75 protein-coding genes, 1 pseudogene and 1 riboswitch are annotated in these 97,399 nt (G+C 50.9%); of the genes and pseudogenes, 42 read left to right on the top strand and 34 right to left on the bottom strand.

Going from position 1 to position 97,399, the window contains the following annotated elements; genetic code table 11:
* Positions 1 to 381: pseudogene (locus QZN53_RS05595) on the top strand (rRNA pseudouridine synthase); the annotation flags it as partial.
* Positions 382 to 453: 72 nt separating this feature from the next.
* On the opposite strand, the gene QZN53_RS05590 reads toward QZN53_RS05595, so the two are convergent.
* Complete coding sequence (locus tag QZN53_RS05590; RefSeq protein ID WP_163437895.1) at positions 454 to 840, bottom strand: HU family DNA-binding protein; 387 nt, start codon at positions 838 to 840, stop codon at positions 454 to 456.
* A 105-nt stretch (positions 841 to 945) separates the two neighbouring features.
* On the opposite strand from QZN53_RS05590, the gene QZN53_RS05585 reads away from it, so the two are divergent.
* From QZN53_RS05585 to QZN53_RS05575, 3 genes are all read left to right on the top strand, one after another.
* Entirely contained in the window at positions 946 to 2,043 is a 1,098-nt protein-coding gene (locus tag QZN53_RS05585) for a tRNA-dihydrouridine synthase (RefSeq protein WP_163437894.1), read from the top strand.
* Between the two features lie 232 nt (positions 2,044 to 2,275).
* A complete protein-coding gene (locus tag QZN53_RS05580) occupies positions 2,276 to 2,476 on the top strand; it encodes a type II toxin-antitoxin system RelB/DinJ family antitoxin (protein ID WP_163437893.1) in 201 nt (66 codons plus the stop codon).
* A 192-nt stretch (positions 2,477 to 2,668) separates the two neighbouring features.
* Positions 2,669 to 5,068 carry an HD domain-containing phosphohydrolase gene (locus QZN53_RS05575; protein ID WP_163437892.1) on the top strand — a complete coding sequence of 800 codons (2,400 nt, stop codon included), beginning with the start codon at positions 2,669 to 2,671 and terminating at the stop codon, positions 5,066 to 5,068.
* A gap of 77 nt (positions 5,069 to 5,145) precedes the next feature.
* On the opposite strand, the gene QZN53_RS05570 is transcribed toward QZN53_RS05575, so the two are convergent.
* The 3 genes from QZN53_RS05570 to QZN53_RS05560 all read right to left on the bottom strand — a co-directional run bounded on the left by QZN53_RS05570 (position 5,146) and on the right by QZN53_RS05560 (position 9,477).
* Positions 5,146 to 6,435, bottom strand: coding sequence for a citrate synthase (locus QZN53_RS05570; protein WP_163437891.1), 1,290 nt, complete (start codon positions 6,433 to 6,435; stop codon positions 5,146 to 5,148).
* 31 nt (positions 6,436 to 6,466) lie between these two features.
* Positions 6,467 to 7,759 carry an aminotransferase class I/II-fold pyridoxal phosphate-dependent enzyme gene (locus QZN53_RS05565; RefSeq protein WP_072801336.1) on the bottom strand — a complete coding sequence of 431 codons (1,293 nt, stop codon included), beginning with the start codon at positions 7,757 to 7,759 and terminating at the stop codon, positions 6,467 to 6,469.
* A gap of 89 nt (positions 7,760 to 7,848) precedes the next feature.
* Positions 7,849 to 9,477, bottom strand: a complete 1,629-nt coding sequence (locus tag QZN53_RS05560; protein ID WP_163437890.1) for an FISUMP domain-containing protein — start codon at positions 9,475 to 9,477, stop codon at positions 7,849 to 7,851.
* Positions 9,478 to 9,657: 180 nt separating this feature from the next.
* Between QZN53_RS05560 and QZN53_RS05555 the strand changes: the two genes are divergently transcribed.
* Positions 9,658 to 10,605: a hypothetical protein gene (locus QZN53_RS05555; RefSeq protein ID WP_163437889.1), complete on the top strand. Its 948-nt coding sequence runs from the start codon at positions 9,658 to 9,660 to the stop codon at positions 10,603 to 10,605.
* Between the two features lie 57 nt (positions 10,606 to 10,662).
* Here the strand turns inward: QZN53_RS05555 and QZN53_RS05550 are convergent, their stop codons facing one another.
* Positions 10,663 to 13,263: an RNA helicase gene (locus QZN53_RS05550; RefSeq protein WP_163437888.1), complete on the bottom strand. Its 2,601-nt coding sequence runs from the start codon at positions 13,261 to 13,263 to the stop codon at positions 10,663 to 10,665.
* A 77-nt stretch (positions 13,264 to 13,340) separates the two neighbouring features.
* Between QZN53_RS05550 and QZN53_RS05545 the strand changes: the two genes are divergently transcribed.
* A complete protein-coding gene (locus tag QZN53_RS05545) occupies positions 13,341 to 15,440 on the top strand; it encodes a polysaccharide biosynthesis tyrosine autokinase (RefSeq protein WP_163437887.1) in 2,100 nt (699 codons plus the stop codon).
* Complete coding sequence (gene rfbA / locus QZN53_RS05540; protein ID WP_073323293.1) at positions 15,440 to 16,327, top strand: glucose-1-phosphate thymidylyltransferase RfbA; 888 nt, start codon at positions 15,440 to 15,442, stop codon at positions 16,325 to 16,327. Before QZN53_RS05545 ends, rfbA begins: the two co-directional genes overlap by 1 nt.
* 213 nt (positions 16,328 to 16,540) lie before the next feature.
* Here the strand turns inward: rfbA and rph are convergent, their stop codons facing one another.
* The 3 genes from rph to QZN53_RS05525 are packed head-to-tail and all read right to left on the bottom strand — an operon-like array spanning position 16,541 to position 18,806.
* The gene (rph, locus tag QZN53_RS05535) at positions 16,541 to 17,266 is read right to left on the bottom strand and encodes a ribonuclease PH (RefSeq protein ID WP_163437886.1); all 726 of its coding nucleotides are present in this window, start codon (positions 17,264 to 17,266) and stop codon (positions 16,541 to 16,543) included.
* A gap of 11 nt (positions 17,267 to 17,277) precedes the next feature.
* The gene (locus QZN53_RS05530; RefSeq protein ID WP_163437885.1) at positions 17,278 to 18,129 is read right to left on the bottom strand and encodes a prephenate dehydratase; all 852 of its coding nucleotides are present in this window, start codon (positions 18,127 to 18,129) and stop codon (positions 17,278 to 17,280) included.
* A gap of 14 nt (positions 18,130 to 18,143) precedes the next feature.
* Positions 18,144 to 18,806, bottom strand: a complete 663-nt coding sequence (locus QZN53_RS05525; protein WP_163437884.1) for a C40 family peptidase — start codon at positions 18,804 to 18,806, stop codon at positions 18,144 to 18,146.
* Between the two features lie 30 nt (positions 18,807 to 18,836).
* On the opposite strand from QZN53_RS05525, the gene QZN53_RS05520 reads away from it, so the two are divergent.
* A complete protein-coding gene (locus QZN53_RS05520) occupies positions 18,837 to 19,598 on the top strand; it encodes a phosphatase PAP2 family protein (RefSeq protein ID WP_163437883.1) in 762 nt (253 codons plus the stop codon).
* Positions 19,599 to 19,937: 339 nt separating this feature from the next.
* Here QZN53_RS05520 and thrS read toward each other — a convergent pair whose 3' ends face one another.
* A complete protein-coding gene (gene thrS, locus QZN53_RS05515; RefSeq protein WP_163437882.1) occupies positions 19,938 to 21,875 on the bottom strand; it encodes a threonine--tRNA ligase in 1,938 nt (645 codons plus the stop codon).
* Positions 21,876 to 22,017: 142 nt separating this feature from the next.
* Between thrS and QZN53_RS05510 the strand changes: the two genes are divergently transcribed.
* Both QZN53_RS05510 and QZN53_RS05505 read left to right on the top strand, forming a co-directional pair.
* Positions 22,018 to 22,722 carry a hypothetical protein gene (locus tag QZN53_RS05510; RefSeq protein ID WP_163437881.1) on the top strand — a complete coding sequence of 235 codons (705 nt, stop codon included), beginning with the start codon at positions 22,018 to 22,020 and terminating at the stop codon, positions 22,720 to 22,722.
* Positions 22,723 to 22,741: 19 nt separating this feature from the next.
* A complete protein-coding gene (locus tag QZN53_RS05505; RefSeq protein WP_163437880.1) occupies positions 22,742 to 23,473 on the top strand; it encodes a ribonuclease domain-containing protein in 732 nt (243 codons plus the stop codon).
* A 3-nt stretch (positions 23,474 to 23,476) separates the two neighbouring features.
* On the opposite strand, the gene QZN53_RS05500 is transcribed toward QZN53_RS05505, so the two are convergent.
* The 7 genes from QZN53_RS05500 to QZN53_RS05470 all read right to left on the bottom strand — a co-directional run bounded on the left by QZN53_RS05500 (position 23,477) and on the right by QZN53_RS05470 (position 29,760).
* Complete coding sequence (locus tag QZN53_RS05500; RefSeq protein ID WP_163437879.1) at positions 23,477 to 23,881, bottom strand: GNAT family N-acetyltransferase; 405 nt, start codon at positions 23,879 to 23,881, stop codon at positions 23,477 to 23,479.
* 3 nt (positions 23,882 to 23,884) lie between these two features.
* Positions 23,885 to 24,820 carry a bile acid:sodium symporter family protein gene (locus tag QZN53_RS05495; RefSeq protein ID WP_163437878.1) on the bottom strand — a complete coding sequence of 312 codons (936 nt, stop codon included), beginning with the start codon at positions 24,818 to 24,820 and terminating at the stop codon, positions 23,885 to 23,887.
* A gap of 15 nt (positions 24,821 to 24,835) precedes the next feature.
* The gene (locus tag QZN53_RS05490) at positions 24,836 to 25,291 is read right to left on the bottom strand and encodes a hypothetical protein (RefSeq protein ID WP_163437877.1); all 456 of its coding nucleotides are present in this window, start codon (positions 25,289 to 25,291) and stop codon (positions 24,836 to 24,838) included.
* A 50-nt stretch (positions 25,292 to 25,341) separates the two neighbouring features.
* Positions 25,342 to 25,782 (bottom strand): very short patch repair endonuclease, encoded by a 441-nt coding sequence (locus tag QZN53_RS05485; protein ID WP_163437876.1) that lies wholly within the window; start codon positions 25,780 to 25,782, stop codon positions 25,342 to 25,344.
* A gap of 17 nt (positions 25,783 to 25,799) precedes the next feature.
* Complete coding sequence (locus tag QZN53_RS05480; RefSeq protein WP_163437875.1) at positions 25,800 to 26,567, bottom strand: tetratricopeptide repeat protein; 768 nt, start codon at positions 26,565 to 26,567, stop codon at positions 25,800 to 25,802.
* 1 nt (position 26,568) lies between these two features.
* A complete protein-coding gene (locus tag QZN53_RS05475) occupies positions 26,569 to 28,377 on the bottom strand; it encodes a BatD family protein (RefSeq protein ID WP_163437874.1) in 1,809 nt (602 codons plus the stop codon).
* 348 nt (positions 28,378 to 28,725) lie between these two features.
* Complete coding sequence (locus QZN53_RS05470) at positions 28,726 to 29,760, bottom strand: radical SAM protein (RefSeq protein ID WP_163437873.1); 1,035 nt, start codon at positions 29,758 to 29,760, stop codon at positions 28,726 to 28,728.
* 110 nt (positions 29,761 to 29,870) lie between these two features.
* Between QZN53_RS05470 and QZN53_RS05465 the strand changes: the two genes are divergently transcribed.
* The 4 genes from QZN53_RS05465 to QZN53_RS05450 all read left to right on the top strand — a co-directional run bounded on the left by QZN53_RS05465 (position 29,871) and on the right by QZN53_RS05450 (position 34,334).
* Positions 29,871 to 30,842: a fibrobacter succinogenes major paralogous domain-containing protein gene (locus QZN53_RS05465; protein WP_163437872.1), complete on the top strand. Its 972-nt coding sequence runs from the start codon at positions 29,871 to 29,873 to the stop codon at positions 30,840 to 30,842.
* Positions 30,843 to 30,887: 45 nt separating this feature from the next.
* Positions 30,888 to 31,793, top strand: coding sequence for a fibrobacter succinogenes major paralogous domain-containing protein (locus tag QZN53_RS05460; RefSeq protein WP_163437871.1), 906 nt, complete (start codon positions 30,888 to 30,890; stop codon positions 31,791 to 31,793).
* A 229-nt stretch (positions 31,794 to 32,022) separates the two neighbouring features.
* Complete coding sequence (locus QZN53_RS05455) at positions 32,023 to 33,120, top strand: branched-chain amino acid aminotransferase (protein WP_367269179.1); 1,098 nt, start codon at positions 32,023 to 32,025, stop codon at positions 33,118 to 33,120.
* Positions 33,121 to 33,212: 92 nt separating this feature from the next.
* Positions 33,213 to 34,334, top strand: a complete 1,122-nt coding sequence (locus QZN53_RS05450; protein WP_163437869.1) for an FISUMP domain-containing protein — start codon at positions 33,213 to 33,215, stop codon at positions 34,332 to 34,334.
* 143 nt (positions 34,335 to 34,477) lie between these two features.
* Here the strand turns inward: QZN53_RS05450 and QZN53_RS05445 are convergent, their stop codons facing one another.
* Genes QZN53_RS05445 through nadA form a run of 5 tightly spaced genes read right to left on the bottom strand, consistent with a single transcriptional unit; the run spans position 34,478 to position 41,113 of the window.
* A complete protein-coding gene (locus QZN53_RS05445) occupies positions 34,478 to 36,619 on the bottom strand; it encodes an ATP-dependent RecD-like DNA helicase (RefSeq protein ID WP_163437868.1) in 2,142 nt (713 codons plus the stop codon).
* A 5-nt stretch (positions 36,620 to 36,624) separates the two neighbouring features.
* Positions 36,625 to 38,160 (bottom strand): carbon starvation protein A, encoded by a 1,536-nt coding sequence (locus QZN53_RS05440; protein ID WP_163437867.1) that lies wholly within the window; start codon positions 38,158 to 38,160, stop codon positions 36,625 to 36,627.
* Between the two features lie 32 nt (positions 38,161 to 38,192).
* On the bottom strand, positions 38,193 to 39,350 hold the full coding sequence (locus QZN53_RS05435) for a DUF6588 family protein (protein ID WP_163437866.1): 1,158 nt from the start codon (positions 39,348 to 39,350) through the stop codon (positions 38,193 to 38,195).
* A 42-nt stretch (positions 39,351 to 39,392) separates the two neighbouring features.
* On the bottom strand, positions 39,393 to 40,064 hold the full coding sequence (locus QZN53_RS05430) for a hypothetical protein (RefSeq protein ID WP_163437865.1): 672 nt from the start codon (positions 40,062 to 40,064) through the stop codon (positions 39,393 to 39,395).
* 32 nt (positions 40,065 to 40,096) lie between these two features.
* Positions 40,097 to 41,113 carry a quinolinate synthase NadA gene (gene nadA, locus QZN53_RS05425; RefSeq protein WP_294651996.1) on the bottom strand — a complete coding sequence of 339 codons (1,017 nt, stop codon included), beginning with the start codon at positions 41,111 to 41,113 and terminating at the stop codon, positions 40,097 to 40,099.
* A gap of 39 nt (positions 41,114 to 41,152) precedes the next feature.
* Positions 41,153 to 41,362: riboswitch (cobalamin riboswitch) on the top strand.
* 85 nt (positions 41,363 to 41,447) lie between these two features.
* Between nadA and QZN53_RS05420 the strand changes: the two genes are divergently transcribed.
* Together QZN53_RS05420 and QZN53_RS05415 are read left to right on the top strand one after the other, a co-directional pair.
* A complete protein-coding gene (locus QZN53_RS05420; protein WP_163437864.1) occupies positions 41,448 to 43,421 on the top strand; it encodes a TonB-dependent receptor in 1,974 nt (657 codons plus the stop codon).
* Between the two features lie 40 nt (positions 43,422 to 43,461).
* Positions 43,462 to 44,958: a hypothetical protein gene (locus tag QZN53_RS05415; protein WP_163437863.1), complete on the top strand. Its 1,497-nt coding sequence runs from the start codon at positions 43,462 to 43,464 to the stop codon at positions 44,956 to 44,958.
* A gap of 21 nt (positions 44,959 to 44,979) precedes the next feature.
* On the opposite strand, the gene dusA is transcribed toward QZN53_RS05415, so the two are convergent.
* Together dusA and QZN53_RS05405 are read right to left on the bottom strand one after the other, a co-directional pair.
* The gene (gene dusA / locus QZN53_RS05410; RefSeq protein ID WP_163437862.1) at positions 44,980 to 45,963 is read right to left on the bottom strand and encodes a tRNA dihydrouridine(20/20a) synthase DusA; all 984 of its coding nucleotides are present in this window, start codon (positions 45,961 to 45,963) and stop codon (positions 44,980 to 44,982) included.
* A complete protein-coding gene (locus QZN53_RS05405) occupies positions 45,963 to 46,787 on the bottom strand; it encodes a tetratricopeptide repeat protein (RefSeq protein ID WP_163437861.1) in 825 nt (274 codons plus the stop codon). The genes dusA and QZN53_RS05405 overlap by 1 nt, the downstream gene beginning before the upstream one ends.
* Before the next feature lie 30 nt (positions 46,788 to 46,817).
* On the opposite strand from QZN53_RS05405, the gene QZN53_RS05400 reads away from it, so the two are divergent.
* The 11 genes from QZN53_RS05400 (at position 46,818) to QZN53_RS05350 (ending at position 56,749) form a co-directional block, all read left to right on the top strand.
* Positions 46,818 to 47,339, top strand: coding sequence for a hypothetical protein (locus tag QZN53_RS05400; protein WP_163437860.1), 522 nt, complete (start codon positions 46,818 to 46,820; stop codon positions 47,337 to 47,339).
* Positions 47,332 to 48,081: a hypothetical protein gene (locus QZN53_RS05395; protein ID WP_163437859.1), complete on the top strand. Its 750-nt coding sequence runs from the start codon at positions 47,332 to 47,334 to the stop codon at positions 48,079 to 48,081. The genes QZN53_RS05400 and QZN53_RS05395 overlap by 8 nt, the downstream gene beginning before the upstream one ends.
* A complete protein-coding gene (locus tag QZN53_RS05390) occupies positions 48,078 to 49,010 on the top strand; it encodes an AraC family transcriptional regulator (RefSeq protein WP_163437858.1) in 933 nt (310 codons plus the stop codon). Before QZN53_RS05395 ends, QZN53_RS05390 begins: the two co-directional genes overlap by 4 nt.
* Positions 49,007 to 50,134, top strand: coding sequence for an AI-2E family transporter (locus QZN53_RS05385; RefSeq protein ID WP_163437857.1), 1,128 nt, complete (start codon positions 49,007 to 49,009; stop codon positions 50,132 to 50,134). Before QZN53_RS05390 ends, QZN53_RS05385 begins: the two co-directional genes overlap by 4 nt.
* 106 nt (positions 50,135 to 50,240) lie before the next feature.
* Positions 50,241 to 50,543, top strand: coding sequence for an HU family DNA-binding protein (locus tag QZN53_RS05380; protein WP_073053306.1), 303 nt, complete (start codon positions 50,241 to 50,243; stop codon positions 50,541 to 50,543).
* A gap of 139 nt (positions 50,544 to 50,682) precedes the next feature.
* Positions 50,683 to 50,856: a hypothetical protein gene (locus QZN53_RS05375; RefSeq protein WP_163437856.1), complete on the top strand. Its 174-nt coding sequence runs from the start codon at positions 50,683 to 50,685 to the stop codon at positions 50,854 to 50,856.
* A 99-nt stretch (positions 50,857 to 50,955) separates the two neighbouring features.
* Positions 50,956 to 51,108: a hypothetical protein gene (locus QZN53_RS05370; protein WP_163437855.1), complete on the top strand. Its 153-nt coding sequence runs from the start codon at positions 50,956 to 50,958 to the stop codon at positions 51,106 to 51,108.
* A gap of 22 nt (positions 51,109 to 51,130) precedes the next feature.
* Positions 51,131 to 54,349 carry a carbamoyl-phosphate synthase large subunit gene (gene carB, locus QZN53_RS05365; RefSeq protein WP_163437854.1) on the top strand — a complete coding sequence of 1,073 codons (3,219 nt, stop codon included), beginning with the start codon at positions 51,131 to 51,133 and terminating at the stop codon, positions 54,347 to 54,349.
* A 214-nt stretch (positions 54,350 to 54,563) separates the two neighbouring features.
* A complete protein-coding gene (locus QZN53_RS05360; protein ID WP_163437853.1) occupies positions 54,564 to 55,367 on the top strand; it encodes a hypothetical protein in 804 nt (267 codons plus the stop codon).
* 54 nt (positions 55,368 to 55,421) lie between these two features.
* A complete protein-coding gene (locus tag QZN53_RS05355) occupies positions 55,422 to 56,213 on the top strand; it encodes a hypothetical protein (protein WP_163437852.1) in 792 nt (263 codons plus the stop codon).
* Positions 56,213 to 56,749 carry a hypothetical protein gene (locus tag QZN53_RS05350; RefSeq protein WP_163437851.1) on the top strand — a complete coding sequence of 179 codons (537 nt, stop codon included), beginning with the start codon at positions 56,213 to 56,215 and terminating at the stop codon, positions 56,747 to 56,749. The genes QZN53_RS05355 and QZN53_RS05350 overlap by 1 nt, the downstream gene beginning before the upstream one ends.
* 221 nt (positions 56,750 to 56,970) lie before the next feature.
* Here the strand turns inward: QZN53_RS05350 and bioB are convergent, their stop codons facing one another.
* The 4 genes from bioB to QZN53_RS05330 form a co-directional block, all read right to left on the bottom strand.
* Entirely contained in the window at positions 56,971 to 57,942 is a 972-nt protein-coding gene (gene bioB, locus QZN53_RS05345) for a biotin synthase BioB (protein WP_163437850.1), read from the bottom strand.
* Positions 57,943 to 58,003: 61 nt separating this feature from the next.
* A complete protein-coding gene (locus tag QZN53_RS05340) occupies positions 58,004 to 59,965 on the bottom strand; it encodes a hypothetical protein (RefSeq protein WP_163437849.1) in 1,962 nt (653 codons plus the stop codon).
* Between the two features lie 178 nt (positions 59,966 to 60,143).
* Positions 60,144 to 61,103: an ornithine carbamoyltransferase gene (gene argF, locus QZN53_RS05335; protein WP_072800117.1), complete on the bottom strand. Its 960-nt coding sequence runs from the start codon at positions 61,101 to 61,103 to the stop codon at positions 60,144 to 60,146.
* A 388-nt stretch (positions 61,104 to 61,491) separates the two neighbouring features.
* Positions 61,492 to 63,123 (bottom strand): hypothetical protein, encoded by a 1,632-nt coding sequence (locus QZN53_RS05330; protein ID WP_163437848.1) that lies wholly within the window; start codon positions 63,121 to 63,123, stop codon positions 61,492 to 61,494.
* Positions 63,124 to 63,350: 227 nt separating this feature from the next.
* On the opposite strand from QZN53_RS05330, the gene QZN53_RS05325 reads away from it, so the two are divergent.
* Positions 63,351 to 64,961, top strand: coding sequence for a Na+/H+ antiporter NhaC family protein (locus QZN53_RS05325; protein WP_163437847.1), 1,611 nt, complete (start codon positions 63,351 to 63,353; stop codon positions 64,959 to 64,961).
* Here QZN53_RS05325 and QZN53_RS05320 read toward each other — a convergent pair.
* Entirely contained in the window at positions 64,951 to 65,856 is a 906-nt protein-coding gene (locus QZN53_RS05320) for a DMT family transporter (RefSeq protein ID WP_163437846.1), read from the bottom strand. The genes QZN53_RS05325 and QZN53_RS05320 overlap by 11 nt on opposite strands.
* 70 nt (positions 65,857 to 65,926) lie before the next feature.
* On the opposite strand from QZN53_RS05320, the gene QZN53_RS05315 reads away from it, so the two are divergent.
* Genes QZN53_RS05315 through trpS form a run of 4 tightly spaced genes read left to right on the top strand, consistent with a single transcriptional unit; the run spans position 65,927 to position 69,802 of the window.
* On the top strand, positions 65,927 to 66,766 hold the full coding sequence (locus QZN53_RS05315) for a type III pantothenate kinase (RefSeq protein WP_283429977.1): 840 nt from the start codon (positions 65,927 to 65,929) through the stop codon (positions 66,764 to 66,766).
* A gap of 29 nt (positions 66,767 to 66,795) precedes the next feature.
* On the top strand, positions 66,796 to 67,818 hold the full coding sequence (locus QZN53_RS05310; protein WP_163437845.1) for a GGDEF domain-containing protein: 1,023 nt from the start codon (positions 66,796 to 66,798) through the stop codon (positions 67,816 to 67,818).
* 31 nt (positions 67,819 to 67,849) lie between these two features.
* Positions 67,850 to 68,791: a UDP-glucuronic acid decarboxylase family protein gene (locus QZN53_RS05305; protein ID WP_163437844.1), complete on the top strand. Its 942-nt coding sequence runs from the start codon at positions 67,850 to 67,852 to the stop codon at positions 68,789 to 68,791.
* A gap of 15 nt (positions 68,792 to 68,806) precedes the next feature.
* Positions 68,807 to 69,802, top strand: a complete 996-nt coding sequence (gene trpS / locus QZN53_RS05300; RefSeq protein ID WP_088628612.1) for a tryptophan--tRNA ligase — start codon at positions 68,807 to 68,809, stop codon at positions 69,800 to 69,802.
* On the opposite strand, the gene QZN53_RS05295 is transcribed toward trpS, so the two are convergent.
* On the bottom strand, positions 69,799 to 71,592 hold the full coding sequence (locus tag QZN53_RS05295) for an ATP-dependent endonuclease (protein ID WP_163437843.1): 1,794 nt from the start codon (positions 71,590 to 71,592) through the stop codon (positions 69,799 to 69,801). The genes trpS and QZN53_RS05295 overlap by 4 nt on opposite strands.
* 168 nt (positions 71,593 to 71,760) lie before the next feature.
* Between QZN53_RS05295 and QZN53_RS05290 the strand changes: the two genes are divergently transcribed.
* Together QZN53_RS05290 and QZN53_RS05285 are read left to right on the top strand one after the other, a co-directional pair.
* Positions 71,761 to 74,511: a POTRA domain-containing protein gene (locus QZN53_RS05290; protein WP_294651978.1), complete on the top strand. Its 2,751-nt coding sequence runs from the start codon at positions 71,761 to 71,763 to the stop codon at positions 74,509 to 74,511.
* Between the two features lie 9 nt (positions 74,512 to 74,520).
* Complete coding sequence (locus QZN53_RS05285; protein WP_088628615.1) at positions 74,521 to 75,036, top strand: OmpH family outer membrane protein; 516 nt, start codon at positions 74,521 to 74,523, stop codon at positions 75,034 to 75,036.
* Positions 75,037 to 75,116: 80 nt separating this feature from the next.
* On the opposite strand, the gene QZN53_RS05280 is transcribed toward QZN53_RS05285, so the two are convergent.
* The gene (locus QZN53_RS05280) at positions 75,117 to 76,289 is read right to left on the bottom strand and encodes a sugar transferase (RefSeq protein WP_163437841.1); all 1,173 of its coding nucleotides are present in this window, start codon (positions 76,287 to 76,289) and stop codon (positions 75,117 to 75,119) included.
* A 93-nt stretch (positions 76,290 to 76,382) separates the two neighbouring features.
* On the opposite strand from QZN53_RS05280, the gene QZN53_RS05275 reads away from it, so the two are divergent.
* The 7 genes from QZN53_RS05275 to QZN53_RS05245 all read left to right on the top strand — a co-directional run bounded on the left by QZN53_RS05275 (position 76,383) and on the right by QZN53_RS05245 (position 88,184).
* Positions 76,383 to 79,868, top strand: coding sequence for an InlB B-repeat-containing protein (locus QZN53_RS05275; RefSeq protein WP_163437840.1), 3,486 nt, complete (start codon positions 76,383 to 76,385; stop codon positions 79,866 to 79,868).
* 49 nt (positions 79,869 to 79,917) lie between these two features.
* Positions 79,918 to 81,207: a homoserine dehydrogenase gene (locus QZN53_RS05270; protein ID WP_088628618.1), complete on the top strand. Its 1,290-nt coding sequence runs from the start codon at positions 79,918 to 79,920 to the stop codon at positions 81,205 to 81,207.
* Between the two features lie 44 nt (positions 81,208 to 81,251).
* On the top strand, positions 81,252 to 82,703 hold the full coding sequence (locus QZN53_RS05265) for a sugar transferase (RefSeq protein ID WP_163437839.1): 1,452 nt from the start codon (positions 81,252 to 81,254) through the stop codon (positions 82,701 to 82,703).
* Positions 82,703 to 83,566, top strand: a complete 864-nt coding sequence (gene nadC, locus QZN53_RS05260; RefSeq protein ID WP_163437838.1) for a carboxylating nicotinate-nucleotide diphosphorylase — start codon at positions 82,703 to 82,705, stop codon at positions 83,564 to 83,566. Before QZN53_RS05265 ends, nadC begins: the two co-directional genes overlap by 1 nt.
* Before the next feature lie 269 nt (positions 83,567 to 83,835).
* Positions 83,836 to 86,157 (top strand): NADP-dependent malic enzyme, encoded by a 2,322-nt coding sequence (locus QZN53_RS05255; protein ID WP_163437837.1) that lies wholly within the window; start codon positions 83,836 to 83,838, stop codon positions 86,155 to 86,157.
* Positions 86,158 to 86,344: 187 nt separating this feature from the next.
* Positions 86,345 to 87,178, top strand: a complete 834-nt coding sequence (locus QZN53_RS05250) for a TIGR02147 family protein (RefSeq protein ID WP_163437836.1) — start codon at positions 86,345 to 86,347, stop codon at positions 87,176 to 87,178.
* Between the two features lies 1 nt (position 87,179).
* A complete protein-coding gene (locus QZN53_RS05245; RefSeq protein WP_163437835.1) occupies positions 87,180 to 88,184 on the top strand; it encodes a hypothetical protein in 1,005 nt (334 codons plus the stop codon).
* A 21-nt stretch (positions 88,185 to 88,205) separates the two neighbouring features.
* Here the strand turns inward: QZN53_RS05245 and QZN53_RS05240 are convergent, their stop codons facing one another.
* The gene (locus QZN53_RS05240; RefSeq protein WP_163437834.1) at positions 88,206 to 89,042 is read right to left on the bottom strand and encodes a class I SAM-dependent methyltransferase; all 837 of its coding nucleotides are present in this window, start codon (positions 89,040 to 89,042) and stop codon (positions 88,206 to 88,208) included.
* 129 nt (positions 89,043 to 89,171) lie between these two features.
* Here QZN53_RS05240 and QZN53_RS05235 point away from each other — a divergent pair, with 129 nt between their 5' ends.
* On the top strand, positions 89,172 to 92,858 hold the full coding sequence (locus QZN53_RS05235; protein WP_163437833.1) for an SNF2-related protein: 3,687 nt from the start codon (positions 89,172 to 89,174) through the stop codon (positions 92,856 to 92,858).
* A gap of 126 nt (positions 92,859 to 92,984) precedes the next feature.
* Here QZN53_RS05235 and QZN53_RS05230 read toward each other — a convergent pair whose 3' ends face one another.
* The 3 genes from QZN53_RS05230 to QZN53_RS05220 all read right to left on the bottom strand — a co-directional run.
* Positions 92,985 to 95,072, bottom strand: coding sequence for a glycoside hydrolase family 5 protein (locus tag QZN53_RS05230; RefSeq protein ID WP_163437832.1), 2,088 nt, complete (start codon positions 95,070 to 95,072; stop codon positions 92,985 to 92,987).
* 243 nt (positions 95,073 to 95,315) lie between these two features.
* On the bottom strand, positions 95,316 to 96,881 hold the full coding sequence (locus QZN53_RS05225) for a glycoside hydrolase family 5 protein (protein ID WP_163437831.1): 1,566 nt from the start codon (positions 96,879 to 96,881) through the stop codon (positions 95,316 to 95,318).
* A gap of 141 nt (positions 96,882 to 97,022) precedes the next feature.
* A partial coding sequence (locus QZN53_RS05220) for a DNA polymerase (protein WP_294651968.1) occupies positions 97,023 to 97,399 on the bottom strand: 377 nt, incomplete at its 5' end.

Here is a 97,399-nt window from a genome sequence, read left to right as displayed (position 1 = left end):
TCTTCGGGATTGTTGCTGTTTTCGAATCAGGGCGATTTTATCCACAAGGTCGAAAGCCCCAAGAAGGGCTATCTGAAGCAGTACCGCGTGACGCTGGCGCGCCCCTTTACCGAAGAACAGAAGGCGGAGCTGTTGCGTGGCGTGATGCTTAAAGACGAGCGCCGCCCTGTGCTGGCCCGCGAACTTTCAGTCGATGGCGACTCCGTGTTGATTTCGATTGGCGAAGGACTGTACCACCAGGTCCGCCGTATGTTTGCCGCCGTAGGCAATCACGTGGAAACTCTGAAGCGTGAAGCCATCGGCCCGGTGGTGCTGGACCAGACGCTTGGCAAGGGCGGGTGGCGTTATCTGACGGCAGAAGAAGTTGCCTCGCTGACCTAAGGTTAATCCATTAAGGACAAAGCAAAAAGCCTCGACAATGTCGAGGCTTTAAAACTTATGTAGCAAAGTGAATTAGGCTTCTTCTTCGGCCTGGATTTCCTGCGGCTGGGCAGAAATCATGACGTCGCGGTCTTCGGCTTCGAGTTTGGCGTTCACGCCCTCGACCAGGGCTTCGAGACTGTTGATCTTGTCCTTGATGTCGTTGCTGAACTTGAACGACGGAACCATGCGTTCTTCGATAAGGACAGTCTCGCCGGTGCGGGGGTTGCGAGCCGGGCGAGCCTTACGCGGCTTGCAGCTAAAAGTGCCGAAACCACGAATCTCGATGGTGTTGCCTTCGATCAGTTTTTCGCCCAAAAGGTCGAGGAACTGTTCGATAACGGTCTTAATATCGTTGCGCACAAATCCAGTGGACTTGGCGATTTCTTGAATCAGTGCTTGTTTAGTTATATTTGCCACGGCTTAAATATAGGTTTATCAACGAGTTAGCGTACCGGTCCCGCTGAAATTAAATAATTTTTTCGGGCTCTAGTTGCGGAATATTTGTGAATAATTGTGGTTAAAATGTTGAAAAGTTTCAAGCTCAGGAATTTGGATGTTTTTCCGAACACAATCCTCAGTCCCATGGACGGGGTGACGGATGCTCCGTTCCGTAGACTTTGTCGCGTTCTTTCGGGCAATCGCATGGGTCTTTTGGTGTCGGAATTCGTTCCGACCGACGGAGATGCCGTTTTTTGCCTGGATGGCCACAAACAACTCAAGTTCTTTCCTGAAGAACGTCCGTTTGGAGTCCAAATTTTCGGGCGGTTCCCTGACAAGATGGCCGCTGCCGCTAAAAAGATTGCCGAAAACCTTCACCCGGAGTTTATTGAGGTGAATGCGGGCTGTCCGGCGCCCAAGGTGGCGGGGAAGGGGAGCGGTTCAGGCCTTTTGCGTGACCTGCCGCGCCTGCAAGAGATTCTGCACGATGTCCGTGCTGCTCTGGATACTTGCGAACAGAATATCCCGTTGACGCTCAAGTGCAGAATCGGTTGGGATGACCAGAGCATTAACGTGATGGAAACGCTTGCGATTGCCGAGGGCGAGGGCGTCGAGATGCTCACGGTGCATGGCCGTACCCGCCTGCAGGGGTACAACGGCCTTGCCAATTGGGAATGGATTGGCAAGGTCGCGGCCGCGGCCAAGATTCCCGTCATCGGGAATGGCGACGTGAATAGCGTCGCGACCGCCCGTGAAAGACTTGAAACCTATGGCGTGTCGGGCGTGTCCATTGGCCGCGGCGCCATGCACAACCCGTGGATTTTCGGACAAATTGCCGACGCCTGGGAAGGTAAGCCGGAACATCAGATTACTGCGGAAGAAGCGCTTGACGTGTTCCCGCTTTACTACAAGTTTAAGCTCGAAGACGGCTCTACAGAACTCGGAGCATTAGGTCGCCTTAAACAGCTTGCTGCAAGACTTTGCAAGGGCTTTGACGACCCTGAATTGCAAGTGCGACAGGCTCTGCTTACTGCGCAGACACCACAAGAATTTTTCGAACGCCTAGAGGTGTTGAGAAATGGCGTTGTGAAATCCATGTGCTACGATCCGAACCGCTTGGTAAACCTGAATGGAGCCAAAGAAACCGAATTGAGGTTCGGTGACCAGTTTGCCGGAAGGTAAATAATTTTTATACGAAATTTTTCTGATAAACTTTTCTGTGAAAAAATAGCGCTTTTTAGCGAAAAAGAAGAGAAGAAAAATAACTTGTACGAATAGCGTATGACAGGAGAATGATAATATAAAAATTGTCGTTCAGTAAAGGTTATTTTGTATGAAAAAAATAATCGTTGCAAGTTTGACAACGCGAAAAAAATAAACTATTGTTAAAGAGCTTTTTGAAGGGATAGAAAATATGGCAATAGTAAGCGTTAGAATGGAAGACGAAACAAAGAGAAAGTTTGAGACTTTCTGCGATTCCGTTGGAATCACTGTTTCGGCAGCAGTAAACATGTTCGTGAAAATGACAATCCGTGAGGATCGTTTGCCGTTTGATGTCAAGGGGCATTCGTTTGAACCGCTGGGAAAGGCTATTCAGGCGAAAGGCGTTGACTAGAGCACCTCGCCTAATCGAATCTTGCTTATCGTTATGGGAAGTCGCCCTATTATGGGGCGACTTTTTTGTTTTTTTTTACCTCAAATATTCCAATTTGGAATGATGGGTATGTGCTTTTTTCTGGAGATAATTGCCCAAACGTATTTTTCTTATATATATTGGTTTCAGCAATTGTTCTTAAGAAGGAAGAATATGAAGAACAAAATTTTCGCTTTTAAAGACGCGGTAGAGTTCGAAAACGAACTTTTCCTGTTTAGCAAGTGGTATAAGGAACATGGTTCCCCTACCATGTGCTTCCAAATCCATTCGGCCATATTGGAACCGGAAAAACTGAAGCCCGTTTGGGATATTCTGGAAAGGGTGTTCCCCAATGTTCCGTGGTTTGGCAATTCTACGAGCGGAAATATTGTGGACTGCGAACAGACGGTCGATATTTCGGTGTCCGCAATCATTTTTGAAAGGCCGACGACCCGGTTCCGAGTCTTCCAGTACGACTTTTCCAGGGAATCTGTCGGTGGCATAGCAAACGAAATCGTGAAAGAGGCGGATCGAAATCCCTGGGTCAAGGCGGTGGAAATTTACCACTGCATTTCGCCGTTCTCGACGACGGCTCTTTGCGAGGGGTTGGACGCCATGGCGCCCGATATTCAGGTTTTCGGTGGTATTGTTTGTTCTCCCGATATTACGAGCCCGAATTCTTGCGTGTTCTCCTCGGTGGGCGGATACTCCAAGTCGAGCCTTCTGGTGGTTTTTTATGGCGGTGTGGACCTGCATGTGGATTCCCGCAAGATTAGCGGCTGGAAGCCGATTGGCCGTAACTTCCATGTGACCCGTTCCGAAGGCAATGTCCTTTACGAATTGGGCGGTATTCCGGCATACGAAGTCTACAACAAGTATCTGAACATCAAGAACGACAAGAACTTCTTCTATAACGCACTTGAATTCCCGATGCTTTACGAGCACAACGGAATTTCGATTGTGCGCGCGGCGGGTGCAAGTAATCCGGACGGTTCGTTGACGATGTCTTCGGATATCGATGAAGGTTCTATTGTCCGCCTGTCGTACGGTGAACCGCAGTTGATTGTGCAACGCATTAAGGAAGAAAGTGAAAAGTGCTTGCAATTCGCACCCGAAGTGCAGCATATCTTCTCTTGTGCGGCGCGTAAGGCGTTCTGGTCGCAGCGTGAACCGACCTATGAGATTTCTCCGTTCAAGGGCTTGGCTTCGAGTACCGGATTCTTTTCGCATGGTGAATTCCTGCGCGAAAAGGGGCACTTGAACCAGCACAACATTACGCTTGTATTTGCCTCGATGCGTGAAGGTCCGGCGGTAAAGCATGAGCCTGTCAAGGTTGAAGATATTCAGGAAGGTATGTCGACGAGGCTTCCGCTGGCTGCCCGTATGGCAACGTTCATTCGTGAAACTTCGTTTGAATTGGAGCAGATTAATAGCAAGCTCCGTGTGATGAACGAACACTTGCAAGATGTCGCGACGACAGATGCCTTGACGGGGCTTGAAAACAGGCTTGCCTTTGACGAAATTCTCAAGATGATCAGTCAGGAAGATGCGGAATCTTCGGGTACCTGGACCATGGTCCTGATGGATGTGAATGGCCTTAAGTATGCAAACGATACGTTTGGCCATCAGGCGGGCGATGCCTTGATTATGGCTGCGGCTAAAGCAATCAAGGGTGCTTATGGCGCTGCGGGAAACTGCTTTAGAATCGGTGGCGACGAATTTGCCGTGGTGACGCGTGCTCCGCTTGATTCGTTGTACCCGCTCTACTCGAATTTGCAGAAAAATATCGAGGATTACAATAAGGAAGCTCTGTATCATTTGTCGATTGCTGTGGGCGAAAGCCGCTTGCGCAGTGACTCTGGGGTTCGCAAGTCTATAAGCGACTGGAAGATGGAAGCCGACTTGAACATGTACCGTGACAAGGTGCGTTTCCACAAGCCGATGGAAAATAACGAAAGCCAGAACCTGAAGGACTTGATCACTTGCTTGATCTCGGTGGAAGAAGCGAAGGATTCTTACACGGCGCACCACTCCGAGCGTGTTAGGGTGTATACGGAGCTTCTTGCCCGTTCGCTTGGCCTCTCCGAAGGCTCGGTGTCGCTGATTACGCATGCCGCACACTTGCACGATATCGGCAAGATGGGTATTAACGATAATGTCCTTGGAAAACCGGGTAAGCTGACCGACGATGAATTCTCTATCATTAAGCAGCATCCGGTGATTGGCGCAAAGATCTTGATGCAGTCGAACTACACGCATGAACTGGTGCAGATTGTCTTGCATCACCACGAACGCTACGATGGCCGCGGTTATCCGGAAGGCCTGAAGGGTGAAGAAATTCCGATCGGTGCCCGCATTATCGCTATTGCGGATTCGATTGATGCCATGACGAGTAAGCGTGTGTACCGTGACGCCATGTCGCTCGATTACTGTAAAAAGGAAATCGAGAAGAACCTGGGCGTCATGTACGATCCGGCTATCGGCAAGGTGGCGCTAGATCATTGGGACGAAATCGTGGACTTGCTGCTGAAAATGCAGTCGGGGCGCCCGAAAGTGTTCGATGATAAGAAGTAGTTTTCTGTTTCGAACAAAATTTATAACGAAAAAGCCGCCGGATTTGCTCCGACGGCTTTTTAATTGTTTCTTGAAAATTATCGCTTGTCGCGGTCGACCCAGGCACGGGCGGTGTGGCCCGTGTAGATCTGGCGCGGACGGTTAATCTTGGAATTCGGGTCGTCGTGCATTTCCTTCCAGTGGGCAATCCAGCCGGGGAGTCGGCCGATGGCGAACATCACGGTAAGCATGTTCGTCGGGATGCCCATGGCGCGGTAGAGAATGCCCGAGTAGAAGTCCACATTCGGGTAGAGTTTGCGTTCGATAAAGTAGTCGTCCTTGAGGGCGGCTTCTTCGAGCTTGAGCGCGATGTCCAGCAGCGGATCGTGGAAATGCTCGCGTTCGAACACCTGGTACATAAGCTTCTTCAAGACCTTCGCGCGCGGATCGTAGCTCTTGTAGACGCGGTGGCCGAAACCGGAAAGACGGAACGGGTCGTTCTTGTCCTTGGCCTTTGCCATCACCTGTTCGATGGTCATGCCGCTCTGCTGAATGCGCAGGAGCGTTTCGAGCACGGCCTGGTTGGCGCCGCCATGGAGCGGGCCCCACAGGGCGCAAATGCCGGCGCAGATACTTGCGTACAAGTTGGCGTGAGAGCTGCCCACCATACGCACGGTCGAGGTAGAGCAGTTCTGTTCGTGGTCGGCGTGTACAATCAGAAGCGTGTTCAGCGCCTTTTCCATAATCGGATCCGGATGGTAGGAACGGGCCTTGCTGCTGAACATCATGTTCAGGAAGTTGCTGCAATAGCTGCGTTCCGCTTCGGGGTACACGAACGGTTCGCCGATGCTTGCCTTGTAAGAGAAGGCGGCAATCGTGCGAATTTTCGAAATCAGGCTTGCAGTCGTGAGGTCGAACACGTCGGCGATGTTTTCATCGTCGTAGAAACGCGGCGTAAACAGGCCCACGGCATTCACGATGGAGCTCAGAATACCCATCGGGTGGGCACTCGGCGGCATCTGCCTAAAGAAGTGCAGAAGGTTCTCGTGGAGGAGAGAGTTCTCGGTCAACAACGTGCGGAAACGCGCCAGCTGCTGCTGAGTCGGCAGTTCACCGTAAATCAGGAGCCAGGCGGTTTCGGGGAAGGTAGCCTTTTCGGCAAGGTCTTCGATACTGTAGCCGCGGTAACGCAGGATTCCGTGTTCGCCGTCCACGTAAGTGATAGCGCTACGGGTGCTACCGGTGTTCAGGTAGCCGTAATCCAAGGTCACCAGGCCGGTTTCCTTGCGGAGTTTGCAGATGTCGAGACCGTGTTCGTTTTCAGCACCTTCAACAACAGGGAGCTCGATGCTCTTTCCGTTGTAACTTAAAATGGCGTTGTCGGACATTATTCCTCCAGGAGGTACGGATTCCCGCACCTTACTTCATCTTCAAAATGCAATTATAGATATTGTCGAACAGCTTGGGAAGCTTTTCGGTCGGCACGGCAGAGAATGCGAGGCGAATCAGGCCAGAAAGCATGATGGTGCCCGTGCTGTAGTCCTTGATGAGCTTTTCGCGGAGCTGTTCTGCGTCAACGCCCTTCGGCTTGATGCACATAAAGTAGCCGCTGTTGCACGGCATCGGTTCAAAGGCGTCCTTGTATTCCGGATGGGCGGCAAAAACTTCCTTGATGATGTCGTAGCGCTTCTTGAGCACAGCGTACTTTTCCTGCTTCTGCTGCTGGTATTCGGGGCTCTGGAATGCGGCGAGCAGGATCTTCTGGCTGATGCTCGGGGCGTTGGAAATGTTACCACGGACGGTACCGGCGGCCTTGTCTTCGAGAGCCTTGAGCTGTGCTTCGGTAGCACCCTTGAAGCCGAAGCTCATGAAGCCCACGCGGAAGCCCCATACGTAGTCTTCCTTGGTCGGACCGTCGAGCTTGACAGCGAGGAGGTTTTCGTGAGCGTCCACGAGCTTCACGAACAGGGATTCCTTTGTCACGCCTTCTTCGTACACGAGTCCGAAGTAAGCATCGTCGAGGAGAGCCACCACCTTGTTGCCCTTGGCGGCGCATTCCGTGAGAATCTTGGCGATTTCGACAGCTTCCTTTTCGGTAGCGGTATAGCCGGTCGGGTTGTTCGGGAAGTTCAGGAGAACGACCTTCTTATCACCCTTGCTAGCTTCGAGAGCGGCCTTGAGGGCTTCAGTGTCGAAGCCGCCGTTCTTGAAGGTATTGAAAGTCTTAATCTTGGCGCCACGGGCGTTTTCGAACACGAGTTCGTAGTTGTCCCAGTACAGGTCCGGGATAATCACTTCGTCGCCGGCGTCGAGGAACATGTAGCCGGCGCAGCTGATGGCATGCGTCAGGGCGGCGGTCACCACCGGGTTGCTGAAGCTCTTGGTGGCAAGCGTCGGGTTCTTCTTGATGTCCAGTTCCTTCCAGGCCTTGCGGAGGTCCGGGTTACCGAAGCTCGGGGCGTACAGGAAAGAAGTCTTGGGGAGGTTCAAGGACTTGAGAACGCAATCCAGCACCAACGGGCTGCCATCGTCTTCGAGGGCGGTTCCGATGGTAGCGTTGATTTCGGAGCCCTTGGCTTCGGCGCCTTGGCCGAGGATTCCCTTGCGGGGGAAGAAAATCGCCTTGCCCTGTTCAGAGAGCATGTCGAGAACTTTGCAGCCGTTTGCAGAAAGTTCTGCATTCAGAGCCTGTGCTAAAGGATTGTAGTTCATAGTGGTGTCCTTTTAAATTTTTGCGGGTGCAAAAATAGAAAAAAACAGCCACCCTATCTCTAACCAAAAACTTAAATAAAGGCTTTATTTTAGTCTTTTACGCAGCGCACATTGGCAAGGTTTCGGCTTGCCAATGTATAGCCCGTCGTAATAATGTAACCCGGTCTGTCCTTGGATTCCGTAGAGGTCCAGAATACCGATGTTTCGTGCTTGCCGAGGTCTTCTGACACAAGCGCATTGTCGCCATACGGATTCAGTTTTTCAAAATCTGTAACAGGGGTAAAGCAGTCCCCTTGGTATTTTGTATAGGGGTTGGGCGAATCCCAAAAATTGTCCGATTCTTCTTCGCTTGGTAAATGCCAGCCTGCGGGGCATGCCTTTTTGGCTTGTTCCCAGGTGTAGTACTTGCCGAAGGCCTTGCAAACGTCTTCGTTTTCCTTACAATAGGTAGAATCGATTTTATACTTGTAGTTGCAATCAACACGTCCGCCTATAAGCGGGTGCTCGCATGAAAAGTTGAAACTGTCGTCGCAGGTCAAGCGCTTGGTAAGTTCGCAGGCCGAATTGGAGTCGACAACGTCCATCGCGTAGGCGAGATTCTGGTTCATCCAGGTTTTTCCGTTCACGACTACGGTCTGGTAAGTCTTTCCGTCGCGTTCGTCCGTAAATTCTCCGTATTCGAATTCGAATACGGCGGGCGAAGTTGGGTCGGGCGGATCAACCCAATCAACTCCGGCAGGCTCGTCCCTCAAGCAACGAACCGTGAAGAAATATGCTGGATTGATTCTGGTTTCGTCGTAGAAAAATGCGTGATGGTAACCATCATGGACGCGTGTTGCGGTCTCGTTGTCAATGCCCCACAATACTCCGAATTTGTTTGTAAAAAAGATTGCAGGGGGTTCTTTTTCGTGGTCGGGAACTAAACCTTCCCACCAGGCGTAAGCGAAGTAGCCGTCAGGTCTTGCAGAAAATCCGTATTTGTTGGTAGCCTCTTCGGGCTTGTTTCCGTAGCTGGTAATTTGTGGCCAGTCGGTTGTCCTTAAGTCTTTGCCAGCATTGCATTTTCCGCCTACGGCCCTGTACAGTTGTTCGACTTCGGTGGAGTCGGGAATGTGGAAACCTTCAGGGCAAATTCCACGAATAAATCCCTTGCCGGAACAGTCGCCCGTTTGGGCGCATTCGGTAGCATTGGTGCTGTAAACTCCGGCGCTGTCAATGGCAATCATCCAATAGTAAAAATTAGAGGTGTTAAACGATGGCGGATTAGATTCATCGCCCATGTATTCTTCATAGACCTGATATAGAGGGGTGTAGAGGTTACTAGAACTGAAGTCTTCTGTTGAATAGGTTCCGTTTTCGATGAGCTCCATGACGTCGAGGGTGAGGTTCTGCGCCAACCACACTTGGTTTCCGATAGTGGTTGTCTTGTAGACCTTGCCGTCACGAAGGTCTGTGATTTCGCCGTCCTTGACGACGGAACCGTCTGAAGTCGCTTGAGAAGAGGAGCTTTTATCGGAAACCGTGGCCGAATCTGCGGCCGATGAACTGGATTGTTCTATTGTAGCCGAGCTGGATTCTGTGCCGGTGATGGCCGAACTGGATTCCACAATAGAAGGGCTGGAATCTTCGGGGGCAATAGGAGAACCCTTGTCTGACGAATCCGAGCAGGCTGTTAAAAGCAATGCCGCAGCACCTGTGATTTTCCAAAACTTGTTCATGAATTTCCCTTTCCCAAAATAGTTTAATCACAAATATATATATCGTATGAGGTGAAAGGTGGAATAATACATTTTTCTCGTGATGGAAAGCACCAAAAATTGCATAAAAAGGATTGCATTGTAAATGTTATTGCTTTTGGTTGACACTTAATTTATATTTGAACACGATTTGGAGGTCTTATGAAAAGAGTTTGGGCTTGTTGTGCCGCTGTTTCGCTTGCGCTTTTGGCGTGTGGCGACGATTCTTCGTCGGGATCTAACGGGAATCATGTTTCTGCAGGATCCAATCGTGTTGGCCTTCAAATGGCTAGCAAATGTCTTGACAATGGTTTGGGCGTTTTATACAAAAAAGCGGGTTCCGATGATTTGGATAAAGCGTACCTAGTTGAAGATTCAACGGGAAACAATCAAATCTTGGTTCCTGAATTGAATGACTACTGCGACATTATGGCTGATTTCAAGTCAAAACGGTCGGGCGATACTTTGGAAATTTGGTTTGATCTGGAAAATGCTGCCGTGACAAACTGCATGTGCATCAAGGATCACCTGTTCAGCATTAAGTCAAGCGATGCCGACGCCAAGTATTTCAAGTATTCTGGCGATGTCTTTGCGGTGACTTCTGAACCCGCGCCCGAAAGGCCCGAAATCGAGGAACCGACTATTCCCGATGCGCCGGAATTTGATGAATCCGCCCCGCATCAAGAAGTGACGGATGTCATTGGCCAGTGCGATGCAACACCTGGCGTAAATGAAGACTTGTTGAGCGAAAAGTTCCGTCTTGTAGATGGCTGGAGTGATTTTTCTGAAAAAAATTCTGATGAGAAATCCACGCCGATTGCAAGAACGCATGTTGAAGGGGAAAATGTCGTATTGGTTTTTGAGGCGTCCTTTGATTGCGACAAGAAGGTTGAATCCGTCAATGTCTATCCTTCGAACGACACGCTTTATGCAAAACCGGAAACAAGCGTCATTGAATCGGTCAAATTGGCTCCGGGCGAAGGCTGCGGTTGCTATACGCGCTCTGCATTCGCTCTCAAGAATGAAGGCGCTTATGCCGATGCGAAGTACATGGTCTTTGGAAACCACATGGAATACGTGTATACGCTGAAACCTGGAATTGAAAAATAATCATCACCAAACGCTCCTTGGAATGATTAGCGCACCCCTTTTGGGGGTGCGTTTTGGCTATACTTCGCCGATGCGGGTCATTTTGAGGAGCGGCATGCCGGCGTCGCGGCATTCGGCAAGGTCGATCTCGAAATCGATACTCCAATCGTTGAAATCTTCTTCGTCTTGCAGCATTTGCTGAATATGCATTATGTTGCCTTCGTAAGTCACGATTGTGTGCCGCAGCGAACGTCCTTCAACATCAAGGCGGAAGTTATGATGTTCCGCTGTATAGGCGGCCATGATTTCAAGCAGGCGTGGTTCTGTCCAAGGCTTGCCTTCGCCGTCTACGAGCATTTGGCCTTCGGCGAGGTCGTCGGCGAGTAAGTCCAAGACGTCGCTGTAGGCCTGCTTTTGCAAGGCGCTCATGAGCTGGAAAATGCGCTGACGAACCATAGTGAGGAAACGTTTCTTGTCGTAGGTGATGTCGGCGGCAATCTTGTCTGCGCCAAAGGCGGTTTCTTGCTCGGTGGCGCCCGCGGCTTCCATGCGTTTCTGGTAGTCTTCGGGGTGGGCCATCTTTTCCCATTCTTCAAGCAAGCTCGAGTCAGTACGGCGAATCATGTCGCCGAGGTAATCTTGCATGTCGAGAAGTTCTTCGTTCTTGTAGCCGTCGGGAACAGTCTGCGAAAGGACCTTGTAAACGCTGTTCAGGTGTCGCAGTAAAATGGCTTCCATACGCTGCAGGCCGTATTGCTTTACGTAACCGCTGAAGGTACTGAAGTTTTCGAACATTTCACGCACGATGCTCTTGGGCTCAATGTTTTCGTCTACCCAGGGGTGTTCTTCGGCGAAGGCGTTGAAGGTGTCATAAATGAAATCGCGGAGCGGTTTGGGATATTCCACCTTCTCGATTTCTTCCATACGCTGGTTGAATTCCATGCCCTGCGCCTTGAGCTCGTCAAGGCGTGCGTTGCGTGCCCGGTTCTGCTGGATGCGAAGAATTGTTTCAGGATTTTCAACGATGCTTTCGCATAAAGTAATTACATCAAGTGCGTATTCGGGGCTTTCGCGGTCCAGTTTTGGAAGCGTATCCACTACGTATAGCGAAAGCGGTTGGTTCATGGAAAAGTCGTCTTGCAAATCCATGTTCACGCGGAGCTTGCTGTAGCCGGGTGCAATCGGTGTAATGAACTCGATAATGTTCTTCTTGACAAGGCTCTTGAAAAGCTGGAAGGCGCGGTGTTGCAATTGCTTTTTGCTGGAGGCGCTTTCGTGGCAATCCTTGAGCAAATTGCGCATGGCGGTACAACCGTCTGTAGGGCGGCTCAGAATGTTCAGGAGCATTCCGTGGCTCACCTGGAAACTGGAGGTGAGCGGTTCCGGTGACGATGCAATCAGACGCTTGAATGTACTTTCGTCAAAGGGAACGTAGCCATGTTCGGGCGGTTTCTTTTTCTGGAATTTTTTGCCGGTCTGCTTGGTTTTTGCTTCCAGCTTCAAGTTTTCGATGACGTGTTCGGGAGCCTGCGCGACCACATAGCCGATGTCGTCAAAGCCCTTGCGGCCAGCGCGACCTGCAATCTGGTGAAAATCGCGGGCGGTCAAAATAGCTGTCTTGTCGCCGCTGTACTTACAGAGCTGCGTAAACAGCACCGTTCGAATTGGAACGTTTACTCCCACGCCAAGCGTATCGGTGCCGCAAATGACCTTGAGCAAACCTTTCTGCGCGAGTTTTTCGCAGAGAATGCGGTATTTGGGCAAAAGTCCGGCGTGGTGCAGGCCGATGCCTTGCTTGAGCCATCGCTTGACTTCAGGACCATAGGGACTGCTGAAGCGCATCTCTTTAATCGCTTCGTTAATTGCCTGCTTTTCTTCTTTAGTACACAGGTCCAAACTCATGAAGTTTTGGGCGTTGGTGGCTGCTGCCGCTTGTGTGAAATGCACTACGTAAACGGGCGCCTTGCCGCTAGACACGAGTTTTTGCACCGTGTTTGAAATTTCGGTTTCGGAATAGCTGAAATCGAGCGGAACCGGACGCTGCGAAGACCGCACTGTCACCGATTCGCGGCCCGTATGCTTTGTCATGTCGCGCTCGAAAAATTCAGTGGCGCCGACGGTTGCGCTCATCAGCAGGAATCGTGCCTGCGGAAGCGTGAGCAGCGGAACCTGCCAGGCAACGCCGCGTTCTTTGTCGGAATAATAATGGAACTCGTCCATGACCACGTCGGTAATCGTGAGCATTCCGCCTTCACTTAGCGCCATGTTGCTCAGGATTTCTGCGGTACAACAAAGTATGGGGGCGTCGTGATTGACGGTTGCATCGCCTGTTGAAAGGCCTACATTTTCGGCGCCGAATTCCTTGCAGAGTGCCATCCATTTTTCGTTGACTAGGGCCTTGATGGGGCAGGTGTAAACACTGCGGCGTCCATGTGCCAAGCTGTCGAAATGAAGTGCCAGGGCAACCATGGATTTCCCGGAACCCGTGGGTGTGTTTAGGATGACGTTTTTACCGTCCAAAAGCTCCAGGATGGCTTCTTCTTGAGCGGGGTAGAGTGTGGTGCCGCGGGATTCTGCCCATGCCATAAACGCGTCCAACAGGGTTTCGGCGCCTTCATTGGCGTTAAAAGGGGTTTGGGGCAAGAAATCTTTAAGGGTTTTGCGGGCGTTTTCACTCATAAAGCCAAAGATAGATATTTGTGGGTAAGTCTGTTTTTCTAAATTGTAGGCGTATTGAGTTTGAAGGAATACCATTTATGGCGACAAAGAAAAAAGAAGAAACCGACATTGGTGAATTGCTTAAGGATTTGGCAAAGAATTGGTACATTATGTTGCCGACCATTCTGCTTGCTGGCGTTGTGGGCCTCCTCGTTGCAATGTGGATCCGGCCGGTGTATCAAGTAGATGCTTTGATTCAGATTGAATCCAAGAACAGCAAAGGTGCCGCCAGAATGATGGGGGGGATGGGAGCCCTGTTCTCTACAAGTAGCCCTGCTGAAACAGAAATGGAACTCATCAAAAGCCGTCAGGTGATGGGTGCCGCTGTTGAAAAAATGCGCTTGGATTTGAAAGCGGAACCTCTCGACAAACTTGATCGTTTGTTTCATCGTGAAGGTCGCGTTGAATTAAACAATTTCCATGTGAATTGGGAAAATGTTCCTAAAGAAGAACAGGAACAGCCTTGGGAAATGCTTGCCAAGGATTCACTCGGAAATTTTGACCTCTTTGACCAGAATGGAGAAAAGGTCCTTTCGGGAAGCGTTGGGCAGACGTATCACTTTATGTATGCGGGGGATACTGCTTCTTTTGGCGTGTTTAGGGCTGAAGTCCGACCTGGCCAGAGATTCGCTATTACAAAAGCTAAACGTCTAGATGCTATTGACAGCTTCCGTGATGCATTCGATGTCAAGGAAAAGGGTAAGAAAACTGGAATTCTGGAATTTTCTTACCAGGATGTGTATCCGGACCGTGCTGTAGAAATTTTGAATGAAGTGGCTTCTTCCTATTTGCGTCAGAACGTTGAAGAACGTAATGCCGAAGCCCAGAAGACTTTGGAATTTTTGGAAAAGCAACTGCCCGATGTCAAGGCCCAGATGGATTCGTCTCTCTTGAATCTGAATACGTACCGCAATCGTGTGGGTTCTGTCGATATCAATGCTGAAACGCAGTTGGTGCTCCAGCGCCGTATGAAACTGCAGCAAGATATTCTTGCTTTGCAGCAGAAGAAGCAGGGTGCGATTCGCCTGTTCCATGCAGAACATCCGACCGTCAAGACTCTTGAAGAACAAGAAGAAGCTTTGCGTCGAGAACTTGCGGGCACTTCTAGTGAAGTCAAAAAACTCCCTGCAACGCAGCAAGAAGTGCTGAAACTTTCGAATGAGGTGGAACTCGCGAAGGTGATGTATACGACGATGCTTAACAACATTCAGCAGCTGCGCTTGGTGTCTGCTGGTGAAGTGGGATCTGTGCGTGTTATCGACTTTGCCGAACAGGTGACAAAGCCTTCGAAACCGAGAAAGAAGGTTATTCTGGCTGTAGCCCTGTTCTTTGGTTTCTTGCTGGGAGCTCTCATTGTGTCCATCAAGTCGAAAATCAGTAGCGGTGTGAAGAGTGCGTCGTTTATTGAAAAGGAAACTGGCTATACTGTTTACGCCAAGGTGCCCAAGGGTAACCCCAAGGGAACCAAGGGGACAAGGCCGCTTGCCGTGGTGGAACCCGACGATGTCGCCGTGGAATCGCTGCGTGCCCTCCGTTCCTCTTTGGAATTCTCGATGATGGATGAAGGCGGCTCCGTGGTAGGCGTGAGCGGATTGATTCCGGGTGTTGGCAAGAGCTTTGTTTCTGTGAACTTGGCTGCGTTGTTTGCCGGTCTTGGCAAGAAGGTGCTGTTGATTGATGCGGACCTTCGTAAGGGAAGGCTTCATAAGGAATTTGGCATCAAGCGCGGTAATGGCCTTTCGCAGGTGCTGTTGCGCGAAGTGAAAGTCGAAGATGTCGTTTATAAGACTGAAGTCGAAAACCTGTTTGTGGTGCCCTGCGGCAATGTTCCGGCGAACCCGGCCGAATTGCTCGGTTCTAAGCACTACGCCGAATTGATTGAAGAATTCAAGAAGGGCTACGACTTGGTTATTGTCGATACACCGCCGATTATGCTGGTGACGGATGCTGCTCTCGCTTGCCGCGTTGCCGCCCAGATTGTGATGGTGATCGAATACAACAAGCATTCTATCGAAGCGATTAAGGATGGTATGTCGCAAATCCTTAAGGGCAATTCCAGCGCTCATGCATCGATCGTGATTAACAAGTATGAACACAGTCGCACCGAAGGGTATGGCTACAAATACGGGAAGTACTAATGAAAGGAATCGTGCTCGCCGGAGGCTCCGGTACTAGGCTTTACCCGCTGACCATGGTGACCAGTAAGCAGCTTTTGCCTGTTTACGACAAACCCATGATCTACTACCCGCTTTCGACGCTTATGCTTGCGGGCATTCGCGACATCCTTATTATTTCGACTCCGACGGATTTGCCGAACTTTGAACGTTTGCTCGGTGACGGTTCTTCGATGGGCCTGAACTTGAGCTACAAGGTGCAGCCGAGTCCCGATGGTCTTGCCCAGGCATTTATTTTGGGTGAAGAATTTATCGGCAATGATTGTTGCGCGATGGTGCTCGGTGACAACATCTTCTACGGCAACGGCTTTAGCCCGCTCCTGAAGGCTGCCGTGAAAAATGCCGAACAGAATGGCCGTGCAAGCGTGTTCGGTTACTATGTAGAAGATCCGGAACGCTTTGGCGTGGTGGAATTCGATGAATCGGGCAAGGTGATTTCGGTGGAAGAAAAGCCGAAGGAACCCAAGAGCAATTACGCTATTACGGGACTTTATTTCTACGACAATCGTGTGTCTGCATACGCTAAGGCCCAGAAACCCAGCGCCCGTGGCGAACTGGAAATTACCGACCTGAACCGCGTGTATTTGGACAAGGGCGAACTTGACGTGAAACTCTTGGGCCGCGGCTTTGCTTGGCTCGATACCGGAACCATGGACAGCCTGATTGAAGCGGGCGAGTTCGTGAAGATGGTGGAAAACCGCCAGGGAATCCAGATTTCTGCGGTTGAAGAAATTGCCTACATTAACGGCTGGATTACCAAGGATAAACTCTTGGAGTCTGCTGCCAAGTACGGAAAGTCTCCGTACGGTCAGCACCTGCGCAAGGTCGCCGAAGGCAAGATCCGTTACTAATTTGATTACGTGCTATTGAAAAAGGCCTGGTGTGAAAACCAGGCTTTTTAATATGAATGTGATAGGGTCGAGCGGTCTCTTGTGAGTCGCAAGCGACTCATTTTAATGAGTCGTGGCGACGAGAGCGAGGCGAAATCACATTTTTATGAACGCAACAGAGCCGAGCGGTCTCTTGTGAGTCGCAAGCGACTCGGCTTAATGAGTCGTTGCCTCTTACGGTAATTCGCCGCCGATCAATTCCATCTGCTTTTTGTAGATGTCCTTGCAAGCGTTTTCGCCGAGGTCAAGGAGCGTGTTGAGCATGTTGCGGTCAAAGCTTGCGTGCTCGCCGGTGCCTTGGACTTCGATGAAGTTCTTCGCGTCTTGCATCACCACGTTCATATCAACGTCGGCGGCAGAGTCTTCTACATAGCAGAGGTCGCAGAGCGGCTTGCCCGCAACAACGCCGACAGAAATTGCCGTAATGCCGTGCTGCAGAATCTGCTGCGTGAGACCGAGACGGGCCTTGATTTTCTTGAGAGCGAGCGCAAGGGCCACGAAGCCGCCGATAATGCTTGCGGTACGAGTGCCACCGTCGGCTTCGATCACGTCGCAGTCGACCACGATGGCGTTTTCACCGAGGGCGGCCAGGTCGGCTGCGCCGCGCAGCGAGCGGCCCACCAGGCGCTGGATTTCTTGCGTACGGCCGCTCGCGCCCTTGCGCTCGCGTTCCACACGCTTACCCGTACTTTGCGGGAGCAGGCTGTATTCAGCCGTAATCCAGCCCGTGCCTTTGCCAGCGAGCCAGTCCGGAACTTTCGGGAGGAGAGTCGCGTTACAGATAACGCGGGTACGACCCATTTCAATCAGAACAGAACCATCGGCGCTCGAAATAAAGCCCGTGGTCATTTTAAGGTTGCGGTATTCGTCAAACTTTCTGTCGGTACGTTCGTACGCCATAATTCTACCTCTTAATATTTCAAAGTCTCGATTACACCTTTCTTGAAGGTGCCCAGAATGTACATCTGGCTCGTGTAATTCTTGAGCTCGGCGAGCGCGGCCTGGGCGCGATCCTCGCTTACGTTTGCTTCGAACGATACGTGGAAAATGTATTCCCACGGTTTGTCCGGGTGCGGGCGACTTTCGCAGCGGGTCAAGTTGATGCCGCGCTTGGCAAAGCAACCCAACGCATTGTAGAGTGCGCCTACGGCGTTATTGTCGGCCAGTTCGAACAGCATGGTCGTCTTGGCGCCTTCAATGGTGTCGAAGGCTGCGGGAACCTTTTGAATTCCGTAGAAACGCGTGAAGTTCGTTCCCTTCAAGTTTTCAAGGCCCGCCTTCAGAATGTCCAAGTTGTAAATCTTTGCGGCGTAAGCGCTTGCGATGGCGCCTTCGTCTTTAGCCTTGCGAGCAGCGAGCTCTTCGGCAGAGCCTGCGGTATCGAATGCCGGAACCGCCTTGATCTGCGGGTTTTCTGCAAAGAACTTGGAACACTGCGCAAGAGCCTGCGGGTGGCTGTAAACGCGCTTGAGGTCGCCAAGCTTGACACCCGGCATCACGCACAAGGTGTGCTCGATGCGGAGCATGACTTCGCCCACAATACGGTGACGCCACTTGTACAGCAAATCGTAGTTTGCTTCGATGGAGCCTGCTGTCGAATTTTCGATAGGAATGGCGCCGCCGTCGGCTTCACCCGTTTCGATAGCCTGGTAGATTTCTTCGAAAGTGTCCATCGGGAGCGTTTCGATATCTTCGCCGAACAGATAATGTGCGGCGCAATCGCTATAGGCACCCTTGCGGCCTTGGAATGCAATTTTCTTCATAGTGCGAAATATAATTATTTAAATCTTCTGGCGCCTTGGTACTTGTGACCCCAGTACTTGTCCTGCATGGGCGAAATCATCACGCCGTTCTTGGTGCTTGCGTGAATGAATCGGCCTCCGTTCAGGTATATGCCCACGTGGTCTATTTTCCAGAGGCTTCCGAAAAATACGAGATCGCCTTCTTTCAGGCCTCCGCGACTCACAGATTTCCCGCGGCTATCCTTGTACATTTTAGATGCGCTGTGGTCGAGGGCGATGTTGTAGTAGCCCTTGTAAACTTGCATCACGAATCCGGAGCAGTCTGTCTTGGTTCGGGTTGCCTTGCCGTAAACGTACTTGGCTCCCATCCATTTCCTGGCGTAAGTCTCCAGGTCTCCGCGGGGGGCTGCCTTTTTGGCGGCTTTGGCCACTTCTTTCTTCTTGATGGCCGCACGTGCCTTTTCGGCGGAATTCATGTGCTTGGTGGAATCTTGAGTCGAGTCGGCTTGAACAGTTTGTTGTTCGGGCTCGGCAGGCGATTCTTCTTTAGGCGGAGTAGAGGCGGTTTCGCTAGCGGGCACGCGCTTGTAGTCGCCAATGCTTCGGTCGTAGCCCGTGCGCACCGGGAAGGAGCAGCAAGTGAACCCTAAGCAGATTAGGGCCAGTAAAGGGACTACGGTTTTAAAGCGGAAAAGCATCAGGTGAAAAATAGTTAATATTTGAAGAGTATGAATATTCTTAAGAAGACCTTTATCGCAATTGCCCTTTGCGGGGCGGCCCTGTGTAGCTTTGCTGCCGATGTCAAACCCTATGTAGAAGCGGATGCGCTCCCGAATGCTCTGAATTTTTACCCGGCACCGCCTGATACCATGTCTCCGCAGTTCATGTACGATATGTCGCAGTACATGTGGGGCAAAAAGATGCGTCAGGATTCTGCTCGCGCTGCTCTTGCGGTTGCGCAAGCGGTGGAGACTATTGCCGAGATGGCCAAGATGTTCAGCGAACCTTTTGGCATGGAAATCTCTGCGCAAAAGACTCCTGCTATCATGAATTTGCTCGAACGCGGAATCAGGACGCTTAAGCAACCGGGAAGCATTCCCAAGAGACATTACAATAGGCGTCGTCCTTATGACCGCTTTAATGAGCCGACGCTTGTCCCTGCTGACGAAGAAAGGCTGAAAACAAATGGCTCTTATCCGTCTGGACATACTATTCGCGCATGGGCGATGGCTTTGTTGCTGATTGAGGTGAACCCGGCTGCTCAGGATGCCCTGCTGAAATACGCCTACGAATGGGGCCAGAGTCGTGTGATTGCCGGCTTCCACTGGCAAAGTGATGTGGACGCCTCGAAGGTGATTGTCTCGGCTGCCTACCCGAGTTTGCATACAAACGAAGCTTTTATGGCCGACATGCGTAAGGCCCAGGCCGAATTCAAGAAGCTGAAGGCCGCGGCTGCGAAGCCCTCTGCACCGAAGACCGGGAAGAAGTAAGCCCGCTTACTTGATTGAAGAAAATGAAAAAACGCAGGCTCAATCGAGTCTGCGTTTTGAATTTTATGGATTGCTTCGCCCCTTCAGGGGCTCGCAATGACGAATGCCAGATTAGCGGACGACTTTTCTGTCATCAGCAGTCATTTCGAGGAACTGGGCGACAGTCATCTGACCCTTGGGGACTCCTACGGAGTCCTTCCCGCTCGCCTCGGTCATGTCAGCCCGCAAGCGGTCTGCCGCGACGCTCGGCTTAGGCGGTAATCGCCTTCCTTACGCTTACGCACAAAAAAACGTAGGCTCAAAGGAACCTACGTTTGTGAATGTTTTTTCGGTTATCGACTAACGGACGACTTTTCTGTCATCAGCGGTCATGTCGAGGAAGGCCTGGACAGTCATATTGCCCTTGTCACCTTCTTTACGACGGCGGACAGAAACGACGCCATCTGCCACTTCCTTCTCGCCGACGATGAGGAGGTACGGCACCTTCTGCAATTCGCACTGGCGGATCTTGTAGCCGAGCTTCTCGTTGCTTTCATCGACTTCCACGCGGACGCCGGCGTTCACGAGTTCCTTCTCGACCTGCTTTGCATAGTCAACGAACTTCTCGGAAATCGGGAGCACGCGGGCCTGCACCGGAGCGAGCCACAGCGGGAAATCGCCCATGAATTCTTCAATCAAAATACCGAGGAAGCGTTCGATGGAACCCACGGCGGCGCGGTGCAACATCACCGGAATGTGCTTCTGGTTGTCCTTGCCGACATACTCGGCACCCAGACGCTGCGGGAGGTTGAAGTCCACCTGGATCGTACCGCACTGCCAGTCACGACCGAGGCTGTCCTTCAGCGTGAATTCAAGCTTCGGGCCGTAGAAGGCACCTTCACCCGGGTTCAGGATGTAGTCGAGGCCAGCGAGCTTCGTAGCTTCGGCGAGGGCGGCTTCAGCCTTGTCCCAGATTTCGTCGGAACCCACGCGCTTTTCCGGGCGGGTGGAGAACTTCACCACGATATCGTCGAAACCGAAGTCGTGGTAGATTTCCTTCACGAGGGCGCAGAAGTCGGCCACTTCGCTTGCAATCTGGTCTTCGGTACAGAAGATGTGGGCGTCGTCCTGCACAAAGCCGCGCACGCGCATCAGGCCGTGCATCGTACCGGCAGGTTCGTAACGGTGGCACTTACCGAATTCGGCAAGGCGCATCGGAAGGTCACGCCAGCTACGGAGACCCGTGTTGAAAATCTGGATGTGGCAGGGGCAGTTCATCGGCTTCACGGCCATTTCCACGTCGCCAGCGAGCGTCTTGAACATGTTCTCGTTGTACTTGTCGGCGTGGCCGGACTTGATCCACAAAGTCTTGTTCACGATTTCCGGAGTGATCACTTCGAGGTAGCCGCGACGGTCAATCTTACCGCGGATGTAGTCCTTCAGGGCGTTCACCATCTTGGTGCCCTTCGGGTGCCAGAACACCATGCCCGGAGAATGGTCTTCAATGTGGTAGAGGTCCATTTCCTTGCCGATCTTGCGGTGGTCGCGCTTCTCGGCCTCTTCCAGGAACTTCAAATAAGTTTCGAGACCTTCCTTGTCGGCAAAGCAAGTGCCGTACACGCGGGTCAGCTGGTCAGAGTTCTGGTCGCCATGCCAGTAGGCGCCTGACATCGAGAGCACCTTGAAATTCTTGAGCTTGCCAGTAGAAGGCACGTGGGGGCCGGCGCAGAGGTCTTCAAAGTTCTTGCCCGGTTCGCCAGTCACGTAGAAACTGAGAGTGCCGTCGCTACCCTCGCGGGCGAGAGCGCGTTCAGCGTTGTCCGTCTTGTACTTGTCGCCCTCGGTGCGCTTCAGGCCATCGGCGGCGCTGACTTCGCAACGGGTAAACGGACGGTCTTCCTTGATGATTTCCTTCATGCGCTTTTCGATGCGCTCGAAATCCGACTGCTGGATCGGGGTCGGTGTCATCAAATCGTAGTAGAAACCCTTTTCGATAGCCGGACCGTAGGCGAGCTTGGTGCCCGGGAACAGGTCGCAGATGGCTTCGGCAAGCACGTGGCTGCAGCTGTGACGCAGGAGCATCAGAGCATCCGGGTCGTCGTTGCTCGGCGTGATAATCTTGATGGTGCCGCTCTCGGTGAGCGGGCGCGTGAGGTCGAGGACCTTATCGCCGAGTTTGACGCCAAGCGCCTTGCGTGCAAGACCTTCGGAAATGCCCTTCGCGATTTCGAGGCCGGTGGTGCCCGATGCTACGGAACGTACGGAGCCATCGGGGAAGGTGAGTTCGATTTGAGACATAAATAATCCTTTTTGTGGGCGGTTCTCGCCCGGTTCCCCAGAAATACGACATCTGGCGGTGCGCGGTAAGATAGAAAAAGACTATAAGTGTGGCTAGTGGCTTGCCCCCTAAAACCCCAATTCCATTGTTATATTTAAATACATGGCAGTACTTCACAAACAAACTCAACGATTCTTGCTGCGAATTGCAGGCATTATCGTCCTTTGTATTTGCAGCAATGTCATGGCCCAAGAAAAGAAAGGCCTGTCAGAAGAAGAACAATTGGACAAAATGCTCGAACATCATAACGAGCGTTACATGCCCAGAGCTCTTGGTTTTAGTGCAGGCTATGCGACACCTGATGTATTTGACTTTTCCATTTTTACTTTTCTTGACGTTTTACCAATCAATATTACAGATGGATATAGTATCCATGTCGGATACGAGCCCCTCCATTTAAGGGTTGACGATTTCGGAGCTTCCGATGACGCCCTGTTTGCCGCAGGAGAATGGTTTCTTTTCAATGGAATTGATGCCGTTGCTAGGAAAATAAGGGGGCCCGAATCAGATGGCCCTGGCGTCTTGGTTTTGGCGCCGCTCTTTATCTGGTGCGGAATGGTTTACATCCCCCTTGTGCCGGGTTCGTGGCTAGGCATTAACGACCAAAACCATTTTACAACACATGTGATTCAAGAAGGCTTCCATGCGCGCAGTTTTACTTATACAAACGATTTAAGTTTGCGCTTTTCAGCGAGACCTTCTAGTTCTGGATTTCTTTTAGATACAGGAATTCGTTTTGAAAAGAACTTCGCTGAAGATTTCAAATACCGGTTCTTTGTTCAACTAGGTATATGGGGCAGTGGGTAAAAAAATGAAAAATAAAAAGATGTTTTTTAATAGCCTTACTTTTCTGTTCATCGGTTTCCTAGTCGCGTGTTCTACGCCGACGATTTCTAGCGATGATTCCGATGAAATTGAACTGACGTCATCAAGCAAGTCGTCTTCATCAAGTAAGAAAGAAACATCTTCGTCTAGCGACAAAAAGGTTTCTTCTAGCAGTGAACGTGTTGAATCTTCGTCTGCAAGCAAAGAAACATCGTCTAGTAGTGAAAAGATCACGTCTTCAGATAAATCATCATCTAGCAATAAAAGCTTTTCTTCAAGTAGTGAACAAATTGAGCTCTCGTCAAGTGATGAAAAATCTTCCTCCAGCGTTGCAATAAAGTCGATTTACGAAGCTGTGGAAGAATCCGGCTTGTACACGACTAGGGATTCCGTGGCGGCATACCTCTGCAAGTTCGATAAATTGCCGAGCAACTATGTCGGCAAGAACGAAGGAAAGTCCTTGTACGAATCTAAGACCGGAAAGACTTTCGATAAATGGAATTTTAATCCATGGACAACAATCGGCGTAATGATCGGCGGCGATACGTTCAACAACTATGCGGACAATCCGGATAATTATCACCCCACATTGCCCGAAGGAAATTATCACGAAGCGGATGTTGATTACTCCGCCAAGAATCGCGGAACGAAACGCCTGATTTACCAATCAGATTGCGTTATCTACTATACCGCAGACCACTACGAGACTTTCAATAAATTGGAAGTCCGCTAATCCCTACGTCCACAAACTGGTAATAAACATCGGGCTCGCATCGTCTGCCTTCTTGAAGCCGCAATGTTCGTAGAAGGCGAGCTCTTCGTTGTAGGCGACCACGACGATGCGGAGGTAATCCTTGTATATTTCATGGACCTTGTCGACGAGGACTTTGCCGATGCCTTTGCCCTGGTATTCGGGGCGCACGAGCAGGTAATGCACGTAGGCGTTCATGATGCCGTCATCCATCGCGCAAATCATGCCGATGAGTTTGTCGCCGTCCCAGGCCGAGATGACTGTCTTGAAATTCTTCATCGCGACGACGAGTTTGTCGGGGAAATGTCCCGAGGACCATTCGACGGAGAGGAAAAGGTCCTTTAAATCTTGTTCCGAAAAATCGTGGATGTCTTTGTATTCAATGGCCATGTTTTATTTTTCCCACCGGCGGTAAATGTTCGCGAGTATCGCGCCGGAGATGTTGTGCCATACGGAGAAGATGGCGCCGGGAACTGTCGCCATCGCAAGCGACGAGAAAGCGGTCGCCGCAAGGCTTGTGGCGAGTCCGGAATTCTGCATGCCGATTTCGATGGAAAGCGCCTTCGTCTTGGGCGTCGAGAATTTTAGCAGTTTGCCGAGGCCAAAACCGCAGCCGTAGCCGAGCAGATTATGGAGAATCACGACGGCGAATACGATAGCACCGGTAGAGAGAATCTTCGAAGCATTGTGCGAGACAACTGCAGCCACAATCATCGCAATCGCAATCACGGAAACGAGCGGTAACACCTTCACAGCGCGGGCTGTCCACTTGCCAAAGAACTTGTTGATGACGAACCCAAGCGCAATCGGCACAATCACGACCTTCACGATAGAAAGGAACATCGCCATCACATCCACGTTCACGGTGGTGCGCAAAAGCAGGTAGGTGATTGCCGGCGTCAATACGGGCGCGAGCAGCGTGTTCACGCTTGTCATGCCTACAGAAAGCGCCACGTCGCCTTTCGAAAGATAAGTGATGACGTTACTGGAGGTGCCGCCCGGGCATGTGCCTACGAGAACAACGCCCGCCATCAATGCGGCGTCAAGTCCGAACGCCTTGGAAAGCAAAAATGCAAGGGCTGGCATCACGATAAACTGCGCTGCACATCCGATGGTGATTTCTTTCGGTCGCGCAAATACAAGTGCAAAATCGGTCAGCTTGAGCGTAAGCCCCATGCCGAACATTACGACCATCAGCAGGTAATTCACCCACGAGAGTTCTATCCAAAGCGTCGCTTTCGGGACAAACAGCGAAAGCGCCGCGATGGCCAAAACCACGACCGCCATCCACTTACCCACAAATTCACTGATTTTTTCAAGAATGTGCATAGTTGAACTCGCTCTTTAAACTTTGTATCCGTACTTCCTCAATTTTTCGACATACTGCGGGTCGCCTAAGCGGGCCTTCGATTCGGCCATGTGCTTACTATTGTCCTTGGTGGCAAAGCCGAGCTTGATGCGGAGCGCGATGACTCCGCTGACGATGCCGAATAGCGAGCATAGAATACACGCCAGGGTAAGCTTTGTGGAATTGCTCCCTTGTACGACAGAAGTTTGGAGCAAGACTCCGCAGATTATCGCCATCGACAAAAGGAACAGCGCTCCCTTCGCGTAGAATTTTGCATTCTTGCTGCGCGGGTCGAAACCGTCAATTGCCACCTCGCGCCAACGCCTGTCCAGGTATTCGCTGCGACAGGCCTTGCACTCGCGAATTGGGCTGCCGTACATCCACATGTTGCAAGCTTCGCGATTCTTGGTCTTGCATTCCGGGCAAACCCATTCTGCATAATTCATCTGCATAACGCCTCCTAAAATCTGTTAGAAAGATAGTCTTTTTTATCGTGTGCGACTCAAATTTCAATGCTTTCTTCGTCGCTCTTGATAAAAGCCTTGAGACGTTCAATGGTATGGTCGAAATCGTTCTTGATGGAACATTCCCAAACGGTGGCGACGCGGTAGCCTTGTAGCGAAAGCTTCCAGTTGGTTTTGATGTCGCGAACGACATTGTTCGTAAATTTTTCGTTCCAGAATTCGGGATTGCTTTTGGGGCGACTGGTGAACTTGCAGCCGTGTTGGTGCCAGAAACAACCGTTGATAAAGATGACCACGCCGTATTTAAGAATATACAGGTCGGGCGTGCCTGGCAAATCGCGGCGGTGGAGTCTGTAGCGCAGCCCCGCTTTAAAAAGAGCCCGGCGTACCAAAATTTCTGGTTTCGTATCTATGGAATGAACCGCCTGCATCATCTGCGAGCGGTTCATGGGAATTCGTTTTTTCTGGCGATGTTTCATCGGCCCGAGGCGCTGTTTTATTTCACGATTCCGACGTCGCTTGTTTTGACAAAGCCGCGGATTTTTTCACCGAGGCGGATTTCGACGAAACCACCCTGTTCCGAAAGCACTTCGAATGTGGTGCCTTCAGAAAGCGTGTTCAGCGTTTGCGACTTGTTGTTCGGGGCGCTGGTCACGTCGGCATCCTTGGCGGTTACGACGCCTTCGATGTCGGTTTCGGCGACAAAAATCTTGTAGCCGGCACTCATGGCGATAATGCAGAAAACGCTAGACAGCGCAAACATGACGCCAATCAGCACGTTCTTTGCCCTACCGCTACGACTGATGCGTCTTGCGATTGCGGCAAGTGCAATTGCCCAGAAAATCCCGAGCAATACCCACATTTGAGTCCTTAAAGAAAGCGCGTGGTGGGCTTTGAACAGGCCGGAGAGAAGCGGGTTTTCTTCACCGTCTTCTTCCACCTTGTCGCGGGTCATGGCCTGCGCGTACTTGAGGTTGTGAATAATGTCGTCGTTGTTGGGGGCCAGGCGGAGTGCCGACTTGTAATAGTAAATGGCAAAACCGATCTTGCCTTCTCTAAAGTAGGCGTTGCCTAAGTTGTAGTAAAGGTCTGAATTTTCGACGCCGTTGTCAACGCAGGTGCGCCATTCGTCAATGGCTCGCTCGAACTCACCTTCGTTATAATAGACGACGCCGGATTCAATCCCGTTGCAATGTTCTGCCGCAAAACCTGCTGTCGCCAAAGCGACCATCATGGCGAAAAAGATAAATACTTTCAGTTTCATATTATACCTTCAATCCTTCGCACAATTTTTCGACATCTTTCAACATTTGTTCCTGTTCGTCCTTGGTCGGATTCACCGGAGCAAAACGCGCGAACGCGCACTTTTCAAGCCAGCTGTCAATGGCCGCAATCGTTTCGGCCTTAATACCAAGCTTGGCAAGTTCTTCCTTCATTTGCGGGCGAGTCATGCCCTTGAATTCCAGGTTGGTCTTGTCGCTCAGGTAATCGATCAAGCCGTTTTCGAGGGCGGCATAAAGTGCCTTGGCGTCGCCCTTCTTTAATGCTTCGCGGGCGTTTGCAAAACGGGCCTTGAGCATCTTGTCGGCCTTGCCCTTACGCACCAGGGCTGCATCGCTGTTGTGCTTGCGGCGGCTACGCACGGCAAATGTTACAATCAGGTAGAAAGGAATCGCGGCGGCAAAGATCACCCAGTAAAGAATGCTCTTGTAGGGGGCGGTCGTGTCGCTGGCGTCGTTCACCTTATGGATAAAGCGAATGTCAGAACCCAGCGATTCAATTTCTTGCTTCTGCACGGCAGCGGGGCCTTGGGCGACCGGTGCCTGGAAGATTGCCTCGGCAGCGGCTTCACCCTTTTCTACGACAACATTCCAGGGGCCGGCCTTGGCGGTTTCGTAAGCCTTTTTGCTGGGGTTAAACCAGGAGTAAGAAATTTCGGGAATGGTGAATTCACCCTTCTTTTTCGGGTACAGGAACACGCGAATGTTCTTGGTGGTCACCACCTTGTTGCCGACAATCTTCTTGTTGATTTCGTTTTCGGGCGGCACCGAGCGGAACTCGCCAAAGTCGGGGAGCTTGGGGTCGGTAATGGAACCCGGCAGACCGTCACCTCTGATGTTGATGGTGAGCGTCATGGCTTCGCCGACCTTGAGGTTGGTGCGGTCGAAGTCTGCATTAAAGGTGTAACTACCGACCATGCCGCTAAAGTTGGCGGGCTTGCCTTCGGTAGGCAGCGGCTTTACCGTAATGTTCACCGTGGGGGTCTGCGTTTCGGTTTCAACAGATTCCTGACGAATCGATTGAGCATGGAACGACATGCCGCCCATTTGCTTTTTCTCTTCAACCACCTTGGGCTCGCCGCGCTTGGTGTACTTGAACTTGAACGGCGGAATTTGCAGGTTGCCGCTCTTGGTGGGGCTGAGCCAGGCGAACTTGGCGCTGGCCTGCATTTCGCGACGGCTACCTTCGACCGGTTCGAACTTCATGCTCGAAAGATCGCTACGGTGTACAATAAAATCGTCGCCTGTGTTCATGTCGGTGGCCTGCAGGCCGCCTTCAAAGTGCTCGAAGGTGTGGAATCCGAGCGTCACGCTGAACTGTTCGCCTTCGTAAATGGACTTTTTGCTCGGAGTCAGGCTAACGGCCAGAGCGTCGTCGGTGTAGGCGCGCTGAATGGTAATAGGAACATCGCCGGTAAGGTTGCGTTTTTGTCCGTCGATGGTTAAGAAAATCTGTCCGACGCTGAGTCGGCCCGTCTTTTTCGGGGCTTTCAGCTTAAAGGTGTAAACGCGGGCTTTGTAACCGCTGCGACTTCCGCCACTGAAAAACGAATTGAACATGTCTTCCATGCTGGGGCGAATCACCTGGTCGGTACTGTCGATTCCCATGAGGGTGAATCCGTTTGCAGGTTCCATCTGCAAATCGCTACGGTTTTCAGGAAGTTCTGCTAAAGGGAATACAAGCTGGAGTCCAAAGGTCTTGCCCGATTCCACGCGTTCCCGGTCCACTTGCAGGGACGGCCGTGCAGATACGCACAGGGCAGCGGCTAGGCAAAATAAGGTAATTCGTTTCATGCCCCAAATTTACCAATTTTTACAGAAAAAGACCAAGGCGGGGGCGGCCTCATCCCTGCTACAGCCCGGATAATAAATTTTTCGAAAAAAGTCGCTGAATATATACTTTTTCCCCTTGACGCGTTAGTAAATTTTTGTTAAATTTGGCGCGCTGTTAAAAAATGGCGATAAAACGTCGAAAATAAAGGATGGAAGGAAATATGTACTGCATTCTCGCTGCCCTGCTGGTCAAGAGCTTCAAGAAGTACGCCAAGCGCGCTTAATTTGCCGCCTGGCTATTTTTTTTAGATTTCTCTCTCTGGTGATTACCGGTTAAGCTCCATTGGCTGACCGGTGTTTTTTTTTGCCTTAATCGAAGTTTAGAGAGCGGCGGTAGGGGGTAAAACCGGCGTTTTTGATGAAATTTTCAGCTTGTTCGATGGTCGTGAGGCCGTGGTTCTGGAGCACGTTTTCTTCGATGACGATGCTGTTGATGTCGTCGGCGCCGGCGTGCAGGCCGAGTTCGCCGAGCGAAAGTCCCATTCCAAGGAGCGAAACTTCGATGTGGGGGATGTTGTCGAGGAAGATTCGGCTTAAGGCCAAAAGTTTCAGGTATTCGTCGCCGCGCACGTGGCGGATGGGGAACTTGTCTGTCTGCGGCTGGAATGTCCAAACCACAAAGCTCTTGAACCCGTTTGCAATATCTTGAGTCTTGCGCACGTAATCTAGATGCTCGATGATTTCTTCGGGCGTTTCGACGCTTCCGAAAACAATGTTCGCGCTGCCGGGGAGCCCTTTCTTGTGGCAGGCGGCAAGCGTGTCGCACCATTTTTGCGCCGGGAGCTTTTTCGGACTCAAGATTTGGCGCATGCGGTCGGAGAGTATTTCTGCACCGGCACCGGGAACGGAGCTGAGGCCTGCTTCCTTGAAAATATCGAGCAGCTCATCGAGGGAAATCCCGTTGAATTCGGCGATGCGCACGAGTTCCACCGGCGAAAATCCGCGGACTTTTACGCCGAGTTCTTGCGTAAGCATTTTCAGGACGTCGGTGTAATAGCTGAGCGGAATGTCCTTATTCACGCCGCCCTGCAGAAAAATCTGGTCGGCACCCTTGGCTTTTGCTTCAAGAGTCTTCTGGCGGATTTCGTCCAAACTAAGCACGTAGGCTTCTGGACTATGCGCCGGGCGGCAAAAGCTGCAAAAACTGCAAGTGATTTCGCAGACATTCGTGTAATTCACAATGCGAAAAGCCGTGTAGCCCACTTTGCCTTCGGGGTGCATGCGCTTGCGGATTAAATCACCAGCCTGCACCACCTCGGTCCACGGGGCGTTCTTCAAAATGGTGAGAGCCTCGGCCGGTGTAAGCCGAACGCCATCCACAGATTTTTGCAAAAGGGAATTCATCGGTGAGTAAGATAGAAAAAAAGTGGCGTATCCTTTCCATATGGTCTCTGTTTTTAAATTCGACGGGGTGCGAAATGTATATTTGTATGTGTTAAGTTAGTGAGGTTCTTATGACTTTTAAGAAGTTGTTTGCGTTTGGACTTGTTGCTGTGGTGTTGGTCGCTTGCGGCGACGATGCTAGTAGCGGGCCTGTGACCGGCTCCAATGAGGATTCATCTTCGTCTGTTTGCGGGGACTGCAATGATTTGAGCAGTTCCTCCAGCGTGATTGCGAGCGATGCGACGCAATCTAGTAGTTCTTCTGTGATGTTGTCGTCGAGTAGCAGTGTTCCCGTGAACGATGAGGATTCCTCGCTTGTAGTTAAGGGGACTATGACGGACTCCCGCGACGGTCAGGCCTACAAGACTGTGAAAATCGGTACGCAGACCTGGATGGCTGAAAATCTGAATTATGCTTATACTGGTGTTCCCTATAAATTTGTGGATAACGAATCTAAGGAGTACACCTCTGATTCCACTAGCTGGTGCTATAACAATGATCCGTCTAACTGCACCAAATACGGTCGTCTTTATACTTGGTCTGCGGCTATGGATAGTGTTGGCATGTGGAGTACAAACGGCAAGGGATGTGGAATAGGCGGGGAAGGGGTAGAAGCGGATTGTTCGCTGACATATCCGGTGCGAGGAATTTGTCCTGAAGGTTGGCATTTGCCTACGCAAGATGAGTGGGAGAATCTTGTCAGCGCTGTTGGAGATTCCGCGGCTATGAGGCTTATGTCGGCAAGTGGTTGGTCCGATGGCGGCAACGGTACTGATGATTATGGTTTCTCGGCATTTCCTGCTGGCTCAAGGGAGGTCAGTGGGGTTTACTACGATGAGGGCAATTACGCGATGTTCTGGAGTTCTACTGAGACCATTAACGACTATGGGGACTGCGAGTGTATTCTTGAATATAATTACGATATTTGTAAAGAATCCGCGAACATCATGCTCTTGAACTACTCCAACCTCTACCACTATTGGGGCGTTAGTTATGGTGTTAAGGCCACTGCGAATTCTGTCCGTTGCGTGAAGGATGAATAAGCTGAATAAGGCGAGTGCTGCGGTCTGTTAGCTGGAGAATGGTTTATGGCTTTAAAAAAGTTTTTTGTGATAGGTTTTGTTGCTGCGGTATTGGTTGCTTGCGGCGACGATGCTAGTAGCGGGTCTGTGACAGGCTCCAATGAGGATTCTTCCTCGTCTGTTTGCGAGGATTGCGATGGTTCGAGCAGTTCGAAGGCGAAGTCCAGTAGTTCTTCTGCGAAATCAAGCAGGAGTTCGGCGAAGTCGTCGAACTCCGTTGCGTCGAGTAGCAGTGTCCTTGAGGGTTACGTAGATCCATCGACTGTAGTTAAGGGGACTATGACTGATGAACGTGATGGTCAGTCATACAAGACTGTTAAAATCGGTACGCAGACTTGGATGGCAGAGAACCTGAACTATGCCTATTTGCAACCCACTGCGGAACTAGATTCCTCCAGCTTCTGCTATAATGATAGTGCGAGCTATTGCGAGAAATATGGTCGCATGTATCTGTTAAGCGCCGCTATGGATAGTGCAGGAATATGGACTTCAGAAGATAAGAGCTGTGGCTTCGACAAAACCTGCAACCTGGGTGACGACTATGTTCAGGGTATTTGCCCCGTGGGCTGGCATCTGCCTACGCTAAGTGAATGGTTTGTGCTTCTGTCTGCGGTCAACGGGGCGAATTATGGAGGAAACGAACTCAAGGCTACTAGCGGTTGGAACGATAGAAGTTATCCCGGTAGTGGCAACGGTACAGATGCTTATTCCTTTGCAGCGTTGCCTGCTGGGTACAGGGCAAGCAGTGGATATTTCTACGAAGAAGGCGACTACGCATACTTCTGGAGTTCTACTGAGTACACTGTCAGCGATGCGAATGTTGTTTACTTGTATTACAAAACCAATGCGGTGGTCCAACACTTTGGAGATCGGGCTCACGGGCTTTCCGTCCGTTGCGTGAAGGATGACTAATAGCCCTAAGGCGGAAGAAGATGAGTCGTTGAGCGAACATTCTGGAACGTTTTTGTTCTTGGATTGAAAGGGAGATGCCCGCCTGCGCAGGCATGACAAATTAGGAATCGTTGAAATCGGTTTTTTAAGGGCAGGGCTGCAATGAGGGGGAGGCCTACCCCTTTGTGTGTATGCCAATATTTCTTTAATTTTTCACGATAAATCAAGCCAAAATGCCCCCGATAATTGTATTTTTCTTTCGGTACCGAACGATACCTTTAAAAATGCACAAACTGCAAAAAAGGTTAATACTATGCAAGTTGATTTGAACACTGTCGATTGGAAGACGCTCCCCTTCGGTTATTATGACACCGATTACAATGTACGCTGCTACTACCGCAATGGTCAGTGGGGCAAAATCGAACTGTCTTCTTCCAAGGACATCAGCATTCACATGGCCGCTACTTGCTTGCATTACGGCCAGGAAGGTTTTGAAGGCCTCAAGGCTTACACGGGCAAGGACGGCAAGGTCCGTATTTTCCGCGTCGACGAAAACGCCAAGCGCATGCAGAACACTGCTAACCGCGTACTCATGGCTGTTCCGCCTGTTGAATTGTTCCGCGAAATGGTCCACACTGTGGTGAAGGCTAACGCCCGCTTTGTGCCGCCGTATGGCTACGGTGCAACGCTTTACATCCGTCCGCTCCTGATCGGTATGAGCCCGGAAGTCGGTGTGAAGCCTGCTGACGAATACTTGCTCATGATGTTCGTGACTCCGGTGGGTCCGTACTTCAAGGACGGGTTCAAGCCGGTGGACATGATGATTAGCCGCAACTACGACCGCGCTGCTCCGCAGGGTACGGGTACGGTGAAGGTCGGCGGTAACTACGCCGCTAGCCTCCAGTCCCTTGCAGAAGCTAAGAAGCTCGGCTACTCCAGCACCATTTATCTGGATGCCAAGGAAAAGAAGTACATCGACGAATGCGGTCCGGCAAACTTCTTCGGTATCAAGGGCAAGACCTACGTGACCCCGAAGTCCGAATCCATTCTGCCGTCTATCACCAACAAGAGTTTGCAGCAGCTGGCTGAATACCTCGGCTACACCGTGGAACGCCGCCAGGTTCCGTTCGAAGAACTCGCTGAATTCTCCGAAACCGCCGAATGCGGTACCGCCGCCGTGATCACCCCGATCAAGAAGATCGTGGATCCGGTTGCCGGCAAGGAATTCACCTACGGTGACGGCAAGAATCCGGGCCCGGTTTGCACGGAACTCTTCACGAAGTACACTGCTATCCAGTTCGGTGAAGCCGAAGACCCGTTCGGCTGGACTGAAGTGGTTGATTTGTAATCGCTGCTGAAAACAGTATTGAAAAATCCCGCGGAGAAATCTGCGGGATTTTCTATTTTGACGATTGAAAAAAATCTCTGGAGGAGACGAAAATGACTTGTGCAAGATTCCTTGCTGTTTTTGGTGTTGTTGCGCTGTTTGTTGGATGCAGTGGTGAAGGTGCTGCTGGTTCAAAGACAGACGGGCTTCCTGCCGGAGTGGCGGACAAGGCGGAACTTGAAACTTACGAATGCAATATGGATGTTGTCGGCGAGAAGGTCTATGTGGAAGACCTTGAGCTGAATTACGAATGCGATGGTGAAAAGTGGTTTGAGTTTTACGACCAGACGAAACCGAAATCTTCTAGTTCGATTTCTTTGGCGGATTCAAAAACATTGTCTTCTTCTTCGCGTTGCGAAGACTGTGACGGTCGAGGCGTTTCCTGTAGTGCTAGCGAGTCTGCCTCGTCTTTAGATGAAAAGCAATCATCGTCGAGTGAAGAATCTTTAATGATATCAAGTTCATCTTTGTCAATGTATTCATCTTGCCTGGCAGAAGTTTCTTCTTCAAGTATTGTCGTAATTTCTAGTTCGGCAACCCTCACGGTTTTGCCTCCTGGAAAGTATGACTGCTCTGTTTATAATTGCATGAGCACAGACCATCTAAATCCCGATGTTGAATATGGCGAATTGCTAGATGAAAGAGATAATCAGGTGTATAGAACCGTAAAAATTGGAAATCAGATTTGGATGGCCCAAAATTTAAATTTTGCAACATCATCTTCGGCTTGTTTACTTGATGATTCAACGAAATGTTCCTTTGCTGGTCGGTTATATGCTGCTGGATTCGGAAATAGTATTTGTCCTGCAGGTTGGCATGTTCCTGATAATGGTGAATGGGATACTTTGTTTGTGTCTTGTGGTGGTAGTAGAGATGAAAGATATGAAACAATTTGGAACTTGGACGTGCATGCGCATTCAGGTTGGCAGGTAGGTAATGGAAGTAATAAAAGCGGCTTTTCAGCAATAGCATCTGGGTCGAAATCTTATAATACGAAAACGAAAGAAACAACATATAATACAGGTGATTTTGCTTATTTTTGGAGTTCTTCCGTTAATGAAAATGGTTATAGGTTTTACTTTGTGACTGGGTATTATGGGAATTTCCTTAGAATTTACGATGTTGTAGGTAGGACTGTATCATATTCTATTCGTTGTATCAAGGACTCTGAATAAGTTCGGGGCGTTGCGGGGTGTCCCCGCTCGAGAGGGTAATGGAAGACCCGGCTAGGGCGGGATAAAACGGAGATCCCGGCTCAAGGCCGGGATGACATTGGGGTGGGGCCGGGGCTGCAATTAGGGGGATTCTTCCCCCTTTTTTAGTTTAATCTCTCTTTGAGGCGCGTGTAGCGGCGGGTGCTGCGGTTGTTGCGGACGGCTTGGTGGAAGGCGCCGGGGGCAGAGAGAATCCACACGTGGCCTTTGGCGCGGGTGATAGCGGTGTAGATGAGGTTGCGCTGCAACATCACGTAGTGGCTGGAGTCGAGAATCACGATGACGGCGGGATATTCGCTGCCCTGGCTTTTGTGGATGGTGCAGGCGTAGGCGAGTTGCAGTTCGTCGAGTTCGTCATCTTGGTAGGTGATAAGTTTTTCGTCAAAGAAGACGGCAATTTTGCGCTTTTCCTTGTAGATGCTGTAGACGATTCCGACGTCGCCGTTGAACACGTTTTTATCGTAGTTGTTCTTGATTTGCATGACGCGGTCGCCAACGCTCCAGCCGATGCCGACCATTTTGTGGCGGGGAACGCCTGGATTCAGCAGGTCTTGCAGGAATGGGTTCAGTTCGATAATGCCGAGGGGGCCTTTGCGCATGGGTACAAGAATCTGCAAGTCGGTTTTTAAGTCGATGTTGATTTTGCTGCGCACACCCGTCGCGATCAGTTGCTGTAAGTGGAGCTTGGCTTCTTCGGGGGTCTCGAACGGAACGAAGTGGAAGTTCGGGCCTTCGATCGGGGCGGGCGTGATGCCCTGATTGATGCGGGCTGCTTTGTCGGCGATGTCGTTGTCGCCGGATTGCCTAAAGATGTGCTGCAGGCGGACGCTTGGGATGCGCGGACATTGCAGCAGATCGTTGAGCACGTTGCCGGGGCCTACGCTTGGGAGCTGATCGGCGTCGCCTACGAATACGATGCGGGCAGTTTCAGGAACGGCGTCCAACAGCGAGGCCGCCAGCCAGGTGTCCACCATACTGAATTCGTCGACAATCAGCAGGTTGCAATCGAGCTTGTTGAACTCGTTCTTGTTGAATTTCTTGGTGACCGGGTCCACTTCTAGCAGGCGGTGGATGGTGTAGGCCTTATCGCCGCAGCAGTCGCCCATGCGCTTGGCCGCGCGGCCCGTCGGGGCGGCGAGCAGAATGTTTTCTCCCATTTTGCGGGCTAGATGAAGGATTCCTTTGAGAATCGTCGTCTTGCCGGTGCCGGGGCCGCCGGTAATGATGCAAATCTTGTGGGCGATAGCAAGGCGAATTGCTTCGCGTTGCGTGGGGTCAAAGCTGAACTTGTGTTCGCGTTCCCAGTCCACAAGCTCACGCTCGAAGCCGTAGGTCGGCAGTTCGTTTTCGCCGAGGCGAGCCTTGATGATTTCGGCAATTTTCTGTTCGGCGTTGTCGAGCGGCGGGAAAAAGCAATCATCGCCGTGGCGCTTGATACGGCCCGATTCGCAAATGCGCTTGAACTGCTCCAACAGATTCTGGATTGCATCGTCATCGGTGACGTCGATGCGGAGATTCTTGAGCGTGCGGCCGATTAAATCGTTGCTTGGCAAATAGCAGTGACCGTCCGAAAGCGAAGCTTCTTGCAGCGAGTAAAGAATCGCTTCTTGTAGGCGCATGGGGCTGTCTTTCGGAATGCCGACTTTCATGGCGATTTCGTCGGCTTTCAGGAATCCGATGCCCCAGATTTCTTCACAGAGAATGTAGGGGTTCTCGCGGATTTTGCTGATGGTGTCCTGCCCGAATTTCATCCACAGCTTCTTGGCGACAGAACCAGTGATGTCGTGATTGTACAGGAACAATAATGTTTCGCGACTGTGGCGGTTTTCTTGCCAGCTGGCGAGGAACTGTTCTACCTTGGCGGCCGAAAGGCCCTTGATTTTTCTTGTGCGGAAACGATCGGGCTCGTAGTCGAGAATGTCGCGCAATTCTTCGCCAAAAGCGTCGACGATTGCCTGGGCGGTCTTGGGGCCGATTCCCGGAAAAAGGCCGCTGCCGAGGTAGGCTTCCAGATTGTTGTTCTGGGTTTCGACGATTTCAAAGTGCATGGCTTTGAATTGTTCGCCGAATTTGGGGTGGCGACCCCATTCGCCTTCGAAGCGCAGGTTTTCGCCTACGGAAAGTTCAGGCAAGGTTCCCGTAACGACCACCACCTTCTTAGTGCTACTATCAATAATCCGCAGGACGGTGAATCCGTTCTGCGGACTATGAAAGGTAATCGACTTGACGGTTCCTTCGAGAATCACGCGAATTATCGTGCCTTGGGAACTTTACCTTCGTCCAGTTCGGGGTTCCAGCGGTCAGGATCAAAACCTTCCATCTTGGTAAGGTATTTGCCGCGAGTGCAAAGCAGGAATCCGAGAATGGCTGCATCGTGCAGGGCAATCACAAGGGCGGTTTTGTAGTCGAGACCGAATCCGAGCGGAGCGCCCTTCAGGTTTTCGGGGCTCACCCAAAGAATGTAGTCGCAGGTAATGAAGGTCATGAACATGCACGGAATAAGTGCAATCCAGAAGTTCTTCTTTTTGCTGCGCAGGTAAACCGTGGCCACGCAAAGGCTGCACACGGCCATGAGCTGGTTACTCCAGCTGAAGTAATTCCACAGGATGTTGAAGCCTTCGGGGTTCAGGTTGCTCCAGAAAATGATGGCAGCGCAGATGGCAAACATCGGCACGGTAAGGAGCAAACGGTTCTTGACAGAGGTCTGTTCCATTCCGGTGAGTTCTGCAATCGTGAGACGGAGGCTGCGAAGGCTGGTGTCGCCACTAGTGATAGCAAGAACAATCACGCCGACCACAACGAGAATCGAAATCGGAGCCCAAGGAATCACGGTAGAAACGAGAATGCTCAAGACCTTAACGCCCGATGCGCCGGTCAAGAGTTCCGGCATCTGGTGGTAAATGAACATGCCACCGGCAGCCCAAATCATACCAATCAGGCCTTCGATAATCATCATGCCGTAGAAAGTCTGACGGCCAGTCTTTTCGGTGACTTCGGTGCGGGCAACAAGCGGGCTTTGCGTGCTGTGGAAACCACTAATGATACCGCAAGCAATCGTCACGAAGAGCATCGGGATAATCGGCTGTCCGCCTGGATGCTTGTGGAAGTTGCTCATGATGTCGTTGAAGCAGAAGTTATCGAGCACGTTCAAGTTCGGGATGATGCCCACGAAAATGGCGAGAGAAGCAAGAATCAGGAGCGCACCGAAAATCGGGTAGATACGACCGATAATCTTGTCGATGGGGAAGAAGGTGCTTGCAAAGTAGTAGGCGAAAATGCAGGCGACGGCAATCCAGAACAAGGTGGGCGATACCGCGGAACCGGCAAGAATCGGGGTGTTAATGAGGGCTGCAGGCGTGTTGGTGAAGACGGCGCCCACCAAGATTAGGGCAACCGAGATCAACGTCATCACGATTTTGGCCGGACCCTTGCCCAAGAATTTGCGGGAAAGTGCCGGCACGTTGTAGCCGTTGTTGCGCATGCTAATCATGCCGCTGAAGTAGTCGTGCACGGCACCGCCAAGCACGTTACCGATAGGCAGCAAAATGAAGACGATGGCGCCGAACTTGATGCCGAGAATCACGCCAATCACAGGACCGATACCTGCAATGTTCAAAAGCTGGATCAGAACGTTTTTCCAGTGTGCCATGGGAACACGGTCAACGCCATCCGGGTTTTCGAGGGCGGGAGTCTTGCGGTCATCGGGGCCGAAGACACGTTCAACGAATTTTCCGTAAGTGAAGTATCCGCCGACAAGAATCGCGATACCAATCAGGAATGTAATCATGTGATGCCTTCTTTTTTAGGTTTGCTTTTGTTTTAGAAATCTTCTTCAGTTGCCGGGGCTTCCGATTCTTCGATAGCGGGGGCGGCCGGAGCTTCTTCTACAGGTTCTTCTGCAGGGGCTTCGGAGACGCTTGCGTCGCTAGATTCTTCGACGGGAGCTTGTTCTGCCGGGGTTTCGGTTGTTTCAGCCTGAGATTCTTCGGTCTTTGCTCCGCGGACATAACCCTTATCCTTGGCGATTTCGTCGGGAGTTTTGTCCTTGCCGAATTGCGACTTGAAATAAAGTACGTTGGTCGTGAAGCTGGACTTGCCGGCGTAATCGTAGCCGATAACCGGGTGCAGCGAACTAATCTGCAGAGCAATTGCAATGCCGAAACGGAATCCGTTGTTACCCTTGACGGTAATGTCGGGGTAGATTTCGTTCTTTCTGAAAATGTCGTAAGGGTCTTGTTGGTAGAGCTCGCCGTAAGACAGCATTTTGGCGCTCTGGTAACCAAGCGACATCATGACTTCGAAGAAGTTGACGGGCTTGTAACCGAAAACGAACGAGAAGTTGTGTGTTGAAATGTCGAGCCCCAGCTTGCCTTCGAATGCGTCGGGGCGGTAGCCGATGGTACTGGAATTGTAACCGTAAACAATACTCACGTCAAACGGCTGGGCTGCCTTGGGAAGCATGTACTGGAAAAAGTGACCGAAGCTGTACTGGAATCCGATACCGAACAGGCTGAATTCGCGGAGTTCGCTGATGGAAGGCAGGTACATCATGCGGAGTACGGCTCTGAAGTGGTAGAAGCTTGCGCCCATCTGCAGGTAAGGGTAGGTGAATACGCCGAGGCCGTTCAGGGTCTTGTTACCGTAAATGGTGTCGGAAGGTGCTTCTGGATTGCCGTGGCCGCCAAAAATGGACGGCTTGCCGTCGTAGCTCTTGTCGTCATCGCCAATCGGAATAATCGAAATGGGAAGGCCCGCTTCAAACGTGAAACTCTGCGGCACCGAGGCGCTTGAGTACCAGTTGCTGTTGAGAACGTTGCCCAAGTTGTCGATGATGGGCTTGACATAGTCGGCGCGATTTCCATATTGGCTGTCGAAGGCGGACATGGATTCGAATTCGCTGGCCCAGCCGCTTCCATCCATGGCGAAAGCGGAACTAGCCCCTAAAACTAATGTAGCGATTAAAACAAGCTTTTTCATACGGCGGCAAAGATAGAAAAGGCGCCGCTTGGGCGCCTTGTGTTAAAATTGGTATTGTACCGAAACGCTAGCAAAAACGAAGGTTTGCCACAAATACGGGTCTAGATCGTTATTGTCGATTCGGGAACAATGAACGTTTTTGAACCAGTTTTCGTAAATCTTGATGGCCGGAACCATGGCGAGATCTTCAGTAATATAATAGTGAATGTTCATGATGACCGCAAAAGCGGATCCCATAAATTCGGAATCGTAAACGTCGGGTCCGAAGAAGGCGGAATTTTCGGATTTCACGCTGCTGTAAGAATAGCCCGCGCCAAGTCCGATTTGGAAAAATTCGGGGTAGAATAAGTTGTATGTAACTTCAAGTCCGGCACGCCAAATGCGCACGTCTTGCTGGTAGGAGTCTTCGGGGAATCCAGTGATATCCTGTTCCGATTTCCAGTACTGGAATCCAAGGCCAAAGGTGAATGCGCCGAGGTTTACGCCGAGCATGAGGTCCGGTGCTGCGGCGAACAAGATGGAAGGCGGATGAATGTCGCCTTTGATGCCGGCGGTATCTTTGCCTGTAAGAACTCGGTCGTTGAAATCGCCCTTGGAAACTTGGGCGCCAAAGCCTGCGCTTACATAGTAAGTGCGCGGCCAATAGTAGTCTTCGGCAAAGGTAAAACCTGCCAAAAGACAAACGAGCAATGCGATGACTTTCAACTTTTTCATTTTCTCCAAACCTTTTTGTGAGCCAATCGTTGCTACTTGGCTGCGTAGTAGAACATCGCGTCGATGCACTTCTTGGCGGCAACGCGGGTTGCTTCGTCAAGTTCTACGTGCTGAGCCTTTTCCGGATGACGCAAGGTTTCCAAAATGTTTTCGAGTGAATTGGACTTCATGTACTTGCACATGCTGCAGCTGCCAATAAAGGTCTTTTGCGGGAATTCATACTGCATACGTGCGTTCAGACCGCATTCGGTGAGCAGGAGGAACGGGGTTCCTTCGGGCTGTTCCTTGATGTAGTTCACCATCTGGCCGGTGCTGCCCACGTAGTCGCTCAGGAGGGCGACGCCCGGGTGACATTCGGGGTGGCTGACCACCTTGAGGCCCGGGTTCTGGCTGCGGAAGAAGTTGATGAGTTCGGAATCGTAGGTTTCGTGCACGTAGCAGCAACCGCTGTGGAGCACGATTTCTTTCTTGATACCTCGCTTCTGCATTTCGTCGATTAGGTTCTGACCCATGAGACCATCCGGCACGAACACGATCTTGTCGTTTTCGAGGCTAGAGACAATCTTCATCACGTTGCTGCTGGTGACGCACACGTCGCAGTTTGCCTTCACGTCGGCGGTGGTGTTGATATAGCACACGAAGGTGTGGTCGGGATACTTTTCGCGGAGTGCCTTGACCTCGGCGCCGGTAATGGAGTCGGCGAGGCTACAACCCGTAAGCGGACCCGGAATCAGAACATCCTTGGTCGGATTCAAAATCTTGGCGGTTTCGCCCATAAAGCGCACGGCAGAGAACACTATCGTCTTTGCGCTCACCTTGGTGGCGTCTTGACTCAGCTTGAAGCTGTCGCCATCGTAGTCGGCAACGCCCAGGATGATTTCGGGGGCCACATAGCTGTGGGCGAGGATCACGGCGTCGCGTTCCTTTTTCAGTTCGTTGATTTCGTTGATGAGCGGGAGCATCTGTTCGCACTTTTCCATGGAATAGGTGCAAAGCACGGCGCCCGGCTGAATAGAGCTAAGACGTTTGTAGAGTTCTTCTGCAGTCATACCCCTAAATATAGCAAATTGTAAAAATATTTCTATATTTGCAAACGAAAAGTTTCCTGTGCCCTGAAAAGCCCATGCGGGAGCCCTACTGGGAGGCCTGCAAGGAGAGAATCCCGTGAAAACCGGGAGCGGTCGCGCCGCTGTAAGGGAGGACGAAACCGGCATAAACCAATGTCTATATAGATGTGAAGGAGCCGGAAGTAGATTGATCCCCGAGCCAGAAGAACTGTGGGAAACGCTTTTTTGAGGAACGATGCGAACGACGTCATTCTACAAAGCCGCTGTAGTTGCGGTGTTTTTGTGTTGTGCGTGGGAGACCCCTTTTGCACAGACCGTGGTCACGTCTAAGGACGTGGCTGTCGATGAGTCCGCTCCAGTACAGGATCTTGGTTCGACCGAGGTAACAGCGCCTTCGGTGTCCGGCGTTGCCGTTTCTGGCACAGACTATATGGAAATCCGCCCCGCCGCTTGGGAAGGCCGTGGCTTGTCGGCTACAGAAATCTTGTCTTCGCTTTCGGGAGTCCAGGGGTATACGCAGGGGGGCATGGGCAGTTTTCAGACGGTGAGCATTCGAGGCATTGCGGCAAGGAATGTCTTGATTTGCATTGATGGCATGCCACTCAACGATGCCGGTGGCGGTGCTGCTGACCTGGGTGCCATTGACCTCAACAATATTGAAAAAATTGAAGTCTACAAGGACCGGACTCCGGCTAAGTATGGTGGTTCGGGTGTCGGCGGCGTTATCAATTTTGTGAGTAAAAGTGCGATTAAGGCATCTCGTGTGCCGAGTGGTCGCGTTTTTGCAAGTGTAGGCTCGCACAATACGTTTGAAGGCTCTGCCCAAGTGAGCGCAAACGTGACCGATAGCGTGCAGTTCTCGGCAACCGCTTCGATGCGCCATAGCGATAACGATTACGAATTTGACAATCGTAACGGCACGCTCTACAACGACGAAGACGATTTTAAGGACAGAAGAAAAAATGCGGAATTCACGGAGTATTCTGGAAACATCCAGTACCGCATGCTTCATGGCGGTGGATTCTTCTCGACCTTGTCCGGAAACGTCATGCATACTGAAGCGGGCAACCCCGGTACCGAAGACTTGCAGACTTATGTGGCAAAGTTTACGGGCGACATGGGACAGCTTTCGTACCGTCTGGAATTCCCCGAATACTTTGATTGCTTGCTTATAGAATCTGGAATCACGGGAAGATTCGAAAAGAATTCGTCGGAATCGTATTATCCGTTGGACAAAATTGGTTACTTGTCGAAAGATTTCAAGGTACTTGGCCTTGCTGGGTATAGGGCGATGCCCGAAGTTTCTGCAACTTTGTACCGCGGAAATCTTGAGGCGTTCCTCAGATTGGCGGGAAGTGCTGAAAATTGGGAAGCGCGCGGACCTGCGCAGGATTTCAGCCTGAATCGCTATACGGGTTCTGTGGCGGGCAATGTGGAATATGCCTTTACGCAGTGGTTCTCGCTTTTGGCCGAGGGCAACGTGCTGAAGTCGATTGATGATATCGATGGCGGTAAATTCCAGATGACTACAGGAGCGGCACTGATAAGCGATGCTACCGAGCGTGATTTGAGCTGGGCTGGAATGGTGCAGGCAAAATTAGGCAAAAAGGATTCGTGGATTGGCGGAAGCGCTTCTTTCGGTCGATTCTACAGACAGCCGCAATTGATGGAACTTTACGGCATGTATCCGGGAACGCTTTCGAATCCGGCTTTGAAAGATGAATCGGCTTTGAAGTTTGCTGCTGGACTCTATCTGTCTACCCCGAAACAGCGCTCTGTATTCCGCGCTACATACTTTGAAACCCATGCCGAAAACGGAATTTATTGGTTGATTAGCACCAATATGATGAAGGCCTTTAATATAGACAAGTCCGTCATTCGTGGGGTGGAGCTGGAATTGGATAGCCGCCCGGTTGATTTCTTCCAGACCGTATTGCGCGCCACCATTCAGGATCCGCGTGATGATGGCTTAAGTAAGGCCTATAACGGGAATCTTTTGCCCGGGGAACCGGTACATAGCTACTATGCCGAAGGTACGGTGTTCTTGCCGTTGCATTTGAGTAGCACGGTTTCGATGGATTACAGGTCTAGAATTTATAGTGACCGCATGAACTTTACGAGACAGCCTCCAGTGGCGCATTACAATGCTTCGCTTGCTTGGCAACCGTGGAATAAGACTCGCCTTGTTTTTGCGGTCAACAACATATCGGACGAAACATATCGAAACATTTTTACCCCCTATCCGACTCCGGGTAGGGAATACAAGTTCACAATCATACAGGGGTTCTAGCCCCCGCGCTAAAATAGCGTAAAGCCAGAAAGGAGCAATAATGAATAAAAAGATACTCACAACACTTGCGGCGTTATCGTTCGCGTTCTACTTGGGCGCTTGCGGTGACGACAATAGTTCCTCGGCAAGCATTGAATGCTTGGACAACGAAAACTGCTTGGATGAAGATCTGAGCAGCAGTTCCGAAGACGATGACAGCTCTAGCTCTGCCAAGTCCAGCAAGGACAAGTCTTCTAGCTCTGTCAAGAAAGATGGCAAGTCCAGTAGCTCCGAAAAGGCTACCTCTAGCTCTAGCGAAAAGAAAGACGAAAAGTCCAGCTCCAGCGAAAAGAAGGACGACAAGTCTAGCTCCAGCACAAAGGATGACAAGTCTAGCTCTAGCGAAAAGAAAGACGAAAAATCCAGTTCTAGCGAAAAGGTTGAATCCAGCAGCTCCGAAGCTCCGGTATCTAGTTCCTCTGCAGAACCGGAATCCAGCAGCTCTGTTGAACCGAAGGTGACCTACCTGGCTAACACGCCGTTTGCCGCCGACCTTGAAGTTTCTGGCGATACGCTGTTCGCCGTGTTCCAGCGCTACGAAGTTGGCGATGATGGATATAGCGCTATCTTCAACGATCCGGGCCTTCTTGCCATGTACAAGTTGAGCGACGGTACCCTTCTCGATACCATTACTCTTGTGACCAAGAACCCGCAGGTTGTGAAGGTTGTGAATGGCAATGTGTTTGTGGGTACGCAGGGTGAATACAATGCCTCTTGGGGTATTGACGCCGATGAAAACCGCGGTATCGAAAAGGTTGACCTGAAGAAGAAAAAGTCTGAACTTTGGGTGAGCGGTACGCTGCTTGGCGGTGGCGTGTACATGATGGATGTTGATCCGATTTCTGGCAAGGCTGTTGTTGCCGTTTACAAGGCTTACCAGAATGTTCCCGCTGCCGAAGTTGATTTGAGTGACAAGTCGGTGAAGAGGATAGATGGTGTTGTCGATGCCAGCGGTGGCGTTTACTATGACACTAAGGGTGAACTCTTCTATATCGGCGACCGTGGTTCCATTGACTGGGATACGTATGAAATGGGACCCATGGTGGCGTATTCTTATAATGGCCTGAAACTCTCCCCCCTTTATGACGACGAAATGGGTTACCAGCCCGCTGGTATTGCCGTTATCAATCACGAAGTGTTCGTTTATATCAGCGACTATGCTAACGCCGGTAAACTTTACTGGATTGATGGCGAAGACATCAGCGACGAAAGCATTCAGTTCTCTACCGACACGAAGATTGTAGAAGTCAATGGTGGCCTGTACGTAATGGACCGCAAGGGCAAGGGCAGCATCTCGAAGGTGAATACCAGCGCAAAGAAGGTTGCTTGGCAGAAGAGCATCGAATCTGAAAACCCCTACGATATCGTGGCAATTGACGGTAGCACCGCTTGGGTTGCCATGTATAACGCAGCCGAAATTCGCAAGATTTCTCTCACGAACGGTTCGACGATTTCTTCTATCGACACGAAGGAACTCAGCGCCAAGATTGTCGAATAAGTGGCTGAATAATCAAAAAGACTAAGGTTCAGTAACCAAGTCCATAGCCCTGCGGATCATTTCCGCGGGGTTGTTTGTTTTGGGGGCGTTTTCGCCGAGGTGCTGGCGGAACTTGCGTGCGCCGGGCTTGCCGTTAAATAGCCCGTACAGGTGGCGCACTAAAATGGTTGTGGGCGTTCCGCGGGCGGCTTCCATCTCTACATAGGGGAGGTAGGCTTCGAGAAGTTCCTTGCGTAACGAGAATCGCGGTGGTTCGCTGTCGCCGAAAATACGTTCGTCGGCGTCGCGCAGGAACCACGGATTTTCGTAGGCTTCGCGGCCGACCATGACGCCGTCTAAATCCTGGAGCTGTTCCTGCACCTGGTCAAGCGTCTTGATGCCGCCGTTGATTGAAATGTTCAGCTGAGGCATTTCGGCCTTGAGGCGGTGTACAAAGTCGTAATGCAGCGACGGAACTTCGCGGTTTTCTTTAGGACTTAAACCCTTGAGCCATGCCTTGCGGGCGTGAATAATGAATACGCGGCAGCCGGCGTCTGCAATGGTGCCTACAAAGTCGCGGAAAAATTCCCAAAAGTCAAATTCGTCGACGCCGATACGGCACTTGATAGACACGGGGATGCTCACGGCGTCTTGCATGGCCTTGAAGCAGTCGGCGACCAGGTTCTTGTCTTTCATGAGGCACGCGCCAAAGTTCCCGTTCTGCACGCGGTCCGAAGGACAGCCGCAATTCAGGTTGACTTCCTGAAAACCGGATTCTTCGACCATCTTGCTGCATTTGGCTAAATCGGCCGGATTTGAGCCTCCCAGCTGCAAAACAGCGGGGTATTCGAATTCCTGATGGCGCAGGAACTGGTCCGGATCGGTATGCAACAGCGCGTTGGTCGTGACCATTTCGCTGTACAACAAGATGTGCTTGGACAATAACCGCAAAAAATACCGTTCGTGACGGTCGGTGCAGTCAAGCATCGGGGCAATCGAAAGTTTGCGGTTAAAGTCGATATTCATTAGATAAACATCATCGTGTTGAGTTTGGCGCGGTACTTCCAGGTAAGTTCGTGTTTCGGGCCGAGAACTCCGAACAAAGTAAGCATCGCCTTCTTGGCGGCGCCGTCGTTCCATTCCGGAGCTTCCACGTACAGGTTCAGGAATGCCTGCAATGCACTTTCAAAATCTTCGGCGCAAGCGAGCTTGCATGCTTCGTGGTAAACAATCGCTTCTTTGCCCTGCACGTCCTTCTTGGCGGCTTCGGCGTGGAAGTCTAGAAGTTCCAGCAGCGATTTTGCTTCGCGGTACTGGTCATCGGCTTCGGTAAACTTGGTGAGTACAGATTTTGCCTTTTCGGTGTCGCCCATGCCGAGGCTTGCCTTGGCCCATAAGAGCTGCAACTTCTTGTCGTCGGGGGTCTTGGCGAGCGCTTCGTCGAGCATCGGGAGAGCCTGGTCAAAATTCTTTTGCGCAATGGCATCTTCCAAGGCCATCTGGAATCGAGCTTCGTCACTCACGAAGAACTTTTCGAGGCGCTTCTTGAGGTCTGCTTCGGGCAACACGCCCTGGATGACGTCTGCAATCTGGCCCTTGTCGACAATGTGAACTTCGGGCACCGAGCGCACGCGGAACGCCTGGATCAACTGCATGTTCTCGCGTTCGTCGCAACTCACGACGCCGAGCGTAAAGTCCATGCTGGTCGAAAGAGAGCCCAGCAATTGGGAATACGGTGCGCAGTCAGGGTATTCTGCAGAAGAGAAAAGCACCGCTACGGCGCGGGTTTCAGAGGCCTGAGCGACCTCGGTTTCAAAATTTTCAGCGGTAATCTGTACAACTTTAGCCATGCCACAAATATAGTTATTATATTAGGGTACATGAGTACATGCCCTTATTGCAAATCAGAGGTGGCAGAAATCAAGTTCCAGCATCTGGACTTGCGCATTTGCCCCAAGTGCTATTCTACGTTTTTCCCGTGTGACCAGACCATGGCTTTCCGCAGCGACCTCACCGACAAGTCCCGCGAGCTCTGGCTCAAGGCTTTGCTTGCCAAGAATGTGCAGGACCCGGTTTGCGAAGACCCTTGCTGCATCGATCACGGCGAACCTCTGGTGCAAGGAAAACTCCCGGATTACGGTTACGACGGCAAGGTCACCTCTTGCTGCAAGATGTTCCACATGCCGCCTTCCATGACCATCACGCTTTTAAAGCGTACCTTGGAACACCCGTTCCAGATGCCCGCTAAAGAAGGCAAGCATCATTTCTTCTTTATCCGTGCGCTTGATGCCGTGGTGAACAAGCTTTTTGGCGAAAAGGAACCCGACGAAGATCCGCTGGATTTGGTGCAGTACAGCCTTCATTTGAAACCGATTTTGGAACCTGAAGACTCTAATGGCTAAGACTTATATTATTCTAGTGGCGATTGCGGCTGTTGTTCTGGGAGTGTATTTTGCACTTCCGGATCGTCACTTTGCCGACAAAGTTTTCCCGCTGCACGATGGTGCCTCTGTCTTTGAATACGATGACAAGTCCGACGGCGGCTCGTCCGAGGTGACTTTTGCCTTGGCCGATTCTTCGCTTTCGTTTAGCTGCATGCTTGGCGCCGATACTGCCAAGAGTGCTTGGTGCGGACTTTTGTTTGACCTCAGTCAGGGCGAGAAAGCGGAGTATCGCAACTGGACTTTTGTGGATTCGCTGATTTTTGAATTGGAATCGAGCGGTACCGATGAAATTCTGGTGAAGGTATGGACCTTTGACCCGGATGTTACCGACATCACGAAGCCGCGTACCTTCCGCTTGCTCATGAAAGAGATCCCGCTGACCAAGGGCCGCCAGCGTATTGCGTTCCCGTTCGAACAGTTCTACACGCCGGATTTCTGGTTCGATGACGAACATGTCGATCGTACGCTTAACCGTCGCCATCAAGAAACGGTGGCCCGCGTCGAAATCGCTCCGGGCTGGAATCACCCGCGCGGTAAAAAGTTCTCGCTCAAGTTCTATTCCATTACGGCAAAGGGCGTGAGCAATTTTGCGTTTGGCGCAGTGATGTTTATAATGCTTGGCCTCATGATTGTGGCGATTGGTCGTACGCATTCGTACAACAAGGAACACGAAGATAAGTCTGCGGAGCCTCGCGCATGAAAAAAATCATCATCGCAACAACTGCGCTTGTAGTTGTTGTCGTCGTATGGATTTGCCTGTTCGTTAAGTTTAGTGCAACTGAACAAATCCTGTTCCCTGGTGGCACATTCCAGGTTTATGCAGTCTCCGATGCAAATGTTGGCGGATTCTCGACTGTTGAACTTTCCAATCAAGATTCCGTAATCTCGGCCCATGTGAATATTCGTTCGGGCATGGCTTACCCGTATGCAGGTGTGGGCGTTAATTTGCTTTCGGTCAATAACCGTCCGGCAAACGGGTTCTTCGACTTCTCGGATTTCGATTCGCTTGTGATCGATGTCGAAACGGGCCGCATGCAGCGCGTGGGCATCAAGATTCTGAATGACGACCCGGTGTACAGTAAAAAGAATGTGTACCAGAGCTATCGCCCGATGGTCGCTCAAGCGCCGGTGATTATTCGCGACCGCATAAGCCGCGCCTCTGTTTCGATGCTCGATTTTAAAGTGCCCGAATGGTGGCTTGCCATGCAGGGGCTCGACGAAGACGATGGCCTGCGTTACATGAACCGCGGCATGTTCTTTGAAATCTGTAACGGCGAAGGAACCATGCTTGGCATTCCCGACGAAATCGTGGTGCGCTCCATTAAGCTTTGGGGCGAAAATCGAACCTTCAAGGCGCTCATGTATGTGGCGCTCGTGGTTATGGCTTTGGTGTATGCAGGTGTTGTCGCGCTGACAGTTCGCAATTCCGCAAGCAGCGTGGCCGCTCGCGAAAAGAAGCAGGATGAATTGAAAACTCGCATGGCGCAAGCGGCAAAGCTCCTGAAGGAATCGGACCGCTCTGTTGCCGAAGTCGCTTTGGCTGTGGGCGAAAAGAACCCGACCGCATTCGAAAAAGCTTTCGCCAAAATTTATGGCGTAAAACCCTTGGAATATAGGACAAAGAAATGAGACGTATTTGGACTGTAGACCGCGTGATGCGGCTTTTGATTATGGCCGCCGGCGTCGGCATTTTGCTTTGGGTGCTGCACTATTTGAGTGGTGTACTCGCTCCGTTTTTTGCAGCGTTCCTTATCGCATACATTTTTGATCCGCTGGTTACAAAAATCCAGAGCAAGGTCAAGTATCGCATTGTCGCCGTCATTGTCGTGCTTACGCTTATGGTTCTTGTGGTGGGCGGTGCCTTGTGGCTTTTTGTTCCGATGGTGGTCGGAGAAATCAGGCACCTGGGTGAACTGATTCCAAAGCTGTTTAACGATTCCACCTGGGCCGAACGCTTGTCGATGTTTGTGCCAAAAAACTTGTGGCAAGAAATAAAGACGTTCATTTCTTGGAACAAAGTTGCCGTCGCCATGCAGACTCTCGACTTCTGGAATGCCGCGCAGTCTGTAGCCGGAAAGGTTTTGCCGAGTGCGTGGAACGTGCTGGCAAAGACTTCTAATTTGTTTGTATGGCTCTCCGGTGCAATCCTGATCTTTATGTATCTCGTGTTCATCATGCTTGATATGCCTAAGCTTCGTGGTGGCATCAAGAAGCTTTTTCCGACAAGGTATAAAGAGGGTGCTTCTGATTTTGCAAAGAAGATGGATATGTTCATGGGTAGCTATTTCCGTGCACAATCCTTGGTTGCATTGACGGTTGGTATTTTGTATGCAATCGGCTTCGGAATCATCGGACTGCCTATGGGAGTCGCCTTTGGCTTGTTCTCAGGCGCGCTCAACATGGTGCCGTATCTGCAGTTAGCGACAATCCCTGTGGCCTTACTGCTAGCGGTGGTCTATGCTCTCGACAAGGGCATGCCGTTCTGGGAAGTCGCATTGCTTGTGAGCGCAGTTTACTTGATTGTACAAATTGTCGAAGACATGTTCTTGGTGCCAAAGATTGTTGGGTCTTCGATGGACTTGCCGCCAGTAGGCATTCTCTTGTCGCTTTCTATCTGGGGAAAGTTGCTTGGATTCCTCGGCTTGATCGTTGCAATTCCTTTCACTTGTCTGTGTCTTGTGTACTTGGATAAAATTCAGAAGAAAGCAGATACGATTGTAGAGGCTGAAACCGAACCACCGCCCGAGGCTTGATTTTATAAGGATTTTTCAAAAAATTTTCAAAAAAAGTGTGCCGCGACGCAAAAAAAAAAGTATAATATCACTATAAAATTCTTAACCTACTCAAGGAGTTAATAAAATGAATAAGCAAGATCTCATCGACGCCATCCTCGCTAACAAGGAAGCAGGCATTGAATCCAAGGCTGCCGCTGGCCGCGCTGTTGACGCCGTTCTCGACGGTATCACCGCTGGTATCAAGAAGGACGGTCTCGTTCAGTTGATCGGTTTCGGTACCTTCACTGTTAAGGAACGTGCTGCACGTACCGGCCGTAACCCGCAGACTGGTGCTACGATCAAGATCAAGGCTTCCAAGACTGTTTCCTTCAAGGTCGGCGCTGGCCTCAAGGAAACCGCTAAGAAGACCAAGGTTGCTAAGAAGTAATTTTGCTCTAAAGCGATTTGCTTTTGCACTCGGGACTCCCGGGTGCTTTTTTTATTGTGTGTTCAAAACCGCGATACACACCTTTTACTATATTGCAAATCGTAAGGTGTTGAATATCAATTAATTAGCGAGGAATGACATGATTCGCAAATTCGTCGGTTTCGTCTCTATTTTGGCTGTTGCGCTCGCTTTTGCGGGTTGCGGTACCGCAAGTACTGAATCGGATGATCACTGCACTGTGGACCCGAACGCTGCAGATTGCGCAAACGAAGAACCGGAAGAACCTGCTGCTGATCCTGCAGGCGAACCGTAAGCCGAAATAATTTTTCATTTTTTGGTTTTTGCCTTGAAAGCATTACAATTTTTGTCTATATTTGCGCAAGTTTAAACCTTGCGAATTTTAGACAGGAAGATGAAACAAGTTCTTGCAATGCCCTTGCCCCCGTGCAATGCAAAGTGCGCAATCCACTGCGCAACCGCAATTGGTTTTTCCAAGGTTGATATTATTTCTGATTTTATTGTTGCTGAACCGTTTGGTTCGGCAATTTTTTTTAGGGCTTATTAATTAGTCATACGGAGAAAACAAAATGAAGATTGAAGGCATCGATAAAGTCCTTATCATCGGTTCTGGCCCGATCGTGATCGGTCAGGCTTGCGAATTCGACTATTCCGGCACCCAGGCTTGCAAGGCCCTGCGCGAACAGGGTTACAAGATTGTGCTCGTGAACTCTAACCCGGCTACCATCATGACCGACCCGGTCATGGCCGATGCCACCTACATCGAACCGCTGAACGTTGCCCGCCTTACCCAGATTATCGAAAAGGAACGCCCGCAGGCCCTCCTCCCGAACTTGGGCGGTCAGACTGGCTTGAACCTCGCCTCTGCTCTTAGCAAGGCTGGTGTTCTGGACAAGTACGGCGTGAAGGTGATCGGTGTGAACCTCGACGCTATCGAACGCGGCGAAGACCGTGAAATCTTCAAGGAAACCATGCAGAAGCTCGGCATCGATACTCCGCGCTCTGGCATTTGCCACTCTGTGGAAGAAGCCGAAAAGATTGTGGCCGAAATCGGTTACCCGGTTGTCGTTCGCCCGGCATACACCATGGGTGGTGCAGGCGGCGGTTTCTGCTACAACGTGGAAGAACTTCGCACCATTTGCTCCAACGGTCTTGAACTCTCCATGACGCACCAGTGCCTCATCGAAGAATCCATCCTCGGTTGGGAAGAGCTGGAAGTTGAAGTCGTGCGTGACTCCAAGAACCAGATGATCGCCATCTGCTTCATCGAAAACATCGACCCGGTGGGCGTGCATACCGGCGACTCCTTCTGCGCAGCCCCGTTCCTCACCATCGACAAGAAGCTCGAAGAAGAACTGAAGGAAAAGGCCTTCAAGATTGTGGAATCCATCGGCGTGATTGGCGGTACCAACGTGCAGTTCGCTCACGACCCGAAGACCGGCCGCGTGGTGATTATCGAAATCAACCCGCGTACCAGCCGCTCTTCTGCCCTTGCTTCCAAGGCTACCGGCTTCCCGATCGCCCTCATTTCTGCAAAGCTCGCCGCAGGCCTTACCCTCGACCAGATTCCGTACTGGCGCGATGGCTCCCTCGAAAAGTACACCCCGAGCGGTGACTACGTGGTGCTCAAGTTCGCTCGCTGGGCATTCGAAAAGTTCCGCGGCGTCGATGACTGCCTCGGCACCCAGATGAAGGCCGTGGGCGAAGTCATGGCTATCGGCAAGACCTACAAAGAAACCCTCCAGAAGGCTATCCGCGGCCTCGAAAACGGTCGTTCCGGCCTCGGCTTTGCTAAGGACTTCAACAAGAAGAGCAAGGAAGAACTCCTTGAAATGATGAAGACCGCTTCTTCTGAACGTCACTTCCAGATGTACGAAGCCCTCCGTAAGGGTGCAACCGACGAAGAAATCTTCGCCGCCACCTACGAAAAGGCTTACTTCGTGCAGCAGATGCGCGAACTTGTTCAGCTCGAAGAAGAAATGCTCAAGACTCCGGGCCGCCTGCCTGCCGATGAACTCCTCATCAAGGCCAAGAAGGACGGCTTCAGCGACAAGTACATCGCCAAGATCCTCGGCATCCGCGAAAAGGACGTGCGCAAGAAGCGTACGGAACTCGGCGTGGTCGAAGGCTGGTGCGCAGTGCCGGTGAGCGGCGTGAAGGACCAGTACTACTACTACAGCACCTACAACTGCAAGGACGAATCTACCGCTTCTAACAACCCGAAGAAGATCATGATTCTCGGCGGTGGCCCGAACAGAATCGGTCAGGGTATCGAATTCGACTACTGCTGCTGCCACGCTGCAATGGCCCTCCGCGAAATGGGTTACGAAACCATCATGGTGAACTGCAACCCGGAAACGGTTTCTACCGACTACGATACTTCCGACAAGCTGTACTTCGAACCGGTCAGCCTCGAAGACGTTCTCCAGATTTACCACAAGGAAAAGCCGGCTGGCGTGATCGTGCAGTTCGGTGGTCAGACTCCGCTGAATATCGCCCGCGCCCTGAGCGACGAAGGCGTCAAGATTCTCGGTACGAGCATCGACTCCATCGACATCGCCGAAGACCGCGACCTGTTCCGCAAGATGATGGACCAGCTCGGCATTCCGATGCCGGAAAGCGGCATGGCCACGAACATCGACGAAGCCCTCGCTTGCGTCAAGCAGATCGGTGGCTACCCGGTGATGATCCGCCCGAGCTTCGTGCTTGGCGGCCGCGGCATGGAAGTCATCTACGATGAAAACATGCTCCGCGAATACGTTGCCAAGGCTGTCGGCGTGACCCCGGATCGTCCGCTCCTCATCGACCGCTTCCTCCACAATGCTCTCGAATGTGAAGCCGACGCCCTTTCTGACGGCGAACACGTTTACATCCCGTCTGTGATGGAACACGTTGAACTTGCCGGTGTCCACTCCGGTGACTCCGCTTGCATTATCCCGCCGGTGACCATCACTAAGGAAAACTTGGCAACCATCAAGGATTACACCCGCAAGATTGCTGAAGCTCTCCACGTTTGCGGCCTCATGAACATGCAGTACGCTATCGAAGACGGCAAGGTGTTCGTCCTCGAAGCGAATCCGCGTGCATCCCGCACGGTGCCTCTGGTCTCCAAGGTCTGTAACACGCAGATGGCCCGCCTCGCCACCCGCCTGATGCTCGGTGCCAAGCTCGAAGACCTCAAGCTCAAGGACAAGAAGTTCAACCACCACGGCGCCAAGGAAGCTGTGTTCCCGTTCGACAAGTTCCCGAAGGTGGACCCGGTTCTCGGCCCCGAAATGCGCTCCACCGGCGAAGTGCTCGGCCTCTCCGACGACTACGCCCTGGCCTACTACAAGAGCCAGGAAGCCGCAGGTTCCTTCCTCCCGAACGAAGGTGCCGTGCTGATTAGCTTGTCTGATAAGGTCAACTTGTCTGAACAGGCCATCGAAATCGGCAAGGAATTCCAGAAGCTCGGCTTCAAGATTTACGCTACCGAAGGTACCGCCAAGTTCTACGAAGCTGCCGGTGTCAAGTGTGAAGTGGTGAACAAGATTGCTGAAGGCCGCCCGAACGTTCTCGATGTTATCCTGAACAAGCAGGTGAACCTCATCATCAACACGCCGTGGGCAAAGCGCGACGCCATCAAGGACGAAAGCGCTATCCGCAAGGCCGCCATTAAGTACAAGGTTCCGTACATCACGACCCTCGCCGGTGCCTATAACACCGTGAAGGGCATCGCCGCTGCCCGCAACGGCCACGGCGCTGTTAAATCTCTTCAGGAATATCACGCAAGCATTGAAGAGATTTAACTGAAGAGCCTCCAGGAGTAGCGTGCAAGGCGAATGTCGCGACAGAGTGCTTGCACTCTGGCATGGCTGAGCCGAAGCCGCTGACGCCGTAGGCGTCAATACCACGCTTCTATTGAAGAAGTGTAGTCTCCATCAATCCTGAAAATATTACACCTCGTCGCCAAAAGCGGCGGGGTGTTTTCTTTTGTTTGCAAGGAAATTTATATTTGCCACCATGAATCATTTGATTGCCAGAAGAATCTTTGCTTTGCTCGCTATTGCGGCATTTGTGCTCTCTTTTACGGGGTGCGCTGTCACTTCTTCTGGAAACATGCTGGGGGAGGCGGCGGTTCTCAAGTATTCGAAAGGGAATAACAAATACCGCTTTATTGACGTGGGTATAATGACGGTGTCATCAGACGACGATCATATGATTTCGTCTCCGCGTTATAGCACTACGGTGGGAGGCTTTTCGGCCAAGGCGAACTTTAACCTTTGTTCGTTTGATTATTCGCTCGCGGGGCAAAAAGGAGGCCTGATCCTGTCTGTTCCGGTAACGATCCCGATGGATGTCGGCTTTAGGCCGAGTTTTGTGCAGTGGGTTGGCCCGTTCTATTTGGGAGCGGGAGCCTCTTTTGTGGGCGGCTATTATTCCAACAAGCAGAAAGAATACTATGATCCCGAAGTGAGAAATCCGAAGGGACGCTTTGATGGTTTTATCCTGTACAATGTTGGTGGGGGCGCCCTATTCAATCTAGGCGAATCGTTTGCGCTGGGAGCCTATGCGAATTACGAAAGAATGGCCTTGAATAGTGGTGGCTCTACGGCGGAAAACTATGACCCGATGCCGATATTTTTGGGCGATGGACATGAAAATTATCCGGCCTATGCATTCCGTAAAAACGTAATGACTCTGGGGGTGAACGCCTTTTTCGATTTGAAGAAACCGTTTGGTTTTTATATGGAGTACAGCCCGGAATCCTTGATGTATAATGACGGCTGGTCGAAATTCAGTTGGGGCGCCATCATTCTCTATTGATGAATTGAAGCATTTATGAAATTCTGTGCTGCTTTAATTGTTCTTTTGTGTGCCATGCTTTGGGCGAAACCAAACGTGTGCATTCCTGCAGTGGAATTGGACGGTGTGCATCAGGATTACGCCGATAAGCTTGTGCGCTTGACCAAGGAATCCCTGACGGATAAAAATGAGGTGCGGTTTGTTGAATGCGGAACCGAAAGCGATTTCGTTTTGCAAATCAAGATGCAGAGCTGGGAAAACGGCATCGTGGTGGTTTATAGTCTGCTGGATTCCGACGACAAAGATGTAATCTGGACTTACAAGCATATGGCCTATACGCCGGAGGACCTTGCCCCTATTGCGGATTTGGTCGTGAATACAAAAAAGTTTGAACGGGAAGGAAGTTTTAAGCTGGGCGTTGGCCTTGGTGCAATCGGGTTCGCTGCTCCGGAGTTTGCGGCCGCGCCATCGGTTGATTTGGTTGCGAATTACCTTCGCAAGAACCTCCTTTTGTCGCTAGATGTAAACTGGGGCTTTGACGAAGGGCTGGGTGACGATTTTAGTTATTTGGGCGCGTTTCTTTCGGCTGCCTATGTGTTTGATGGCCGAACAGTTTCTCCTTTTGTGGGGCCTGGTGCCGGCTTAATTTATCTTGACTACGATTCTAAAAAGTACAAGATTGACGAAGCTCCCGAAGGCTTTGCCTTTTTCTTGAAGACGGGTGTTCTTTTTAAACCTGTCGATTATAAAACGGTTTTCGCTTTAGATGTCCGTTATCTGTACAACTTCTGCAATCTTGAGAAGAAGTCTGATGACAGCTATAACAATGCCCACGGGTGGAGTGCTAGCGTGCAGGTGTGGTGGTAATGATGAAGTCTGTTATTGCATTGTTGTTGACGATAGTACTTGTGGGGTGCTCTGGGCATTCTTGGAAGACTGCTTCCGATAATGGCTTTTGGGTTACGGTTGCTGAAGGCAATGATTACGATTTTTACCAGAATGGCAAATTAGTCTGCGAATCGGCCCACAGTTGCAGATTTGACCGCACCTTCGACAAGGAAATGCTTCTGGAAATCCGTAAGGGTGACGTTGTGTACGGCCATTTGCTTGTGGCCCGTAAAGACAGTGAATTCGGCAAGCGTATAATGAATGCTGTCGAGTCAACGAATACTGCAAGGCGTGATGCCGAAGAAATTGCGAAATTTTTGCTGGTGCTTACCGGTAAAAATACAAAGCTTGAAACATTTGTGGGCGGGTCTTTAGTTGTGGCCAGTCTTTTCGCTTTTCCTATTTCGCTTGCGTTGAATGTTCCTGATCAAGCTCCGGAAAACTGGACGATTTCTATAGGCGCTGGTGATAGTTCCGCGGTCGCTTTCCCTTGGGATCAGCCCGCGAAAGATTGAATAAAAAATCCCGGAACGCATTGCGTCCGGGAAAATGGAGTACAAAAAAAGCCGCTCTGGTGGGTCTGTCTCGTCTAGAGACTTGCGGCTCGCGATTGCTGACTGGAACGGCTGCGACGCCGGCGCTTCTTATCCACCAGAAGGGCTCAATCATTAATATACCACTTTATTTCTAAAGTGGTACGATTTTCTTTGATTTCGATATTCCAAGTTGGAATATATTAGCCGATAAACCCGTGTGGGGTAAAGCCGAGGCCTTTAACGAGCTCGAAGTCCTTGCAACTGTTGACGCCTGCGGTGGTGAGCATGTCGTCGGTGATGGCAGCGTTGGCGCCGCTCTTGAAGGCGCGCTTGCCATCGTCGCCGAGAACTCCGCGGCCGCCTGCGAGGCGGATGAACGCCTTCGGGTTGATGAACCTGTAAATCGCTACGATGCGGCAGAATTCATCGTTCGTGAGCTTCGGGAGGTTCTCGTAAGGCGTGCCCGGGATTGCGTTCAGCACGTTCACCGGCGTAGACTTGACGCCGAGTTTGCGGAGGTCCAGGCACATGTCGATTCGGTCTTCCATGGTTTCGCCAAGGCCCATGATGCCGCCGCTGCAGATTTCAAGGCCTGCGGCAAGGGCGTTTTGGAGTGCCCCGATTTTGTCGTCATAGGTGTGCGTGGTGCACACGTCCGGGAAATGCCTGCGGTAAGTTTCCAGGTTGTTGTGGAAGCGGGTGAGGCCCGCCTCCTTGAGCTTGTCGAACTGCTCGCGGTTCAAGAGCCCTGCCGAAAGGCATACGGAAAGTTTGGTTTCTTTCTTGAGGCGGCGAATGGCTTCGCCAATCTGTTCTACGTCGCGGTTCGAAAGCGTACGGCCCGAGGTCACGATGGAGTAACGCGGAATGCCTGCGGCTTCTTTCTTCTTGGCATCAGCCACGATTTCGTCGGCGCTGAGGAGCTTGTATTCGGGGGCACCGGTATGGTAGTAGCTGCTCTGGGCGCAGTACTTGCAGTTTTCGGAGCAACGCCCGCTACGAGCGTTCACGATAGAGCAAAAGTCAAAATCGTTGCCGTGGAATTTTTCGCGAATTTCGTTGGCGGCATCGCAGAGTTCCTGCAAATCTTCGCTCAAAAGCTGGATTGCCTCTTCGCGAGAAATCTCGGATCCGCCCAACACTTTTTCTTTAAGGTCTTGAATAAAGGACATGCTAACGCTCCTTTAAAAGCAGGCATAAATATAGAAAAATCTACGCCCTTGCTTTAGAGGATTAGCATGCTTTTAGAAGGACCTTGCGTAATGATGCTGCGACTGCTGAAATCACCACCACGGCGAGGGGTAAGAATAGAAGTCGGGTTGCTGCAGGATCGAAAATGGCGAGTATGGTTGTTGTAAGAGCAGGTAAAGCGACGACAGCTCCAATGAAAAGAATAAAGTGCTTGTCAAGCTTTGTCCTGATGGCGCGAGAAATAAAGTAGCAGAGTAATAATACAAACGCCAAGAAGCATACGATTATATTTAACAAGCGGAATTCAAAACGGTGGGGGCAGAAGAAGTCGGTGATTGACCCTTGGTGTTCATGTGAAACGTCTTCTTCGATCTGATTCCATTTTTTGTAATCGATCCACAACATGGGAGCGTCATCGTCATAGATCTCTTGCTTGCGAATGTTGTTGTTCAATGGTAGCTCGTCGCTGATTACCATCAAAAAGTTGTTTGCATTTTTGTGGTTTTCCAGGAGACCGTGCGAAAAATCGAAGCTGTAGATGCCCTTTTCTTCAGTGAGATCCAGTTGGTACATGAGCAAGTTGGCGGATGCGGATTCGTTCGCTGCTTTTAGCTTTTTGCGTAATTTTAAGAATGTACTTTTGAAAAGTTGCGTGTTTTCCCGGTCGGTGGGAAAGTTTTGGAACCAGAGAATTACACCGTCTCCGCGATTGCTGGCGTCTTTGTCGTTTGAGGAGAGCGTTGCGGCAAATCTTTCAAGCATGGAATTGTTTTTCTTGTTGACGAGCTGCCCGATTTGATCGATAAGATTGACAAAAAAATCCTGCATTTTTTGGCCGTCTTCCACAAGGGGGCCCCATTCGCTCTTTTTAATAATCCAGTCTACCTTAACATTGTGCCTGTGCGCAACGTTGATAAATTCGCTTTGCCCGTCTCGGTCGAAAAAGTCTATGGCAGACAAACCCGAAGGTGTTTCTAGTTTTCCATCATCAGAGACTGTCAGTCCGTAATAGGCAATTCTGTTTAGGGTCGAAAAATCGATGGTGTCGCCGCCTTCTTTTATGTGCCAGTAAGGATATATGAGGTAACCATCGGAGCTGAGTTCCTTCTGTTGGCTGCAGCCGCAGCCATTGGCGTGCCATGTGATGGGGGTTGTTTCAGAAGAGCTAATTTGGATATTTGTTACCGTGTTGACGGCATTTTCCAACAACCTGGAGTAGAGTGTGTCTAGCAGGGTTATTGCACTGAACCAATCTTCTTCACTGCAAGAACGGCTCTTGTACGGGCCCAAGGAATTTTTTAAAGATTCTGATTTCGATACATTGTTTTCTGTATTATTGTTTGCTGAATTGTCTTTCTCAAGAGAACTTTTTATTCGGATGGAATCTAGTTTGTCTGCGATTTTCAAAAGATTGTCTATTTCGTCATCGTTCCAATGGATAGAATCGGGAAATGCAGGCGCGTCGTTTCCTTTGGAACAGATGTCAAGAGATGCTGCCAAAAGGCTTAATGCGTGTCGACGTGCGAACAGTGAATCGGCAAAGCGGATTCCTTGCAGATTTTTTAAGAATTTGAGTATCGTAGGGGGGTAGAGATCGTTGCGAAAAGCTAATACAATGTTTTTCTTGAGTGTATCCATGCCGGATTGGTTGAGCCATACTTTGTCTACGATGGAATCTGGCCAGCCTTCTTCCTTGATTTTCTTTTCCCGCATCATCCCACTTTCTAGCACGAACCTGTTGGCTGCTTCTAGAAAATGGGGGTAGTCTTTGAGTTCTTGCGAAAACTGAATCGCCATGTCATCGCGAGAATTGAAATACCAGTTGATGTATTTGTCAAGAATCTCAAACGCTTTTGTGGTGTCTTTGAGCTTGTCGCTGCTTTCGTAGCTCTTGACGTTTTCTGGAGTGACTTCGTAGGAGCAAAGTTCACATGTGTGAGCGCATATGGCGGTAAACAGCAAAAATGCTAAAATGCGTGTGGTGTTGCGAAACGCGTTTTTCATAAAATTTTCCCTTCTTTAAACAGCCTTTTTGATATGGCTTACAGTAAATTTAATTTATTGTCAATTTTGCGTTTGTTTGTAATGCCGAAATTGGCCTGTATTGGGGCGTTTTCTGATTTCTTTGTACGAAAAAAGCCCGGCTTGCGTGCCGGGCTGAAAAATATCTTTTCAAAGACGCTTACTTGGCGAACGGAGGCATCACCTGCCAAAGGACAGCCTTGTGTGCATGCAAGCGGTTTTCTGCTTCTTCGAAGCTCATGTTCACGTCGAGGTTGTCCATCACGGAGTCCGTGATTTCTTCGCCGCGGTGAGCCGGCAGGCAGTGGCTGACCTTGCAGTGAGCCGGAGCGAGCTTCAGGAGTTCGTCGTTGATCTGGAACGGCAAGAAGTGAGACTGCTTGGTGGCCTTTTCACCTTCCTGGCCCATGGAGACCCACACGTCGCTATAGAGAATGTCGGCGTCTTTGACGGCTTCCTTCGGGTCGTGGAATACGCGGTACTGGCAACCGTGCTTCTTGAGGCCTTCCTGAGCTTCTTCGACAACCTTGGCGGGCTGTTCGAAACCCTTCGGGCAGGCGAGCGTGAAGTTCATGCCCACCTTGGAGGCGAGGGCGAGGAAGGAGTTGGCGACGTTGTTGCCGTCACCGATGAAGGCGACAGTCTTCGGCTTGCCATCGGCGTTCTTGAAACCGCCGAGGTTTTCGCAAATCATCTGGGCAAAAGCGATTGCCTGGCACGGGTGATAGTCGTCGGTCAAGGCGTTCACGACCGGTACGCTACCGTATTCGGCGAGCTGTTCTACCAGGTCCTGCTTGAAGCAGCGGACCACGATGGCGTTTACCCAGCGGCTGAGGCAGCGGGCGACGTCCTTGACGCTTTCGCGCTTGCCAAGGCCAATGGAATCGGGAGCGAGCAACACGGCGTGACCGCCGAGCTGGTTCATGCCCACTTGGAAGGTGGTGATAGTTCGCAGCGAGGGCTTTTCGAAGAACATGGCGATGTTCTGGCCGTGCAGGCGGTCAGACACCTTGCCGGCGTGGACTTCTGCCTTCAGGCGAGAAGCGATTTCGATAGTTTCCAGGATTTTTTCTTCGCTCCAGTCCATGAGGCGGAGGAAGTGCTTGTTGCGATCAATCATTTTTGATTCCTTTGGGCAAGCCCGTAAAACAAAAAAAATTAAAAAACGGAGCTTTTACACTCCGTCTTTAACAGGAAATCACAATAGAATGCTAACGGATATTAGCGAAGTTTCTTTTTGTGACGGTCACGACGACGGCGCTTCTTACGCTTGTGAGTCGCAATCTTCCTGCGCTTTCTTTTCTTTCCGCAAGGCATGTTGTTTCTCCGTTAAGGGTTAAACTTAAAAATGTGCCTCCAAATAGAGAAAATTTTAGGGGCTTTGTCAAGGCAAAACGACCCAAAACACATAAAAATATGCAAAAAAGACATGCGAAAAAGACCCCTGACTTGCGCCAGAGGTCCTTTCAAGGTTGTAGAGGTCTTCTCAAGGAAGCTTGTTTTGGGTTTTAGTTCAAAGTGGGTGTTTCCCAGTCGATCCATTCGGACTTGTTGAAGTTGATGGTCTGGGTGTTCTTGCTGTAGTCGATCTTGCCCGTCTTGGCGTCCTTGCCGAGCAGGAACTTGTTCATAAAGTCCTTGACTTCGTCAAACTGTCCGTTCGGGAGCGAACAGTGCGCGTGGCCGCCTTCCTGGCTATAGGTGTAATTTTCCGTCACGCCGAGAGCCTTGTAGGTTTCGAGAGAAGCCTGGCCGCAGTAGTTCGACGGCACTTCGCCCAGCCATTCCTGGCCCGCGTTGTCAATGATGAGGAGCGGACGCGGAGCGACCATGCTTACGAGCATGTGCTGGTCGAACGGGAGCGTGTTTTCCTTGCCATCGTAGTTCTTGAACGACTTGATCATCCAGTTTCCTTCGGAACCCGCGCTATTCAGACCCTGCACAAACTGCTTGCCCTTCTGCTTGTTGACCTGGGCGCCTACACGCCAAAGCGATGCGCCGCCCGAACCGGATTCCTGCGGAATGGTGAGCGCGATGCGTTCGTCAAAAGCGCCGATGGCGAGGGCTGCCTTACCCAGGCGGGAACAACCGCTAACAGCCAGGTGCTTGACATCGATGCCTGCATCGGGGTCTTTTTCCAAAGCGTCGATCAGACGGCTCACGCCCCATGCCCAGGCGATAATGGTGCCCTGGCCGCCGTTGTAAAGCTGGAAAAACTTGCCGCCACCGCTTTCGGGAGCGACATTGTTCGTATTGAAGGTTATCATGGCGATGTCCAAGCCATTGGTCGAGGAGCCGAGGCTTCCGCATGAGCCAAATCCCTGGTCCAGGCCGATGAGGGCCGGCTTCGGCTTGTCCTTGGTGCCGGCGCTGTTGATGGTGACGTCGAAGGAGGCGGACTTGCCCTTGTCGGTAACGGTGACGGTGTACTTGTTGCCGGACTTCTTGCCCTCGACCTTTTCGGGATTGCGCGGCTTTTCGCCGAACATGAGTTTTTCGTACATGGCGCCGATTTCTTCGCGACGGCACTTCCAATCGGCCTTCGAGGAAATGCGCTTGCCGTCAAGACCCATGAACGGGTCCGGGAGTTTTGCGTTGTTTACGCTAGAGGGGATATTGCCGATCTGGCATTCGCTGCGGTGGTCTTCCACGAAGTTGTTCTCGGGTGTCGGCGGAATAATTACTTCTTCGCTGGAACTGGATTCGGCGAGTTTTACGTCGCCGACGGAGCTGCTAGAAGTGTGATGATGGTGTCCGCTGCTCGATGATACAACAACCGGTTCTATGGTCGAAGAACTCGAGAGTGTGTAAGAATTGTTTGGAATTGAGTCGTTTTGAGCATTGGCGAGACTATCCGTTTGGCTGGAATCTTGAGGCGTTACGACCGGTTCTTGGTTGACGGAGCCTGTTGAATCTGTCGGCATGTCAATCACGTTCGGTCCATCGCTAATTCCAAGGCCTGAATCTGCGTTGTGAGTCTGCTGATTGGCTAAATTTGCCGAATCTGTGTTAAATTCGCCATATTTGTCAATGAGACACTGCTCTGTGGTACATTCGGTAGCGGTCGTGTTCTCGTCGCCGCATGCCCAAAAACCGGTGGCGATAATTGCCACTGGCAACAAGTATTTATATTTCTTCATACATCCAATCCCAATTAGAGTGTAGTGAATTCTGCACTCGTAAATGTGTAAATAAAATATATTTCTTTTTGAAAAACGGGTCTTTTTGTTCCGATTTTTTACATTAATTTTTGTTAACAAACAGTGCTTTTTCGAAATAGTCAATCCGTCTTTTTATTGTTGTTTGCGCAAATTGGCTTTTTTTAAGGATTTACTATAATTACGGTGTTCATATAAGGAATCTGGTTATGGAACAGCAGGCTGTAGAAGCGGTATCCTATTTTCATGGCACTTTTTGGGCTTTAGTTCCCTCCATTGTGGCTATTATCCTGGCTCTCATTACCAAAGAAGCCTATTCGTCGTTGTTTGTCGGTGTTCTTATCGGAGGGCTTTTCATTAGTCAGGGGAGTTTTCCCGGATTTTTGGATGCGGTGTTCAAGAACGGAATGGTCAAACAGGTGTCGGACCCGTGGAATGTGGGCATTCTGTTTTTCTTGGTGATGCTTGGCGCAATGGTTGCCCTCATGAATAAGTCGGGGGCTGCGGCGGCGTTTGGAAACTGGGCGCAGTTACATATCAAAACTAAAGTGGGTGCACAAATAGCGACGATTATTCTTGGTATTCTGATTTTTGTGGATGATTATTTCAACTGCCTTACGGTGGGCAGCGTGATGCGTCCGGTTACAGATAAATTTAAGATTAGTCATGAAAAACTTTCCTACTTGATCGATGCTACGGCGGCTCCGATTTGTATTATCGCGCCGGTGAGTTCCTGGGCTGCAGCGGTAACAGGCTTTGTCGAAGGCGAAGATGGTCTTGGTCTTTTTGTGAAGGCGATTCCGTTCAATTTCTATGCTTTACTGACGATTGTGGCGCTTTTTGCCCTTGTTCTTTTGAAGGTCGATTTTGGACCGATGAGAAGGTGCGAATCGGCGGCAGACATGATTGCGGCCAAGATGGAAGACCTGAATATTGAACAAGCCAAGGGGACTGTGCTTGACTTGATTTTCCCGATTGTGGCTTTGATTATCTTCTGCGTGGCGGGCTTGGTTTATACGGGCGGTTTCTTCTCGAGTGGCGAGGCGCACAAGGGCTTTGTCGATGCCTTTGGCGCAAGCGATGCTTCGGTCGGACTGGTTCTCGGTAGCTTTGGTGCGTTCGTTCTGACAGTGATTTGGTACATGGGTCGCCGAGTCTTGAAAATTAACAAGTGTCTGGAAAGTCTGTCCGAGGGCTTTAAGGCGATGGTCCCAGCAATCATTATCCTTGTGCTTGCCTGGAGCTTGAAGGGTGTTACCGATACGCTTGGCGCAAAGGACTATGTGGCGGGAATCGTTTCGGGAAATGCGACAGCCTTGATGAACTTTATGCCGGCCATTATATTCATGGTCGCAATCGGTCTTGCTTTCTCGACGGGAACATCTTGGGGTACGTTTGGCATCTTGATTCCGATTGTGGTGGCCGCATTCTCCAGTGTCGATCCTAATCTGATGATTATCTCGATTTCTGCTTGCATGGCGGGTGCCGTTTGCGGTGACCATATTTCACCCATTTCAGATACGACGATTATGGCAAGCGCTGGCGCCGAATGTAATCATGTGAGTCACGTGAAAACGCAGCTGCCTTATGCCTTGTGTGTGGCGGCAATCAGCTTTGTCTGCTACATTGTCGCTGGCTTTACTCGCAGTGCCTTGCTCTCCCTTTTGGTGGGAATCGTGCTGGTTGTAGGGGGATTGCTGCTTATTAAAAAGCAACGTGGATTTACCCGCAAGGACGTTTTTCCGCAAAAGAAATTGTCCGGCAGAAAATCTGCTACCAAGAATTCTTCCGCAAAAAAGAAGACTAAAACTAGCGCTTAATTTGTGCAAAAACGATAGCGACCATCATAATGGCGCAACCGCAGATTTCGCGGGCCGAAAGTTGTTCCCCGAGAATTGCCCAGCCCGCAAGTACAGCAAATACCGATTCTAAACTCATCGTAAGCGAAGCTATGGTGGGTTTTACTTTATCTTGAGCGACAATCTGCAATGTGTAGGCAATTCCGCTAGAACAGAATGCGGCGAAGCAAAGTCCTGCAACCGCTCTTGGGTTGATGAATGCAGCGGCCGCGGTGCTAAAGTCCATGGCTGGAAATTTCATATCGAAAACAATCATGAGCGGCGCCGTCAAAACACCGATGGTGAGGAACTGGATTGCTGAAACACGAATCGGGTCGACCAGGTTCACGAACTTGTCGATGACCAGAATGTGGATTGAAAAGGCGAGGGCGCATAACAGCGAAACGCCGTCCGAAAGTTCCAGCGAAAAGCCGTCCTTGATGCACAGCAGGTATAGTCCGAAGGTCGTGATGACAACGCATGCCCAAGTCTTTGCCGAAATGCGGTGGCCGAGGACTAATCTTACAACGGGCACAAGGACAATGTAGCAGGCTGTCAAGAATCCCGATTTTCCGGCCGAGGTGCCAAGAAACATTCCCAGCTGTTGCAAGTTCATGGCGGTACAGAGGGCTAGCCCGCAAAAGAATCCGGCTTTCCAGTGCAAAAGCCGCTCTTCGCGGTTGTGGGGCCTGCGCGGGTTTTTGCCGAAAATGTCGAGAATCTTGAAAATTAGGGCTAAAAATCCGGCTGCGATAAAGCAACGAATGCACGAAAAGGTGAACGGCCCGAAGGCGTTGCCCTCAATCTGGGCTACAAAGCCCGACCCCCAGATGGCGGCGGTCAGAACGAGCAAAAGCGTATACCATAAATTGGTCATGCGTACATATATAGAAATCCTCGAGATTTGAAAAAAAATTATATCTTTTAAGGAAAAGACAATTTTACAGATGAAAAAGACTGCTGAAAAGAAGAATACGATTTCCTTTGTGGTCGATGTGGGTAACTCCCACACGGTGATTGGCATTTTTAAGGATACCAAGGTTGTTGATTATTGGCGTCTGACCACCCGCAAGGAAACGACCTCTGATGAAGTGATGAATAAAGTGGGCGGCCTGTTGAGGTTCTCCAAGATTAAGTCCGAAGAGATTACCCACGTGGGACTTTCTACCGTGGTGCCCGCTTTGGAACGCCCCTGGATTAAGGCTTTAGATTCGTTGCTAAAAAAACGCGTGCAGGTGGTGAATTCCAAAAACTGCATGGGTTTGCAGATTAATTACCAGAACCCGTCTATGGCTGGTGCCGACCGTTTGTGCAATGTGGTTGCCATGCGCGAGGCTGGCTTCAAGAATGCAATTGTCGTGGATATGGGGACCGCGACCACTTTTGACGTCATGAAGGATGGCGCCTTTGCTGGTGGCGTGATTATTCCCGGCATTAACGCAAGCTTGGATGCCTTGACGGAAAAGGCCGCTCGCCTTTTGCCCGTGACGATTGAATGGCCCGAGGCTGTGGTGGCGGACAATACCGATGACGCAATCCGTGCAGGTCTTCTGTACGGATTCCTTGCTCAGTTGGAGTTCCTGATCGGAAAAATCAAAACGGAAATGGGCTGCGACGACATGCCTGTTTATGCAACCGGTGGTTGGGGAAAAACCATCGCTCGCAGAACATCCTTGATTGATAAATACGATCCGTTCTTGACTCTGCGAGGAATACGGCTAGTAGCGTTGAACGGGACAGCGACTTCTGCTTACGGCGATGACTCGCGGGACTCAGAAGAAGAATAAGTTTTCTCAAGTAAGAAGGGGAAAAACAAATGCCGAAAAATCTTATCAATACGCTCTCGAAGCATAGGACCGTAATCTTCTTGATTATGTGTCTGTGCGTTCACGTTTTTAACGTGTTCCTGTTTTGGAAGTTTGGGCTTTTCCCGCTGGTGGTTCTAAACTGCTTTAGCTCTGTATTGTACATTTCAATTCTTACGATTTTCAAGAATGAAAATTTCAGGATTTCTTTTGCCTATTTCGAAATTATCTTTTTCTCTGCCATGACGGAGTTGATTTCTGGCGGTCATTTTGGTACCTTGACTTTTGTCATTGGCATGGTGGCTGTGATTTTCTTTATGCTGCCTTATTCCAACAGGAAAAAACACATATATCAGCTTATTGGAGCTATGTTTGCGGTTGCAATTAGCATGATTTCCGTTTTTAATTATTCCCTTTACCCGGAACTGATGGATTTGGTACTGCTTCACAGCTCTTTTGTGAAAATCATGAACTTGATCATTACGTTGTTTACACTGTTCTATTTGTCAAACCTTTACTTGATAGAACTTAAAACCACTCGTGAAAAGCTGGACTATAACATCAATCATGACATGCTGACCGGACTCTATAACCGCCGATTCTTTGAAGGCATCATGAAGCGTAGCAAAGAGGAAAAAGAAACCTCTTACTCAGTGGCTATGTTGGATGTGGATGACTTCAAGAAAATTAACGACACCTATGGCCATGAAACGGGCGATAAGGTCTTGGCTGCGGTGAGCAAGTGTATTGAATCTTGCCTTCCTCAGAATGGTGTGGCGGTTCGTTGGGGAGGTGAAGAATTTGTGTTGTACCTGCCTCAGATGGATAATGCCCACGCTTTGGAACTTTTGAGTAATTTCCGCGCCAAACTTGCGGAACAGGTGGTTTATTACAAGAATTCTAAAGTTTCCATTACGGCAACGATTGGCCTTAGTACAGGCGAAAATATTGCGGACTACGAGGAATATATCCGTCAGGCCGACGAAAAACTCTATTGGGGCAAGAAACACGGTAAGAACCAAGTCGTTAAATAGCTATATTATGCTCATATAATTGGAGCTTAATATGCGCTGTTTAGTAACTGGTGGGGCTGGGTTTTTAGGAAGTCACTTGTGTGAACGTCTGCTGAATGACGGTCACGAAGTCATTTGCCTTGACAACTACTTTACAGGTCGTTTGATGAATGTCGACCACTTGCGCGACAATCATCGCTTTGAACTAATCCGCCACGACGTGACAGAACCGATTCTGTTGGAAGTGGACCGCATTTTTAACTTGGCATGCCCCGCAAGCCCCATTCATTACCAGTTTAATCCGGTAAAGACCATCAAGACAAGCGTGATGGGTGCGATCAACATGCTCGGCATGGCGAAGCGAGTGAAGGCCCGCATTCTGCAGGCGTCCACAAGCGAAGTTTACGGCGATCCGGCCGTGCACCCGCAGACCGAAGACTACTGGGGAAACGTGAACCCGATTGGCATTCGCAGCTGCTACGACGAAGGCAAGCGCGTTGCTGAAACCTTGTTCATGGATTACCACCGCCAGAACAATGTGGACATTCGCATTGTACGAATCTTTAACACCTACGGCCCGCGCATGCTCATGAACGATGGCCGCGTGGTCAGTAACTTTATCGTGCAGGCTCTCAAGGGCGAAGACATCACCATTTACGGTGACGGCAGCCAGACCCGCAGTTTCTGCTATGTAGACGACTTGATCGAAGGCTTTATCCGCATGATGAACCAGGACAAGATTATTGGCCCGGTCAACATTGGAAACCCCGGCGAATTCACGATGCTCGAACTTGCCAAAGAAGTTCTTGAACTCACGAGCTCCAAGAGCAAAATCGTGTACAAGCCGCTCCCGGGTGACGACCCCAAGATGCGCCGCCCGAACATTGAACTTGCAAAGTCTGCTCTCGGCTGGGAACCGACGATTCCTCTGCGCCAGGGCCTCGAAAAGACGATTGTGTATTTCGACAAGCTTTTAAAAGACAATAAACAATAAACCTATATTTGCGCCATGAAAAAAATTTCTCTTACGGGCATCAAGCCCACCGGCACACCTCACTTGGGTAACTACCTGGGCGCCATTCGCCCGGCTCTCGAACTTTCGAAGACCTACGATACGGTCTACTTTATTGCTGACTATCATGCCCTGACAACGGTGCAGAACGGCGCCGAAATGCGCGCAAATATCTACAAGATTGCGGCGACCTGGCTTGCTCTTGGCCTGAACCCGGAAGAAGGCCTGTTCTACAAGCAGAGCGACATTCCTGAAATTTTCGAACTCAGCTGGGCTCTCAGCTGCTTTACGCCGAAGGGTTTCATGAACCGTGCCCATGCCTACAAGGATAAGGTCGCGAAGAACGAAGCCGCTGGCGAAGATCCGGATGCAAACGTGAACATGGGCCTCTATTGCTACCCGTGTCTCATGGATGCCGACATCCTCATGTTTAGCGCAGACATCGTGCCGGTCGGTAAAGACCAGAAGCAGCACGTGGAATTTGCCCGCGATATCGCCATCAAGTTCAACAAGCATTTTGGCGAAGACGTGTTCACCATTCCGGAACCCGTGTTCCAGGAAACCACGGGCATTATCCCGGGTCTCGATGGCCGCAAGATGAGCAAGTCTTACGACAACGTCATCGACATTTTCCTCGAAAGCAAGGCTCTCAAGAAGAAAATCGGCAAGATCGTGACGAACTCCCAGGGCATTGAAGAACCCAAGGATCCGGACACTTGCAACGTGTTTAAGCTGTACAAGCTGTTTGCTACGCCGGAACAGACCGAAGCTCTGGCTGCCCGCTACCGCGCTGGCGGCATGGGCTGGGGCCACGCCAAGCAGGAACTCCAGAATGTGCTCGAAGAACACCTCGGCCCTGCTCGTGAAAAGTACTTCTACCTGCTCAGCCATACCGAAGAAATCGACAAGATTCTTGCCTACGGTAAGGAAAAGGCTCGCGTTAAATCTAAAGCAATGATGGAGAAGGTCCGCTCGTTACTCGGAACGTACTAGTTTCCGTGGCTGCCTTCAATAATCCATCTACATAACTCCTCGATTCCTGCGTAATCGGGGAGTGTTTTTATAAAGTCCGGAGACTTGCTGCGTTCAATGAACTTGCTCCATGCCTGTTCATTCTTAGCTTCAAGACCCAAGTGCTCTTCGATGGCGCCTCGCGTCCACACCCAAATGCCTTGGTTGCGGAGCTTGGCATGAATGCTACGAATGGGGTGTTGCGCTTCTTCCATTTCGGCCATCATGGCGTAGGCGGTAGAAGCACTAATGTTACTGTGTTTGTTGACGGGGAGTCCGTTCACCAGGCGCAAATGATTATGGAAGGCCAGTTCGCGGAACAGGTCGCGGCAGTACTTGATGTCGGGATCGTTGGGCTCCAGGAATCCGTCGCGGGTCGCGGTGGTAAACGCGTAATCCAAGTCCACGATGGCGCGAACTGGCATGTCCATGGCGTCGAGCACTTGCATGCTCTTGCGGGTGTTGCTCACGCCGCCCTGGCGAACCAGCGCGCATTTAATGAGGGCGAAGGACTGCCCGGTAATGCGTTCAAAGAGCGCCGGGAGCACACGCCATTCGGTCTTGCCTTCGGTCAAAAGTACGTAGTCCGCAAACAATAGTTCGTTACTGTTACTCAGGCTAAAGAGCATCTGCAACTGGCTCGGAGCGTCTTGCACCACTTGGTGCACGGCGTCTTCCATTCGCTTGCGCATAAAGGTGCCGCGCTCTTTGTTCTTGCGAATCAGTAGCGAGGTGCTGACGTCTTCGCTGGTAACCATCTGGGCGCTATGGGTGGCGAATACCACCTGGTAGCCTTCGTTCGAAAGATTCTTGAGCGCCACGCGTACCAGTTCCACTGCCTGCGGGTGCAGGTAAAGTTCCGGCGAATCAATGAGCAACAGCGTGCGGCTCAGGTAATGGTTGTGGTGGTGCTTCTTGACGTCGGCCAAGTAACGCACCAATGCCATTTGAATCGCGCGCTTGCTGCCTTCGCCCATGCGGCTAATGTCGCGCTCAAAACCGTCATCTTCGTCGATGACCTTAAGGCTTGCGCTCTTGAGGAAAGTTTCAAGAGTCGGCATGGGAATGTCGAATTCCACTTTGACGCTTGGGAACAGCGGCGAAAGCTTTTCGTTGACTTCTCGGTCGAAGGTGTTGATTTCGGCGGCGCGGGTTTCGCTGTCTGGCGAAAGCAGGTCGCTGAATTTGTTCAAAAGCGTGTTGATTTCATTGCCAAAACGGCGTTCAAGCGGCTTGAAAATTTCATGCAAAAGCTTGGTGAACGCCTGGTTCCCTTCAAAGTCCCAAATGGCAATCGATTCGGGGAACATGCGGTGGTACGCGAACTTGAATGCTTCGCTGGGACGCACCCATTCGCGCTTGTCGCCCTTGCGGTGATTGCTTGGCACGAATACGAAAAGTTCAAGAGCTTCCGGATTTTCGTTGGGTATGCGCTGTACTTTTTTGACGCGCAGGCGGCCAGGGCCTTGCGGCGTGTTCTGCAAAAACGGTCGCACTTCGGCGGCGTATTCTTCGCCCAAACGGTTAAGGACTTGTTCCGTAATGCCGTCAAAGACGCCGATGACTTCTACGGGGTCGTTGGGGTCGTCAAAATACGAAATGTCTAGCGAAAATTTGGACAAAAGCCAGCGAATGCCCATCAAAATGTTCGTTTTGCCGGCATTATTGTAGCCAATGAGTGCGGTAAAGCTACTGAGCGGAAACGTCTGCCTCTGAATAGAACGCAGGTTCGAAATAGTTATCTCGGATAATCTCAGTGCTTGTGGTGTCATACACTGAATGTATATAAAAAGTGTGGGGTGCGGATACTAAAAATGCCGTTTTTTTTACTTTTTGGAAAGGTTCGCGCAGGTCTCGCGCTTGTAACTTTTGTATTTTTGTCCCGAATTTTGTTTATAGGTAGGTTTATTCTGCGCTTTCGCTGGCTGTTTTTATTTGCTGTGTTTGTAGGGCTTGCTCAGGCCCAGCTTTTGGACATGTCCGAAATGTCCGAGAGCTATATGGTCGAAAATAAGATCCATAAGGTCAAGGTTGAAGGAACCGTCCACATGGATGACCGCGCTGTCCTTAGCCGTATCGGTATTCGCGATGGACAAAGCTATTCTCCGACGGCCCTGACCGAAAAGGTGCAGTCTTCGGTGACGTCCCTTTACAAGTCTGGCCTTTTTGACGATGTGACCGCCTGGATTGACTACGTGGGCGATGGCACCGATGTCGACCTCATTTTCAAGATTAAGGAACTCCCGGCTTTGGATACGGCTGTATTCGAAGGCTGCGACGAAGAATCCGAAGAAGATTTGAAACTCAAGATCCGTATGATTCCGGGTCAGGTTTATAGCAAGAGCCAGTTGGAACGTGACCGCCAGGCTATTTTGGACTTCTACCGCGCCGAAGGCTACCTGCTTGCCGAAGTGGGCTACCGCGAAACGCCGGTCGACGAAAACAAGAATATGGTGACCTTCCTTATCCGCGAAGGGGAGAAGGTCAAAGTCCGCCAGTTCGATATTCAGGGCAACGACCATGTGCCTGCCGAAGACATTATGGAACACATGGTCACAAAACTTGACCAGTGGTGGGGCGGTGGCGAATTCAAGGAAAACATCTTTGAAGCCGACCGCGACACGGTGTTGAATGCCATTCGTCATTTCGGTTATCTGGATGCTGAACTCACCGAATACAGCGCCGAATACCTGCCGGACTCCACCTGCTTGTTCTATATGGGCCGCATGGTTCCGCTGGGCGAAAACCTGGAAGTCCTTTACAAGCAGTTGAACCTCGCTTTGGGTGACTCCGCAACGCCGCTTTACAAGATGGCGGGTAAGCCCACCATGCAGGTGACGCACTTCTTCCGCAGACACCGCGAAGTGGGCGAAATGCCGTGGGTGTCTAGACCTAAGGTCACGGTTAAGGCCGAAGAAGATGCCTGGAAGATGTTGAACGACATTATCCGCTACGAAAATGCCCGTAAGGAATTCTTGGACATTGTCGATGGCCGCAAGTGGAAGAACCCCAAGATCGATTCTCTGCGCAAGGTCAAGAAGCGCTCTACCTATCAAGAAAAGTTGATGGTCCGCTACATGATCGAAGACATGTTCCCGGTCCTCAACAAGTACGACAATATCAAGACCTCTAGCTCAATCCTCATTCATATCCACATGATTGAAGGCCGTAAGTACTACATGGGTGGCTTGCACTTCTCGGGTAACGAAGTGCTCAACGACAAGATGCTTGCCTATGCCTACCGCCTCGACAGTGGTGAAGTCTTTGACCAGTACAAGTACGATGCTTCTCGCAAGGCTCTCTTGGATGCCTACCGCGAAGACGGCTACCTGTTTGCCCAGTACGAAGAAACCCGTACGTTCGAAAACGATTCTATTGTGAACCTGTCTTACAAGATGACCGAAGGCCTGCCGGCCCAGATTCACAAGGTGCATATCCACGGCAATACCAAGACCAACGAAAAGGTGATCCGTCGCGAAGTCCGCCTGTATCCGGGCGATACTTACCGCCAGTCCCTGTTGGAACGTAGCTTCCGTGAAATCATGCAGCTCAACTACTTCGACATGGTCGTACCCGACATCAAGGTTGTGGGCGAACAGGATGTGGACCTCGACTTTACCGTGCAAGAAAAGGAAGCCGGTACCGGCCAGTTCAGCTTGGGCGTTTCTTATAGCGAAAGCGACGGTGTCGTGGGTACGGCTAGCGTGTCTATTCCGAACTGCTGTATGGGTGACGGCCAGGCAGCATCGTTCAGCGTGGAATACGGTGCCGACAAGAAGAGTGCTTCTATCAGCTTCCAGGAACCCTGGTTCATGGACAAGCCGATTACCCTGGGTGCAAGCCTTAGCTACTCCTGGTGGAACATGTCCAAGTACGATGACCCCGACATTACCCGTTACGGTGGTTCTGTCTACTTGGGTAAGCGCCTCAAGTGGCCCGATGACTACTTCTACGGCCAGATCGGTTACAGCTGGCTCATGAACAAGCAGGGCCCGAACATTGACGACAGCTACGTGGTGTACACCGGTGTGGAATCTGCCTTGAACTTCCGCCTGTTGCGTGACGACAAGAACCTGCCGCAGTTCCCGACTGAAGGTTCTCGCTATGTGCTCGATATCCAGTGGGCAGACGATGTGCTGTTCAGTGACTTCAACTTCGTGAAGACCGAACTTACGGTGAAGTGGTGGTTCCCGCTGTTCCGCGACCGCTTGGCCATTGCTCTTACGAACCAGTACGGTGTAATCTTTGGTGACCAGTTGCAGTACCGCACGCTTTATACCATGGGTGGCGTGATGGGCTACGAAGGCATGATGCGTGGTTACAGCTCGGGCTCTATCGGTTACCGTCGCTTGGGCCGCAGCTACCAGTACACGGGTGCTGAACTGCAGCTCGGTCTTGTGCCGCAGACCTTCTACCTGTTGCCGTTCTTCTTTGATGCCGGTAACGTGTTCGGTGAACGCTACAACCCGCGTACCAAGGTGCCTGAACCCTCTAGGAACCCGCTCAATGAATGGGATCCGACGAGCCTCAAGAAGGATATCGGTTTCGGTTTCCGCGTGATTGTTCCGATGCTCGGTATTATCGGCTTCGACTTTGCATGGCCGCTTGATGTGGGCGAAACCTATAGTGGCACCCAGCGTACCGAAGTGGGCGACATGCAATTCAACTTTGTTATCGGCCAAGGATTCTAAGGAGGCTTTATGCTTAAGCGTCTGCTGATAGTTTTAGTGCTTGCGTTTGCGACTGTCTCGTTCGCCGAAGACGGCCTGCGCATTGCGCATGTGGATTCCAAGCTGATCTTTGACGGCTACAAGGGCACCAAGCGCGCCCAGGAAGAATACGACCGTCAGGTGGCTAAGTGGGAACAGCAGGGCAACTTGCTGCAAAAGGAACTTGCTGCCATCAAGGAAAAGCTCGATAAGCAGGTGCTGATGCTCAGCGACGAAAAGAAGCGCGAGCTCGAAGCCGAATACAACAAGAAGGACATGGAACTCAAGAACTTTATCGACCGCGTGTACGGCCGCAAAGGTGAACTGATTTCTGAAAACGAAAAGGTGAGCGGCCCAATCATTCAGTTGATTCGTAAGGCCATTAACGAAATTGCTCTGCAAGAAGGTTACGACATGGTGGTCGACCGTGCAACGGGCGCAGTGGTGTTCTGGAAAAAAGAAAACGACCTGACCCAGAAAGTTCTGGATTACCTGAACAACCGATAGTTTTCGAAAAGCTTGAAAAAATTTAAAACCCCGCGATGAGCGGGTTTTTTCATTTCACATCTCTAATTATTCATTCCACATCAATACGCGCCTTCGCCCTTGAACACGACCTTGAAGGTCTTGAGGATGAGCGAGACGTCGTCGCTCAGCTTGCCGTTGCGCTTGATGTAGTCGTTGTCGAGGCGCATCTGGCCTTCGAAACTGATGTTGCTGCGGCCGCTGACCTGCCAAATGCAGGTGAGACCTGGCGTTACGGAAAGGCGCATGCGGTGCCAGGGCTCGTATTCCGCCACTTCGGACGGAATCGGCGGACGTGGGCCTACGATGGACATGTCGCCCTTGATGATGTTGAAGAACTGCGGCAGTTCGTCGAGGCTGAACTTGCGGAGCACGTGACCGAACGGATAGATACGCGGGTCGTTCTTCATCTTGAAAGTCTTGCCGCCCGTTTCGTTCTGGGCCAGGAGTTCTTTTTTGCGTTCTTCGGCGTCCACGTACATGCTGCGGAACTTGTACATAGTGAACAGCTTGCCGTTCTTGCCTACGCGGGTCTGCTTGAAGATGACAGGACCCTTGGGGTCGCTGAGCTTGACTGCAGCAGCGCAGAACAGAAGCAGGGGAGAGCAGAGCACAATCGCAATGCTGGTGCAGGTCACGTCGACAATGCGCTTGACCATGTGGCGGTAGCGAATGGTGTGCGGGTGTTCCCAGATGTGGTCCAAGTTCAAACGCGTCAGCGAGAAGAATCGGCCGTTTGCGCTGTTGAAGTCCTTGATTTTGTCTTCGAGTTCCAGGTTCTCTTTTTCTTGGAGCCCCGTGTAAATATAGGCCTCGAAGATCGGCTTCTTCGGGTTGATGCGGAGCGTCTGGATAAGGCCTGCATCGTTCAGCTTGTGCAAAATCTCTTTGCGAATCGATTCCAGCACCGAGAGGTCGGAATTCAGCAGGATAATGCCGAGACCGCTACCATCGGAAAGGTAGCCCAAGACATCGATAAAGCGCAAGTGCGAAAACATCGTCAAAATGCTGATTCGCCAGGTGTTTTCGACCGTCTTGTTCGGGCTGCCCCAACCAAAGAAGTCGTACTGGTGCGAATACATCTTGATATACAGGAACGGCTTGCGGGTGCGGTTTGCACGCATAAATTCTTCGTTCAAACGCGTTCTAAAGAGCTTTGCCGGATAGACAATGTTCTTTAGCTTTTGCTCGTCGAGAATTGAGCCAATTGCCGGGTTAACGGATTCCTGTTCCATGTCGCTAAATATAGTTACTTGTAACTGCTTAGGCAAAGTTGAACTTTCAATTATTGTATCTTTCTATTGTTAATCGTATAAGAAGGAATTATTATGAAACACGTCCTTTCGGCAACTGTTGGGGTCCTGTTTGCAGCCCTGTCTGCAAGTGCGGCAACTATCTTTCCCAAAACCCCGACTTTATCAGGGGGGTGTTACGAAATTTCGGATGCGCGAGAGCTTTATGGCTTTGCTGCAATCGTGAACGGAACTGATGGCAATGTCAAGAACAAGTCCGCTTGTGGCAAACTTACAAAGGATATCGTTGTCAACGATATAGAAGACGTTTACGATATAGATTTTGATGATGTTGAAGCTGTAGTCCAGTGGAACCCGTTAGACACCTTTGCGGGAACGTTCGACGGGAACGGGCACACCATTTCGGGGCTTGTTCGGAACGTGGCTCAAGAAACCGATCCTCAGGATGTGGGCTTTATTCGCGTGCTGGTTGCCAACCCCGAAACCCCGACGGTCATCAGGAATTTGGGACTTGTAAAATCAATGTTCTATGCAAAAAATTCGGATGTTGCCATGGGAATTTTTGCAGTTCGCGTGGTTGATTCCGATTTAGAAGATGGAGCGGATTCCTATGCTCAGATAGTCAATTGCTTTAACCAGTCTGTGGCTTACTTTGAAAAAAATGGTGAACGTTCTTACTTGGTGCGCTATGCCGATAGACATGTTATACTGACTATAGAGAATAGCTATAATGTGGGGGAAGGGCAACTGTTTGGCAGTAGTTCGGATACTGTTATCGTCAAGAATTCTTATCAGTTGGATAATAAAGAGTCAATGGACTCAGATGGTGTTAAGCATGCGACCGAGAAACAGTTCAAAAGTGGCGTTGTGGCGTATGTTTTGCACGAAGCGGATCCTGTTTGGGGACAGAACGTGGATACTGATGATTACCCGAATTTCTCGGGCGCCATCAGGAATTCTGTGGTGGATCGCTATAGCGTAACGTTCCACACCTTTGCTGGTGATGAGGCTACTTATTTTGATAGCTACGTCTCTGGATTTACCTATGATTTGCCCGATACGGTTGCTAAGGAAAAGACGATTTTCCAAGGTTGGTTCAAGGACAAGGAATTCAGTGGGGAGCCTGATAAATTTATTGATGCTAGTACATCGGGCAATCTTGAGTATTGGGCGAAATTGGAAAATTTCTATGAAATAACGTTCCATCTTGATGGCGGGCGTGTTCGTCAGGATTGGTATACCAATTATGGTTCTGTATTAAGTAATGATTGTGAGTTTTGGCGTAACAAGGAAACTACTTCTTGTAAATATGTGGAAGGCTTTAAAGGTAATCTACCAACTGCAAATAATGCCTTTAAAGAGGGATATTTCCTTGAAGGATGGTACGATAACGCCGAATTGACGGGGAACCGGATTGACTCTATGAGCGATACGGATGCTGGCGATAAGGATTTCTATGCAAAGTGGGTCAAACTGAAAACGCCTACATTGGATGCCGCAGACAATTGCTATGAGATTTCGAATGTGGCAGAACTCTATGGCTTTGCTCAAATGGTAAACGGAATGGACAGCCTCGATCGAGTGGGGCCGTATGCTAACCTATGCGCCAAACTTACGAAAGATATCGTGGTAAATGAAAATGTCTTGAAGTCGGATGGAACTCTTGATAAGTCAAGAGCGAATAAGTTCTTGCCTTGGTTGCAGATATCTAATTTCTGGGGAACGTTCGATGGCCAGGGACATAGTATTTCGGGTCTATACATGTTTGACTCTTTTGGAATGATAGACAATATTTTGTCAAAGGCCGATGGAACACCCTCCGTTATTCGCAATCTGACGATTGTCGATTCCTATTCTGTGGGCAGCGGCATCGTTGCGTCTTTGTATAATCCGCTGATTGTGGATAACTGCCATTTCAAGGGCAATATTGATGTCAGAAAGAGTATTTGTTATGGATACAGGTGTAGCTTGGCTAGAATTGGAGGCATAGGCGGACTTGTCGGACATTCCGAAACCAATCTCGTTGTTAAGAATAGCAGTTTTGAAGGCAAGATGATCGCGAAAGAAGATGCGTATATGGGAGGCCTTGTGGGGAGCAGTTATGGAGAATTGACTCTCGTACAGAATTATAGTAAGGGGGCCGCTTATCTGGAAAACGAATCGACTGACGATTATATTTTTATTAATGCAGGATCTCTTGTTGGACATCTTCTCGGGAACGCTCTTATAGTGAATAATTACAGCGTCTTTGATATGAACGGAGAGGGGAGAGGTTTGCTTGGTGGCTTAATTGGAAGCAACGCTAGCTTTTTCATAGCATCTAAGAAAGATAGAATAGAATATAAACCATTGCAGTCATATATACTGAACAATTACAATATGGGATCTTTCTCGGATGGATATACGATTTCTCGGCCTGCTGACGTGTGGGCCATAGAAAACGTTTTCTATAAGGCTGCGGAAGGGGTCGATGTTGACGGCGCCCAGTCGGTTGCGGCAAGTGGTTTTAAAGATGGTTCGCTCGCGACAACTTTGCATGACTATGTGCAGAAGGACTCTCTGGGTAATGCGATTGCGGGGGGTGTCGATGGCAAAGTCTGGAAACAGGGCGATGACTATCCTGTGTTTACCCAAAAGGATGAACGGTATATCGCGGCTCTCCATACGGATACCACGGGTTCGTGTGCTTATCTTTTCTACACGCCCGGAGAGACGCTTACTTTGCCGGAACAGAAACGTGAAGGCTATACGTTTGAAGGCTGGTACATATCACCAAAATTCTTGAGTGACGAACTTGTTACCGAAATTGCTGCGACTGATTTCGGCTACCTTAATTTCTATGCAAAGTGGAGTATAATCACTGTAACTGTTCGGGCTACTGCGGAAGATCCTGATGCGGGTCGTGTTAAGGTTGGAAACACGTGGTCCAATCTGTCTAACCCCACTGCTTATGGAACCTATGATTATGGGACAACGGTTTATGTACAGGCTATACCTTATGATGGTTACCGTTTTGTGGAATGGGATAACCTGTGCGGAACGAAGTCCTATTGTTCCTTTAGCGCAACGGAAGATGTCAATCTCGTAGCAATCTTTGAAGAGGCTCCTTCGAGCAGTTCAGTTGCATCTAGTTCTAGTGAATCGTCATCGAGCGTTGCGTCTAGTTCTTCTGCGGAGCCGCCGAAATCGAGCAGCAGTTCCGTGAAGTCGTCGTCGAGCGTTTCGAGCAGCAGCGCAAAGAGCAGCTCTTCTGCAAAGTCGAGCTCAAGTTCTGCAAAATCGTCTAGTTCGAGTACGAAATCGGATAAGTCTTCTAGCAGCGGAAAGAAGGACTCGTTTGAACAGATCCCTGTGCCGCAGTTTAGTGTGAGCGTTGTAAATCGCACCTTGCAGGTGGCGGGAGCCCGTGCGGGTGACAGGTATGCTCTGTTCGACATGCAGGGCAATGTGGTGCTCCGTGGAACCGCAAATAGCGCGAATTTCAGCATCGCGGTACCTGTTTCGGGCCATTATGTGCTTCGAATCGGTTACGGAACCCGCAAGGTGACTGTGGGAAACTAGCGCAAAATTCTATATTTGTGCGCGTAAAAATTTAAAATGGAGACGCCCTATGCTGCGTATTGGACTTATTGGTACTGGAACCGTCGGTGGCGGTGTTATTCAGATTCTGGAACAGAAGATTGCTGAATACAAGGAAAAGCTCGGTGTTGAACTCGAACTGGCTTGCATTTGCGCCAAGTCCGAAGAAGAAGTTGCCCCGTACAAGGCAAAGGGCTACAAGGTTTCGACCAACGCCGACGAAATGATCGCCGGTAACGATATCGACGTGCTCGTTGAACTTGCCGGTGGCTACAACATGCCGCGCAAGTGGATCCTCGCTGCCCTCGAAAGCGGCAAGCATGTGGTGACTGCCAACAAGGCTCTCCTCGCCAAGTACGGTCACGAAATTTTCCCGCTTGCAGCCAAGAACGGCCTGCATGTGCTGTTCGAAGCTGCCGTTGGCGGTGGCATTCCTATCATCCGTAGCCTTCAGGAAGGCTTGCTCGGCTCTACGGTGGAACACCTGAGCTGCATCATCAACGGTACTTGTAACTACATCCTCAGCCGCATGGCCGACGAAGGCCTGGACTTCGACGTGGTCCTGAAGGATGCCCAGAAGCTCGGCTTTGCCGAAGCTGACCCGACCTTCGACATCGAAGGTATCGACTCCGCTCACAAGACTGCCTTGCTTGCTAGCCTCTGCAGCGGTCACCGCGTGGACTTCGAAAAGATTCACGTGACGGGTATTTCCAAGATTACCGCCCAGGATATCGCATTTGCCAAGGAACTTGGCTGCTGCGTGAAGCTCCTCGGCATTTATCACCGTGACGGTGACCGTGTGGACGCCCGTGTCCATCCGTGCTTCGTTTCTAACGAAAACTTGCTCTCTAACGTGAACGGCGTAATCAATGCCGTGTACCTGAAGTGCGACAACCTGGGCGAAACGGTTCAGACTGGCGCCGGTGCAGGCCGCTTGCCGACTGCTTCTGCTGTCGTAGCCGACCTCGTTTCCTTGGCCCGCTCTGTGGATCAGGGTAAGCGCAAGGCTCTCCCGATGGGCTGGTTCAACGTCGACAACTCTGCAACGCTCGTTCCGATTTCGGAAACCTCTGCCCGCTACTACTTGCGCTTCACCTCTCGTGACGCTTGCGGTGTGCTCGCCAAGATTACCAGCATTCTGGCCGAAAACAAGATTTCCATCGAAACCATTATCCAGAAGAACGTGAAGGATCCGGGTAAGGTTTCTATTGTGGTAATCACCGAAAAGACCCAGGATTGCAAGACCTCGAAGGCTGTGGACGCCATTGACGCCCTGCCCGAAATTGTCGAAAAGAGCCAGGTGATTCGTTTCCTCGCCTAGTTCGGGAAACCTCAAGAACTGTAATTTGGTAATTTAGGGCTGTTATGATTCGCGCCGCTACATTGGAACGCATTCTCGTAATCCTGTCGGATTTCGTGGCGTTGTCTATTTGTTTTGTACTCGCCTTCTGGGTGCAGTTCCACAGTGGCTGGATTGCCGACAAGTTCGACCCGAGCAAGACTTTTGCCGAATATTGGCACATGGGTCTCATACTCAATGTGGGCTGGCTTGTGCTGTTCACGTGCGCTGGTCTTTACCGTTCGTGGCTGTTAATGTCGCGTACGCACCAGATTCTGCGCGTGTTACGTGCCGTGCTCATTGGCATTGTGCTTGTAATCGCGGTGTTGTTCGGCGCAGAATTTATCGGTAAGGTCATGGTGAATGAACCGCTCAACCAAGGCTACCTTTACGGTTCTCGATTCCCGTGGATCTTTATTTATGGCGGCTTTGCGCTGTTCCTGGTGATTCTCTTTAGAATGGTCATTTACCGCTGCCTGCGCAGGCTTTTGAGCCTTGGCTTTGGCGCGAATAACATTCTGGTGCTGGGTGCAACCGAAGCCGGTAAAAAGATTGCCGAAGCTTTGGCAAAGACTCCAGAACGCGGTCAGCGAGTGGTGGGCTTTGTCGATGAACGCTTCCAGGTGATGGAACATGAGTTTGCAAATGTTCCGGTGCTTGGCAAGTATGCAGACCTTGCTTCGCTCATTAAGAAGTACAAGGTAACGGGCATTATTATTGCGCACGAAAGTTCTTCGCCGCAAGAAATTATGCGCGTGCTCGTGTGGGTTTGCGACCAGCCGGTTCACATTTACCTGGTGCCCGAACTTTACGGCGTGATTAACGGCCAGTTCAAGGCAAACTTGGTTTACGGCTTTGAATTGCAGGAACTGTTCGCGTTTACCATGCCCCTGTGGCAGGTGCGCGTGAAACGTGTAATTGATATTCTGTTTGGCGCCTTCCTCGGAATTATTTCGTTCCCGATATGCGTGCTCGCCGCTATTGCAATCAAGCTTGAAGACCATGGCCCGGTGTTTTATTCCCAGGAACGCATTGGCCTGTATGGCAAGCCGTTTACGGTCTTTAAGTTCCGCACCATGCGTACCGATGCCGAAAAGTTTGGTGCCCAGTGGGCCACCAAGGACGACCCCCGCATTACCAAGGTGGGCAAGTTCTTGCGCAAGACCCGTATCGATGAACTTCCGCAGATTTTGTGTGTGCTTAAAGGCGACATGAGCATGGTGGGCCCGCGCCCGGAACGTGCCGTGTTCATTGCCAAGCTTCGTGAAGAAATACCGTTCTATATTAGCCGCCTGAAAATGAAGCCGGGTCTGACCGGTTGGGCTCAGGTGTGCCACCATTACGATACTAGCACCGAAGACGTGAAAATCAAGTTGCAGTACGACATGTACTATTTCGAAAACATGAGCTTGTTGCTTGATTTCCAGATTCTGATGCGCACTGTTTATGTTGTTTTAACTGGTAAGGGAGCGCAGTAATGTACGGCGACAATTCGACTCCGATTTTTCCGACCGAAGATGCTTTGACCATGATTCGTCTCGCGCTTGCCGAAGACGTTCGCACGGGCGACGTAACGAGCGAATGGACGATTCCTGCCGACCAGAAGCAACATGCTCGCCTGATTGCCAAGGAAGACGGCGTGCTCGCAGGCCTTCCGGTGATTGAACTTGTGTTCCAGGAACTCAAGGCAAACGTGAAGGTGACGCTCCACAAGAAAGACGGCGATGTCGTGAAGAAGGGTGACCTGATTGCCGAAATGGATGGCACGACTCACGAACTCTTGACGGGTGAACGTACGCTTTTGAATTTTATCCAGCAGCTTTCCGGTGTGGCAACGGTTGCCCATACTTTCCAGGAAGCTTTGAAGGCTGGCAAGACCAAGGTTCTCGATACCCGCAAGACGGTTCCCGGTTTCCGCACTTTGCAGAAGTACGCCGTTCGCGTGGGTGGCGGTTCCAACCACCGCATGGGTCTCTTTGACATGGTGCTCGTGAAGGACAACCACATTGCTGCAGCTGGTGGCGTTCTCGAAGCTCTTGAAGTGGTGAAGAAGAACAACAAGCAGAACTTGATGGTCGAAATGGAAGTCGAAAATTTTGACCAATTGCGCGCACTCTTGAACAAGGGTGTCGACGTGATCATGCTTGACAACATGAGCAATGAAATGATGGCCGAAGCTTTGAAGATTATCAAGGAAAGCGGCGACAAGTGCCTGGTCGAAGGTTCCGGCAACATGACGCTTGAACGCGCCAAGGAAATCGCGACCCTGGGTCTTGACTATATTTCGGTCGGCGCTCTTACACATAGTGTAAAGGCTCTCGACATTTCGATGAGAATATAACAGACCGTTCGCGCCCAATCTAGTTAAGTACGTCCCCATAGCGCTCACTCTCGCAACCACGCCTCGTTAATACGAGGCGCTTGTTGCTCACGAATCTAATAGTAAAAAGCGGCCTAAAAAGGGCGTTTCGGCTCCCTTTGGACGGCTAAAAAATACATCTTTCTTAAATGGGTATTGAAATCTTTACAGTACCCTTTCTTTTTTCTATTTTTGCGCCCGAAAATTGAACTTTCGCGGCTTTAGATGCTGGCGAAAACAAGGAGAAAAGAATGAGCAAGGATTTAAAAGAAAAAGCTCTCGAATACCACGCCATGGGCAAGCCCGGCAAAATCGAAATCGTGCCGACCAAGCCGCATAGCACGCAGACCGACTTGGGCCTTGCATACACTCCGGGTGTAGCTGCTCCTTGCTTGGAAATTGAAAAGGATAACAACCTCGCTTACGAATACACCGGTAAGGGAAACCTCGTTGCTGTGATCAGTAACGGTACGGCAGTGCTTGGCCTCGGCGACATTGGCGCCCTCGCTGGTAAGCCGGTGATGGAAGGTAAGGCTCTCCTCTTCAAGATTTACGCTGGCATCGATGTGTTCGACATCGAAATCAACGAAAAAGATCCGAAGAAGTTTATCGAAATCGTGAAGGGTATTGCCCCGACGTTCGGCGGCATCAACCTCGAAGACATCAAGGCTCCGGAATGCTTCGAAATCGAAGATACCTTGAAGGCTGAACTTGATATCCCCGTGATGCACGATGACCAGCACGGTACGGCTATCATTTCTTCTGCAGGCCTCTTGAACGCAATCGAAGTGGCTGGCAAGAGCATTCGCAACGTGAAGATGGTGGTGAACGGTGCGGGTGCAGCCGCTTGCGCCTGCACGCGACTCTACTTGTCGCTCGGTCTCAAGAAAGAAAACTTGGTGATGTGCGACAGTAAGGGTGTTATTCGCAAGGACCGCAAGGGCCTTACCGAAGCGAAGGCTTTCTTTGCGACCGACCGCACCGATATCGAAACGCTCGAAGACGCCATGAAGGGCGCCGATGTGTTCGTCGGCCTCTCCAAGGCTAACGTCCTGACTCGTGAAATGGTCCGCAGCATGGCTGACCAGCCGATTGTTTTCGCTCTCGCCAACCCGAACCCCGAAATCAGCTACGAAGAAGCCATGGCAAGCCGTGGCGACTTGATTTTTGCAACGGGCCGCAGCGACTATCCGAATCAGGTAAACAACGTTATTGGTTTCCCGTACATTTTCCGTGGCGCCCTCGACGTTCGCGCTACCTGCATCAACGAACACATGAAGCACGCCGCCGTGCGCGCCATTGCTGCTCTTGCCCACAAGCCGGTTCCGGATGTGGTGAACATTGCTTACAACTCCCAGCGCTTTACCTTCGGTAAGGAATACTTGATTCCGAAGCCGCTGGATCCGCGCCTGTTGACCGACGTGTCTATCGCTGTGGCTAAGGCCGCTATCGAAAGTGGCGTGGCCCGCAAGCCCATTACCGATTGGGATGCCTACTATGACCGTCTGCGCGACATGATGGGCTACGATAACAAGCTTATCCGTCAGTTCAGTGATACGGCCCGCAGCAACCCGAAGCGCGTGGTGTTTGCCGAAAGCAACCTCAACATGCTCAAGGCTGCGGTGCAGGCCAAGACCGAAGGCGTTGCACACCCGATTCTGCTCGGTAACCCCGAACGTATTCAGATTATTGCCCAGCGCGAACAGCTCGACCTTACGGGCATCAAGATTGTGAACCCGCGTTCTCCGGAAGAATTCGAACGCCGTCGCAAGTATGCTGAAATCTACGCCGAAGAAAACGGCCGTAACGGTGTGACGCTCGACGAAGCCCGCGACGACATGTTTGAACCGAACCACTTCGGTATGATGATGGTGAAGGTTGGCGATGCTGACGCCCTCATTTCCGGTGGTTACTCCAAGTATTCCGAAACGATTGAACTCGCCAAGGAAATCATCGGTATCCGCGAAGAATACAAGCACTTCGGCGCTATGCACATTTTGAGCACTCGCAAGGGTACGTTCTTCCTGGCCGATACGCTGGTGAACCGCGACCCCGATGCCGAAACGCTCGTGGATATCGTGAAGCTCACTCACGACGCCGTGCGCTTCTTTGCTCACGAACCTGTGATGGCTATGCTCAGCTACGCGAACTTCGGTAGCGACAAGGGAGCTCCGCGCGGAACGTCCAACACAGCCCGCGAAGCGGTGCGCTTGATTCACGAACAGTATCCGGATTACGTGATTGACGGCGAAATGCAGGTGAACGTGGCTCTCGATAAGGACCTGCGCGACACCAAGTATCCGTTCAACAAGATCAAGGGTCAGACGGTCAATACGCTCATCTTCCCTTGCCTCTCTTCTGCAAATACCACTTGCAAGATGCTCTTGGAAATGGGCGTGGGCGAATCCATTGGTCCTGTGCAGATGGGCTTGAACAAGCCGGTTCACTTTACCGACACCGACGCCTCTGTGCATGATATCTTCAACCTGACGGTTGCCGCCGTGATTGACGCTATCGTTCAGGAAAAGAAGGACGAAGAAAAGAGCCGCAAAAAGTTCGACAAGATGTGGTAATTTGGGGGCTTAAAGCCTGATTCAGTCGCCGCGGGAACCCTCGCGGCGATTTTTATGACACAAGTGTATCATATATTAATGAAACTCGTTTTTAATTCGACTGAAAATGCTAAAAATTGAATAAAAAATAAAATTTTGTACTATGAACTATTGACTTTTGGTTTTGAAGAGTATATATTTGAGATGTATGAAACCGATTGTAGAATATCAAGATTATCACGCCTTCATGAGTGATTACTATGAAGAACGCAAAAGGACTTCTGCGTTTTCGTGGCGTGAATTTGCAAAGATTGCCGGTTTCACTTCGCCTACTTACCTTAAATTGGTTTGCGAAGGAAAAAGCAATCTGAGTAAAGTGACCATGGGTCGCGTGGCGCGGGCGATGGGGCTTGTGGGGCATGAGGAAACCTACTTTGAGGCGATGGTCCAATTCGGAAACGCTAGAAAAGACGACCAAAAGAAAAAGTACCTGGAACAAATGCAGTCGATGGCGCTTTCGCACAAAGTACGTGTTGTCGACAAGGATGCGTTCGAATATTATGAGACTTGGAAAAATCCGGTGGTGCGTGAACTTGCTCCCATGATGCCGGGGGCCATGCCGGGTGAAATTGCCAAGATGTGTACTCAAGAAGTCTCGGCTCTAGAAGTTCGCAAGTCGCTGCAGTTTTTGGAGCGGACCGGATTCTTGAAGCAGACGACAGAAAACGTTTACGAACAAACTGAAAAATCAGTGGAAGGCTCCAAAGAAGGATTGCCGCTTGCGATTCGTGCGATGCACCGTGAAATGGGCAACCTGGCCATTGATTCTCTGGACCGTTTTACGGCGAACGAACGCAACGTCACTGGCGTTACCATGGGCGTTAATCGCGAAGCCTACGAAAAAATTGTCGAAGAACTCGATGCCTGCCGCAAAAAAATTGTGGCAATCGCTTCGGAATGTAAAGACATTTCGCAGGTTTATAGACTGAATTTACAACTGTTCCCCCTTAGCAGGGACCTCAAGGAAGTCAAGGAGGCATGAGATGAAACCGAACTTTTATATAGTTTTCGCAGCAATGGCTGCTGCGTTTGTGGGCTGCGCCGATGAGTCGGCTGTCGGCGGAACGTCGGTAGAACCGAATACGCTTGCGGAACTTTCTTCAAGCTCTGAATTTGATATTCCGAATAGTTCTGAAACGGTAGTTCAAAGCAGTTCCTCCGGCGATGTTGTTGAAGTCTCCTCGAGTTCGGAAATTCCGGTGTTGTCATCGAGTTCGGAAATTCCGGTGTTGTCATCGAGCTCTGAAATTCCAATGTCGTCCAGTATTCCTGACGAACCCTTGAGCAGTTCCTCGTCCTACATGGTCTTGTGCAAAGCCAATAATGGACCGTGTGGTGGCGCCGGTGGTGGAGATTTATGGGATCCCTGGGATTTTGAGGAATCAGTTAAAACGGGGTTATATGCTGATTCAACGTGGCCGAAGGGGGTGGTTGCGGATGGTTCCTGGTTCTGGGAACTTGATTCCGCGGAAGGTGGTAAGTCGACGATTGAATGGTCTGTTGATTTGGGTGATGATGGGTCGTTCCTCCCGATGTTGGACATGTACCAGGGCATTCGTGGGACGATTACACTTGATGAGGGTAAATTGTCATATGAGCCGTTCGTGAGGGTTGGTTTTAGAATCGCCAAGGATAGTGCGGGTAATTCGGTGCCGGTTGATGTTTCCAACTGGACAGGAATATGCCTGGCTTACTCTTCTGAAATTGAAGCCTCTTTACTGCTTGATTTAGGTGATTCGCTCAACCAGGTTTTAGAACATGATGTGCCAAAAGTATTTTTGGGTAAGCCTAGTTCTGGAACTTCTCGGTGCTTTGAATGGAGCAAGTTTAGGCGTTCGGGGTGGGGATCCAAATTGGAAGGTTGGGAACCAGAAATGGTTGGTGAAAAGGCTGCTCGGCACCTAGTCAATGTTGTAATTGAATTCCAAGGTAGATCTGGGAAAAAAGGCGATTTCTATATATTTGGTGTCGGCACGAATCTAGATTAAAACGAAGTAATCTGTTGCAAACTATTTGTGCATGAAGAATACGGTGGCGTGGTCACCGTATCCTTTTTTATTGGCTTCGGCAACTTTCTTGTTGATGTCTACGATTTCCGATTGCGTGAAGTACTTGAAAATCTCTTTGGGGTCTTGTTTCCAAAAGGTGATTCCCTTGGTGTACAGATAACTTCTTAGAATGGCGGAATTGTTGGAATCGTAAATCATCTGGACAATTTTGAGTCCGTGCTGGTCTGCGAGCAACTTCAGGCTGTCCCTGGAATGTAAAAAGATATGGCGGGGGGCGTCGAGCTGGTACCAGTTTTCTTTGTACTTGTCGAAAGCGATGTTGGGGTACATCGGAAGCGTCATCTTTACGGCGCCGCCTTTTGCCAGGAGTCTCTTTAAGGAATCCATGGTCTCGTGGGGGTCGGTCATGTGTTCAAAGGAATCGTTGAGCATGATGACGTCGAATTCGCCCGTCATTTCGTGGATGGATTTCTTGAAAATCTGGACGCCGTTTTCGTACGACAGGTCGTGTTCGATAAAGGGGTCGCAACCTGTGAGACTCTCGATGCCGGAATGTGCTGCCATGTCGCAGAGCAGCATGCCCGCTCCGCAACCGACATCAAGAATGCGCTTGTGGTGCTCGATCTTTCCGCGAGTGACTGTGTCTGCGGGGACGTTGTAGCTGTAGTAGTTAGGGCCGTAGTATTCCCCCAAGTTGTCGGGAACGCTTGCGATTTGCAGACATTTGCAGTGTGGACATTCGAAGTATTCGAAATTCCCTGCGTTCAGGTACATCATTTCTTTGGCAAAGTAGGATTTTGCTTCTGATGTTTTTCCGCAAATTCGGCAAGTTTTCATAGGGGCTCCAGAAATGGCAGGAACAAATGTTCCTGCCGTTGCAAGATAGAAAAAATATGCCGATATACCTAGATTAAATTGCTCAAATGAGCAATTTTTGTCATGAAAATTTGCTATATTTGGGCGACTATGGAATATGGTGTTTATGGAAGTACTTGGTGGAGCAAGCTGTGGCTAGACCATTTGCTGGCGGGTGCTTCTGAACGCGATATTGATTACGCTTTTAAGTACGTGGGGCGTGGACAGGTTCAGCCGTTTACGGTGAACGATAATCGCGTCATGGCCGAGGTCAAGGGTCCGAACGGGGGCTTGCACAATGTATACCTCGTGTTCCCCAAGTTCGACAAGGAACGTGGCGAAGCCTTTGTGGGGCTCTTGAAACAGCAACCGGTCGAACTCATGGCGCTTTCGAATGGCGCCCTCAACCCCTCCATAGAACTGATTTTGTCGAAATGCGGGCTTTCGCTGTTCGAAGGCTTTGACCAGGTGAACATGAATTGCGACTGCAAGGACGCCCTGCCTTGCCGTTATGTGATTTGCGTGTGCCTGAAGTTAGCTGAAATGGCGTCGGCTGACCCGTTTTTGCTGTTCAGGCTGCATGGGCTTGATATTGCCTACCTCAAGGATTACAAGCCCGAAGAACCGGTGAAATCGGATGTGCCGCGCGAATCGACCCTGGTGCGCATTTTGCCGGTGAACAACCGGGTGGCAGCCCCGCGCGTGCCCATGTTCAAGTTTGAGGAATGGCGCGACTATTCGCATGTGTTGCCGGCCATGCTCAAGAACTTCCCGGATTTTTGCCCGGCGGGGAACTTTAAGAAGAGCTTTGTCGACGAACTGGCTCGCTGCCGTGAATTCTACAACCACTTTGAAAACTTTGGCCAGTTTGCGCAGGACTTTGGCATTTACCATGCCCGAACCTTCTTGATGGAACAAGAACGCCTGCAGCTGATTCACGCTCGCCCCTGGCAGTGGACTTTCGACCAGATGGTCGAAGAAACGGTGGTGGCCTCTGCGCTTTCTGTTGAAAACGTGATGGGCGCCCTTTGCCGCCTGAATCAGGATTGCGTTTGGCATAACCATGTGACCGTCCGCTTTTTGCACCAGCTTTTGCAGGTGGCGTATTACTTGGTGCGTTGCGGGGCGATTTACCCGCAGGTATTCTGGCTGAATAACGTGACGGCGCAGGTGCGCTGGCTGCCTGCCGAAATGTTGCCCGATGTGCTTGCGATTGTGGCTGAACTCGAAAAGTCCGTGCCCGATGATTTTGCGTTTACGGTACGCGATGGGTCGCGTGAAGAAAATTCTCGCGAAGAAAAATCTCGTGAGGATCTGGATGCTGCGACCGAGCATATTCTTTCGATTTTCATTGGCAAGCTGTTGCGATTTGCCCGCACCGCCCAAAGTTACAAGAAGGGTCCGCATGAAAACTTGCTCGGATTCTTTTTCGATTGCAAGTCGGGCAAGCTTGCCGCCAACGGCCTCAAGATTCCGTCCAAGATTCAGGCATGGTTCTCGGTCTACAATTCGTTGGAATTCAACCACAAGATTGTTTTTGTCTGCTCGGAACTGGGCAAAGAAATAGCGCTGAATGTCTTTATCGAAGATGCTTCGGGCCGTGTGCCGCTTGCGCAGCTGTTCCGCGATAGCGATCCGAGACTCTTGTCGCTCTTGAATGTGCTGAACTGCATGGCCGAAATTTTCAAGCCCATGAAGGCCTACCTTGAAAATCATGCGGCAGAGCCTGTGGTCATGCATGGTGCCGAACTCAAGGAATTCGTGAATTACACGGTCAAGAAGTCCGAAGTGTTTGGAATTGTGACCGAAATTCCGCGCTCGCTTTTGGAACGCACTCGCCCGAAAACCCAGATGAAGTTGAAGGGTAGTCTTGGAATCGGAGCGTTTACCGCGGGCGACTTGCTGGACTTTGACTGGGAAGTGGCTCTCGGCGAAGACAAGATTTCGGCTGAGGAATTCTTGAAGCTTGCCCGCGATGCCGAAGGCTTGCTCAAGTTCAAGGATCGCTATATCGAATTCAACAAAGACGACTTGGATTTGTTGCAACAGCGCTTGGATGAACGCGAAAAAGAGAAGGCGAAAAAGCAGAAAGCGGACGCCTCTGATGATGTTGAAGTCATTGATGGTTCTGAGAATGCGGAATCGGCCGAGGCGACGGAACAGTTTATTCCGTCTACTGCCAAGTTGGTGCAGGCATGCCTTACCGGCAAATGCGACGACATTACGGTTGATATGACCGATGGCTTGAAGGACCAATTTGACGCCTGGCGCAGCGAGACGAACTGCTCGCTGCCCGAAGATTTGAATGCGACGCTCCGCCCGTATCAGGAACGCGGCTATTCCTGGATGTACAAGAACCTGCAAATGGGTTTCGGCTGTATTCTGGCCGACGACATGGGCTTGGGTAAAACGCTGCAGGTGATTGCCTTTTTGCTCAAGCTAAAGCAAGAAGGGCGCCTTGCCGAAGGCCGCGCGCTCGTGGTGGTGCCTGCGGGCCTTTTGCTGAACTGGCAGATGGAAATCAAAAAGTTCGCGCCTGCGCTGACCGTGTTTGCTTACCATGGTGCCAACCGCAAACTTGAAAAGTTCGATGCCGACTTGTTGATTACCACGTATTCGACATGCCGCCTTGATTTTAAAAAGCTGGAAAAGCTGAATTGGCAAGTGGTGGTGATTGACGAAGCGCAGAACATCAAGAATGCCGATAGCGAACAGAGCCGCCGCATTCGCGCTTTCCGTGCGCCCATGAAGATTGCCATGAGTGGCACGCCGGTCGAAAACCGCCTTATGGAATTCTGGACGATTATGGACTTCTGCAACCGCGGCTTTTTGCCCTCGGCAAACGAATTCCGCGACAAGTTCGAAACTCCCATCCAGAAGAATGCGAACCAGGCGGTGGCCGAGCATTTCAAGAAGATTACGGCACCCTTTATGCTGCGCCGCATGAAGACGGATAAGTCTATCATTAGCGACTTGCCCGATAAGATTCAGCAGAATGAATACGCCGAACTCACGCGCACACAGGCTGCCCTGTACAAGCGTACGCTCGACGAATTCATGAAGCAGTTGGAACTTTTGGCCGAGGGCGCCTCGCTCGATATCAATGACGATGTGCTTGCGGCTGCTGCAGGCGATTCTCTGGATGCCGGCGAAGGTTCTGGTGGCCATAATCTTTTCAAACGCAAGGGCTTGATTCTGCAAATGATCCTCGCGCTCAAGCAGATTTGCAACCACCCGCGCACGTATTTGAAGGCGGGGGAGGCCCGTGTCGAAGATTCTGGCAAACTCGGCATGTTGCTCGATTTGCTCAAGTCCATCGAAGAATCCGGCGAAAAGACAATCATCTTTACGCAGTTCCGCGAAATGGGCGAACTCCTGCAAGAAACGCTCGATCGCGAACTCATGATTAAGGCGGATTTTTATCACGGAGGCTGCACGCAGAACCAGCGCAACGAAATGGTTCGCAAGTTCCAGGAAGACCCGGAAGTCAAGGTGCTGATTCTGTCCTTGAAGGCGGCTGGAACCGGCCTGAATCTGACTGCGGCCTCGCAGGTGATTCATTACGACTTGTGGTGGAATCCGGCAATCGAAGCGCAGGCCACTGACCGCGCCTTCCGTATCGGGCAAACCAAGAACGTACAGGTGCACCGCTTTATTACCAAGGGCACCTTCGAAGAAAAAATCGACGCCCTGTTGCAGGCAAAGAAGGCTGTCGCCGACATGACCGTGAACGCCGGAGAAACCTGGCTTGCGAACATGGACGATAAGCAACTCACCGAAATATTCAATCTTGATTAAAGTCGCGCTGCCGCGCGTTTTTAGTTGCAAAAAAAATCCGGCCCCATGTAGGACCGGATTTCGCTGCTTTTCCAAGCAGCTCCCGGCGAGACACTCCAACCTGCCGGAATCCACACCAGATTCGTTTTACTTCAGAATCACCTTCTGCATGTAGCGCTGGCTGCCCTGGCGAACCATGAGCATTGCCGGGCCGCGATAGTTGCTAGAAAGTTCAACTGTGTTCATGCCCTTGTTGGCGGTAAAGTTCTGCTGAGCAATCACCTGGCCGAGGCTGTTCATAAGCGTTGCCTTAGCCGGAGCCGTCTTGGCGGCGGTGAAGCTTGCGCTCACCATGCCGGGCAGCACATTCACGAGCATCTTGCTTGCGGCGACTGTTGCAACCTTGATGGCGGCGGTGCCGTCGAGGGCGACAACCTTACCGGATGCGGTGCCTTCGAGCTGCGGTTTCTTGTCAAAGTCGTCAATGATTTCGGTGGAACCGTCGGCCTTGATACCCTTGATGTAGTCAAAGGTGATGGTGCCGGTGACCTGTGTGCCGTAGAGGTTCAGGCCGATGGCGTTTGCAGAGTTGAGACCGGTCGGTTCTTTGCGGAAGTCTTCCCACTTAACTTGGATTGTCTGGAATGCGCTGGCATCGAGGTCCTTGTCGGCCTGTTCAAGAACAGAGGCGTCGAACCAAGCCCAGCTTTCACCCGTCATCATGAAGAGGTCCATGGAGGTCCAGCCGTATGCACCGCAGCCATCGCTTGCGCCAGTGCAGGGACCTGCAGTAGCAACTTCGCCCTTCAAGCGAACTTCAATACCCACATACTTGGAAAGATCTTTCTTGGAACCCTGAAGGTTGATGCGCAATGTTCCCACTTCGCTAGAGTCAGAAGTTACAGTTTGGTAAGTCACCTGGACGCCCTTGCCAGCTGCGGTTTCGGGAATGTCCGGGTTCTGGGTAACGATAGAATCAATGCTGTTGCCCGGGAGAGATGCCTGTCCATAAGCTTCACGCATGGCGTTCAGAGTTTCGACGTCGGTAATGTCACCCACGTTGCCACCGAACTTGTTTACCTGACGGCGAATAATGGTGAAGTTGCCATCGCCTTCGTCGCCGGTGTCCCAAACGCAGGGAACGAGACCGTTCTTCTTTGCTGCAGCAACCGTGTAGCCATACCATGCGGCGCGAGCCTTCAGGTGGTACTTCAGATTGTCGCCGGTAAGTGCGCCGAGACGCTTGACAGCACCCATTTCACCGATCACAACAGGAATGCCCTTGTCGTAGAAGCGGCTCTTGAGACCGCTGAACAGCTGATCAATAGAACTCTTGGAACCGAGTGCAGAACCGGAGCAGGTGTGTGCAGCGTCGGTACCCGGAGTCTGGTCTTCCCAGTAATAGAACATTTTGCCCCAGTCTTCGTCACCGCTGGTCATCAAAGAGAACTGATACGGATAGAAGTGGACTTCGGCCATGGTGTAACCTTCACCAGCCGGATCTTCCGGGTACATAGAGGCGAGGAGCGGAGACTTGTCGATTTCGGTACGCGGAGACTGCACGACCACGATACGGGTGGCGTTGTTGCCGCCGGTAGAACGCACAGCCTTGATGCATGCTTCGTGGAACTGCTTGAGAACCTGCATACGGGCTTCGTTGAATGCCCACTGGCCGTTATCGGAGCCGCCGTTCCATGGGTCATTCACGCCTGGTTCGTTGGCAGAGGCGAAAATCAAGTGTTCGTCGTATTCGGCGAACTTGGTAGCGATCTGCTTCCAGTAGCTTTCCTGTTTGGCAGCGACTGTTGCCGCGGAACTGTTCACGAGGCCGGTCTTGTCATAGCCTTCGCCGTCAAAAACGTGGTCTTCGAGCCAACCACCATCCCAGTGGCTGTTCAAAATGGCGTACATGCCGTTGCCGATCACGAGGTCGACGACAGTCTTTACGGAGTCAAGCCAGCCGGCGTTAATGGTGCCGTTAGAAGCGTGGCTGTCCCATGCGCAAGGAATACGCACGGTGTTGAAGCCGGCGTCCTTGATTGCCTTCACGTAAGCGGCATCCGGGAAGGGGTTGCCCCAATCGGTCGGGTTCTTGGGAACTTCCATCGTGTTACCGATGTTGTAGCCGAGACCCATGTCGGGGTAAATATCGGTTGCCTTGGGGAGGGCAAATGCCGCAGTGCTTGCAAGCAGCGTCATGCCGCAGGCGATTCCGAAGAGTCCGTAAAGTTTCATTTTTTGCTCCTTTTGGGGTTGCCCCCGTTATTAAGCCTAGATACCAAACATCTTAGTCTTTGTATTGAAATTAAATTCTGCGGGTGTTGATGTAAATAAAATTGTGTCGGCGTTGAAAAATTGCGGTGCAGATTTCTCAACAAATGTAAACTTACAGTTACGTTTGAAAATGAAAATTGCCGATTTTTTGCGAAAATCGGCAATTTCTGTTAATGAGGAAAGATTTGTTTGGTGTAGAGGTTTTTATTTCACATCAACAAGCAACGTCTTGTTGGCGCTCTTGGCCAGGTAAACGCCCTGATGGAGCCCTGCGAGCGAAAGTTCGGCTCGTCCGGCGCTCTTTTTGGCCGAGCGAATCTGGTTTCCGTTGATGTCGAACAGGCGGATGGGCTTGTTGGAATAAAGCATGTTGCCGTTGCGGGTGAACTGCACCGTAGAATTCAGGCCGGCGATGATTGTCGTCGTGGGAGTGCTGGAGCTGGAAACCACAACGCTGGAGCTAGAAGCCACGACGCTCGAACTGGATGCCGGCGTGGTGTTTCCGCCGGTGATAAAGTCTTCTACGTGGGTCACGCCGGTGTTGTTATAGTTGCCGAGGTTGTATACGCTGCGCATGGCGTTGATGACGTCGGTTTCAAGAACCTTGCCCACCGGCGAAGATTGACGGCGGATGTAGGCCATGTTGTCGTAGCTGGAGTTGCTTTCGTTGCCCATGTCCCAGAGAATCGGCGTGAGCCCGTACTGCTTGGCGGCGCTCACCACGTCTTTGTGCCACTGCACGCGGCCCTGCTTATGGGTGTTCAGGTCATTACCGCTCAATTCCGGGCTGCGGACGTTGGCGCCGAATTCACCTACGATGACCGGGTAGCCCTTGTCCACGTAGTTCGTCTTCATCTTGGCGAATTGTTCTTGCGGGTGCACAATGCTTCCGAGCTTGGAATCCACAGAGCCTGCCCAGGCGTTGTAGCCCGCGTTGCGCTTGGGTTCGCCGGCCTTGGTGTAGTCGCCATAGTAGTACTGCGGCAAAATGGGTTCGCTTGCGCCCCAGTCCTGCTGGCTTGTCATAAGCGTGTACTGGTACGGATCATAGTAATGCACTTCGAACATCAGGCGGCCTTCAACGTTGTCTTTCGGGAAGGTTGTCACCGGGGCGTTCGCGACGGACTTGTCGATGTCGGTGTTCAAACCCTGAATAATCAGAGTACGGGTGGCATTGTTGCCGCCTGTGGCGCGGACTGCGTCAATGAACGTCTGGTAGTAATGCATCAGCGTGGATACATGCTGCGATGTCCACGTGTTAATGTTTGGGCCGGGTTCGTTGGCGCCTGCAAACATCAAGCGTTCATTGTAATCCTTGAACTTGTTCGCAATCTGCGTCCAGTAAGTCTTCATCTTGTTGTCAATCGTCTGGTTGACGCTTGTACCGATGTTGCTCTGGAACCAACCGCCTTCACCTTCGTGGTGGATATTTAAAATCGTGTAGAGGCCTGCGCGCATGGCGTAGTCAACCACCGTTTTCACGGAGTCAAGCCAGGTTTCGGTGACCTTGCCGCCACTGGTGTGGCTGTCCCAGGCGCAGGGAATACGGACCGTGTTGAATCCTGCCGCCTTCACGGAATCGAGCAAAGCCTGAGTCGGGTAGGGGTTGCCCCAAGCCGTGGGATTGTTAGGCACTTCCATCGAGTTACCGACATTGAAACCCATGCCCATTTTGGCTTGGACTTCCTTGGCGGTGGGGAGTGTCGCTGCGGTCGCAGAAAGGGTTCCTGCGAGGGCGATGAGGGCGGTTTTGGCAAGAATATGCTTCATTTTCGGTCCTTTTTCAAAATTCGCCCTTAATCTATACCGAAAAATTTGAAACATATTGTATAATCATCACACCCGTTCAAAAACTATTGAACGGCTTACAACGTACGAAAAGATTTAGTTACTTAAAAGGCCGAACGGTCTTTAATGCGCTTCGAGCCAGTTCTCGCCAAAGCCTACGCTGGCAATAAGCGGAACTTTCAGTTCCATGGCGCCTTCCATTTCAGCTTTCACTATTTGCGACATGGGTTCCACCTGGTCGCGGGGGCATTCGAACACGAGTTCGTCGTGCACCTGCAGCATCATCTTGAGCGGCAAGTTCTCTTCGTTGATTCGCTTCTGAATGCGTATCATCGCAATCTTGATGAGGTCGGCGGCGGAGCCTTGGACGGGAGTATTCACGGCCATGCGCTCGGCCATTTGCGATTCCATGCGGTCGCTGCTATCGATGCCTGCGATGTAGCGGCGGCGGCCCGAAAGCGTTTCCACGTAACCGTCGCGGTGGGCGGCCGCCTTGATGT

Source organism: uncultured Fibrobacter sp. (assembly GCF_900316465.1).
Taxonomy (GTDB): Bacteria; Fibrobacterota; Fibrobacteria; order Fibrobacterales; family Fibrobacteraceae; genus Fibrobacter.
Note: the sequence above shows the minus strand (reverse complement) of the source record. Positions and strands in the feature narration are given on the sequence as shown.

Bases quoted from the DNA above. Each gene is read 5' to 3' on its own strand.
- QZN53_RS05305 (WP_163437844.1), top strand. From the start codon at position 67,850: ATGCGCTGTTTAGTAACTGGTGGGGCTGGGTTTTTAGGAAGTCACTTG.
- QZN53_RS05360 (WP_163437853.1), top strand. From the start codon at position 54,564: ATGAATCATTTGATTGCCAGAAGAATCTTTGCTTTGCTCGCTATTGCG.
- QZN53_RS05580 (WP_163437893.1), top strand. From the start codon at position 2,276: ATGGCAATAGTAAGCGTTAGAATGGAAGACGAAACAAAGAGAAAGTTT.
- QZN53_RS05350 (WP_163437851.1), top strand. From the start codon at position 56,213: ATGATGAAGTCTGTTATTGCATTGTTGTTGACGATAGTACTTGTGGGG.
- QZN53_RS05565 (WP_072801336.1), bottom strand. From the start codon at position 7,759: ATGAACTACAATCCTTTAGCACAGGCTCTGAATGCAGAACTTTCTGCA.
- QZN53_RS05430 (WP_163437865.1), bottom strand. From the start codon at position 40,064: ATGAAAAAGTTGAAAGTCATCGCATTGCTCGTTTGTCTTTTGGCAGGT.
- QZN53_RS05470 (WP_163437873.1), bottom strand. From the start codon at position 29,760: ATGAATTCCCTTTTGCAAAAATCTGTGGATGGCGTTCGGCTTACACCG.
- QZN53_RS05235 (WP_163437833.1), top strand. From the start codon at position 89,172: ATGGAATATGGTGTTTATGGAAGTACTTGGTGGAGCAAGCTGTGGCTA.
- trpS (WP_088628612.1), top strand. From the start codon at position 68,807: ATGAAAAAAATTTCTCTTACGGGCATCAAGCCCACCGGCACACCTCAC.
- QZN53_RS05395 (WP_163437859.1), top strand. From the start codon at position 47,332: ATGGCTAAGACTTATATTATTCTAGTGGCGATTGCGGCTGTTGTTCTG.
- QZN53_RS05505 (WP_163437880.1), top strand. From the start codon at position 22,742: ATGTTTTTTAATAGCCTTACTTTTCTGTTCATCGGTTTCCTAGTCGCG.
- dusA (WP_163437862.1), bottom strand. From the start codon at position 45,963: ATGAATATCGACTTTAACCGCAAACTTTCGATTGCCCCGATGCTTGAC.
- rfbA (WP_073323293.1), top strand. From the start codon at position 15,440: ATGAAAGGAATCGTGCTCGCCGGAGGCTCCGGTACTAGGCTTTACCCG.
- QZN53_RS05575 (WP_163437892.1), top strand. From the start codon at position 2,669: ATGAAGAACAAAATTTTCGCTTTTAAAGACGCGGTAGAGTTCGAAAAC.
- QZN53_RS05405 (WP_163437861.1), bottom strand. From the start codon at position 46,787: ATGGCTAAAGTTGTACAGATTACCGCTGAAAATTTTGAAACCGAGGTC.
- bioB (WP_163437850.1), bottom strand. From the start codon at position 57,942: ATGTCCTTTATTCAAGACCTTAAAGAAAAAGTGTTGGGCGGATCCGAG.
- QZN53_RS05560 (WP_163437890.1), bottom strand. From the start codon at position 9,477: ATGAACAAGTTTTGGAAAATCACAGGTGCTGCGGCATTGCTTTTAACA.
- QZN53_RS05230 (WP_163437832.1), bottom strand. From the start codon at position 95,072: ATGAAACTTTACGGACTCTTCGGAATCGCCTGCGGCATGACGCTGCTT.
- QZN53_RS05280 (WP_163437841.1), bottom strand. From the start codon at position 76,289: ATGGAACAGGAATCCGTTAACCCGGCAATTGGCTCAATTCTCGACGAG.
- QZN53_RS05250 (WP_163437836.1), top strand. From the start codon at position 86,345: ATGAAACCGATTGTAGAATATCAAGATTATCACGCCTTCATGAGTGAT.
- rph (WP_163437886.1), bottom strand. From the start codon at position 17,266: ATGGCGTACGAACGTACCGACAGAAAGTTTGACGAATACCGCAACCTT.
- QZN53_RS05245 (WP_163437835.1), top strand. From the start codon at position 87,180: ATGAAACCGAACTTTTATATAGTTTTCGCAGCAATGGCTGCTGCGTTT.
- QZN53_RS05270 (WP_088628618.1), top strand. From the start codon at position 79,918: ATGCTGCGTATTGGACTTATTGGTACTGGAACCGTCGGTGGCGGTGTT.
- QZN53_RS05500 (WP_163437879.1), bottom strand. From the start codon at position 23,881: ATGGCCATTGAATACAAAGACATCCACGATTTTTCGGAACAAGATTTA.
- QZN53_RS05295 (WP_163437843.1), bottom strand. From the start codon at position 71,592: ATGACACCACAAGCACTGAGATTATCCGAGATAACTATTTCGAACCTG.
- QZN53_RS05375 (WP_163437856.1), top strand. From the start codon at position 50,683: ATGATTCGCAAATTCGTCGGTTTCGTCTCTATTTTGGCTGTTGCGCTC.
- QZN53_RS05460 (WP_163437871.1), top strand. From the start codon at position 30,888: ATGGCTTTAAAAAAGTTTTTTGTGATAGGTTTTGTTGCTGCGGTATTG.
- QZN53_RS05240 (WP_163437834.1), bottom strand. From the start codon at position 89,042: ATGAAAACTTGCCGAATTTGCGGAAAAACATCAGAAGCAAAATCCTAC.
- QZN53_RS05265 (WP_163437839.1), top strand. From the start codon at position 81,252: ATGATTCGCGCCGCTACATTGGAACGCATTCTCGTAATCCTGTCGGAT.
- QZN53_RS05340 (WP_163437849.1), bottom strand. From the start codon at position 59,965: ATGAAAAACGCGTTTCGCAACACCACACGCATTTTAGCATTTTTGCTG.
- QZN53_RS05550 (WP_163437888.1), bottom strand. From the start codon at position 13,263: ATGAGTGAAAACGCCCGCAAAACCCTTAAAGATTTCTTGCCCCAAACC.
- QZN53_RS05545 (WP_163437887.1), top strand. From the start codon at position 13,341: ATGGCGACAAAGAAAAAAGAAGAAACCGACATTGGTGAATTGCTTAAG.
- QZN53_RS05435 (WP_163437866.1), bottom strand. From the start codon at position 39,350: ATGAAAAAGCTTGTTTTAATCGCTACATTAGTTTTAGGGGCTAGTTCC.
- QZN53_RS05285 (WP_088628615.1), top strand. From the start codon at position 74,521: ATGCTTAAGCGTCTGCTGATAGTTTTAGTGCTTGCGTTTGCGACTGTC.
- nadC (WP_163437838.1), top strand. From the start codon at position 82,703: ATGTACGGCGACAATTCGACTCCGATTTTTCCGACCGAAGATGCTTTG.
- QZN53_RS05570 (WP_163437891.1), bottom strand. From the start codon at position 6,435: ATGTCCGACAACGCCATTTTAAGTTACAACGGAAAGAGCATCGAGCTC.
- QZN53_RS05325 (WP_163437847.1), top strand. From the start codon at position 63,351: ATGGAACAGCAGGCTGTAGAAGCGGTATCCTATTTTCATGGCACTTTT.
- QZN53_RS05520 (WP_163437883.1), top strand. From the start codon at position 18,837: ATGAATATTCTTAAGAAGACCTTTATCGCAATTGCCCTTTGCGGGGCG.
- carB (WP_163437854.1), top strand. From the start codon at position 51,131: ATGAAGATTGAAGGCATCGATAAAGTCCTTATCATCGGTTCTGGCCCG.
- QZN53_RS05310 (WP_163437845.1), top strand. From the start codon at position 66,796: ATGCCGAAAAATCTTATCAATACGCTCTCGAAGCATAGGACCGTAATC.
- QZN53_RS05385 (WP_163437857.1), top strand. From the start codon at position 49,007: ATGAGACGTATTTGGACTGTAGACCGCGTGATGCGGCTTTTGATTATG.
- QZN53_RS05465 (WP_163437872.1), top strand. From the start codon at position 29,871: ATGACTTTTAAGAAGTTGTTTGCGTTTGGACTTGTTGCTGTGGTGTTG.
- QZN53_RS05315 (WP_283429977.1), top strand. From the start codon at position 65,927: ATGAAAAAGACTGCTGAAAAGAAGAATACGATTTCCTTTGTGGTCGAT.
- QZN53_RS05415 (WP_163437863.1), top strand. From the start codon at position 43,462: ATGAATAAAAAGATACTCACAACACTTGCGGCGTTATCGTTCGCGTTC.
- QZN53_RS05440 (WP_163437867.1), bottom strand. From the start codon at position 38,160: ATGATTACATTCCTGATTGGTATCGCGATTCTTGTCGGCGGATACTTC.
- QZN53_RS05530 (WP_163437885.1), bottom strand. From the start codon at position 18,129: ATGAAGAAAATTGCATTCCAAGGCCGCAAGGGTGCCTATAGCGATTGC.
- QZN53_RS05400 (WP_163437860.1), top strand. From the start codon at position 46,818: ATGAGTACATGCCCTTATTGCAAATCAGAGGTGGCAGAAATCAAGTTC.
- QZN53_RS05355 (WP_163437852.1), top strand. From the start codon at position 55,422: ATGCTTTGGGCGAAACCAAACGTGTGCATTCCTGCAGTGGAATTGGAC.
- thrS (WP_163437882.1), bottom strand. From the start codon at position 21,875: ATGTCTCAAATCGAACTCACCTTCCCCGATGGCTCCGTACGTTCCGTA.
- QZN53_RS05495 (WP_163437878.1), bottom strand. From the start codon at position 24,820: ATGCACATTCTTGAAAAAATCAGTGAATTTGTGGGTAAGTGGATGGCG.
- QZN53_RS05490 (WP_163437877.1), bottom strand. From the start codon at position 25,291: ATGCAGATGAATTATGCAGAATGGGTTTGCCCGGAATGCAAGACCAAG.
- QZN53_RS05255 (WP_163437837.1), top strand. From the start codon at position 83,836: ATGAGCAAGGATTTAAAAGAAAAAGCTCTCGAATACCACGCCATGGGC.
- QZN53_RS05380 (WP_073053306.1), top strand. From the start codon at position 50,241: ATGAATAAGCAAGATCTCATCGACGCCATCCTCGCTAACAAGGAAGCA.
- QZN53_RS05555 (WP_163437889.1), top strand. From the start codon at position 9,658: ATGAAAAGAGTTTGGGCTTGTTGTGCCGCTGTTTCGCTTGCGCTTTTG.
- QZN53_RS05510 (WP_163437881.1), top strand. From the start codon at position 22,018: ATGGCAGTACTTCACAAACAAACTCAACGATTCTTGCTGCGAATTGCA.
- QZN53_RS05525 (WP_163437884.1), bottom strand. From the start codon at position 18,806: ATGCTTTTCCGCTTTAAAACCGTAGTCCCTTTACTGGCCCTAATCTGC.
- argF (WP_072800117.1), bottom strand. From the start codon at position 61,103: ATGATTGATCGCAACAAGCACTTCCTCCGCCTCATGGACTGGAGCGAA.
- QZN53_RS05275 (WP_163437840.1), top strand. From the start codon at position 76,383: ATGAAACACGTCCTTTCGGCAACTGTTGGGGTCCTGTTTGCAGCCCTG.
- QZN53_RS05390 (WP_163437858.1), top strand. From the start codon at position 48,078: ATGAAAAAAATCATCATCGCAACAACTGCGCTTGTAGTTGTTGTCGTC.
- QZN53_RS05485 (WP_163437876.1), bottom strand. From the start codon at position 25,782: ATGAAACATCGCCAGAAAAAACGAATTCCCATGAACCGCTCGCAGATG.
- QZN53_RS05370 (WP_163437855.1), top strand. From the start codon at position 50,956: ATGAAACAAGTTCTTGCAATGCCCTTGCCCCCGTGCAATGCAAAGTGC.
- QZN53_RS05330 (WP_163437848.1), bottom strand. From the start codon at position 63,123: ATGAAGAAATATAAATACTTGTTGCCAGTGGCAATTATCGCCACCGGT.
- QZN53_RS05450 (WP_163437869.1), top strand. From the start codon at position 33,213: ATGACTTGTGCAAGATTCCTTGCTGTTTTTGGTGTTGTTGCGCTGTTT.
- QZN53_RS05225 (WP_163437831.1), bottom strand. From the start codon at position 96,881: ATGAAGCATATTCTTGCCAAAACCGCCCTCATCGCCCTCGCAGGAACC.
- QZN53_RS05480 (WP_163437875.1), bottom strand. From the start codon at position 26,567: ATGAAACTGAAAGTATTTATCTTTTTCGCCATGATGGTCGCTTTGGCG.
- QZN53_RS05585 (WP_163437894.1), top strand. From the start codon at position 946: ATGTTGAAAAGTTTCAAGCTCAGGAATTTGGATGTTTTTCCGAACACA.
- QZN53_RS05320 (WP_163437846.1), bottom strand. From the start codon at position 65,856: ATGACCAATTTATGGTATACGCTTTTGCTCGTTCTGACCGCCGCCATC.
- QZN53_RS05475 (WP_163437874.1), bottom strand. From the start codon at position 28,377: ATGAAACGAATTACCTTATTTTGCCTAGCCGCTGCCCTGTGCGTATCT.
- nadA (WP_294651996.1), bottom strand. From the start codon at position 41,113: ATGACTGCAGAAGAACTCTACAAACGTCTTAGCTCTATTCAGCCGGGC.